Raw genomic sequence first — 115343 nt, forward strand, 5'->3', positions numbered from 1 at the left:
TTATCTTAATTCCGTTATTTTTGCGACATCCATATCCCCATAATCCAAGTTTTCACCGGCCATACCCCAAATAAAGGTATAGTTGGATGTTCCCGATCCACAGTGGATAGACCATGGTGGGGAAATGACCGCTTGGTTGTTTTGCATCCAAATATGACGTGTTTCCTGGGGTTGCCCCATAAAATGGCATACGGATTGCCCTTCAGGTACATCCATATAAAAATAAACTTCCATCCTACGGTCATGAACATGTGCCGGCATGGTGTTCCATACACTTCCTGTCTTAAGTTCCGTCATTCCCATTTGCAGTTGGCATGTTGTTACAATACCGCCTATGATCATCTGGTTCACCGTTCTATGGTTCGCCGTTTCCAGTGAACCTAATTCTAGTTTATTCGCCTCTTCCAAGCTTACTTTTTTCGTTGGATACGTTGTGTGGGCCGGTGCAGAGTTTATATAGAACATCGCAGGCTTTTTAGGGTCATCGCTTTTAAAGACAACATCTTTGGCTCCCATTCCTATGTACAAAGCATCTTTGTGCCCTAATTGATAAGATTCACCATCTATGTCAACACTTCCATTATCCCCTACATTAATGATTCCCATTTCACGTCTTTCCAAGAAAAAATCAGCTTTCAATGGGTCAATGGATTCTAATCTTAAAGGAGCTTCCGGAACTGCTGAACCGGCGATATACCGGTCATAATGGGAATAGGTCAGATTGACCTTACCCTTTTGCATCAAATTGGAAATTAGGAATTCATTACGTAATTCCGTTGTGTCATACTTTTTTACGGCTTCTGGACTTGAAGCATACCTGGTTTCGACTAATGTTGTCATTTTACTATTATTTTTTGTTTTCTTACAGTTCGATAAAAATTATTCGTTGAACAAGGCTCTGCGTATACCCCATTCAAGACCGCGAAGCTCTGCCAATCCCCTTAACCGGCCTATACCCGAATATCCTGGATTGGTCTTTTTACGTAAATCGTCTAGCATTTTGTGACCATGATCGGGACGCATTGGCATACGCATATCTTTTCTACCTGATGATTTACGTTTTTCATGTTCCGTAATCAAAGCTTTCATAACATTGTACATATCAACATCACCTTCTAAATGGTTTGCTTCATGAAAATTTCCATTGGCATCCCTTTGGGTACTGCGAAGATGGATAAAATGTATGCGATTGCCTAAACGTTCCACGATACCGGGAAGGTCATTGTCCTTACGGACACCAAAAGACCCTGTGCAGAATGTGAGTCCGTTATTTGGGCTATCGACAGCCTTATAAAGTTCCACAATATCCTGTTCGGTGCTCACTACCCTTGGTAGACCCAAAATAGGATACGGAGGGTCATCAGGGTGTATACACATTAAAACCCCTGCTTTTTCGGCGGCCGGGATTATATGCCCCAAAAATTCGAATAAATGCTTTTTCAACTTTACTTCATCGATAGCATCATACGCTGCTAAAATGGAGTTGAATTCTTCCAAGGAATATCCTTCCTCGGCACCTGGAAGCCCTGCTATGATATTATTCGTCAATTGTTGTTTGCCTTCTTCAGACAAATTTTCAAAATAATCCTTTGCAGCAACTACTTCCTGTTCCGTATAGGTTTCTCTCGCTCCTGGCCGTTTCAATAAAAACAGTTCAAAAGCTGCAAAAGCGGCAGCTTCAAATCGCAAGGCCCTGGAACCATCCTTTACCTCATAGTCAAGATCGGTCCTTGTCCAATCCAATACGGGCATAAAATTATAGCATACAATGTCTATCCCACATTCCCCCAAATTCAAGAGGGTTTGCTTATAAGTATCGACATATTGCATATACCCTTCAGCTTGGGTCTTTATGGCCTCATGGATGGGAACGCTTTCAACGACCGACCAGGTGAGTCCAGCAGCCTCTACTTCCTTTTTTCTTTTCGTGATTTCCGAAACCGTCCATACCTCTCCGTTCGGAATATGATGCAAGGCGGTAACCACTCCCGTAGCACCCGTCTGTCTAATATCTGATAGGGATACTGGGTCGTTGGGCCCATACCATCTCCAAGTCTGTTCTAAAGTCATTCGTATTATAATTCTAAATTATTAAACCCCACTAAAAGCACTGAAACCTCCATCTATAGGTACTACAACACCTGTAACAAAAGAGGCGCCCTTATCACTCAACCATAGTGCCGTACTTATTAAATCCTCAGGTTCTCCAAAACGTCCCATGGGTGTTTGACCTATGATCGTATTCCCCCTTGGGGTCAACTCACCATCTTCCCCTAACAATAAAGCCCTGTTTTGATCCGTTAGGAAAAATCCCGGTGCCAAGGCATTTACACGTATCCCTACTTTGGAAAAATGCACTGCCAACCATTGGGTAAAGTTCGATACAGCAGCTTTCGCCCCACTATAGGCCGGAATTTTGGTTAAGGGTGTAAAGGCATTCATGGAGGAAATATTAAGGATACTACAATCCTTTCTTCCAACCATGTCCTTGGCAAATACCTGAGTGGGCAATAGCGTTCCAATAAAATTTAAATTGAAGGTGAACTGGATACCGTTAACATCCAAATCAAAAAAAGTTTTAAAGCCTTCCGTTGTTTTGAGTAAATCCTTTTCTTCCAAATAAGGTTCGCTTGTGGTTCCCGAAGGATGGTTGCCCCCGGCACCATTGACTAAAATATCACACGGTCCCAATTGACTATTGACTTCTTTTTTTGCCAATTCGAGGGATTCTTTCTCCAATACATTGGCAACCAAACTTATAGCGGTACCTCCTTGACCATTGATCTCATCAGCTACTTTATCAGCGGCCTCTTTTTTTAGGTCCAAAACCGCAATTTCATTACCTTCTTTAGCAAAGGCCTTGGCCAATGCACTTATTAGAACCCCACCGGCCCCTGTTAACACGATTACTTTTTTATCCATTACTAGATTCGTTAAATTTTAATGCTTAATTAAGGATGGACTATAAAAAACTATAGTATTCCATCAAATTTCCCTGTTTTAAATTAAACAAACGAACTATCCACGTCAACAATAGTACATAAAAGGGATAAATGAGTTCATTTTTCAGATTTTAAAAGTACCGAATGCCATTATTCTAACCATCCTGCAATATCTTGTTTCACATTAAATAAAAAGTATGGGCCTTATGATATACTTTATTGTGTTTGAAAACATCGCTAAATGATTGTATACTTTAAAACTTATAATTCAACATACTAAACATATTTTCGATAACAATCATGCCGATTTGGGTTGCATTGCCCGATAAGACTCCTCTGGCTATGGAATACAGCCACCCCATCATTGTAAAAGGACTTATAAGCCATTATATTATGAAACAAAAAATTAATAAATTTCGTAGTAACTGATGATAACATAAAAAGAATTATCACATTGAAAAACGTTTAAAACAGATCAATCTAGTAATTTAGTAACCTTGTTAGACGACTCCCGAACGAAGTTATTTATATAATGGGCACAAATTAATATGAAGTCTTTTACTACTATCTTTCTTCTATTATTCGGATTGACTTTCGGTTACGGACAATCCGTGCCCTATAGGTTCAAGAATTTAAATACCTCAAATGGGTTATCGCAAAGCTCGGTTATCGCCATTGAACAAGATTCTTTGGGTAGGATGTGGCTTGGCACCAGAGATGGATTAAATCTTTATGATGGTAATGAGTTCAAGGTATTCAGAAATGATTTAAACGACTCTACATCAATCAGTAATAGTGATATCCTTGCCATTACAGAAGACACAAATGGTTATATATGGATTGGCACCTACAATGGTCTTAACCGGTATGACCCGAAAAAGGGTATCTTTAAAAGATACTTTCATTCCATTGATAAAAACTCCTTGGGCAATAATACAATTTGGGCCATTACCGAAATTCAGAATGGTGAAATCTGGATTGGAACATCCAATGGTCTTTCAATATATAATAAGATATCAGACAGTTTTACCACCTTATATGCCGATGATGATTCCGATACCTCCCTACCTTCAAACTATGTACTCAGTATTGTAGAGGGGAAGAATGGTTCTATTTGGGTCGGTACTTCAAAAGGATTTTGCAAGGTAACAAGGGATAGTAACGCACAGGTCGGTTTTCAATGTTTATCTCCTCATAACCGGCAAGATGAACTTTTTGTCCAAGTCATTGCATCTTGTCAAGAAAACATACTTTGTATTGGCACCAAGAACATGGGAATGCTGAAATTCGATATAGCATCTGAACATTTTCTTACAAATCAAAGCTTAGTTGAAGATGATGATATTAGGGCGATCACAAAAAGCAATCAAGGCGAAGTATGGGTAGGTACCTCAAAAGGCATAACGCTAATCAACGATATAGGAGAAATACAAAAACTGGTCTATAAGCCTTATGAAAATGGTAGCTTAAGCCATGACTATATCAAATCCTTGTTCACAGATAAAAAAGGTTCAATTTGGATAGGATCTTATTATGGCGGGGTTGATATTTGGGACAAATCCAATACCAACTTCATTAACTACGGTGAAATGTCCAGCATATATAAATTAGGGCATAAAGTTGTCAGCTCTATTGTTTCAGACAAAAGTAATCAGGTTTATTTTGGTACGGAAGGTGGCGGTGTCACCATTATTGATAATGTAGGTCAAAATATAAGATATCTTAATGCCTCCAATTCAAATACACTGTTAACCGATAATGTAAAATCACTTCTTATTAATGAAAATCGGTTATGGATAGGCTCATTCGACAAAGGAGTGGAAATATATGATATCGCTCGAAAAAAATTTGACAAAAAATTGCTCTCCAAAGAATTTAGGTCATTATTCTTCAATACAGGAATTTATGCCATTAAGGAAGGTAAAGATCGTGAAATGTGGATCGGCACTTTTGGGGAAGGCCTGGCAAAATACGACCTAAGCAACTCAAATTTAAAGGTTTTTAAGAACGATCCAGAAAATAGCAAAACCTTATCGAGCAACAGAATACGTTGTTTAATAATCGACAAAAAAGATAATGTTTGGGTCGGCACACAAACTGGACTTAATCTAATACCATTCAACAATGGTGCATATAAAGATGACGATATAATCCATTTTTTTTATGACAAGATTACCGAATCAGGTGATGATATTCTTACGATATTCCAGGATTCGTCAAATGTAATATGGGTAGGAATTCGCGCTAAAGGGCTTTTTCGATTCAATGGAGAGACCTTTGAACGAATACCGATCAGAAGCGGTAAAAAGGTAACCTCAATCTATGCCATTCTCGAGGATGATGACCACGCATTATGGATGAGTAGTAACCAAGGCCTTTTGAGGCTGATACCAAAATCGGGTGTTTTTAATATATATACCGAAAATGATGGACTAATAGGAAATGAATTCAGTAGTGGTGCAGCTTTAAAAATAGATGGATCAAAGTTCTATTTTGGGGGACCTGCAGGAGTATCCTTTTTCAACCCCAAAATCCTGGCGCACAATGATTTTGTCCCTCAGGTAATTCTAACCGACTTCAAGATCAAAAATAAATCAGTTTCACCTAAGGACAACAATGGCATTTTAGAGCAGACCGCTCCCTTCACCAAGGAAATTGAGTTGGAATACGATATGGCAAATTTTTCCATTGACTTTGCCATTCCCAATTTCATCAACCCCAGTAGCAACCAATACCAATATAGAATGGTGGGTTTGGATGAAAATTGGACCACCACAAATCAAACAAAGGCTAATTTTACGATACAAAATCCGGGTAATTACATTTTCGAGGTAAAAGGGGCCAATAACGATGGGATTTGGAACAGTACTGGCACTAAATTACGGATTAAAGTAAAACCCGCTCCTTGGCGGAGTGCTTGGGCTTTTGCCCTTTATGGGATTTTAATACTTAGTGCCCTCCTAGGATTGGGGCACATTATTCGTTCACGAACAAAACTGAAACACAAACTACAGTTAGAGTATTTGGAAGGTCAGCGAAACCAAGAAATCAATGATGCAAAGCTCCGTTTTTTTACGAATATATCACATGAATTCCGTACCCCATTGACTTTGATCACCGGTCCATTGCAACAATTATTGTCTGATTATAATGGAAGTAGCTTTGTGTATAAAAAACTATTGGTAATTGAAAGCAATGCCAATCATTTATTACAATTAATCAATAGATTAATGGATTTCAGAAAGCTTGAACATAATCATTTCAAACTAGAAACGGCAAAAGGCAACATTGTGAAATTCTCAAGGGAGATATACCTTTCTTTCAGCGAATTTGCAAAGAGCAACGGCTATGAATATACATTCCTTGTTGACAAAGACCCCATTCTAGTTTATTATGACAGACCCAAATTAGAACAGGTTTTTTACAATTTGATTTCCAATGCATTTAAATACACCCCAAAAAACGGGACCATAGCCATCGAGATCAGTAAGGATGAAAAAAATATCACAATTGATGTAAAAGATTCAGGACCGGGTATTCCTATCGAATACAGGGAAAAAGTATTTGATCGATTTTTTGAAATACCAGAGTATACGAAAACAAAAAAAGGTCAAGGTACCGGAACGGGAATCGGACTCTCGATAGCCAAGAGTATTATGGATCTCCACAAGGGCTCAATTTCAGTATTGGAAAATCCAGACAACGGGGGAAGCATTTTCAGGATAACATTGCCTTTGGGAAAATCACATCTATCCGAAGATGAAATTATCAAGGACTTTAAATTCAGTGATGATGTAGGGCTCTATACTTCACAATTAAAACACCCCATTCCCCAAACACCTTTAATTGCGAATGAACTTTTGGTGGATCTAGAAAAAGAAACCATATTGTTGGTAGAGGATAATGTTCCTTTGAGAACATTCATGAAAGACCTGTTAAAGGACAATTATAACGTGATTGAGGCTGGTGATGGGGAAGAAGCCTTGAAAAAAGCTTTAAAATATGTTCCATCGTTAATTGTTTCCGATGTGATCATGCCGGTAATGGTGGGCACCGAACTATGTGCCAAAGTAAAGGAAAATCTCAAGACCAGTCATATTCCAGTTATATTACTAACTTCTAGAACCTCTTTGCTCTACAAATTTGAAGGACTCGAAAGTGGAGCGGACGACTATATAAGTAAACCCTTTAATGTTCGGGAATTTCAATTAAGGGTCAAGAATTTAATAGATTCTTCAAAAAGATTACGAAATAAATTTTCAGACGATAAAAGTTTCTCGCCCAATGAAATTGTAATTTCCTCAGTAGATGAACAACTGTTGAAGAAAGCTTTGCAAATTATTGAAGATAACATTGCCAATGATCAATTTGACATACCTACCTTCAGTTCCGAACTAGGAGTAAGTAGAACCTTATTGTTTACTAAGATAAAAGCATGGACAAACTTTACCCCAAATGAATTCGTACAGGAAATACGAATGAAAAGGGCTGCCGATCTATTAGAGCAAGACAAGCTTAATATATCCCAGATCAGTTATCAGGTAGGGTTTAAGAACCCTAAATACTTCAGCAAGTGTTTCACTAAAAAATATGGAATAAGTCCTTCTTCTTACGCAGATAAATTCTCTACAAACTCCTTGGATTAGCAGGGAAAAAACTCCCTAAAAGCTTCAGAATAAGGGAATATGTACTTTTTTACCCCTATTTTCGGATTTCCGAACTTCTGTTTAATTCTAATTTTGATGCATGGGAATGAACAATTCAAAGGCAAGGATATATGAGATTATTTTAGTTCTCGTAATACTGGGTCTTGGACTGTTGATTATCTATTTAAGTTAACTAAACTCAAAAATCAAAACTTATGTTTAAAACAAAAATGAAAAAATGGGTTAAAACTTGCCTTATGGGAGTTTTCACACTCGTAAGTTCCTTGGGACTTGCCCAAGAAAGGACCGTCACGGGTACGGTAACTGACACGGACAATGTTCCTGTTCCAGGGGTCAATGTTGTCATCATGAACACTACCAAAGGAACAGCAACAGACTTTGACGGATTGTTTCAATTGGAAGTATCCAGCGGGGATATTGTTCAATTTTCTTATTTGGGGTACGTTACCCAATCGGTGACCATCTCGGACCAAACCCAGTTGAATGTTGTATTGGTAGAGGACCAGAACCAATTGGAAGAGGTCGTTGTTGTAGGGTATGGTTCAAGGAAAAAGAGTGATATAACAGGTTCTGTATCATCGGTCAAGTCCGATGAATTGAATGCCTTTCCATTGGCAAGCGCGGAACAAGCCCTTCAGGGTCGGGCTGCAGGTGTCGTCGTCCAGTCCAATAACGGTGGTGAGCCTGGAGCTCCTATTAATATTAAGATTAGGGGAAACACTTCTATTAATGCAAGTAGTGCTCCACTTATAGTAGTAGATGGTTTTGTTGGTGCTACTATGCCTCAGTCGAACGACATACAGTCAATGGAAGTCTTGAAAGACGCATCGGCAACTGCCATTTATGGTTCCAGAGGCTCGAACGGAGTTGTATTGGTAACTACTAAAAAAGGTAGAAGCGGTAAATTATCTGTCGAACTAAATACCAATTATTCCATTCAAAACACAGCGAATGAACTAGATCTTTTGAATGCTGATGAATTTGCGGCATTTCAAACCGCAATAAATCCAGGGTATACCCAAGGCTCTACCAACACCGATTGGCAAGACCTGTTATATAGGTCCGGAAGTACCCAGAACCACCAATTTTCTTTCTCAGGTGGAAGTGATAAAATAAACTTTTATGCTTCCGCTACCTATTTTAAACAAGAAGGTGTCATCATAAATTCTGAATTTGAAAAAATATCATTCTTATCAAATATCGATGCACAAGTAACTGACAAATTAAAATTAGGGTTTAATCTTTTCGGCAGTAGAGGGGATAAAGATGGGGTTCCTACTCAATCGACTGGTGAGACCGCAAATGGCGGTGGGGACGATGTGGTTTCATTGATATTCAGATTCGCACCGGATTTAGGTGTTTTAGATGAAAACGGTTTGAACACGATTAATTCCATAGGGGACAATGTCGACAATCCATATGCAATTGCCACAGAAGGCATAAATAAAACAAAAACTGATAATTATAGGGCGAACCTTTATGCCAACTATGAAATCTTGAAAAACCTCACCTTTAAAACCACCTTTGGCTTTAGTACGGCCAATGGCACCGAGGGTGTCTTTAGACCGTCTACCTTGATTACAACGGCCGGCGGCAGCACGGGAGGAAGAGCCACGATCGATAATTACAAAAGAACGAACACATTAAGTGAGAATTACTTGACCTACAGTGCGGAGATAGGGAAAGGGAATTTAACCTTATTGGGCGGATATTCGTATCAAAAAACTTCCACGGATAGAAATTCGGCAGGGGCCGAAGGGTTTACTTCAGATTCCTTCTCTTATTATAACCTAGGATCTGGAGCCACCCAATTGATACCTACATCATCTTTTTCGGAAACAGAGATTCAATCCCAGTTCGGTAGGTTAAACTTCGATTATGATGACAAGTATTTGGTAACGGCCACGGTAAGAAGGGATGGTGCGTCCAATTTCGCGGAAAACGAAAAATATGCCATTTTCCCATCAGGTGCCGTAGGATGGAAAATTTCCAACGAAAAATTTTTAAAAGACAGTGATAAAATTTCCAATTTAAAACTAAGGGCAAGTTATGGTGTAACCGGTAACCAAGCGATTGCCGCGTACCAGTCATTGGCTAGTTTCGGTTCGGTCTTTACCCCTATCAATGGCAGTACGGTAATAAATGTTACCCCCAATCAAGTAGCCAACCCGGATTTGAAATGGGAATCATCTTACCAGACAAACATCGGTATGGATTTAGGGTTTTTCGATAATAGGATATCCCTTTCATTGGATTATTACAACATAGACACCAAAGATCTTATCATAGAGGACTCCAGTCAACCACAATATTTAGGTTTCTTAACTGCGGCCAGTTTAAGAAACGTTGGAGAGGTCAATAACAAAGGGTTTGAAATCACCTTGAATACAAGAAACATTATCAATGATAATTTTAGATGGACCACGGATTTCAATTGGGCCACCAATAAAAATGAATTTGTCGCTTTATTGGATGGACAGGATATTTTCCAAGATGCCTCCCCTGGATATTTCAACATTCCACGTACGCATGTCCTAAGAGAAGGTGAAGCAGTCGGCGTCTTTTGGGGATATGAATACCAAGGTGTCTACCAAGGTGGTGATCTACCAGCAGGTACGGCCATTTTCGAAGGGGCCGAAGCTGGTGACCAATTGTTTACGGATGTACCTGACGAGGATGGTGTGACCGATGGCGTGATCACGACCGATGACCAAAAAATAATAGGGGATCCCAACCCTGATTGGACCATGGGTATCACCAATAATTTCTCATATAAAAACTTTGATCTAAGCATCTTCTTTCAAGGTTCTTACGGTGCGGATGTCATGAACCTTACGAATGTTCAGTTGTTCAATGGCGATTCTAATGCAACTAGGGAGATATTAGACTCATGGACACCAACAAACACGGACACCGATATACCCCGCGCCAAACTTAGAGGGAAACAGATCACTTCTCGTTTTGTCGAAGATGGCAGCTATATTAGATTGAAAAATATTGCTTTAGGATATAATTTACCTTCAGATATTACCGAAAAGTTAGGTATGCAAAATGTTAGATTGTCTCTAAGTGCACAGAATTTGTTGACTTTTACGGACTACTCCGGTCTAGACCCTGAAGTAAGTTATGGGGTTGTAGGCCAAGACAGTTCGGCAAGCAACACGACCAATGGGTTTGATTTCGGAAATTACCCAACTGTTAAATCTGTGAATTTCAGCGTTAATTTAAAATTTTAATCAACAGTTAAAACATACAAAATGAAAAATTATAAATATATATTCTTATTGGTAGGTTTATCGCTAATAGGATGTTCGGATTTGGAAGAAGAGCCGATTGGGCTATTGGCCCCTGATGGTTTCTTCAACACTACAAATGATATACAGACAGCGGCAAATGCAGCTTTCGGACATATGACCCATGAAGATTTTTGGGGAAGGAAAATGTCCTTAACACTTATGTTGCGCGGGGATATGGTGGCCATCGGTGACCCAACAACATCAACACAAAGAATTGAACATGATGTCTTCAATGTTCCAGCGGATAATGGAATGATAGATGGTTATTGGCTCAGGGTCTTTCAGATCATAGCGGCCGCCAATCAGGCAATCGCCGGTGCGGAAGATGTTGATGTTGCCGAAGAAATAAAAAACCCCATAACCGCACAAGCTTATTTTGCTAGGGCGTTCGCGAATTTCCATTTGGTAAGGCAATTTGGGGACATACCTTATCTAACCGGCCCCATAACGGATTTAGAGGCAGCCAGTTCTATAAGTAAAACTCCGGCCGCTGAAGTCTATACAAACATCATAGCGGATTTAGAATTCGCCAAAACATGGTTACCTAATAAACAAGTTGCAAGGTCCATCCCCGCTAAATCTGCAGCACATTCCTATTTGGCTTTGGTGTATTTGACTATGGGCGAATACCAAAAAGCATATGATGAGGCCAAAGGTGTCATTGATAATGAGGGCACGTACAATTTAGGCTTGGAAACTGATTTTCAGGATTTGTTCGATGCTACTATAATAGATGGCTCAATAGAACCGATATTCGTGCTGGATTTTATCGGCGTAAGCGATGGAGATGACGGTAGGGATTACCAAGCCGCATTGACCGGACTTAGGGATGATGAACAATATGGCCTTGGCGGAGGCTGGTCGGTCGCAGTGCCTTCTCTTGAAGTATATAACACTTGGGATGGACGAGATTATAGAAAAGCCGTAAGTTTGGACACTACAGCGGTTTTTGACGGTATCACCGTACCTTATACCGCTTTTAAAGAAAGTGGCGGAAGTGGGAGAGGTGTAAATCGACCTCATATCGCTAAATACACTCGCCATATAGGAGTGACAGCAACAGGGAACGGAAGAGGTTCAGAGCAAAATTATATGATGATGCGATATGCCGAAGTGTTGCTAATTGCGGCCGAAGCATTGAATGAAGTAAATCCTGGAACAACAGAAGCTGAAGGTTATATTAATAGGATAAGGGAGAGGGCGAGAAACGGTAATGGTTCCGAATTTCCTGCTGATGTTTCGGGGTTATCTCAAGATGATTTCAGAACCATGGTGTTGGAAGAACGTAAATGGGAACTTGCTTTTGAGTTTAAAAGATGGTATGATATCGCCCGAAGAAAACTGGGAGTGGAAGTTTTCAATGCCTCGGGATTGGAAGGAGAAAAACCGAATTTCGATCCGGCACAAGATTACCTTCTGCCGATTCCCGCAGATGAATTAGCAAGAAACCCTAACTTGGAACCCCAGAACCCAGGGTACTAAACAAATTTCAATACTAAATACGGCCTCCCCAAAGAGGCTGTATTTATAAAAGCTTTTTAACCTATATACTTATGATCAGACTCCAACATTTTACACTAGTACTCCTAATGATCTCCATGAACATAGGGTGCAAGTCGAATGAGAAGGATAAAACCGCTTCAAAAACAATAACAATTGATTCGACATTGCAGATTCGTTATCAAAAACTTTTGGATTATCCATTAGACTCTTTGGCTTTTCCACGAAGTTATACCCCTTCGACCAATACCATCCACAAAGTGCCTTCAAAAGATTGGACAAGTGGCTTTTTCCCAGGAAACCTATGGCAATTGTTTCAATTGACCGGGAACGAAGCGTTTAGAACCAGAGCCATGGCATGGACAGCCTTTATGGAAAAAGAAAAATTCAATAACAAAACCCATGACATGGGTTTCAAAATATTTTGCAGTTATGGTGAAGGTTATCGCATATCGCAAAATGAAGATTATAAAGAAATCATTCTACAAAGCGCAAAAACACTCGCTACCCGTTTTAATGAAAACGTAGGAAGTTTGCGTAGCTGGGATTTTAACAGTGATATATGGGAGTTTCCCGTAATCATAGACAATATGATGAATCTAGAGCTATTGTTCGAAGCAACGCGAATGTCCGGTGATAGTACTTATCACAAAATAGCAGTAAAACACGCCAATACCACTTTAAAAAATCATTTTAGGGACGATAATAGTAGTTATCATGTGGTTATTTATGATACGATTACCGGGGCTACCAAAGACAAGGTTACACATCAAGGCTACGATGCCGAATCGGCATGGTCAAGAGGTCAGGGATGGGGAATTTACGGGTTTACCATGTGCTATAGATATACGAGAGACCCTGCTTATTTAACACAGGCCCAAGCGAGCGCGGAATTTTATCTCAACCATCCCAATTTACCAGAAGATGGCATTCCTTTTTGGGATTTCAATGACCCGGACATCCCGGCTTCACCAAGGGATGTTTCGGCCGCAACGGTTGTTGCCTCTGCCTTATTTGAGCTATCGGACTATGTGAATAATCCAGATTACATTGCGTATTCGAACAAAGTTTTAAAAACATTACGATCGGAAGAATATATTTTGGACACGACCGTCGATGCTCCTTTTATTCTTGATCATAGCACAGGCAACTGGCCTAAAAAAGATGAAATGGACGAACCCATTGTTTATGGGGATTATTATTATTTAGAAGCACTATCAAGAGCTGAAAAACAAAAAATAAAATAGTGAGAAACTTTTATTCCTTAAGTCTTGTATTTTGCTTGGCTTTAATGCTGGTTTGTCCCATGATGGCACAGGAACATTCGCTCCGAACAAAACAGAACATCAATGATAAATGGAGTTATAGTGAAAACTCAACTTCACTTGTACATTTAATCAAACAGGATAATCACTGGACCACCGTTAACCTTCCTCATACCTGGAATTCGGAGGACATTGCGGATAGTTCCCCAGGGTATCGTAGAAAAGGTAGCTGGTACAAAAAGTACCTTAATGTTCCTAATATTGACACAAACAAAAACTATTTTCTTTACTTTGAAGGTGCCAATATCAATTCTGAGATTTATATCAACGGAAATAATGCGGGTGGACACATTGGTGGATATATCGGTTTCGATATCGATATAACCCCATACTTAAAAAATGGTTCCAACGAAGTACTGGTACGAGTCGATAATGGCTATAACCGCGATATAATTCCTTCCCAAAAAAGTGATTTTTTCATTTATGGAGGTATCACACGGGATGTGTGGCTTGTAACCAAACCCAAAATTGCAATGGGCAAAGTAAAACTTACAACCCCCATAGTATCCAATGCCAATGCAACTCTAAAGCTGACGATTCCGATAGAACAGTATACTTCCAACTCCAATATAGAGGTTGAAGTAATTTTGAAGGACCCCAATGGGAAAAAAGTTTCCAAAGTAAAAAAAGAAGTGGTTTCTTCTAATACTGGACTTTCTATTGATAAAATTAAAAATCCCAAGCTTTGGGATACCGGAACCCCGAATTTGTATTCAGTGGAGATACTACTTTTAAAAGATGGGAAGATTATTGATATGTTGACAGAAAGGGTAGGTTTTCGATGGTTTGAATTTAAAGATCACGGGGCTTTCTATTTGAATGGAAACCGGCTTCTGCTCCGCGGAACGCACCGTCATGAGGAACATGCCGGTGTTGGGGCTGCCATGACCAACGAAATGCATCGAAAAGATATGGAATTGATAAAGGAAATGGGAGCCAATTTTGTTAGGCTGGCACATTACCCCCAAGATCCTGAAGTCTATAAATCGTGTGATGAACTGGGACTTTTAGTCTGGGATGAACTTCCTTGGTGTCGTGGTGGCGTAGGTGGCGAAGTCTGGCAAACCAACACAAAGAACATGCTTAAAGAAATCATATCACAAAACCACAACCATCCAAGTATTATCATTTGGTCTTTAGGTAATGAGATGTATTGGTTACCCGATTTTGAAGGTGGTGGGGATGTTGATAGAATGAACACTTTCTTAACGGAGTTGAATACAATAGCCCACAATTTAGATCCATCCCGTAAAACGGCTATCCGCAAGTATTATGAAGGAGCCGACATTGTGGATGTTTTTTCGCCATCCATCTGGTCTGGCTGGTATTCTGGCAGCTACAAAAGCTATCAGAAGGCAATCGACACCTATAAACAACAATACAAACATTTCTTACATGCGGAATATGGCGGTTCAAGCCATGTCGGAAGACATTCTGAGAGTCCTATTACCGGGGAAGGAGTAATACAATCGGATGGATGGGAAGAGGCCATTGTACAGACCCAAGTCTCAAATATTGCACAAATCGGTGATTGGAGTGAAAACTATATAGTAGACCTTTTCGATTGGCATTTACGCATTTCTGAAACCGATCAGGACTTTGTAGGAAATGTGCAATGGGCATTTAAAGATTTCGGAACTCCACTCCGGCCAGAAAACGACATTCCCTATATGAACCAAAAAGGATTGATGGATCGGGCAGGAAAACCTAAAGATGCCTTTTATGTTTTTAAAAGCTATTGGGCAGAAGATCCATTTGTTTATATAGAATCACATTCGTGGACCGAGCGACAAGGGCCTAAAGATTTAGCCAGGACCATAAGCGTGTTTAGCAATTGCGATAAGGTCACCCTATATCACAATGGAATAGAATTGGGCACAAAAATAAAGGATATCAATAGTTTTCCAGCTTCCGGATTAACATGGGATGTGCTTTTCCAGGAAGGTGGTAACGAGCTTGTAGCCATAAGTGGGGACAATACGAAAAACATTGTAAAAGACACATTAAAAGTAAACTATCGGTATCAAAAAAACGGTGCGGCAAAACGATTGACACTTTCATCTAAAAAACTTGATAATGGCAACTACTTGGTTACTTCCATTGCGGAAGATGCAAACGGATTACGCTGTTTAGATTATGAAGACAAAGTTTATTTTCAATGTTTAGAAGGAGGTAGGACCTTTAATAACCAAGGGACTCCCACAGGAAGTGAAATTATCGGAATGGCAAATGGCAAAGCATCCATAGAAGTTATTCCAGATAAAACTACACAAGATGTAACCATAATGGTTTTAAACCAAAATTTCAAGGGGACTTATCTGACAATAAAAAAGTAGGTTTCATTTATGTTTTTAATACATCGTATGTAAGTATAGTATTTTAATAAAATTTTAAAATGTGAAGTATTTCGTAATCTCCTTTCTGGTTTTTTTTATGGGGTGTAAGGCCACTCAAACAAATCTTGAATATTCTTATTTTGATAAAGAAAAAATAGGGTTTTGGATAAGGCAAAGGCATATGTAGATGCAGAACCCATTACTGTTACCGCAGGGACATGTGAAAGAAGTACAGGAAATAAAAACGATTTCTATTCCGAAGGTGACTATTGGTGGCCTGCCCCCGACAATCCTAACGGACCTTATATTCGTAAGTAAGGATTGACGAATCCCGAGAATTTTGCCGACCATAGGAAGGTTATGATACGTTTTAGTCAAATTGCCGGAGCATTGGGGTCGGCATATGTTTTTACCCACGATAAGAAGTATGCTGAGGCATTATTGCCCCATCTGAATGCTTGGTTCATTGATAGGGAAACAATGATGAACCCCAATCTACTTTACGGGCAGGCGATTATGGGGTAGGGTTTCTGGAAGGGGTATAGGAATAATCGATACCATACACTTACTCGAAGTAGCCAAGTCTATTATGGCGATGCAGGATTCCGGATATATACCCCAAGAAGATTTAATAAAAATAAAGGATTGGTTTATCGAATATTTAAATTGGATTACAACACATCCTTATGGTATATCAGAAAGGGATAACGGAAACAACCATAGTGTTTGCTGGGCACTACAGGTTGCCGTTTTTTCAGAATTGGTGGGGAACACAGAGCAATCGAAGTTTGTGAGGAATATGTACAAAAACGAATTGTTACCTCAACAATTGGCCCTAGATGGTTCTTTTCCTTTGGAATTAAAACGTACAAAACCATACGGATATTCCCTTTTTAATCTTGATGTAATGACCGCGCTATGTCAAGTGCTTTCCACTCAGGACAACAGTCTTTTTTCATATACAACAGATAATGGTAAGGGAATAAAGAAAGGGTTATCTTTTCTCTATTCTTATGTAGAGGATAAAAATCTATGGCCCAATGGCAAAGATGTTATGTATTGGGACGAATGGCCTGTTCGCCACCCTTTCCTGATTTTTAGTGGCCTGGCTTTAGAAAACCAGGACTATATTGGGTTATGAAATACCTTGGAGGCTGATTTTGACAATTCCGAAGTAATACGGAATTTGCCTATTCGTTACCCTACGCTTTGCTTACATTGAATGGGGTGAAGATTTCATCCTTCTATTCCATATAAAAAACTTCTTTTAGGGGAATTGAAATAGGAGAACTATCTAGGTTGGTTTCCATAATGTCCTCCATAAAGGCCCACCATTTTTTTACAATCGGATTATCCGCCAAATCTTGGGAACCTCCATTTCCCGATACTTTTTGAAAAGCGAACAGGGTGTTTGTTTCCGCATCCAGAAAGATAGAATATTCACTTACACCTGCTTGTTTTAAAAGCTCTTTTAACTCGGGCCAGATGGCATTGTGTCTTTTGGTATATTCTTCACTGGTATTGGGTTTCAGTTTCATTTTAAAGGCCAATCGTTTCATAAATTTATCTTATATATTATATTCTATTTAGGGTAGGCAAGGATATAATAGCCGATTTATATCATATTTGTTCTTTTGGGTAATATTCATTTTGCAGTACTCCTCTATTTGGTGCATACTGCCAGTGATGACGAACATTTGCCTTAACCTTTCAATGGCATCATCAATATTCCCAAGTTGTTGATAGGGCCACTGGTTTACTTTATCAACAAAAGGTAAAAGGTAATCGTATGCTTTTTGAATATCCCCAGAAGGGGATTTGTAGTTCCATAAATCAATATTTACCCCTTCTTTTTTTCCGAAAAATGCAAGTTTTGTTAGTCCGGATAGGTTTAGGATACTATAGGTAAGGGCTTTTGTACGTTCTAACTCGTGCAGTTGCTTGCCATCGGGTTCTATTTGTGGGTCAATACGATTTTGGACTACGGATTCTAAAACGGCTCTTGCCTCTTCGGTTCTGTCAAAGAATAATAGTAAGGATACTTCTTGTACATCATAGAGGGTACCGTGGTTGTTTTTTCTTGACTTTTCAAATAGACCCAGTTCACTTGTTTGAAGCCATTTCAAATAATTGGACATCCATTTTCTAAGGGCATTGCCCAATTTTGGTTCCAATTCATTTTCCATTTCTAAAACCTCGATAGCGGTAATGATGTTTTCGATGCCTGCAAATTCTATAACACCGAAACCTCTGCCTACGCTCGATCCAGGAACGCCCTGGGCATAATTCAAGTTCGGTTTCATTTTAGTAGCCTCATCCACGAACCAAACCTTGAGCAGCTCTTTAGTCTTATCGGCATATATGATATTTCCCGAGAAAAAATACGCCAAAGAAAGTGTTTTGACGTTATGGATCATTTTATCCTTTGCTGGGTCATCAACATTTTCACCCCTTGTGAGTGGATTTATCTTGCCATCTTTGCGGATCCATGGTAAACCGTCATCTTTATCGGGATCTGGCCACCAGTAAGGAGCCAAGCTCAAATAATCGTGCTTGTCTCCACTTGGGGCGATTTGTTTCTTTTCCATCACGGAAAAAGGTCCTTCTTTAAATGCCTTGTCCGCAGCCCTAAGTAACTTGTCGTAAGCTGATCCATAATATTCATTTCCATTTTGAATAGCTTTTTTAACTTGGGCAAGTTGCTCAAAATTATATATAGTAAGCGTATTGCTGATTCCTATTTTTCTGGGTTCATTTACAGGGGCAATATCACTAATGTGTATGCCGTTTTTAGTGTTACCATTTACTTGGCTTTTTTGACCACATATTATGTTCATCATAAATACGATGTATAAAATGGGCCATTTCAAAGTATTAAATAACATATCATTATTATTGCAGTTTCAACAACTCACTACCGGCCAATAAGAAAGCACCTGTGCCATAATTCTGCCAGCTATCTTTTGTAGCAGGTTCAGGACTGGCTCCTATATCCTGTACCCAACCTACCATGCCGTTTTCATGTTGGCAGGACATTAATGCTTGCCATGCTTTGGTGACCGAAGGGGTATATTCAGCCTTTTCAAGAATACCATTGTTGATACCCCATGCCAATGCAAAGGTGTAAAAACCACTTGCACTTACTTCGCCATGATCAAAAGATTCCGGAGATAGTAAACTGGTTCTCCATAATCCATCAGCTTGTTGTAAAGATTTAATGCGAGCAGCCATTTCTTTATAAAGGTCTACATAGAAATCGCGATTTTTATAATCTTCGGGCATATCGGATAAAATCAATGCAAGACCTCCTAAAACCCAACCGTTACCTCTGGCCCAAAATATTTTCTTTCCATTTTCTTCTTTCAGGTCTTTTTCGTTTACGCCCCATTGGAAACGGGTATCCCTTGCAAAAAGATGTTCTTCTTCATCATATAACAAATCATAAGTTTGTTTATAATAGGTATGCATCGCATCCAAGTACTTTTGTTCTCCAGTTTGTTTGGCATATTCAACAATAACAGGCGGGGCCATGAAAAGGGCATCACACCACCACCAAAGAATTTTTTTCTCTGCATGTTTGTCGGTCCCGTCTTTCCAAGGATTAGTTTCAAAAAGGTGGATGTCCAAAAATTCTTTGGTAGGGGCAAGGTCAACAAGATTCCTTCTTGTAGAATTGGCATAGAGATATGTATATGAAATAGCAACATCATCAGCGTGATAGGTGCGGTACAAGGGTTTCCAATCATTTCGGTATCCCATTGTTTTTAAAGCTGCTAAAAAAATGGGATTTTTGGTAGCTTGATGGGCTCGGGAAACACCAACGTAGTAGGCGCCATTGGTCCAATCTGTTGGTGCCAAGGCGAAAATTGGATGGGCTTCTTGCCATTCCATGGCTTTTACCATGGCCTTTTCTATTTTTGATTTGTCAAAATTTTCCTGTGCATTGATTCCTATGCCATATAGTATTGATAGTAACACTACAATTGTTTTGAATCTTGTTCTTTGCTTTTTGTTGTTCATCATTTTGTACTTAAAAAAGAGTTATTATTCTTGCGTAGGTTTGTAAATTTTAGTTTTAAAGGCATCATTTTTCAGAGTGATGCTCTTTGTTGTTTTTACCTTTGGGATATCTTGCTTATAATCTATAAAGACTGCTGTGGATTCCCCTGTATTTGATATAATATTCGTATCCTTATATTTTAACGAGGAACCGTCCCCCATATAAATTGAATGTAGGGAATTTTCATTATCCAATGTGATGACGGCATACCTGCCAATAAAGGAAATTTCTTTATCTAAATCTGTAAATTCTGAATTGCTGGAATCTTGGATGATCACAAATTGCTTCAAATTCTTGTTATTAACCTTGCTGCAAATTTCAAATCCTTTGAAAATGCCATTTTGTTCAAGTTTATGAACAGATGTAATGCTGCCCTTATTCCCTTTGATGGGTTCGTATACTACCGCAAAAGGATTGTTCCAAGCTTCCCCTATTTGACGAATTACCAGAGTAGGGGTCTGTGATTCTCGATAGGGTATGGGCCCTTCTGTACTTGGGGGAGCCATAACCTTGGTGTATTCCCTTTTATTCGCACCCAAAACAAAAGCCTTCATTTTAATTGGTTTTGGGTCTAATTTAGTAGCAGAGAATGTTGCGGTTACGTTTTCGGAATGAATATTAGAGGTTTCAATGAATTTAAAATAATGCCATCCTGGATGTCTTGCTTTTTTATTGTTGGTCCACGGTTTGTTTTTTGAATTGGAGAACCGCTCATTATCAGGTTTTAATACCAATGGTCTGGTATGGGATGTTAGGGATAACGATTCCCCAATATTATGGTAGATATAATCATGGAATTGATTTGGAAGTGACGATTTAGACCTGAAAACATCAATGTAATACCCTGTTTTCGGAGAGGTCCTAACTATTCCCAAGGTCCTTTCTTGAATGGCCTCGGCATTATCTCCCTTGTCATCAACAAAACGTGTCATTGAAAAGGAATTCATTGGAGAAATAGCTTCGGTTTTTGGTTTAGGCTCGGTAACGATTTTTTGAACCGTGTTGATCTGCAGTCCGGCCCAGCCTCCTTTACCTTCTGATGATCCATTGACTATAACCGTGTTGTTAGAGGCAAACAAGCGATAATAATTTTCATGTATTTCGCTTCGGTATCGGCTACGTCCCGATTTGTTTCCCAGTACAAAACCTTTACCGTACAATTCCAAGAACATTCCCGTTGCATGGCCATGAACATAATGACCTCCGCCAACAAAACCCATAAGAGCATCTGCAGGTTTATTGGTTTCACTTAGATTGCGTTGCAGAACAATACCAGCGAAGGGTAACTCATCGGTAACAGGTAATGGATAATCTTTAATACTACCATCAATGCTAGGTTCGAACCAGAGTAATTTAGTTGGTTCATTGTAATGCCTTGCCCCATAATTTCGAAAACCCAATTTAAATCTTATATAGTCACCTCTTGCAATTGCGCTATTTATTAGCGAACCATAGATTTTTCTATATTTTTCTTGACTTTCTAGTTTCGCTAAATAATAAGCGGTTTCATAGGCTTGATAATTAGGATTGTATTTTCGATGACCATCACCAAAGAGTATAGTTTCGGTTTTGTTGGGATAGGTAAGGTAATAGGGTTTAGGAAGTGCCTCAAGAATTTGTGGGTACTTTTGCCCTAAGTGTAATGAAGGGTCGTATTTGGTCAATAAGGTCATTAAATAGGTTAAGAAGGTATTGACCCCATTGGCGTAGTTTATACTTTCGGGCCAGTCGCCATCATAATCCAGATAGTGGGCGGCTACTTTTGCCAAGGCATCTTGGTGCTTTGTGTTTTGGGTCAAAAAATAAGGCAATAGGCTATTGCGTTCCTCGTCATCATCCAAAGCCAAAATATTACCTACAAGGCTGGGAGACTCCAAAACAGGCCAGTTGCAATCGATAATGCCACGTTCAAGAGCCAATTTTACGTACGTCCTGAATACTTTTTGTCCATCTTTGAAATTAAAGGGAACCATGGCATTTTGCCCTAAGTCATATACATTGCCCTTATTTTTTAAATAGGGATGTACAAAGTCATAAATAATGGGTAATTGGGCGCCGATTTCACGCGCTTCCCTAAGATGATCCTTGGTATATAACCAACCTGCATTGTGTTTTTCCTGAGGTGATGGTAAGGCCAGCAGGCCATTTGTCACATTGTGCAGCACCGAAGCAGCATACTCGGCATAAGGTTTTTCATCGGTCAGGAAATAAAGCACCCCACAATCAATGGCAGTTTGTAGGTAATGCATCAATACAATCTGTTGTTCCCTTGATCGACCATCAAAATCAGTAAATGTTTGAAATGGCGGAAAATGTGTTCCTTGTCGCTGTCGCAAGTTCCAAGGGAGTCGGTACAGGTATTCTTTCTTATCCTTTTGATAGGCAGAAAGGTCTTTTTCCACCCTTTCGGCAAACTGCTTGTAGTACGCCTTGATTTCACTATGATCTTCTATTCTTTGAAGAACAATAGCTTTGTCGGCTTGTTTCACCCAAATAGAAGGTCGTTCAACAGACTGGGAGAACAAACTGATATAACAGCACAAAAAACACACTAGTGACAATTTGTGGTGTCTTGTTAACAGTATTTTATCCCAGACGCTGTTTTCGAAGTTTAGCATGCTTATTTTTCTAAACGGAATTTGGTTGTTATTCCATCTTTTGAAGAAGTTCCTATCATTACCGTGTAGTCACCTGCTTCCAATATCTTTTCCATAGTAACGCCTGTGAATTCCAACATTTTTGGTGTTATGGTAAAACTTACGGTTTTTGATTCACCGGGGGAAAGCTCTATTTTCTGGAAACCTTTCAATTCTTTGTCAGGGCGGGTGACAGACCCTATCTCATCCTTCAAATACATTTGTACAACTTCCTTGGCCTTCATTTTCCCGGTATTGGTTAAGGTTGCACTTACTGTTATTTCCGAAGTTGGCGTAATGGTTTTGTTCGATAATGTAATATTGTCGTACTCAAATTTGCCATAGCTGAGTCCATGACCAAAAGGATATATAGGTCCGTTTTCTATGAATAAATAACCTTTTTTAAAGTTGATTTCCTTCATACTATAATGAAAGGGCATTTGTCCAATAGAGCGCGGTATGGTAACTGGCGATTTTCCTGATGGCGAAACTTCGCCAAAAATGATTTTAGCAAGGGACGAATCTCCCAATTCGCTCAAATCCCATCCATCTAAAATGGCATCGGCCTCCTTTGATATGGTATTTATAGAAAGAGTTCTCCTGTGTTTTAAAACAACGATAACGGGTTTGCCAAGTGCTTTGACCTTCATTAATAATTCATCCTGAGCACCAACTGGATCTATAGTTGCACGATCTCCCAGTGCATTGTTGAAAAAGGCTTCTTTTGATGTAAATTCGTCTCCACCCAAAAACAAGATGGTAACATCTGACTCTTTTGCCAAACCTACCATTTTTTCTATAGTGGCTTCATCTGTATGTAAAAGGTTGGGGACACCTTTGTTCTGATCGGTAAGTTCAAAACCTTTATCGGCGATGAAAGTCGTGCTTTTTCCGGCAACGGATTCGAAAGCAGCCTTAGTGTCTTCATTCAATAAAGGACCCATTAAGGCTATCTTTTGATTGGATTTTTGAAGTGGTAGCGTATTCCCTTCATTCTTCAATAGAATTATCGATTCCAGGTCTGCTTCTTGGGCCAAAGCCAATGAAGCTTTTGAGCGCACTTCTTTCTCAACTTTTTTAATATCGATATAAGGGTTGTCGAATAATCCCAATATCATTTTCGTCCGAAGTACCCGTTTTACTGAGCGATCTATCATTTTTTCAATACTTGGGTCTTTTTTGACCATTTCCGGTAAGTAGGCATAGGAATCTTCAGCATAAAGGTCTATGTCTATACCTGCAACTAAGCCCATTAATGCAGCGGCTTCCGGTGATTCGGCCACCTTCATGAAATAATAAAGTCGTGCGATATCATTGGAATCTGAAACCACATAGCCATCAAAACTCCATTGGTCCCTTAAAACGCCGGTCAGTAATTCAGGGTTGCCATGACTGGCGACACCATTTAAATCGCCATGTGATGCCATAATACCCAAAGTTCGGGCCTCCTTAACAGCAGCCTCAAACGGTGGGTAGACCTCATCGATTAATGTACGTGGTGATATTTCTATTGCGGCAAAGTTAGAACCACCCAATACTTGACCATAACCGGCAAAATGTTTAGCCACGGCGCCGATGTGCGTGCCGTTACCTAGACCCTCATAATCACCTTGTACACCTTTTATGGCGTTCACGACCATTTGAGTGGTTAGGTAAGTATCTTCTCCAAAAGCTTCTGACATTCTTCCAAAACGTGGGTCACGAACAATATCCGCTTCCGGTGAGTGGCACATATGCATTCCCCGTAAGCGGGCTTCTTTACCGACTACATCCCATACTCGGTGAACAAGCTCAGGATTAAAAGAGGCTGCTGAAGTGATCGGCCTACCGAATTTGGTACAGCCTTCTGCATCTACACCGTTATATGATTCTGTAACGAACAAGGCCGGTATGCCCCAACGGTTACTTTTGATAATATACTTTTGCAGTTCGTTATTCAGTTTTGCGGCAGCTAAGGGAGAAATATGTTCTCCTGGATTTTTAATGCCGGCAATGCCAAGTTTTAATTTTTCTATGACTCTATCTGATAGTTCCAATCGCCCTTTTTCATCAGATTTGACCCCGATATTGGCATGGAAAATTCGCATTTGGGCCACTTTTTCCTCAAGGGACATTCGCGGTAATAAATCCTCAACCCGCTCATTTATGGGGAGCGTTTCGTTTTGATAAGGCATCTTCTCCTTTTGGGCATGCACAGATAAAAGGGTAAATACAGATAAATAAGTTAAAAACAGGTATTTCATATGATTCTACTATTGGTATATAATCGATTTATTTATAAAAGGTAAAACTATCTATTTCAAGGGATGTGCCATTTTGCTCAAAAATCATGATAAATAGGTTTTCGATTTCTTGAAAGGATGAAATAGGTAACGATAAGGATTTAAAACCGTTTTGGGTTTTTCCTAATCTGAATTCTTTGGAGGCAAGAAGTGCTCCATCAAGACTATCGCGTCTTATTTCAATCATGAATTGACCATTTTCGTTGGCATTCACTAGTAAATTGATACCGGAATAATCCTTTGCTCCTTTAATATTCGGAAAGTTCAAATAGCTTTTTTGTGCATTGGTCTTTACCACAAAACCATTTTTTCCGGATTGCTTTTGTACCAAACCTTCGGCCTTGAAATAATCTTCTGCCTCGATTTTGGACTGTTTTGCCAAGTAATTTCCAACACCTACACCATCGACACGTATGGTTGCCATTTCCCCATTATCTTTATAGTGGATATAACTTATAAAAGTGTCCCTGAACCAACGGTTGCCGGTTTGGCTTATATCGCAATAGGCATAATACCATTGCTTGTGCCATTCAAAGAATGAACCATGTCTTCCCTGTAAAATTCCAGCTGGCCAAGTTGGGGCCTCATGGCCTTCGGTAAAACTTTCCGTATTGATGATACTGGCTTTATAATCATAAGGACCGTATAAGTTGTCTGACATAGCATAAAAACAACCCCAAGACAAATAGTATTTTCCATTATATTTATGAAGAAAAGGCTTGTCATCAGTAGGTTTTTCAGTGTTCTTACCGTCTTGGTTGTAAGGACCTCGCGGATTACGGATCTCCAGTTTTTTTGGGGTTTCCGCAAGACTGATCATATCATAGTTCAACTTGGCAATATAATAGTCCCATACCCCAAAAATGATATAATGTTCACCATCTTCTTCAAAGATGGCCATATCATACTCGTGGGTAGGGGTTAGGTCTTCCTGCAATAGGGGAGCCCCTAAGGGATCGACCCAAGGTCCTACCGGAGTATCGCCAATCACGACACCGGTCTGCTCGTTACCTTCAGAGAAATACCAGTAATACTTTCCATTTTTATACCCGACATCCGTAGCCCAGCAACTTTCAAAAGTTTTTCCAATAAAGGTGTCTTGGGGTTTCAGGGTATTTCTATACGTCCAGTTCACCAAATCGGGGGAGGACCATACCCACCAATCTTCCATGATGAATCCTTTATTGTCTATGGATTTGTCATGGGACGCATAAACGTAAGCCGTATCATTGAAAACATGCACATGTGGATCATTCAACCCTTTATTTGGCACAATGGGATTTTGACCATAAGCGGCACATCCAATTATAAAACTTATTATAATGCAGTTAAAAAATCTCATTTCTTGTAATTTATACTATATGATCCTGAACCAATGTATATACCGTTTCCGGAAGTTTCCAGTGCTTTGATCTTTTCCCAAGGTTCTCCATTGATTTTTAAGGTTTTCTTTTGGATTTCACTCAATGGAAGAATGGCTTTTGTATTGAATGGCACTTCCAAATTCATTGTGAATACACCGTCGGTTACAGACCAAGAATTTTTTATGTTTCCGTATGGTGTGGGTACAGAAACATCTGTACTTGTTATAGTATCGGGAAATTCGGGATGAACGATGAACTCTTTGTATCCCGGTTTGGTTTTTGAAGATTTTATACCTCCAAGCGATTCGAAAAAATAAGCTGCGAACCCACTATGCATCGGGTGATTCAGGGAGTTGGTCGGTCCTTCCATTTTCTCCCATTCAAACTGGCGTTCTGGCCATGTTGTGAAACCGGAATTCATTACATAGGTTTGGCTTGGGAACTCCGGTGTCGTTAATATTTGATGTGCTAAATCCGCTTTTCCATATTTCGTCAAAACCGTATAAATATATCGGTTGCCATGAATGCCCGTTGAATGGTGGCCACCTTTAACGGCAACGATATCATAAACTAAACCGTTTACTACCGCTTCTATTGCTGTATCTGGGACCATACCGAATTGTAAAGCTTGAACGGTTGCTGTTTGGCTACCATACCATTTATGTTCGGTATTGGGTATTTCTATTAAATATGCGGTATTAAAGGCTTTTTTCAAAGCTTCTTTTTCATTTTTCATTTCAGTTTCAAAAGCCGCATCTTTATTCATCTTCGCAAAGTTTTCCATGATTCCGAGCACATCATAGAAATAGGCATTTGCGGAAACTATTGGATTACATTCCATAGCGCTTGGGTTTTTTCTTCTATCCCAACGTGGTGGGCACCAATCGCCCATACCATCTTGCATAATTCCATTTTCACCTTTATATGACAAATAGTAATTGGTTAAATCTTTCATGTCCTCGTAATAATCCTTAACAATAGTCTCATCGCCATAGTATAAATAATTATACCATGGCAAATACATGGTTGCCACTCCCCAATCGATTTTCGCGTAAGTTGATGTACGTTTCCCTGGAGCTATCATTGTTGGCACTTGAAAGTTAATATCCGGATTATTATGTCCTTTGGTAGGGCGCATTTGTGTACTTATATCTTCCATATATTTTTTATAGAAGTCGTACATATCGTAATTGTATAATGCATACTCACAAAAGGCATGTGCATCACCGAGCCAGCCACATTTTTCGCGGTGCGGACAATCTTCGGGGATACCATGTACATTATCAACAATCGTCCATTTACTGATACTGTGCATTTTATTCAGTAATTCATCTGACGAAGCAAAACTACCGGTTTCTTGAATATCGGTAGCAACCAATACCGCTTTGATCATATTGGCATCCGGTTTTTTCGAGATGCCCTTGATCTTAGCATATTTAAAACCATGATAGCTGAATTTTGGTTCCCAAGACTCTTGTTTATCGCTTTTACAGATATACTGATAAATCTGTGGCATACCATTGGCGCCACCACCGGTAGAACCTTGAAAAATATCCTTACCATTGTTCAATAGCGCTTCTGTAGTGATTACTTCTATGAGTTGCCCTTCTTTTTCTTTTACGTTCAACTTTACCCAACCTGCAATGTTTTGTCCGAAATCAACGATCCACTCACCATCAGACCCTTTAAAGACCTTAACTGGTTCTAGCTCTTTTAGTTTTTTTATTGCAGGAATTTGCTGCGCACTTATTTTATCTATTTTTGGTGAAGCCAATTTGGCATTACCCCAAGATTCATCATTATACCCTACCGAATTCCAGCCATTTATTTCGTAACGTGCATCATAAGTGTCACCACCATAAACATTATTGAATACGATGGGTCCTGTAGCCTCTTTCCAAGTGTCATCGGTATAAATATCTTTTTCTGTACCATCTTCATATTTAAGTTTTACCAATAGTTTTACGGTTGGCGGTCCGTAAGCTAAATCCCTTTCCGATTCCGGATCGCGTTTCCACGAGATATTTTGTCCATAAAAACCATTGCCTACTATGATTCCAAAGGCATTCTTGCCAGACTTTAGTGCTTTGGTAATATCATAATTCACATAATATGCTTGTTTATCGTAATTGGATGGTGCAGGATCAAGAACATGGTCACCCACCTTTTCTCCATTTAAATACAGCTCATAGTAGCCTAAACCGCAGATGTAAGCTTGGGCGTTCTTAATTCCTTTGGAAATATCAACTTCATTCCTAAAGTAACTAGCAGCAAAACCATTGACCTTTTGCGGTGTTTTCATTCTGCCCGTTTTGTAATCCCTGAATTGGTAAGGCGATGTTCTGGTATCTTTGCTTAGTGTAATCCATTTGGAATCTCCCCAATTTTCATTGTTCATGAGACCCATTTCAAATTTTTGAATATCGGACCATTCTGAAGGTTGTTCTTTTTCGTCCCAAATTTTGACTTTCCAAAAATACTTTTGCATCGCTTTTAAGGCTTTGCCATTATACTTTACAAAGGTTGATTTGGAACTGGTTGTTTTACCTGAATTCCATACATCTGCATCATTCTCATTCAATATTTCTGGAGACGATGCCACCAATAATTGATATGCCGATTGTGATTTGTTCAATTCTTTGCTGCTGACATTCCATGAAAATAGGGGTTGTTCGGTTTCAATGCTTAAAGGCTTTTCTTTATGGTTGCAAGTGAGTTTTTGAAAAGCCAAAGTACTTTTTTCATGATTTGGATTACATGAATAGAGAAATGAAAAGAGTAAGCAACCTAAAATCAATTGTTGGTTCATGCTACTATCTATAAAAGAAGAAACCTGATTCATTATTATTTTTATGAAGGAATTTGTATACATTTAAAAGGTGCTTATTGTGTTTTTATAGTTCTTGAGAATTTTTATTGTACCAGACAAATTAGTCTAGCAGGTATAGGATTGTCACTCTTATTATAAATAGTATATATATAAAATTGGGAATGCCTTCTTTTCATTTATTATTACTTATTGCATGGGCGGTTGAATTTTACATTATTAATAAAATCACTGAATTCCATGGTCAGTCCCGGGGTTGCTAAACCTTTCTTTTTGACAAGGTAAAAATGGCCCAGGATCAAAAGTGGAAACCCAATAAAAATGCACTTTATTTAGTGTTTGTCCTAATGCACTAAAATAGACTTTTCCCACTTTTAAAGTATCCTGTACTATGCGGTTTTGCTTCCATTTTCCTCTCTGCAGTCCCAAATGAGGGTAGTCTTTGTTTCTTTACAAAGACCTTATGCTTTTATATAATAGGTGCGAACAAATGGTTGTTGTTATGAGGGTACAGGTTACTTTCTAGAAGTGGTTCGGCTAAATTTGATCTGGTTGCATGCTTTCTTTTTTGTAGGTATCACCGGAATTGTTAAAAATGATATATCTGTCACTCAAGGCCCTTCAAAATGACATTCGTTGCAATATCTTTTATTTCTATATTAATGTAACTCTTCCCAATCAGTATACCACAGGACGGTTTAGCATGGTTAAAAATATATTTTAGTCAAAACTATGGCTAACTCATATGAAAAACTTAAACTTCTATTATAAATTCATATCGATATTCACTTTATTTATTATTGCGTCTGTAACTTCTTGCCAATCGGGAGATGACCTTTCTGGAGAAGAGGGTGTAATCGATCCTTATCCTGTTGAAGAATCAGAAGTAAAAGATGAGGAAACAGGCACGTATACCACTTGTACCCAAGCAGGCACGAATGCGGATAGAGTAACAGATATAGCAAAACCTGTAAATGTTGGTACTATTGATGATCGAAGTTGTTACGCGAACTACAAAGAGATCACTATTGATGGTACTGTTTGGGGCATGTATAATATTACACACGAATCCAATCATATAGATGCACCAAACACCTTACAACCTAGGATCGAACGCTCCTTGGCCAGATCCCAGACCACGGGTATAGGAAGTTATGCCAGATTTACGGGTACCGTGCGAATTCTTGAAGTAGGCAAAACCAATAGTGAAGGTAGCGATGGCACTTATATAATGCAAGCTAAAGGAAAGCATACTGGCGACGGAGGCTCGGCAGATCCCGCCATTTGTTTGTATTTGGCAAAACCTGTATATGGTGCAGATGAAAATGGTAATCAAGTACAGAAGTCATTTAACATTTATCGAGAACAAATTAATTATAGAGGAGGTTCAGGAGCGGGAGGAAGAGATATCGTTTATCTTACAAATATTGAAAAGAATACTCCAACCGATATTGAATTAGAAGTAGGTTTTAGACAAGATACAAATGATGCCTCCAAAAAAAATCATTATGCCGATGCTGTAATTGGGGGAACTTCTTTCAATTGGAACATTCCAGAACCGGAAAGAGGAATTCAATCAGGAATTAGATATGGCGCTTATCGAGTTAAAGGAGGTAGAGCACAAATTAGGTGGGCAAATACTACGTACAAGAAAGTGGAAAATAACTAATTTCCTTTAGTGTTAATCGGGATATAACTTATTTGATAGATATATAGAAGCACCTATTAACTAAAAAAAATTCCCTATTCCAACTAAAACAATTGAAAATAGAATTACTATAATTCCAGCAGCTATTGTTAGTTTTGTTTTTTTTGCAACACCATGCCACTCTTTTCGGTATATCCCCCAAAGATTTGCAGTTAGAATAATGGTAGACATATGTAAAATCCAAGAGCTCGCGCCATTACCCAGTTTACTTTCACCCATTCCATAAAAGAAAAATTGCAAAAACCATATAGTTCCTGCCAAAGCTGAAAACAGTAAATTTTTACTTATGGGTGTATTGGGATTCGTGAAATCTTTATATGATTTATTTTTTAAACTTAATATGGTGGTCCAAAAGAAATTTGTGGTTAGACCTCCCCAAAGAATGACTATAAAAGTAACATTGTTGGCGAACAAATGATTATATCCTGCTTTTACGGCAGCATCTGCTAAAGGTTTACCTACTTCTATACCAAAACTAAAAAATGAGCTTAAAATTCCTGAAAGCACGGCAACTATCAGCCCTTTCACTAGATTGAATTCTAGAATACTTTCCTTTTTTTTATCTTCTGAAAGCTCATTTTCTTTCATGATACCAGCTTTACCACAAACAGATATACCAATAACACAAACCAGAACACCCAGCAACACTATTTGTCCTCCTGAATTCTTCAACATGTCGGTGAAAGACACCTTTCCTTCTGTAGGAACGATGTTATAATAAACTGAAGGCACAATGGCACCAAATGCAGCGCAAAAGCCTAATACTACCGAATTGCCCAAAGACATTCCCAAAAAGCGTACACCTAGACCATAGGATAACCCCCCAACTCCCCATAGCAAACCCATTAAAAAGGTGAAACTTAAAATTGAATTTGAACTTGATGATATAATCTCTGTAAATCCAGGTACCGTTAACCATGCTGCGATTGGCGGTACAATTAACCATGACATAACACCACCGACCATCCAATAGCTTTCCCAAGCCCAACCTTTTACTTTATTGTAAGGCATGTAGAAACTACCTGCCGCAACTCCTCCTAATGAATGAAATAGTACTCCTAATATTGCCTGCATAGTCTTAAAATATTCTTGATATGATAATTACTCCAATTCTATGTCAGTCCTTTTGGCTTTTATATCGGTTTTGTTCCAATTTATATACATGGAAACAGATCCTTTTATCTGCCCATCAATATTGTTTGGTTGTGCATCCGGACCAAATTCGGTGGCAGGTTTCCATTTAGATCCCACGGCGGAGATATGGTCAAAGAAGAAGAGACCTTCTTTTTTAGGGTAGCTCCATATGGCACGTTTGGCATCTTTTGCATTGATAGGATTCAGAACTCCCAAAATGACATCCGTTTTGTTCTGGAAGCCAATGTTCAGGTTGTTTTTTAGGTAGAAAACAGCCCAATCCCAAGGGGCAAAGCAACCTTCGAAAGATGGTGGGTTGTATACCAATCCAGGAATGTTCACTTGTTTCTCAACAGCGTAAACATCTAATGACCCTCCCTCTTTTCGGTTTTTCCAAATACGCTCAGGACCTTCACCTAACCAGCGTTTACGAAGCAATTCATCAGCATTTATTTCTACGCCTATACCAGTGTAGTTGTATTTACCGGAATCTAGGGTGTAAGCATAATCCAATAGAATTTCCCCGTTGGTTTTGAGTGTCCACTTAATATAATCAAAACCTTTACTGTCTTTGGTTTCAATAAGCCAATTTCCACCTATTTGGGTCGCATTGGCTTTAGACGAATTGTTCGTGTAGGTTACTAGTGAAGTATCGGCTTGTTCAAAAGTCAGGAACGGGAAATTTCGAATACTTGTGGGCTTACCTTTGTCGGTTACAGAAAGTAAAACACCACTATTGCCATCAAATTTTAAAAGTGTATTTTGTCTTTGGAAAGTAAAAGGTTCGTTCTTTGATTGTTTAAATGGAATATTTATAGAAGCTCTAAAGGTGGGGCGTTTGGATGTTGAAATGGGCAAACGTTTATCGTAAACCAAATTCCCTTTGGTATCATAGACCTGAATGGCCAAAGCATCATTATTGACAAACGAAGAAGGTAGATTCAGCGATAGTTTTCCTTTTTCGCCAGCTCTGATATCGGTATTTATTTTACCGGAAGCCACGGTACGGTGACCATTGGGAGTACCATCTGGATTGGCGAAGTTTATAAGTTTCCATTCAATATTACATTGATTCAAATTGGTGAATGTGAATTTGTTGTGAACATTAAGTTCGCCGGAAAAGTCGTCACCTATATTTTCGTCACTTATGGAAATAGGGGACCAGATTTCACGAATGGCATAAAAACTACCATCTTTTTCACCATGTGGACCTACGATACCATCGGCGGCCTTGGCTCCTTGGTTATCTGCAACATACCCATTGTCCGTTCGCATTAACCCTTCGTCAAATAATGCCCAGATGGTAATACCCCCGCCCACTTTAGATTTTTCGAACAAATCCCAATAGGTTTTAAGGTTGGCGGCACCTCCGCCATCATAAAGGGCATGAAGTGTTTCATTAGGTAAGTAAATATGATCTTCTTTGAACAGAGCACGTTTTACGGTTTCATAATTAGGGTAATAAGTGGTGTTCACAATATCCCAATCGGGAGTATACCCTTCAAAGATATTTCCATTTTTAGGGGCGTTTTTTAAAGGGCGTCTTTTTTGGATGTCCCATTGGTGAAATACGGAATCGAGTTCTGGATTATGGGCATTGTGGTTTCCATTACTCCATAGAATAATGGAAGGGTGATTTACGTCTCGCGTAACAATCTCTTCGACGATTTGGGCTCCTGTTTTCGTGTCTAAGGGTTTTACCCAGCCCGTTGTTTCGTCCAAAGAGAGTATCCCTAAAGAGTCACAAAGATCAAAGAAATATGAGTCTGGAGGGTAATGACACGGACGAACACAATTGAAATTTAAATCCTGCATTAATCGCACATTTTCTTCCATGTTCGATCTTGAAAGTGTTCTTCCCGTTTCGGGCCGGAAACTATGCATATTGGCACTCTTTAAAAGAAGACGCTTATTATTGAGATAAAAACCATCGTGATCACGTACTTCAAAGGTTCTAAAGCCAAATTTTTGTTTATATGTATGTAATACTTCTTTCTTATTTTTTAGTTTTATTTCTACAGTATAAAGATTAGGGAACTCGTGAGACCATTGTTTAATATTACTAAAGCTGGATTGTAAAGTTGTTTTATTATCGGTTATATTCGCTTTGAATTCCTCGCCTACTTTATTATGGTCTACATCATAGATTTGCGCCACTACACTTTTGGCATTCTTTATGCCGTTAGTAAAAACGTCCATGGTAAAATCACCCGTCATTTGTGCATCAATGGCTACGTGCTCAATAAACTCAGCAGGTACTTCTTGAATAAATACGGGCCGAAAAATTCCACTAAAAAGCCAAAAATCGGCATAGCGCTCTGCTTTTACTAACGATTCATTACTAGAGGAACTATTCACCTTTACCTTGAGTTCGTTCTTTCCATCTTTTAGATAATCGGTTATTTCAAACTTAAATTCAGTAAATCCACCTTGGTGGAATCCAACCTGATTTTGGTTCAGTTTAATATTGGTATCGGTCATTGCACCTTGGAAAACAATAAAGTATCTTTTTTTCTGGTTTTTTGAAAAATCAAACGAATGTCGGTAATACCCAATAGAGGGTTTTTCGCCTACCATTTTATCCATTCCGTAAAGATAATAGCCAAAACCTTCCGTTTCCCAATTGGAGGGTACCGGAATGGTTGTCCAAAACCCGCTATTTCGACCTTCACTTATTTTAAAATCCCAATCAATAGCTGTTTCTGCATCTTTACCTGATAAATAAACTTTACTCTGAGCTTTAGCATTTGAATACAGTAGTATAAAGAGCAGGAAAACGATTGGAATGTTTTGATTATACATTATTCATTTTTTTAATAATTAAATTTAGACGGATGATTCTTATATATTATCCTGTGGTATCAGGTATTAGAAGTACAATGGCTCCAAATAGGCAACAAAGGCCCAATACTACCGATTTTCCCAATTATATACCCAAATAGCGTAAACCTAGGCCATAGGATAGTCCCCTAACTACCGATAGCGAACCCATTTAAAAGGTGAAACTTAAAATTGAATTTGAACTTGATGATATGATCTCTGTAAATCCAAATATCGTTAACCATGCTGCGATTGGCGGTACAATTAACCATGACATAGCGCCATCGACCATCCAATAGCTTTCCCAAGCCCAACTTTTTACTTTATTGTAAGGCATTTAGAAACTACCTGCGGCAACTCCTCCTATTGAATGAAATAGAACTCCTAATATTGCCAGTATAGTCAACTTTTATTATACTTATTAATGTATTCGGGATTTTTGGTTGCTGGAACGGGCGCATTAGTTTCTTCCCACCATTTCTCAAGTAGTTTTATTAATTCCTCCACTTTTTCAGGATAGGTTTCTGCTAAGTTGTTTCTTTCTCCAATGTCGTTGGCCAAATTATATAACTCCTCTCCATTATCTTCAAAATAATAATGAAGTTTCCAATCTCCTTTTCTTATAACAGATCCTGGGCGTGTTCTAAATAAGGAATCTCGATTTTCGTTATCATTAACATTATAAGCTTCCAAATAAATGGGGAAGTGCCAAAATAACGAACGCTCCATAGTTTGCACTTCTTCTTCAAGAATAGAACTTAAATTATTCCCATCTAGAGATAGTGAATTCGTATCAATTCCAGCATAATTCAATACCGTTGGAAAAATGTCCAAATTGGTTATTGGAATATCACTTTTGGTATTTGAACTTATTTTATTGTTCAGAACAAAGAAAAAGGGTTCTCTAATACCACCCTCATAATAACTTCCTTTTCCAGCTCTTAACGGTTTTTGTTTGGTAATTCCATACAATCCTCCATTGTCTGATGTAAATACAATAAGTGTATTATCAAAAAGGTCTCGTTCTTTTAATTTATGTATGAGCATACCAATATTTCTATCGAGATTATCTACCATGGAAGCATATTTTGCATTGCCTTGTCCTTTCCAAGATTCCTTTTGTTCATATTTAGGCACTATACTGTCTACCGCCATTATGGGTACGTGCACCGCGTAAGGTGAATAATTAAGGTAAAATGGTTTTTGTACCGTATCAACAAACTGTATGGCCTTTTCCATTATGGCATCTGTTAAATATTTATCTGGACTACCATCAATAGTTATATTTTTATAGGGTGGGTAATAACTTTTGGGAAGACCGTTATGACCGCCTCCAATATTTACATTAAAACCATATTTCAAAGGGTCATTACTTAAATGCCACTTTCCTGCATGACAGGTTAAGTATCCGTTCTCTTGCAAAACCTGTGGCAAAACTTTATGTTTAGGTGATAAGGTATGTGTGTTTTTAGTAGGGATTAATTTTCTATTTTCAGATTTCCCCCGGTCAGAAGGGCTAACTGTATAAATACCGTGTCTTGGTGTCCATTGGCCCGTCATTAAACAAGCTCTGCTAGGTGCACAATTGGATGCTGATGCGTAGCCATTTGTAAAGACCATACCTAAACTAGATAGGTAATCAATATTGGGGGTTTCATAGTATTCACTACCCATAAAGCCAACATCTTTCCAGCCCATGTCATCTATGTTTATGATGATTATGTTTGGAACTATCGATTCTTGTTCGCTATTGCATGAAGAATTGAGTAAAACTATTAAAACTAAAATTATTAGCCTTTTCATAATGTTTTTAAAATATAAAATCAATTAACTAGAATCAAAAGTAGGTCGGATTTACCCTTTCCGTATCCTGATGTATCATGATTCCAAAAAATATTCAACTAACAAATACGGACGACCCTTAAATTTAACAACTTCCCTAACTTCTCAATTTTGTTGGCAATATACCCAACACCTATAGCACAATGGTGAGATGGCCCTTGTTTAGACCATTCGTTCATAAAAGCTCTTGCCCCAATTGAGAACCGGTAACGGCTATTTGTATTGCCTATATGCAGTACAGGACCTGACTCAGATTTGCCTTCTGCGACCAGTAAAAACACATCATCTTTACCTTCTACTACCGATAACAATGTTACAGGGCCATGCTTTACGGTCATTTGAATGGATAAACCTTTTCCTGGTTTACCGTGATATACAGGTAATGGTACCAATTGTACATTACCCTCTGCAATGGCAAAATGTGCCGGGCCATCGTGCCCAAGAATAACAATATCATCGTTAAAATCCATTGCATAAAACTCCGAGAATGATCCGCCAACACCAAAGGCATCCATGATTTTCATCGCCTGGGCATTTTTTACTTCATATTCTCCAGCAACAGGAATATTTCTTCCCGTGAGCAATGTGTTTCCCGCAATAACAGAGGTAACAATGTTTTCATACTCATTTGCTGTTTCGCCTTCATAATAGTATGCCATAGAACCTAGATTGTGCTTTTCAACCAATTTATCTAGGGCAATTGATGTTTTTGCTGCACGTACCAATTCAGATTTCTCACAATTATCAACGACTTCAAAGGTACTTTGGAACTCTTTTATTTTTTCTTCTACCTCTTTATTAGAAACTGCATCACGATATTTTTTTACTTCACACATTTCTAAAATTTCAAAATGCGTTCCAAAAGCAGCCGATTGTTTTGTTAAATCGGAATACACATCAAGCATCCCACAATAATAATGTCCTAAAACCCCTAAACGATTGTTTTGCATTACTGAAGCTACTCTTGCCGCATCTATCCAATCTTGGATCTCATCCCATACCGTTTGTTCATCTAAATAGCCTGTAACAAATTCATATTCAATTCCAGAACGATTGAATACATTGGCCAGTTCTGGCACTGAACAGGCTTGACAATGTGCCAACCATTCCCCGGTCATTTTTCCTCGATCTCCTAACTTATTGAAACGTTCATAATCAATTGCCGCTACAGGTTGAATATTTAAAATAATTATTGGGCATTTTAATTGTTGAACCACAGGTAATACGGTTGAAGACAAGGCATAAGTAGAAACATATAAAAACAAAATATCAACATTTTCTGTTTTTAAAATTTGAGCATTTTCTCTTGCCTTTACTGGAGAATCTACCAGGCCTACATTAATCACTTCGGCTCCGAAACTCTCTATCTTTTCTGCGACTTGTTTTTGATAGCCTTCCAGACGCTCCAACAAACCTTCAAATTGTGGCCAATAAGTCTCTAGTCCTATTCCGAAGAGACCAACTTTTATGTTTATACTTTTTATTGTTTTCATATCTCTTTTAATGATACTATTTTAACACTTTTACCTTATAAACCACAATTTTTACCGGTCCCAATAAACCCGATGACAGTAATCCTGAATCTTTATGCCAATGCTTAAAAGCGGCAAAAGTGATACGTTCTGTTGGTCGTTTGGTATTATTTAACAACCACTTGGGCCATTCGTTTACAAGCAGACCCTTATGCGTGTAATCGGCATCTAACTGTTCGTCTCCAATAAGTCTATTGGGCCAAAGGTTGGTTATTTTAACCTCCAAGGTATTTGTACCTTTTACTATAGCATCATCAATATTAATTCTAAATGGAGTTTTCCATAAAACCCCAAGGTTTTTACCGTTTACATACACTTCGGCTATTTCCTTTACATCTCCTAAATCTAACTGCAATGTGTTGCCAGATTTAAGGAGTTTAGCAGGAACATTAAATTGTTTTCTATATGTAGCAGTGCCCGAGAAATAGCGAATATCTTCTTTTAATACGTTAGACCATGATATCAATTCATTGAAAGTTGTATCGACCGAAGGTTTATTTATTAAGGGGAAGTTTACCTCCCAATCTCCAGTCAACTCCATAGGTTCAGGAACAGATTCCACCTTTAGTGATTTGGTTTTTCCCTCAGAAGAACTATATGTAATTTCACCAGCATAAGGGGTTACCCAGTTTAATTTAGCATTATTATATTCCAATTTTGGTTCTATGGGATCTTGCGTTAATCTTAAAATGCCTCCGTTGGAAACTGTAGTTATTTTCTCTTCACCGCTACTTGTGAAAATAACTCGCAAGGCATTCTTGATATTGTTGTTGTTGTTGTTGTTGTTGTTGTTGTTGTTGTTGTTGTTGTTGTTGTTGTTGTTGTTGTTGTTGTTGTTGTTGTTGTTGTTGTTGTTGTTGTTTTCCTTAAAAAAAACATCATTTACAGGAATTTCATATATTCCAGAATCCACTATTGATCTTAGTTTATCCGTCACATTAAAAGCAGGTTTATTAGGTGGAATACCAGCTATTCCTCTTTCAAATTTCCCAAATACGGCTTTCAAGATTTCAAGCTCCCCGCTATTAGTAGCATCAATTTTCAGCCATTCTTTTTCCATAGCATTTTTTTCGAATATCTCATCCCCAATTTTGTATTGAATACGCAACTCTTTTTTGTATCCTGGAGCCGGGTCGCCTTTAGATAATTCTCTGGTTGCTCCTATATGTAATTCATTATTTACAACTGCGTCTTTAATTACTTCTGTAACATCTACTAAACCATCAGGTAAAAATGCACCGTATTCTGCTTTTATAATTTTTAAGTTTGAGAGCGGCTTTACAATTGACTTTTTTAGCAGCATAGTTTCACTAACAATGTGGTTATTCATAGTTACAGGATACCTAAAAACCACAAATATGGAACCCTCTGGTTCAAAAGGAATGGATACTGTTGTTGTACCATCTCCATTGTTTTGCCATACAGGAGCATTTGTTATTTCTCCTGTTTCAGCATTCCAAAGCTCGGGCTGTTTTCCCGCTACTCTAAAGCGGCACGCTAATTCTCGATTTTCTTTTCTTGAGTTAACCACGAAATAGATATCAGTATCTTTTGTTTTACGGTGTATATAATCAACGGATTCACTACTTCCTTCTTTAATTGAAAAATCAGGTGGAAGTACTCCATTTTTCAAGAAATCAAGAATAGACCCTTCTTTAATCAAATTCCCGTCCCATAATTCTTTTGAAAGTCGTACCACGCTTTTATCACACTCAGGATACTTTGTGAGACTCGGTGATTTTAGTGGTTTTGTTCCAAATACAAGTGCCCTTTCGTTCACCAGCTCTTTTATTTTTGTAAGTGTTTCTGGTGTCATCCAAGGGGTTTCGGGAAGTGCCAAAGCTTGGTATTTATCTCCCGTCGATGTGCAAATTAAACCTTCAGATACAGATAATGAGGTTATTTTATTGGAGCCTATTACATCGTAATCATATCCCAAGGCTTTGATTTCCGGCATCATTAAGGCGTCATTAGGTGATGCTTCGCCCGTAAAGACTAAAACATCAGCAACAGATTTGCCTTGCTGTAATAAAAACTGACCTCTACTAATATAATCAACAAAAGGTTTGCCTTGGTTCCACCAAGTGTTTAACCTATTAAAATCGGTCCCAAAAGCTTGCAAGGTCAATCCTGGACCAATATCCCAAGGTTGATGTACATAACTATGAAAAACAAAACGATTAATACCTTGTACCCAGGCTAAATCTCCCATGGCTTTAAGTGTACTTGGATGCTGATCCCAACCTCCCATGCCAGTAAAAGACTCTGCCTCAGCAATCGGGTTTCCATTTAATTTGGCAATAGAGGCCACAAATTTAGGCGAGTCAAAAAAGGCAAGGCTTCCGCTCCAGAACTCAGACACAACCATATCTGCGGTTTCTCCAACTTGCATATTATCAAACGGTCCCCAATAAGGCTCAATAGAAAGCAACATGTTGTTTTTATGACTGAGTTCAGCAAAGCGTCCGTAATAATTTTCAGCAATTAAATCCCCTATGGTACGACGGAAATCCCAGAGAAACCGCTCGGTTTCATTGCCACTCTCAACGTAATAACCTGCCAATGTTGGCAAATATGAACGACAATCATAAGAACGAAGTGTTTTGAATGCTTCAGCGAAATTGGAAGTCCAATTTGTAGTACCCACTTCATAACTATCAATATGACATCTTTTTACAGTCGTACCAATTAGCGTGTCTAACTTTTTTAGTATGGGCTTTATGCTACCATCCCAAAACACATCAACCGCTTGTTTATTCATTTTATCACATTCTAAACCACGACCACCATCACTTGGAAAACGATTCATTTCACCTGTTGGTGTATGTCCAATTCTTAAAATAACCCAATCTCCTGCAGGTGCATCCCATTCTAAAAAACCATCATTGTTCAACTTCGATGTTAAATCAATAATATCGCGTTTTTTAACTACTGCCAAATCAGAAATAGGTTTATCATCAGGGTTTAAATGACTACGAACTTTATGAGAAAGGGTTTTTATTTCTAATTCATCAATACGCACATTACTCTTGGGTTTTGGAAAAGCTAGTATAGCAATGTCCTTATAGAATCCCAATTTGGTTTCAGGTTGTTCTAACTTATCATTAAATTTTGTAGCACCCTGGTGTATCGTTTCTTTATAAACCAGTTCTTGCATAGCGTATTCTGGCGTAATTGAAGGCCCTCCAGATGACGACCAACCAGCCCCATTATGAAAACCCAGGTCGAGCTCCAAGCGTTGTGCTTCCAATCCAGCATAGTTAAAAAGTTCTAACCACTCTGGACTTAAATAAGGCGCCACACCTTCAGGATTTGCCAAACTCACATTAAAAAGAATAGCCCCTTGAATGCCTACATTTTTCATGGCTTCTAAATCGGCAGTTATACCCTTTTTTGTAACATTTCCGTTGATCCAAAACCAAATAGTTTGTGGTTTTGCTGATGCAGGTGGATTATGGAAATTTTGTTCTAATGACGAGTTTTGAGCCTGTAAGGTTGACACAAACAAACTAAGCATTAACACCACAAAAATGGTTTTGCCTGATAAGCTTATGATTTTGTTATTGAGCATTTGACTACGATTCATATTGTAAAATTATTTTATTTATTGTTTTTAGTTGATAGCCATACTTTACCGAAAATCCCAGAGGACATAATTCCGTTATTTGGCATTTTCTCAAGGGTGTTTGCTAGCACCCATGTATCTCTTTCGTCTTGAGGTTTTTTATTTTGCCATAACATTTGGTTCATCCAATTATTTGTAACATCAATTTCAAGTGTATTTGTACCTTGAACAACAGTGTTTTCAATAGAAATGCGATAAGGGGTTGTCCATAGTGTTCCTAATTCTTTCCCGTTGAGTCTGACGGTTGCTATAGTACCAATGTTTTCAAAGTTTAAAGCGATTGCCTTTTTTGATTCCTCCTCGGTTAATTCAAAAGAAGTGGTGTATGTTGCAGTTCCAGAGAAATATTTAATTTTTTCATCAGAAGAAGTAGTCCAGTCAAATAACGGCTGTTTTTCTAATGTAAAATCGGTTTCTAACCATTCATTTTTAAATTGAATATCCCATAATGCACTTAATTGTTTCAATGGTTTTTCGGCTTCGAAATTTTGTGCTACGGATAGATTTTTCTTTATTCCATGGCCTTGCTCTCTAAAAACAATAAAGTAGCTATCATTCACATTAAAACTTAAAGGAACAATAGTACGTTCTTCTTCATTACTATACATGGGTAATTTTCGAGATGTAGCATCAAGCGCAGACCAGAGTTCTGGACTTTTACCAGCAATTCTAAACGAAGCATCAAAAGTCACTTGGGTATCTCCTTGATTGGTTATAAAATAAATGTCTACACCATTTAGTTTTCGATGTACCCATTTTACATTTAATGAATCAGGGAATATCAAATCTTCATAGACTTGATGTTTGTTTAAAATCTCATTAATATTTCCGTTGGCATACACATTTCCTTTGCCAAATTTATGGTGGAAAAAGTCTTTAGCCTTTGGTTGTCTCTCTCCCCATAATTCCTTAACCAGTTGCTGTACCTCAATATCACAATTTGGATAATTTTGAAAACTAGGAGATTTTTCAGGTGGCAGACCAATTAAGGTAGCACCTTGTTCAACCAAATCTTTAAGCTTTCGCAACACTTCAGGGCGCATGGTATTCCAAGGAGGCAATACCAATGCGCCATAACTTGCGCCACTTTGCAAAACCAATCTACTGTTTTCTACTTTTGTCTGTTCTGTGATGATTTCAGCATTGATAAAATCATATTCATAACCAGCAGATAGATTTTGATCGACCCATCCTCTCATTTTAGGAGATTCCTCGCCAATATAAAAGCAAACATCGGCAACATGTTTACCTTGTTGCAACAGGAAATAATTTCTACGTTGATAAGTAATCCACTCTTTGCTTTGCGCAAACCAAGTGTTGTTTCGATTAAATTCCGTTCCAAACCAAGCATTCATACCAGGGAATTTGTCTTCATAAGGCTGATGAATATATACATGTAGAATACCTTGATTCACGCCTTGTGTATAACTCCAATCTCCTGATTTCTTTAACCTAACAGGGCTTACCGAAAAAGGGACTTCACGTGAAGTATAAGACTCTGCATAGACTCGGTTTTTACCATAAATATGACTCGCAGATGCGGCAAGTTTAGATTCGGGTCCTTGACGATGAATCCAGAATTCACCACCAATTTCATCGGCACGTCCACCATATTTTAGAAATTCAGAAGGAAAACCAAAATGCCCATAATTTTCAAGCCACATAGAAACACCATATTCTTCGCAAATATCTCTTAATCCGTCCACATATTCATCGGCAACCTTATCTGCTATTAACCGACGTATATCCCACAAAAAACGGTCCGATTCTTCGGCAGAATTGACTATGTTTCCCGTAAGTGTTGCCAACCAAGGTGTAGGGTCATAGCCATAGGTTTGTTCAAAGGATTCCTTCATATCATCTGTCCAGTTTTGTGGCCCCGTTTCATAACTATCTGCAATAACACGTTTTAGAGATTTGCGCTCTTCTGGTGTCATTGACTTAATCATTTTCCCCATATAAGCATCAAAGTGAGAACGCAATGCTTTTGTACTTAATTTATCTACTTCAAGGCCACGAGCATCAGGGGTTGCAGGTCGGTTAGTTTGCCCTGTAGGTGTCATGCCTATGCGCAATATTTTCCATTGCCCTGCAGGTGCATTATCCCATTTTAGCACCTTACCATCAAAATGTTCGGTTAAGTTTATAATTTTATCAGTGTTTAATACGTCTTGTTGCTCACTGTATTCCGGTGTTTTCCATTGAAACACATCCCATCCAGGAACCCCTCTATTGGCCATTTTATTGAGCCATTTTTCATTCCCATGTTCAATTTTATAATCTTCAGAAATATGTATTCCTGTCAATTCAAAATCAGCAGGCACTTTGTCCATTACAATTCTAAATTTTTGAGCTTCAATATGATTCAATGTCATAATCATATCTGCATCGGGTATAGGACCACGCCCAGGCAAACTAAAAGCACGATCAAAAAGCCTTTTCTTTACGGATTTGAATTTCCCATCTTCAAAGACTTGCACTTCAATATGCGATGTAAAGTGCATTTTTGTTGGGCTAACCGTTAGACTTCTTGCTGTGATAGGCCTATCAAATGAAACCTCTAAGATTAAAGGTTCTTGTCCATTATTACTGAAAGTGGTTACTGTGGATTTATTTTGATCTAGCAAGTTTTTCAATGCTGAAGCTTTACAGTTTAGAGCCTTGATTTTAGGTGTGGCCGATTGCTTTTGATGAATTGGGTACCCTAAAACCGATACGTCCTGAAAGAATTCTTTTGGCTTTTCTAGTGCTATCTCAATACTTTTATCGCCAGAAACAACGGTTTCAGAATACGTCAAGTAGCGCATAGCCTGTTCTTCTTTTACCCATGGGCCACCAGACTGACTCCACCCCGGTGAGTTGAAAAAACTAATATTCATCCCTAATCTCGTACCCTCACTTATCGCATGACGCATACAATCCCACCATTTATCGCTTAGTGAAGGCGTGTTCCCCATTGGTGTATCATAACTTAATCCATGTGGATTGGTTGAAGGAGGCATGTAAAATATATCCCCAATAAAAACCTCTCCGATACCAACGGCATTCATGGCTTCTAAATCTTTAGTAATGCCCTCTTTAGATATATGACCACTTAAAAAATACCAATATATTCCTGGTTTTGTTGAATCAGGTGGATTGATAAACTCCTCTTTTAAATTGGCATATTCTTGAGGCGTTATAGATGCTACTTCGTCTTTTTTACAAGAAGACATAGTCAAAACAAATAGCATTAGAATTGAAAAATATCGTTTCATAATCAAGATAAATTAATTAGTTTCTGTTGTTAAGATTTGTACGGGACCAATTAATCCAGAAGGCAAAAGCTGTGTTGCTTTAGTGAACTTCCTGATATTGGTTTTAGTAAATTGTTCTTCTTCTGGTAAAAAGGCATCGCCAATTAGTCGATTTGGCCAGAGGTTTACAACATCTATTTCTAAAGTGTTGCCTTTTGCTCTTACGTGCGATGTCATGTTTACGCGGTATGGTTTTGACCAAGTAATTCCTAAATCAATACCATTTAGTTTAACACGAGCCAACTCATGCACCTGTCCTAAATCTAGGTAAAGCTGTTGATTTTCATTTAAAGAAACCATGTTGAAAGTTTTACGATATGTGGCAGTACCAGAATAATACTTAATTCCTGAGTTTTCGTGTTTCGACCAATCTACTAAATTTGGAAAAACGATAGTTTCAGGCCCTCCCCAATTTTTATCAAAACTCAAATTCCACGCCCCTTCAATGTTTTGAACTGTTTTAAGTTGAGGCCAGTTTGAAGCCGAATTTTGTGTTGATATCGGTTCTTTAAAAACTACAAAATAAGAACTAGAGGGACCAAATTCCATAGGGATAATGGTTTGTCCATTTTCAACTTTAAAATTGGTCAAAAGACGTGTTTCTCCAGTAATAGGATTCCATAATTCTGGTTGTTTGTTAATCACTCTAAAACTACAAGATACTTTTTCAGTAGGTTGCCATTTACTGGCAACATAATAGATATCAGCGTCTTCTGTTTTTCGGTGGATAAAATCGATAACCCCAGTATCACTTAATCCAGTACATTCAAAATCTGGAAGAATGTTTTTATTTAGCAAGACTTCTCTTATGGTTTTATTCCAAACAAATTTCCCTTTGCCAATTTTATGTTCTCCCTTTTCGAGATTACCCCAAATGCGCTTAATCAAATTTTGATATTCAGTAACATCATCTAAATTACTCAACATCGAGGTTTCTATTTTACCAATAACTGTTGCTCCTTGTTCCACAAGTTTTACTATTTTCTTTAAGGCATTTAATGATACAGGCGTGTTTTCATCGATAACCAAAACTTTATAGGTCATGCCATCAGGAAGCGCTAATTTACCATTAGTAAAATGTAATCTGTTTAGCAATACTTCTTCATTACACTTGTCATAATCATAACCTGTACCTAAACTTTCGGGAGGATTTTTCATGCCGTCTTCCCATTCAAATGCATCAGCTCCTGAGCGTAAACCGTGCCCGTTATAAAATAGCACATCGGCAACAAACAAACCTTGTTGCAGCATGTAAGAGCAACGTGAAAGATAATTAACAAAAGGCATTGATTGATTCCACCATGTATTCGTTCTATCAAAATGAGTACCCGCACTGTGTGTCAAACCAGGAACATCAATAACAGAAGGACGATGTGTATACGTGTGAAAGCATATCCAATTAAGTCCGTCACAAAATGCCTGATCTGCAGCTGCTTTCATTTGAAAAGGAGAGACTTCCCAGTTCGGCCCCACAGACGTAAACGATTCTGCAAAAACTTTTTTAATGCCATAGGTATGTGCAGCCGTTGCGGCTTCTCGTACTAAAAATCGACCACTAGGTTTTTCTCTGTGAGGTGATGGCATCCAAAATTCTCCCATTGCCACATCGCATTTACTCACACATTTTTTTAAATCGGCTTGGTATTGATGAGGTCCTGTAGCTTCAGCATAAGATTCTAAATTATGTTTATGTGCAACTTCTTGTTGTCTACCATAATGTTTTTCAGAAATTAGATCGCTAATCGTTAGTTTAAAATCATTTAAGAAATGTTCTGTTGTTTCATCAGATTCAATATTAACTCCGATCAATGCCGGCATGTATTTTATAATATCATAACCACGACGATTTTTAAATTCTTTTGAAAAATGTTTCGTCCAGTTAGGATCACCTGCTTCCCAGCTATCGCATTCTACATATTTAAAAGCTTTTCTTTCTTCAAGACTCATTTCTTTTAGTAAAGTACCCACGGTTTTTTGCCAATGAATATCGAACGCTTCTTTACTTAAATGGTCGATGTAAAAAACACCACCTAAATTACGTCCGGTTGGGCGGTAACCGAAACGAATAACACGCCAATTTCCTTTAGGAGCATTCCATTTTAAATGACCTTTTTTATCAATCTTATCCGATAAGTTTATTATTTCGTTTATTGAAGGCGTTTTCTTTTCAGGTATAGCCAAAATTGCAATCTCATTGTAATAGGCATTTTGTGCGTCTTTTACCGTTTGATTTTCTCGTTGCCTTTTTGTTTGAACAGGAAGTTTAGGTTTTGGAAATTCCTGGTTAATCATATTTCCGCCTTCAATAAATAACTCGCCCCAAACCAGTTCTTGCTGACCATAATCGGGAGTTACCCATGGTGCAGCACATCCTGCAGGTCCAATAAAAACGCCAAAATCCAGTTCTAATCTTCCTGCTTCTAAAGATGCAAAACGAACCATGTCTCGCCAAGGTTTAGACCATGTTTCCATTTTATCATTGGGTTGCCTCAAGCTTCCGCCTTTGTATTCATCTGTAATTTCGTATCTGATTTCTGTAGTATCAATCACAGTTTTCTTTTTCCATTTATGTGGACCAAAAGGACCCACTCCGCCATCTAAAACCATACAACCAGACAAACCTTTGGCTTTCATTTCTTCTAAATCCTTTGTAATAGCTTCCTTGTTCGTAGGTGTTTGCAGCCACCACCACCAAACCTGTGGTCTTACTTCGTGTGGAGGGGTTTTAAAGTTTTCTTCGAGTGGTTGTTTTACTAAAATATCAGATGTTGATGTTACTTGGCAAGAAGAAAGAATTAGCATCAATCCACAATAAATACCCACGGCATATAAACCCAAATATGTTGTTTTCATCATAACTTAAACCAATTAGGTTATCCTAAAATAAAAAAGAGTCTGCTGCAAGAGCCATCCATGAATTTCTCCTGAACTTGAGTTACACATAAGTGTTTTAAGCCTAATTTGAATATGCTAATTACTAGTGAGTGATTTCTAAATCATCAAATAGGTTTTCATCATATGAACTAGCCAACATAACATACCCCGTGGTCTTTTGATGTGATACGTTTACCACAGAGACCGCATCAATAAATGCTTCTATTTCTTTATTTTGAAAAGTAAGTTTAAGGGTATGCCACTTATTACCATCAAAATCAGGGATAACACCTTCTTTTAGGACCTCCTTATCAAACATCAATTTCCAATTACCATTTTTTGCTACTTGAAAACGGTATCCCTTTAGGTAACTTCCTTTAACACGTCCTCCTAATTCTACATTGCCACCTTCTATAAACACATCAACCATACAGGTGTAATTTTCCCAGTTTACATCACCCACCAATGTATTTGGTTTTATATTGGAACGTCTATACACACGCATCCAATCGTATCCCTGTTCGGGTATAATTTGTTTTAAACATTGAGATCCATCTTCTTTTAAAGCGATTTCAAAACTTCCTGTTTGGTCTGAATGGTATTTAGGAAGATCTCCTGCTTTTCTACCTTCATAATTTTGTTTATAAGGAAAAGGAAATGCTGCTTCTTCTGGAATTTCATAAGTACCTTTTTGTTGCCCTGTGGTAGTGGTTAATGAATAAATAGATTTTGAATCTAATGAAAGCCTAAGCACACCGTTTTTTGGCACTACGGATTCTTGCTTTATAAACTGCTCATTTTCATCTGATTTCCATACACTAACAGTACCTAACGAAAGACCTTCTTCTATTATTACTTCTATATCTTCTTGATTTTCTGTACAAATAATCATACTCCAATTTGGTCCATTTTTTTCCTTTAAGGCAACACTACTACCTTTATAAGTTGCTCCATCAAAAAGACCACAAGCACTATTTAAATAGTGCCAATTTTCAGGCTCTGTAAATTGCGTAGTATGTGCTGTAGCCCATATAGTTGGCCATACTTCATAATACCCACTCCAAGGACTATTCGCTTTCATAGCACCTGCTTTATCCCAAGTTACTGATTGATAAATAGACCCTATAGGTGCCCAAATTAATGTTTTGGTAATTCGGTCGCGTATGTAAAATTTGTTATACATACGCGCTAAATTTAATGCTCCTGCACCGCCCCAATCTTTACCTGCCCAGCTCCAATCTTCACTAGCCCATAATGGTTTGCCACTATTTTTAGCTTTTTCGGTTGTTGGACGACCTCTACCATCCACCATATTTTCGTTAAATTCTCTACCAGTTACATAATGGTAACCGACCGCTTCTACCACATTGTCAAAGACTTTATCTTTTTCGAATTCGTTAAATATTTTCCAATCGCCACTATTGTCATCCGGTCCTTGAATTTTTACATTTTTGTAACCTCTAGCATCTAATAAAGGGCGTACTTGATTTACAAGCCAATCGCGATTAGTGCCATTTTCATTTTCTGCAGCCGCCACCCAATCAATGTTCATGTCCCATTGATTTTTAGCTACATCCAAAAATGAAACAAAATACTCGGCAGATTCCTCAGTAAAAATATTTGGTTTTAAATATGCAGGAAAACTCCAAGGCAGGTATTCTAAAATAACATTTGGGTTTCTATTTTTGGCTTCTTTCATCAACCAAAATTCATACCCTCTTGATACTGGATTTTTTAACTCTTCTCGCGTAATGGCATGCGATGGTTCTGATCCGCATGTTGAGTTTTCTCCACCTCCCATTTCTACTTTTAAATGCTGAAAACCAGCACCAAATTTAGGTTTAAATAATACATCTAAAATTTGACTTTTTATTGGGTCTTCATAATCGTACAACAAATCGGTTGAAGCTCCTGCACTTACACCTCCAATACCTTCAAAAGTTCGTCCTTTATCATTTCCGTTTAACTTTATTTGAACAACACCTTTTGTTTTTGGAAACACATAAGGCTGAAAAGGAGTTTCTGGGTTTACAATATCTCCCATCTCAAACCACGCAGGTTCGCTATGCTTTGCTCCACGATTGTTGCCCCAAACAATTACTTTCCAGTAAATACGTTGTCCTGATTTTAAAGGCGCTCCTGAATATTTAAAAGGCCCTGTTTCTGATGTGCTTGTTGGTCCAGTATCCCAAACATCTGGGTATTTAAGTTTTTCTATAGAAGTTGCCATACAAATACGATAGCCACCTTGTTTCTGGCTATTTTCGTCTCCGACATATGTCCAGCTAAAATGAGGTCTTGAATCGGTTATACCCACAGGGTTTACCTCTGAATTACACTTTAAATCTTTTACTTCTACAGCATAAATTAAAGAACTGAAAAGCAATGAGTATATTAGAATAATGCTAGCGTATTTCTTTGGCCATGTGTTCATATTTCTATTTTTTTATTTAACCCTTAATTTTAAATAACGATTAATCTATATTTATAGAATCCATTTGTTTATGGTAAATCTTAAATTCTGAAATTGCCGGATTACTCTTGGATTGATTTACCAAGAATCTGCATTTTGAAGCTGTAACCGTTTCAAAATCGTGACTATTATTGACCCCACAACTCTTACCTTCAGCTACATCATACCATTTGCCATTATCAAAGTATTGAATTTTATAGCTTGCAATATTCTCATTGAATTCATCTAACACAACTTGGTTAAACCTTTGAGGTTTTACCCACTCGACTTCCAGCCATTCGTTTTCAGTGTTATTTGCCTTCCAGTGGGTTTCATGGTTTTCATCATTTGCCCTAAATGCTTCAAAAACTGGAAGTTTTTCAGATTGAATCACCATAGATGATGCATTCATTCTTCCTATTAAAGCCAAATTAGCTGATTGATGTAAGGGTCTAGGATATGTGGTAATGGGAAGTTCGTTCACTATGAAATCATATACCCCAGATTCCACTTTGTAAATTACATAATTACCTACCGCATCACTTTTCTCTGAACCCATATAGCTTATGCCGTCCACGTCTTCAGTAGCTGAACCACTTTCGATGACAGCTTTATTAGTAGTAGCTGGAATATATACTTTAGCCGATGTGTTTACAGGAATTTCAATATGAAACGTAGCTCCATCATCTTTCTTAGTCCAATTTACTACCACATTTCCATACATAGATTTATATTCCGTATTGGCGAAAGTTAAATCACCTACCGTAGCAGGTTTTATAACCATGTTTTGCATGCCTAGGCCTTCAGGATTTGGTCTTATACCACCAAACCCTTTTATAAAGTAACCACCAATTCCTGTATAGCAAGTATGAATTTGACTTACACCCACTGCAGACCAACGTTCTGGCCATACTGTTTTCCCCTGTTCAATAAAATAACCATAACTTGGGTGGTGTTTATCTTGCAGGAGTTCGTAAATTAAATCCATACGCTCACCCGATTCAATAAAATATCGTGTGTACAAGGCTTGACCAGAACTGCCCGTATCGTAATAAGGAAATTTATAAAGTACATCATCTACCAAATTATCATATACTTTTTGTTTTTCGGATTTTGGTGTTACACCGGCTAAAAGGGCAAAAGCTTGGTCAACCTGTTGTCCGTTTACATACTTTCCAGTTTCATTATTATAGGATAAATTATGTGTGGCTTTTCGTTGTATGTTTAATCTATCGGAATATAATTTTATATCATCTGCTTTTCCAAGGGCTGTAGCTATCTTGACAGCATTATCTAACATATAGGCGTACGTACAATTGTTGAAATGCAGTGCTTCGGGTGAATTAAAACTCGACCAGAAATTGCCTCTTGGGGTACACCAATCTCCTAATCCTGGGAACGCTCTTTTACCCCGATCCCCTGCAATTAACCCCCCTCCAGTTTCATAATTAGAGTTTTCATACATCCATTCCATCCATTTTTGCATAGAAGCATAATTATCTTGAAGCACTTTTTTGTCGCCTAACACTTTATAAGTTTCCCAAACGGTTAAAGGGCTATTCGCTTTCCACATTAAAAATGGTCTGTCGTTTTCGTTTACAATAGCACGTATCTGTCCGTCTGGAAGTTGGGCGTCGCGAGTATATTGTAGATATTGGTCCATATAAGCACCGCTTTCAAAATTTGGCAAGGCATCGCCATACATAGCCGCAACGGTAACTTCACCCCAACCACGTCTTTCACGATGTGGACAATCGACCAAAATGCCGTCCATAGTATTCGCTATATAGGTATCTAAATTTATTTTATAGATTTGATTAAGTAGTTGGCTAGAAGATTCGAATTTGCTAATAATATTGCGGTTGTTGGTTACCACATAACCCTTAATGTCTTTAATTTGAGGTTTGTAACTTAAATTGTAAACTGTAATCCATCGACCACCGGCCACATTAAACCTGTTGGCAAACGTTCCTTTTCCAGAATTACCGTAGATGTATTTACTCTTTTGGTTCCAATTGGAACGTACTTCTTCTCTATCACTAATATCAAACAAAATAGAATCACCTTCTACACCATTATAAAGGTTCATTTCAAAAAAACCAGTATAATTTTCTCCCATATCGATACGGTATGAGCCATCTTCATTCTCTTTGATTTTAATAGGGGTTAGTTCCCTGTATTTTACTTGTGGCTCTACCATTTGGGCACTCAATTGTGCTGTTACTGGACTGTAAAGTCTATTTTTAAACTTTCCTTTTCCTATTATTTTATCCTCCATCACCTCATACATATCATTTATTTCTTCCATTTCCTCATTGAGTTTTTGGTGGTTATAAATGGTGGCATTACCCCAATGACTATCATCGTATCCCACGGTGTTCCAATCGTCTTCTTTTAATCTATCATCAATGGTTTCGCCTCCAAAAGCAAGAATGTCCCAATCACCGTAATAAGATGTATGGCTTTTTTTACATTTCCATGATTCGTCTGTTCCCATATCTATTTGACTATTTTCGGTTATGATATTTGCTTGTGCCTTAAATATAAAAGGCGGATTTCGGTATTCGATTATTCGATCCCAACGCGCCCAACCGGCAGCATGCCAAATAGCAATAACGTTATTCCCTTCGTCAAGAAAATCAGAAACATCATAGGTTAAATAGGGAATTCTTTTTTTCATATATGATGATACCGGATTCATGACATTTTCGGTCACTTTCTTACCATTTACATAAAGTTCATGGTAACCGAAAGAACCCACGTAGACAAAGGCCGAATTAACCTTGTCATTTAGCGAAAAGGTTTTTCTATACCAATTATGGTCCGTTTTGTTTTGATTCTTTTTATGTATCCATTCCGCTTTCCAATCTTCGTTATTTAGCAGGCCCATTGAGAACTTTCCTGTATCACTCCAATCTGTTGCATTACCAAAGGCATCCCAAATTTTTACTTTCCAGAAATAATGTTGACCAGATTCTACAGCTTTACCCCCATAAATAACATTTACCGATTTATCGGATTCGACTTTCCCCGAATCCCACATATCACCAATATCGTTGTTCAAATTTTTTTGGGTACTCGCAACTAGAATTTGATAAGCGGTTTGCTTTTGCCCGCGTATATTATTGGCATCAATTAATTTCCAACTTAATCTGGGCTCCCTATTATCTATTCCTAAAGGGTTTGTGCGATACTCGCATTTCAAATCTGATGATATATCAATAGATGAAGAATCACAACTTGTTAAAAATATAATTAAAAAAGCCGTTGGAAACATACATAGTTTTAATAAACCGAGATAGCTTAATTGATGTTTCATAGTTCTAAGTAAAATGTATTTTTTGATTTTCTCATAGGTTTTTCTTTGACATAGACTCCAATGCTCTATGAATCCATATTCATGCCTATTCAGAGATAATTTTACCAAAAAGTATCATTATCTAAAATAGTTGGTATGAATATTATAAAATTCGAGAATCAATTTCAGAATCCCAATTGATAAACTGATATATTTGTTGTACAAAATGACATGAAAAATAAGTACAGAAAATATCTGATGGTCTTTGATCAAGACAAAAAATGGGGGTTCTATATAAATAATTTGGGACGAACTGTTGTTGAAAGGAATACGGACTATCCTTCTAATGATCATCCGGACAATTACGTTTTTACATGGGACAAAGGGCGTGTTCTAAACGAATTTCACTTGGTTCTGATAACTAACGGAGAAGGTATTTTTGAAAGTAAGGAAGTAGGGAAAACAAAAATTTCCGATGGCGATCTGTTTTTGCTTTTTCCGGGGGTATGGCATCGGTATAAGCCTTTAAGAAAAACCGGTTGGACAGAGCGTTGGGTAGGATTCTCCGGTTACGTCGCAGAGCAATTTTTCAGTAATGGTTTTTTTCGCCCGAATGAGCCCATAATCCCAAAATGTAATAGAAGTAATGTTTTAAATTATTTCAACAAGCTTTTTAAACTGTTTGATGAAGAGCCATTTGGTTATCAACGCATTGCATCGGGAGTTTGCCTTCAGCTCATGGCCGAACTACATAATATAAAAAATAGAGGCAATGATATTGAAAACCTGGACTCTATGGTATCTCAGGCCAAACGGATAATGTATGGGAATATTAACACATCTATTGATTTAACACAAATAGCATTGAAATTAGGTGTTAGCTATTCTAAATTCAGATCGGATTTTAAAACCCAGACGGGGGCATCTCCAAAACAATATTATTTATTGCTAAAGATCGAGAAATCTAAAGAACTTCTTTTAAATACCCAAAAGACCCAAAAAGAAATTGCAGATGAACTTGGCTTTGAATCCGATTTTTATTTCAATAGGTTGTTTAAACGTAAAACAGGTTTGCCCCCTGGAAAATATAGATCGCTTGCCAAAAGTGGCCTCTAAATTTCAGGAACAATACCTAAAAGATTCATGCTTGTAGATTTACAGGTTTAATTACGTCTCGATTTTTTCGGGGATTTGACCATTTTCAAGGAATGGTAAGTTTGCATTGATTACTACATTACCTTGTTCAGGATACCCCAGTACAGTTTTTGTTTTTTTAGTCACTAATTTAGTTTACAGTTTATTCGGTATAATTAAAAGGGTCTTATCTGTTTATAACCCTGTACTATTCATATATAATATAGTTCGGGTTTTAATTGTTATTGATCTTTTGTCAAAAAATTAAATGTACAAAATGTTTCAACCTAAATTTAAAAATGTATTATTTCTAATATTTTTACTCCTTATGGGGTCAATTTCCTGTGAAGAACAAATAAAAGTAAGTGATGAAACGTCTTTAGGAAATAGGATTAAATATAATTTTAATCCAGACTGGAAATTCATAAAAGACAACCCTCAAAGTGCGGAAGATCCAAATTTTGATGATGCTTCATGGAACACGGTTAGTTGTCCACATACGTTTAACGATATAGATACCTTTGATGATCTAAGCCATGGTCACCATAATGGTGAGGACAACCAATGGAGGGGTACTGTTTGGTATCGAAAACACTTTGAATTGCCAGCTACGGATAAGGGTAAGAAAGTATATATTGAATTTGAGTCCGTTCGACAAATAGCCGATGTTTATATCAATGGTAACTATTTAGGTCAAAATCAAACGGGTTTCATCCCTTTTGGATATGACCTTACCCCTTATCTGAAATTTGGTTCAGAGAATATTGTTGCGGTAAAAGTAAATAATGATCGAGGGAATCATTTTAGGGATAATTTCCCGTTGGTGTGGAATCATGAACATTGGCACCCAACCCATGGTGGAATTTATAGAAACGTATTTCTACATGTTATGGACCCACTTCATATTACCTTACCGCTATATGATAATCTGGAAACTGTAGGTACTTATGTATATGCAGAAAATATTAGTGATACGAATGCCGATGTTACGGTTACGGCAGAAGTTCATAATGAATATAAAGAAATAAAGGATGTCGTTTTTGAAGCTAGAATTATTGATAACGAAAAGAAAATAGTAGCAACTTCAAATACGACACAAAAAATTGCAGTGGGGGAAAAGGTAACCTTTTCAACTACTACCTCCCTAAAAAATCCAAAGCGCTGGTATACACGAAATCCTTATATGTATACAGTGCAAACGGTGTTAAAGTTAGATGGTAAAACCATTGATTCCTATAACACCCCTTTAGGTATTAGAACTTTCGACTTTAATAAGGATAACGGGTTTTGGAACAATGGGGAATATACGAAATTACACGGTTGGGGGCAAAAGCCAACGAATTCATGGGCAGGATTGGGAGCAGCTTTGCCAGATTGGTTGCGCGATTATACGTTTAGGTTAATGGACGAAGCAGGAGGTAATTTTATACGCTGGGGGCATTGCGCAGGGTCCCCTGCAGAAATTTCCATGGGTGATAAATATGGTTTTGCAACCTTAATGCCTGGAGTCAGTGGAGAATCGCAAGATGAAGGTGAGACTTGGGATATTAGAATCAAGGCCTTTAAAGACATGATCATATATTATCGTAACCACCCATCAATATTCATATGGGAAGGTGGTAATTGGGCAGAAACAGAAGCCCATTATAAGCAGATACTAAACGTCATTGAAACTTATGATCCGAAAGGAAAGCGGCTAATGGGGAATAGACGTGCAGATGTAATGAATGATTCCGAAGGTTACGTGTCCATTGAAGTTGGTACAGAAGGGTGGGAGCGTGAATATGAAGATTTACCGATAGTTGAGAGCGAATATATGAGAGATGAATCACCAAGACGTATTTGGGACAAGTATTCACCCGATGATAATTTTTGGAGCCATCCTAACATAGATAAAAACACCTATAAATTAAGTTCAGAAGATTTTGCCGTTAGGGAAGTTGACCATTGGTGGAATAAAATGGGTAAAAAAGCATATCATGTTGGAGGCGCGAATTGGGTATTTTCCGATGGTCCACATGGAGGACGTTGCCCTACTGAAGTAACTAGGGCCAGTGGGGAAGTAGACGCTGTACGTCTTCCCAAAGAGGCCTTTTATGCGGTAAAGGCCATGTGGAGACCAGAACCCCAAGTGCACATTATTGGGCATTGGAATTATGAAAAGAATACCCAAAAAGATATCTATGTAATTTCTAATTGTGCTGCTGTAAAACTATATGTGAACGATAAATTGATAAGCACCGATAGTACACCAAAAAATGGATATGAATATAAGTTTTCCAATGTAGAATGGGAGATAGGGGAGATTAAGGCAGAAGGATATATCGATGATAAATTGTGTACTACCCAAACCAAAGTTACTGTTGGGGAACCTGTTGCCCTCAAGTTAACCCCGATCCTAGGCCCAAAAGGTTGGCAAGCAGATGGGTCAGATATAGCCCTGATCGATGTTGAAGTAGTCGATGAACAAGGTAGAAGGTGCCCTTTGGCAAAAGGACGTGTAGATTTTACGATTTCAGGTCCTGCTATATGGCGTGGAGGTTATAACAGTGGAAAGCCCAATTCAACTAATAACCTGTATTTGGATATCGAGGCAGGAATCAATCGTGTAGCCGTAAAATCACTTTTAGAGGCAGGTGAGGTAACCATTACAACCAATAAGTCGGGATTAGAACCGGCGAGTGTTACACTGAAATCGGAACCTTTGAATATTAGAGAAGGTTTGACCACCGAACTTCCTCAAGTGTATACAAATGTGTATAAAGAGGAAGCTGTGCCGGCACATATACCCCAAATGCCAGAATATGTCCCCGGTATAAAGAACCGAAGTAAATTGTTTAAGAAGTTCAGCTATACAGGAGATGGCAAAGCAGTGCTTAGAACAAACATGCATTGGGGTAAAAGGGCGTATACTGATATGGAACATAATTACACGGTAATTCCCAAATATTTGAACGGAGCGGAATATATTAGAACACCTAATTCCGATAAGCGATATTGGGCACGGGATCAACTGCAATTCGTAGCAGGAATCGATATGCACATTTATGTATTACACGATGATACGGTACCTGTACCAGCATTTTTATTAAAAGACTATAAGGACAATGGAGATAATATAAATGTAGGTAAGGTAACTATGTCTATTTTCCATAGGATTGCAAAAGCAGGGGAAAGTATTATAATGGCAGGAAACAGTGATGGTGACGCACCCAAAGATTGTAGAATGTATACCGTTATGGGAAAGGCGTTGTAATAGGTTAGGGAATAAGAAATAAAAAGGCGGTTTGAAATGTTTCAAACCGCCTTTTTATTATGAGCTTGCATTGTTTGATGAAAACTTAGTGGCATATTCCGAAAGGGTTAACCCATACTTTTAATTAATACATTGTCTGAAATATTTCGGCCTTTTTAAAACCTACTTTATAATCCACTTTCGTAATGCTTAGCTTACCTATTTCGAGGAGGTTCGAGGCATGTTTAAGTCTTATTTCCTGTATGGATACTTTCGGGGTAAAATTGGTCAATGCTTTTGTCTTTGTGAATAACGTAGCGCGACTTATACCCAACTATTCACAGAATATACTAATATCGAACAGTTCGTTAGATAGGTTGTCTTCAACGATTTAAAGTCTATTTTCAACAAATCTTCGTCCAATGTGGTTAATGTAGCATCAATTTCCAAAATGCTATCCTTAGATGAGAATTTGTCTTTTAGACCTCTTTTTGGATTCTAGGATATTATTTATTCTGAATTTGAATTCTTTTAAGTTGAAAGGCTTGCTTATATAGTCTAACGAAAAATCTAAAAAAGCAAAAATAGTATCGATTTAATTGCCAAATACAGATTTAGTTCATTAAATCGATACTAGGTATAATACAATTTATGATTGGTTTTTTAGTTGTAGAACGAATTGCGATTTCTTGGAAATCGTATTTCCAATAATTGTTTCATTCGTTCCTCAATTTGAATGTACTTGTCCTGACCTGCAAAATTCTCTGTGGCGACCCGATTGGCTTCTTTGTTCCAATACAATTCAACAGCCTTGGTTTCTTGGGTATCACTATCTCGCCATTCTGTATAACGCCACTCACCATCCGTTACCGTACAACCCATGGTTTTTCTACCTCTTGGGTATAAGCTATAAGCCGCATGTTTCCATTCCATTTTAGGGTTGTTAAGCAATGGCAATAAACTTTTTCCATCCAATTTGGGCATTTTTAGCCCACAGGCTTCAATTAGGGTGGGGAATAAGTCAACATTTTCAACTAAGGCTTCTGAAATTTGACCGTATTCGGGACTTCCGCTAAAATTGTTGCTTATAATTAAGGGAACGCGAACATCCAACTCAAAGTTAGTATGCTTGCACCATGCTCCATACTCGCCTATTTTATAACCATGATCGCTCATAAAAACTACTAGGGTGTTCTTTCTTAGGTCTAAACTGTCTAGCATGGACATTATTTTACCTACTTGCGCATCCATATAACTAATAGATGCATAATAGCCATGTATTAAATCCCTTGTAAGTTCATCGTCCAAAAGCCCCTCTTTTGGAATACCATAATAGGCACGTAGTTCGTTCCAATTCGTAAGCGCATTGGCGTACATGTTTTTGGGCTTCTTCCTTGATGGAACCTTGAACATTTCCTTATCGTAAAGATCCCAGTATTTTTTGGGAGCATTAAAGGGTAGGTGCGGTTTAGTAAGCCCAATAAACATTACAAAATTATCGTTCTTAAGCTCTTTTAAGGTTTCCAAGGCATGTTGGGTTGCACGTCCGTCTTTATAACCTTCATCCATCACTTCGGCTTTTTCAAAGGCAGGACCCCTTGTGTTTTTACGACCTTCTTTTTTGAATTGTTCAATAAGATCTAAGTTTTTTTGCGCAGCCCAGGAATTCGGTTCTTTTTGAAAAAAATTAGTCCAACTTTCCATATCGTCCCTACCATGATGATAAACTTTACCAACACTTACGGTCTTATAACCGTTCTCTTTAAAATATTGAGGCAATGTCAACATATCTTTTTGTACTGATCTCAAAGGTGTAAACAAATCATAAATACCTACTGTTTCTGGGCGTAAACCAGTAAGTATACTTATACGTGAAGGAGCGCATATACCTTGCTGGCTATATGCACCATTGAATAATGTGCCTTCACTGGCCAACTTATCAATATTGGGGCTTTTGACCATTTCATTTCCATAACACCCCAATTCTGTCCTTAAATCATCGACAAGGAAAACGACAACATTTTGTTTTTCTTGGCCCATTAGGTTGTTTAGGCCGAACCATACAAAAAGAAGGTATCCTATAAATGTTTTTTTTCTGATTATTTTCATTATTAATGTTATTTTTTGCTTTGTATATATTTGTTAAATCCTCTAAAAAAATTCAAGAGTGCACATAATTCTTGCTGAACTACAAGCTTTAACATCTTAACAGGTAGTTACGGTCATATTATACTGGTTATAACTCATTGATTTAAAAAATCTTCACCCCATTTAATTCTTAAATCCTTGGCTAATTGATTTATGGTATCTTGATACTCAGGTTTCTTAGCTAAATTGTGTAATTCTAAAGGATCGGTGGAATGGTCAAATAGCATACGGGCGTACGCAACACCGTCGTCTTTTGTCCATTCTGTATAAAACAGATCACCTTTAATTAAGGTGACCGCATCTTTGAATTTACTGACGGCCCAGTCTTTTTCTGGAGTCTCCCCATTTAAAATAGGGACAAAACTCTGGCCGTCAAGCGTTTTTGGGCTTTCTATACCTATAAGCTCGACCAAACTTGGGTAAATATCGATATATTCTATAATAGCATCGGTTTTCTGACCTTTGGTTTTTCCTGGGACTTTTATTATCAATGGCGCTTTTAACGCTGTTTCAAAAGTGACATGCTTACACCACAACTTGTGGTCTCCCAAATTCCAACCATGATCTCCCCATAAAATTATTATAGTATCTTCTTCTAATTCCAAGCGTTTCAATTCATCCAAGACCAGACCAATTTGCGCATCAACATAACTTACACAGGCATAATAACCATGAATCAATTCTTTGGCAAGATCATCAGGAACATCACCTTGCTTAGGAATGTTTCCATAATTACGTAATTCTCCAAAATTATGGAAGGCTTCTTTTGGGGTAGATTCCGGTTGTAAATAACTTTCGGGCAATTCAATTTTTGACCTGTCATACAAATCCCAATATTTTTTGGGTGCATTGAATGGTAAATGTGGTTTCATGAAACCTAAGGCTAAAAAGAAAGGTTTGTTCTTGTTTTTCAGTTTTTTTAAATCCGCTATCCCTTTTTGGGCGATCTTACCATCAAAATATGCGGTATCTTCCACTTCTGCCATTTCAAAAGCAGTGGCTCCTGCCACAGCTAGATTAGCGTTGCCATTATCTTTAATGTTTTCCTCTAATTGATAGTTACGAATATTACCCTCTGGAAACCATATGGAATTCCAAGAAGAAACGTTGTCTTTTCCATTATGATAAACTTTTCCGTTGGCAATCGTGGTGTAGCCATTTTGTTTTAAGAGTTTTGGTAAAGAAATGGCATCAGGGACATCAATATCAGCTCTTGTACTATAATCTATAAAACGATGCCTAGTTGGGCGCATTCCGGAAAGTAAACTCGCTCTTGAAGCTCCACATACCGGGACATTGCAATAGGCCCGATTGAATACCAAACTTTGATCGGCCAATTTATCCAAGTTTGGCGATTGGATATGTTTGGATCCGTAAAAATTGAGTTCGGGCCTTAAATCATCAACAGCAATGAACAAAATGTTCCTAGGTTTTTTTTCTTGTGTGACCTTGGTTATCCCTTTTTGATTTTTACAAGATAAAAGAAGCATGGATAGGCCCAATGCGTATAATAAGGATTTATTCATTTTAAAAATGTTATTTTACCAATGTTCAATAATTATATAATCTCCTTCGTGTAAGGTATTTTTAAGGGAGTCTGTTATTTTTCTTCTTGGGGTGTCTTGGTCCAGTTTAAACCCTTTTTTTCCTTTTGGGGTTATTATTGGCATGTTGCCTGTGGACTCACTCAAGAAATCATCTTGGGCTTCCATCCAACTAAATAAATCTTTTTTCAATTTTTTTTTGACAGATTGTAATTCTGGGTTCTGGGTCAAATTATTTTGCTCAAATGGGTCACTCTCCAAATCGTACAATTCCTCAAGAGGTTCATCTTTAAAGGCATTAGCCCCTCTTTTAATAAAGTAATCTACATTGGGTTTTCCTGTTAGATTTTGTTCAACTACTTCCAAAGAATTAAAGTTTCGGATGTATTTATATCGATTGTCACGAATCATTCTTGAAGGGAAAACCTCAGAATTTAAAATATTTTGGTTGGTTCTTACTCCATATACGTATTTATTTATTTGAACATCATTTCCTTGTAGAAGTCGTAAGAAACTATTACCATCCATACCCTCCGTGGCCTTACCACCTGCGATCTCGATAAATGTTGGTAAAACGTCTGTATAATGAATCAACTGATTTGATGTAGTCCCAGGCTTAATTACTTTTGGCCAACGTGCTACAAATGGCACTTTTAAACCGATGTCTTTGACCGTAAACTTTCCGGAGACACCATGATCTGCACTATAAATAAATAGTGTATTGTCATCTAAGTACCTATCTACTAAGTCTAACACATTTTCTATTTGCGTATTATCTTCTTCAATACTTCGGTAATAACCTGCTTTAGATTTTACATATTCTGGATTATCCTTTTTATTTATATTAAAAGGATAAAATTTAATATCGTCGACATTCGGGTTTTCAACATCAAAATACTTCCCATGAGGATATTTTGATGTGATGAACATACAAAACGGTTTTTTTGATGTTTTGAAATAACTTTCTATACTATCCAAAGGAATATAATACCTTGGAACATTCTTTTTGGGCACTGGTTCCCATTCTTTATCCCAATCATAAACACTCGAAGGTTTTACATGGCTTTTCCCTGCAAGAAGAACATCGTAACCTAATTTTCGCATTCGTGTGGTTACACTCTCTATTTTTGATTTTGTAGAGGTATGATTTGCAAAACATCCATTTTTAAGAGGGTAATCACCCGTAAAAAGTTGGGATCTACTGGGAGCACAAATGGCCTGCGCTGTAAAGGCATTTTTAAACAACATTCCTTCTTTGGCAAGTTGGTCTACCGCAGACGTATTTACTTTTTCATTGCCATAACAGCCATAATCATATACATCTTGATCGTCAGCTAGATAGAAAATGATATTTGGCCGATGGCTTTGGATGTCAACATTTTCTACTTTAACAATATCCTGCCTTTTTGAATCAGAACGATTATTGCCCAAACACCCTTTAAGCAATATAGCGATAAAGCTTATAGGGATTAAAATTAAATGACTTTTTTTCATTTTACTATTTTCAATTGTTGTATTTTAAAACTCCATTACCTTTTGGATAGGGTACTTTCCCACCATTTTCAACCCAAGTTCCAGTAGGTGCGTTATTAGCTTTTAGCCACGCTAACATTTCAGTATTCATATTTAAAGCAATTTCCAAATTTTTTGAAGTTGGATTCTTTAAAAGATTTGTTTTTTCTGATATATCTTTATTCAAGTGGTACATTGTAAATTCTTCCGTTTCATAAAAATAAAAGAGCTTATAATAATCATCTCCAAAACGTTTTTGGATAACTGTTGAAGGGGAAAAACGTTCATCCATGTATCCAGGAAGGTGCCAAAATAAGTTGGTTCTTGACAAACGTGTTTCTTCACCTGTAAGGATGCCTGTAAAAGAAACACCGTCATATTGAGGTTTACTACCATCTTTTTTTTTCAGTTCAGAAATATCTGCTCCTGCAAAATCTGCCAGTGTAGGTAGAAAATCTATGGAATGTACCGCTTGGCTGGTTATTGTATTTTCTGGAATTATATCTGGATAACAAACAATTAAGGGAACTCTAATACCACCTTCATTCAAATGGCCCTTTATACCTGTAAGCGGATCGTTTCTGTAAATGCCCCCATTATCGGAATAAAATATAAAAAGGGTATTGTTGGTAATATCATCGGAAAAATCACCATCGCCATTAGGATCTTTTAAAGCTCTATTTATTTTTCCAACGTTTTGATCCAAGAGCTCGATCATCGAAGCATATTCCGCAATACGCTTGCTTAAACCTCTTTTTAGATATTTTTGAGTTAGATCTTTTCGTCCTACGACATTGGAATGTACGGCATGAAATGGGACATATAAAAAGAAAGGCCTTTCATCATTCGCTTTTTCTTTAATATAATCTACTGAAAAATCGCCAATAGCATCTGTAAGGTGTTTAGGGGTTGCTTTCAAAAGTGACAACTCACTTTGGGTATTGCATGGCTTAAGGACCCCATCTATATACTCTTGGTCATAAGGCTTTGCGTACTTATCAACATATTCTGAGCCAAAAGTCCATCCTACGTTATCGGAATTTAATGCTAAATAGTAGGACTTTGTCTTTTCTCCCTGAACAAAACCAGTAATGATATGATGAATGTCTGCAGGTAAATCAATACCGTAGTCGCCTTTTAAAGGATGTGGCGTACCATGGCTTTTACCAACAAAGGCGGTTTGGTAACCTTGCGATTTAAAGACATCGAATATATTGATTCCGTCTTCCGAAATTACTTTTTGTTGCTTAAACGGTTTTATAGGTAAATTAGGGAACCCTTGTGTTCTTTGGTCTTGTCTGTTTAAGGACCCTACGTTATATACCTGATTATCGATTCCTGTAGGATACTGACCACTGATAAGCGAAGCTCTAGTGGGGGCGCAGTTTTGATTGGTGTAGGCATTGGTAAAAGATATCCCTTGGGATGCTAATTTATCTATTTGGGGTGTTTCATAAATCTTGGATCCTCTATTGCCATTTGTATTACCAGTGCTAACATCTACCCAACCTAAATCGTCGGCAAAAAGAAATACAATGTTTGGTTTTTTATTATAATTCTTATTTCTTTCCAAGGTCCCTGTTTTACAGCCGAACATTAGAATCGCGGTACAAATGAACATTGGGAATTTTGAAAATCCCTTGTTGTTGAGTATATTCTGATGACCATAGAAAAAGGATGTTGTTATATGCATAACCGATAACTTTTAATGGCTTTCTTCATTTGGATTATTATTCTAACACAGGCTTTGGAGATTGTACCACACCTTTACCATTATCAAACTCCCAATAAGGAATGGCGGGTTTTTTCACATCAAATTTGTAATTGTACTTATTTAGGTAATAATCCCTGGATTTAATTTCATCGCCAATTTGAGTTAATTTTGCGTTCAAGGTACTATCTAACTTTTGTTGAAGTTTTTTAAACTTAGGCTTACCAAGTAGGTTGTTTTGCTGGTATGGGTCGCTAATATTATCAAAGAACATATTTGGCCCATCTGGTGTCTTGGAATATGTGTATTGTTTGGTTCTAATAGCTCTATATGGAGGATTTTTGTAACTACCTGCAAAAGGTGCAACATTCATGACCAAAGCAGCACGGTCGGCATTCGGATCAGGATTTTTCATTAATTCGGATAAATCTTCACCTTCAATACCTTCAGGAATTTTAATATTCGATAAACTTAATAGTGAGGGTAAAATATCAGGTGTATTAATAGGAGCATTTACCAATGATCCTTTTTGTTTGTTTATTCCTGGACATTTAATTAAAAAAGGCACACGTACTGATTCGTCCCAAGCCAACTGTTTTTGAAAAGGTCTTACATCATGGGCACCCATCATTTCACCATGGTCGGCCGAAAACACAATAATGGTATTGTCAGAAAGATTTAAAGAATCTATTTGTTTTAACAAAAGCCCAATGGCCTCATCAGTTGCAGTGGCATGTGCGTAGTAACCTTGCAATTCTTCTCTACTACGTTTTTCAAATTTTTTAGTAACATTTGGATTTAGGGTTAAAGAATCAGGTGGATACATATCCTTATACTTTTGAGGTGCGGTGTGGTGAGGAAAATGAGGTGTGGCAATAGATAATACTGCTAAAAACGGCGCAGCATCTTTCGCATGTTTCGCTAAATATTGATTGGCATCTTCAACAATAGCAAAAGGCGAATATTCGCCCCAATACTTTAATTCGGTATCATCATTATCATAATAAGGCATCTTATTGTAATCGTGCGAACATTCTAATGCTTTCCAATACTCAAAACCTTGACGTCTTTCCTTGGGAATATAAGCGGAACGGCCATGACCATCTAAATGCCATTTACCCCAATAAGCCGTGTTGTAACCTTCGGCTTTGTAAATTTCTGCCATGGTTAGTTCTTCAGAAGGTAAATACAGGTCATTTACGAACATTCCAGTCGTTGTTGGGAATTTACCGGTCAATAATGATGCTCTGTGCGGAGTACAAACAGGTAAAACCGATACCGCATTGGTAAAGTTTACCGCTGTTTTTTCAAAAGCATCCAAATTAGGTGTTTTAACATCTGGATTACCGGCATAACCGAAGGCAGAACTGCGCCATTGGTCCGTTAAGATGTAAACAATGTTCGGTTTTTCAGATTCATTGATCGGTTCCTTTTTTACTTCTTCCTTGCAACTTAAAAGAGTAAAAAACACCCAAGCTAAAACGAATTTTTCTTTTCTTATTTTCATTTTGAATTTTGGTTTGAGACCCAAAAAGTAGTACTAACCGGTTTTAGGGTTAATGTACCTTTGGTAAATATGTTGTTATTTATTTTGAAATGGCTTGTGTTGTCCAAACGCATTATTTTTCCGGAATGTGGGTTGGCCTGGTATAAGTCTAGTTTGCCTTTTAGAGTTACCTCGGTTTCTATAAGATCGTCACTTGAATTGGAAAAGAAATAAATATCCTTGCCTTCCTTTATTTTATGGATGTAATTAAACTTACCCAACTCTGAAGATAGGACCGGTTTTGGTGAAAATTCAACATCGGAAACCACATGTGTTTTTAGGGCTTCGGATAAATTCTTTTCATTCGGGTTGGGAATATGAATAGCCTCGCCGCCCGAAGTATTGTCACTAACATGAATTTCGGTAATTGCACTAACTTCAGGGTTTATATTGAAAATTTCAAGGATCAATGCCTTGACTTTTTCATCCTGTCCCATTTCTGAAGATTTAAAAGGCAACTGTCCGGCAGAGATTACCAAACCACCTTTGTCGTAAAATTTCTTTATTTTCTCCAATGTTTTCAATGAGATAATTTTGCAACCGGTAAGTATGAGTGCATCGTACTTTTGCTTATTTTCATGATTGTTCAAGAGCACAGAACCATTAGCTATTTCATATTTACTATCCAAAAAGTACTCAGGATGTATAAAGGTGAAATCTTGTCGCAGGTCGTTGGTCAACAAACCACTGATTTCTTGGTAATTTGTTTCTGGGGAAATGAAAAAACCCTGTCGTGGATTTTTAGGATCTTCAAAACGGTACCAACCGGCCAATTCTTCAAAGGGATACAATACACCAATATTCGCTACCCGTTTCCCGCCTTGTAATAACATGCAAGACCTGCCTACGAAATTGGAATAATCGGGTAGGGCAGGAGCCAACTTTTCACTGTATGGGGAAACTAAAGGTGAAATGTAAACTTGATCGGGGTTATACCACATACCGTGAGGAATCACAAAATTCACGCCACGGGAGAAAAGGTCCATAGCAGATCTGTAAAGCATTAACGAATCAAATGTTTTTTCTTTATAAGCCCCGTATATTTCCGTGGCTACTACCGGTTTGTCATAATAATCTGCTGCCGAACTAATAAGTTTATGTCCGTTTTGTCCGAATTGATATCCAATGATGGCATCGGTCAAGGGAATAGCGGTATGCCTATAAAATTTAAAAATATCCGCATTCATATCAATTGGTGTTGGGTCATAATTTCCTGGTGGGTGCCCTGTATCTTTCAGTCCGTTTTTTTTTGTCCATTCCCCAACTAATTTGGGGAAACCTTCGGCCAGTAATTCTGCACGTGTATTGAAAAAGGCATGGCGTACAGCTTCTGTTTCCGGACCTATATTGTACCATAATGCGGGATACCATGGTTTTGGGTCATACCCGTTCACTTCCTCGAATTTATCATTGAAAAGACCTGTCCAGGTTCTTGGGTGTTTCCAAAAGCCTACATCATCGAAGAAGGTCATTTTAATGGTGTTACCAAAATAGGATCCAAAGTTCTCTTTATATACATCGTAGGTCATACTTATCATTTCCCTGACCGCTGTAGTGTCCATATAATCTACTACAGGAAATGCTTTATGATAACTATCCTTGACCAAGGTAAAGTACATGATTTTCCATGACCCTTTGGGTACTTTCCATACTAATATCCCATTCTTGATGTAATCGTTAAGTACAATTCGCTCCAAGGTCTTTGGGTTCATTGCAACTGTGGAAAGTAATTTGCCATTTGGTATCTTATCCTTGAAATTTGAAGGTCCATTTGCCAATTTTTCCACTTTATCTAAACGTTTCATGGTATGTTGGGGAAACAGTTCGCCCATTTTACCTCCTGCCATTCCACTAGGAAAATCGTTGTCATCGTATAAAATAACTTGCATATCCAATTCTTCAGCAGTATTTAGAACATCCTGAAAACGGTTTATATATTGGGGAGTAAGAAACTTAGGCATGGTACCGGGTTTCCCGTTTTTTTTTGGGGCTAAAGGCAGAACACTTATTCCTGAAAAACCAGCCAGTTCCTTGGCATCTTTCATTTGCTTTTGAATACCTTGGGTGGTGAGCTCGCCATTCATATGCCAAAAAGGCATGGGTTTATAGGCCGATGGTGGATTCTCAAAATCTTGTACAAAATTTGCAGATAGGACAGTGTTGTCTGATTGGCAAGAATTAAATAATAGGCCAAGTGATATAACAAGGATTGATTTCCAAATATGATGTTCATATGGTATAGCCATACAATAGTATTATAGGTTTCTTAATATTCCTTTTTGTTCTTGGTTGGATCTCAGCTCCTGTGTATTGAACTTAAGTAGTTCACCTTGCCCTATGTAAAGGGTGACTTTGGAAGTGTTTTTAACGACGGTCTTACGTACAATCCCGAATCGCCCTTTGAAGTACAGGTTCAATTTATCATTTTTATAAATGGCATTGTCCCTGTCCTGTACAATGATAATGTCGGTTATAAGCGAATCTTCAACTTTGGATGTTACTACAGCACCGATTACCTTATCCTGATCCCATAAAGGATCCACTTTTTGCACACTGGTATTTTTTTTGGTGGACGGTTCAAAAATACCAATGTAGGGTCGGTCCCAAGCTTCGCCCTTTTGTCGAATGGCCAATACTTGGGTCTTTTTATTTATATACCCATTTTTTGCTTCACGAGTTGGAGGTGCCAAGGCTTTGGTATATTTCCTGGACACTCCTTCAGGTATAAAAAGATGCATGTATCGATCATCGTATTCAATGTCAAATCGAATTTTCATACCTTTCTTAGTGGCTTTTGTAGACTTTGTATTCTCATAATAACGCCAACCAGGAGATTTAACCACATCGCCAATATCGTTTTGGTAGCGATCGGTCTTTTTCAATGATAGCTTTCGATCATTAAAACCACTGATTTGGGTTTTGTCGCCAATGTTATGATAGACATAATCATGAAATTTATTTTCATCATTGGATTTAGAGCGAAACATATCAAAATAATATCCCGTAGTTGCACTAGTTCTTATAATACTTAAGGTACGTTCTTGTTTTACATTGTTTACGGTATCATCCAAGAATTGAGTGGCGAAATTGAACTCTTTGGATATTCTTTCTTCCAAATGCTTGGGTTCTGCGGCAATATTTACCGTTTTATTCTGCCAAACATTAGCCCCGCCCTTCCATGAACCTTCGTCCCGTCCATGTGACGTGCCGTTAACGACTACGGTGTTATTGCCTGCATATAACCTAAAATAATGTTCATGCAATGGTATTTTACGTTCCCTGACAGTAGGGGGGAGCCCGGCATTGGCAGACATTATGTAGCCTGCGCCGTATAACTCCATACTTATTCCTGTAAGGTGTGAGTGCACATAATGAGCCCCTCCAATGATACCACACAGTCCGTAAGCTTCATTGTTTTCTTCAACATAGTTACGTTGTACGGCAATACCTGCGTGGTCAACAATTACAGTGGCTTTGTTTAAATCAACAGAACCTTCAATTGTTTTGGGTATGGGTTGTCCCCAAAATAGCTGTAAGGGTTTGTAATTATTGAAGATATTGTCCGTAGCTATATTCGGATGGTAACCACCATTGGCCTCATATGAATTCTTAAGAGCAAGTTCCGCTTTCCGTTGTAGTTTTTTATATCCTTTTCTTGTCGCAAGGTTCAACGTATATCGATACAGATTACCTGTGCCGTCATTATAGCGTTTTGAGTCCCCGTAGCGGACGAAGGTTCTATTGGGGTGCCTTAAATAATCAAATAAAAAATTTCCCTCAAAAATATGTTGATAGTCGGCCGTTACCTCCATATCGGGTTTTATACGGTCAACGATGTTCAATACCATAGTGATAATGGGCATAAAACTATAGCTAAGTGATTCTGGCCAAATGCCTTGCCCTGAGAACATAGGTAATATGGTATGCTTGAACGAATTCTGGTGCGCTGTGCCCTTTTCCCAAAAAACCTGGAACAAACGCTCACGTTCCGTGTCATCTTCAATACATAAAATTCCGAACAGTGCTCCCGGTGCAGTAAGTATGGGGTGATTGGAAATTGTCTTGCCGTGTACATCTGGCTTTCCATACTCTTGTAAAACATTGCCAACCATATTGGCAATTGCTTTTTGAGCCTTGCTATTGTCAAAAGCAACTTGATGTCCTTTGGTTCTACTAAAAACTTTTACATTTTTCTGTTTTAAATAATCATAAATAAAATCATAGGCAACGGCAAATGGGGCGTAGGTGGTTCTGGGGTCAAAAAAAGCGTATCCGCAAATTGTTGTGGTTTTGGGTGTTTTAGGGGCCAAAACATCTATATATGCCCATAAGATATCGGCTGCAAACTGTGCATATTTTTCATCTTCCGTGAGGTAATAGAGTGCTCCGGCATTAGCGGCCAAAGACAATACTTTGTTATGTTCAGTGGCTAATGGGCCAGCTTCGCGTTCTTTGTTCTCATGGTCATTGGTTGCTAATGCAGGTATTTCATTTAAAATAGCTGACGGATTCGCTAAATGTATAAGTAAGATGCTATCTACGTGTTCATGTAGTTGGTCTACAATACTTTTGGCCCAATCATATTTTTCAATTTTTTCCAAAACCAGGCCTCTTTCATGCATGGTGGTATAAATTACCGGATGCTGTAAAGATTGTCCATTTACTGTAATCATTGTTAAAAAGAGAACAAACCTAATGATCTTGAGAAAGGCTTGGTTTATTGAAATACCTCTTTTAATATAGCGGATAATAGAATTTCCCATGTTTAATATGAAGTTTTAACCTAATAGCCGTTAATTTTAGTTTTTATCAATAAATTTTGATAATATCGTTTTAACATCTCTTACAGTCCCTGACTTCAGCCCCCCGTCTTTAGCACCGGTTATCCAGTACAATACCATTCCGGCATCTGAACAATCCCATTTTCCTTTTTGAAATTTGACTATATTATCGACCTCTGCGATTTTTCCTTGGATCCAGACCCATTGTATTCTTGGGTCTGGGTGGTTTTTTGCCCAATCCCATTTTTCAATTGGCACCTTTAAATTCACATTTTGATCGGGGATGCGGACTTCCTCTATCCCAAAATCCAAAATCTGTTGCCACGTATAATAATCACCGGAATCATCATTTGCAGGATGGTGTGTTATTACTTTAACATATTTATGTTTTGAATTATCAGAGGCCTCCAATGCAAATCCTATGATATCCGGCTCTCCGGCTTCAATGATCCAGAGTGGGTCATTTTCAGATGATGTGTTAATTGCTTTACTTAAATCATTGATGGTTTGTTCTTGTTGCCATTTAGCATCGAAGAAAGTCAAATCTTCAAAACCACCCCAACGCCTTGCCGTAACATCGCATGCGCTTTGCATTAAGGCGTGACGTTCTTTTTCTGCTGCTTCAGAAATCCTTTCTACCCTTTTTAAATCACAGCTATGGGAATAATGTACCAATCGCTTTTCTAGACCGGTAGCTCTTAGTAATGCGATAGAAACAGCTGTTCCACCTAGGTCATCCGGATCAGGGGAATTGCCATCTGCAACAATAGCAATACGGCCTATTGGAGGGTTGATTTTTGGTTGGCCTATCTCAGAACCTAGCCATGTTGAAGGCAACTCATTTTCGAGGTTTTCTGTTGGAAAGAAATTCCTGTTTTTGGTCAAAATAAACTTATCGAATTCAAAACCATCTTCGCGCATGCTAAATTGAATGTCATGGATTCCTTTTGCAGTAATATCCAAATAAATCTCATGGGGAATACCGCAATGATCCTCTTTAGTTCGCTGACGACTTGCCCAGGTCCATTGGTTTTTTCCTTCGCACCATTGCATACGTTGCCCATGGGCAGGCCATTCACCATTTATTCCTACATGTAAACCGTTATCCTCACTTCCAGTGCTAAACGCCCGTACCCAAACATAATAGCGCCCTGGGGTGTTTATTTTGACCTTATAGTGTACCACGGCCATTTCACCTGCCTTATTAGAAAAGTTTTCACCACGAATCAGTTCATCCCCATGGGTTACCCGAGAATCGGGTAAGAGTTCGATATATGTATTTCCACTAGCACTTTGACTATGGTTTTTATCATCATCCTGGCCAACAACAGGAGCATAATCCAAGGTGGTTCTATACCATTGGCGTTTGTTAGATTTACTTTGCTTGTAAAAGTCTTCTGCTTCGACAATAATAAGATCGTCCTGTTCAATGGTAATATATTGGTTATCGGCAATAGGAACATTTACTTCAGGTGATTGGGCATCTAGGGGTAGGGTAGATACCATCAAAAAAATAATAAGTGATAGGAATGATTTCATTCTCATTTTTGATTATTTGTTTTGTTGACCAAAACCGGTCGATAAGTCATGTGCCGAATTTCTTATCTCGACTTACTTTAATAATCCAATCCTTCTTTATTTCTTTTGGTGGATATCCTAAAAATCGGGTGCCACCATTGCTTTTCACAGATTGTAGGGAGCCATACATCATTTCACCTCCATTTCTTGGGTCGAACCATTTAATTTCAAAAGTGTTTCCTGAATTTCCCAAATCCAAGGAAATGGTCTCAGCTCCCATTTGAAGGTACACAAGGTAAACTTCATCCTTTTTAGCAAAGCAAAAACCTTTGCCACCTTTTATAAGGTAATCGGCCGGTTCCATTTCCCAGAAGGGTAGTTGTTCCTCAAAAAAATGTAAGGCATAACTATTTTGGTCCCAGAATAGGTCGCGGCTTCTGAAATCCTCACAGGTTAGGTCTGAATTTGGACTTGAATACCCAAAATACCATTCCAAACCAAAACCGCCGGCCATTAGGGTGCCCCAAAGAGCATTTGATCGTGCCATATCATGTTTTGAGTCTTCATCATCGGGTAGTAAGGCAATATTCGCCTTGCCCGGTTCATCAACTGACAAGGCCCACTTTTTCCCTGTTGCATTGGATTTCTCCCTCCACTTCAAAACCCTTGGATGAACATCGGTAAATAAAGAATCACTTAATTGTAGGGAGGCTCCGGTTAATGGGGACTTATCACCAATGAAATCTTCGTAACGGCCATCTTTATTGGGGAATGTATGCAGTACCCTATGATGGTTGTATGGGTCTAATCGTTTTACATAATGGGCAACTTTCAATACTTCTTCGGTAGGTTGGTCGTTTTCTTCCCCTAGATTCCAGTTCATCGAAAGGTGATGCCCAAAGCGGGCAATGAGTTCGCGGTAGTATAATTTTCCCTCCGTTCCAAAAACTCCCTTGTCCATAAGGTGGTCCGTTTCGGTTTCATTGGTTTTAAAATGAAGGAACATGCCCAAGGTTTCGGCATATTCGAATATACGTTCCCACTGGTCCAATTTTGAAACATCCAAACGGGTCTTGTGAAAAAACGTTTCCCATGCTTCTATGTTCTTTTTGTTACTGGCATATTTTTCGTAATCGGAAATAGGTTTTTTCAGAAGATAGAAAAAGATATTTCGGTCGTCCCCATCTACGTTAAAGGTCAAAAAGGAAAATGCGTTCAATTCTTCAAAGGCTAAATAATTAATTGCGCCTAATAAATTTTTCCCTTTATTTCCTTGCCAGACAAAAGGCTGTGCTTCTTCAGCGAAATCTTTTGCATGGGGTTCCCAATTTTTTCTTAGGTTTAAAGCATTGGTAGAGGCATCAAAATCTATATAACCGAGTAAGTTCTCTGGTGCATCGACCCCTAGTTTAATAAAGTATTTTCCCGTTTCCTCAAATTTTAAATAGGATTCCCCGACATAATTAAGACGTCCTTTGGCTCTATTGTCCCTTCCGGTTTTATCTGTTTCCACTATACTGAAACTTCCCCTTTCACCATCAATCGATCCTACAGATTCCGCATTTTCAAAACTGTCGGCCACTGCAATTCCTTTGCCTTTTTTGAAAGATATACTATACCGCCATTTGCCCGTTGCATCCGGGGTAAATCTTGCTTGCCAAATATTTCCTGAAGTAGCACTGGTTTCGGCCGCATTGCCATCGGCAGCATAAAAACCGGGAACAATATATGTTTTGTCCCCATTGGTAAATGTAACATCCAGACGATAATCGAGAAAAGGATTTTCGGCTGCCAATTCATTGGTTTCGACCCCTTCTATATTTAAGGTTATCCTGTGCCATTTTTTAAGTTCACCTTCTATTCCTACTTCTTTTTGTTGGGTACAGGAAAAAAAAGAATGACTAAATAAGACAATGCATAGCAAACGAAACCAAACGGGGTGTTTCATATAAATTTAAAATGAATTTATTTTTAATTGGATCGTATGTTCACCTGGTGACAATCTAATCGATTCGAAAGCTGACGGAACTTTTTGTCCGTTGTGAATCAAGTCCTTACCATCCAGTCCATTCAATGAAAATTCGGCCACCATATTACCAGGTACTTCTATTATATAGGTTTGAAGTCGTGGTCCGTTATGGGTATATTTTCCTTTAATGGTCCCCCTTACAGTAGGGACTTCAATGCTACTTGATTTTAAATTGCTCATTTGAGGTTTAATCGTGGCCACCCCAAACCCGGGTGTTTTTGGTTTTATTCCCCATAAACCCCTTGGTATAACATTGGCTGGCACAGCTCCCCACGCGTGGTTCCAGTCTAAGTTATTCTTATATTTATTGTCCCAAGCTTCCAGTGTAATGGTAGAACCTATACGAATCATGTTATACCAACTTCTTTCTGCCGTACTTGCTAATAGATCCAGGGCATAATCTTCTTCTCCAGCATTATACAAACCATCCATTAAGAATTGGGAGCCATATACACTACATGCCAAACCTCGGGATTTAACGTAATCCACTACCGAGCTATAATGTTCCTCTGGGACCAAACCAAAGGCCAATGGCATCATATTGGCGTGTAATGATGCGTGGTCTGTACCTATTCCGTCTACATAGATTCCACGTTCTTTATCGAACATTTGCTCATTAACAGCCTTTTTGGCTTTTGCTGCCCTTAGCTCAAAATCAAGGACTTCTTGTGTTTTACCCAGTATTTTGGCAAATTCCGCCATGATTTTCATATTCTCATAGAAGAATGAATTTATTACCGTACTATAAGGTTTGAATACAAAACCATCGCGTTCCCCTTTGGTTTCACTTCCGTTAAAATTAGCTCCCGGCCAATCTACGATATCTGTCAAAGGTTTTTTATAACCATCGGGGAATCCTAATTTTCGCATAAATTCCGCATCTACCTTAGTAGAGGTAATTAAGCCGTCTTCATTTGAAAGTTCATATAATGACTTATGTTTTAAGGCGTCATAGTAACGCTCTATGAGCTCTGTATTACCTGTGTACATATAATCGGCATATATCAACAAAGGAACATGCTGCTGCCATTCGGTCGGCCAAGTAGGGTGCTGCATAAAATACTCTATGGTACGCCTGGCCATGGCGTACTCCCGATCGGTGGTATAATGACTCAATTGATTTAGATAGGCATCGGCTTCATAAGGAATACGCTCTCTATCACCATCTACATATAGCCCATTAAAGGTGGTTGCTTTGATAGAATATTTACACAAATCCCAAACTTGATTTAAGATCGTATTGTTACTCTTAAAACTACTGGCACTATCATCCCAATAGGTGTGAAATGCCAATTGCTCAACATCTTTTGATTTAATCTCTGATTGGGTACCTTCAATTTCAGCATACCTGAACGGCACCAATGGAGGAAATCCGTCTGGTAATGGTATAGCCTTATTCGGTCTTGTATTCCTTTCGTCAGTTTGAACAGGAATCCTATAGGTGGTTTGTCCTGGTTTTACGTTGACTTTCAATTCTTGGTAACGAATATTGCTTTTTGCGGGAGGGGTCCGGTTAACATTGCCCTGCCCATCCAACATTTCTCCCACTCTAATGGTTAAAGTGTGCGGGGTTTCTGCATGGTATGTGAAATCCATGGTAGCAAAAGCAGCTTTACCAAAATCCATAAAATAAAAACCATTTTTATTTTCGAACTTTTCCGGCTTGATCTTATCCATTATGAATTTATTCTCAGTGGATATGATATAACTATCACTTTTTCCTGTAGTGAATTTTTGGGCTTCTGAGTAATTGACCAAACGATTTTCATCATCCCAAATGCGTACTTTCCAATAATAGGTTTTACCTATTTCTAAAGGTTTTCCTTCATATTCCACATTTGTTGATTTTCCCGAGGCAACTCGTTGGCTATCCCAAATGTCCCCATTATTGTTATCGATACCCGATTTGCTTGAAGCAACTAAAATCTGATAGGCCGACTGGAAATTTGATTCTAATGGCACTGTCCAACCAAACTCAGGTTTTAAATCAAAAATTTTTACATCCGTGCTAGGTTCTCTAATAAGTTCAACGGTTAGATCTACAGGTGGGGAAGTATATTTGTCGCTGTTTTTCTGTATTAAAATTTCAAGTTTTGCTCTTAATTTATCGGATATGTTTTTATACTTTTTCTTGCCAATCAAGTTCTTAATCTCTTGTGGGTCTTTTTTTAAATTATAAAGTTCCTCAATGGATTTGTCGTTTACATACCTAAAATATTTCCATTCTTCCGTTCGCACCCCTTCGCTTGGAGGAATATTTTCAAAATCCCATAAATGTTCGATTAAAACCGTGTCTCTGTTGATTTCGTTGGTTTCTTGCTCGACTATTGGCAATAAACTTTTTCCTTGCCATGATTCCGGAGCTTTAACCCCAGCCACATCCGCAATTGTAGATGTCACGTCAATGTTAAGAACCATGTCATTGATATCTTGGTGCTTGTTTATCCTTGGGTCATAAATTATCAATGGTACGCGAACGGAATTATCATACATGAGCCATTTACCTGCCAATTGGCGTTCTCCCATAAAGTAACCATTATCCCCCATTAGGATAATAACGGTGTTTTTATCCAGTCCTTTTCTCTTAAGTTCTTCCCTGATTTTTGCGATTTCCCGATCAACACCCGAAATCATTCGATAATACCCTTTTACGCTATGTTGGTATTTTTCCGGGGTGTCGTAACGCCAAGTCCATCGTAATCTATTGAAACCATCACGAACAGATTTTGGTAGGGCCTCGAAGAATTTGTCATCTGCCAATTCTGGACCGGGCATATTGGTGTTTTGGAGCAATGCATCAGACTCTTCTTGCCAAAAATATTGTTCTTTTGCACCATCATGAGCGTGCGGCGCACTGAAACTGAGTGAAAGACAGAAAGGTTTTTCCTTGTCTGCCCCTGCTATGAAATCTATTGCTTTTTGTCCGGTATATCGCGTTAGGTGAACCGTATCCTTACCTAAGGTTTTGTAGTAGTATCCCCTTCTGTCTTTATAGGAGTTGTTTCGATCGTAAGATTCATAGATGTCAAATTGTTTGTCCAATCCCTCGTAACGAACGCCGAATTTACCGAAGAATCCCGTCATGTATCCGTTTTCTTTCAATACCCTTGGATAGGAATTTACCATATAGCTTTCCCTGATGTTCCCTGTTTGAAAGTTGAAATTATGGGTGCGCTCATGAAGTCCCGTCCAAAGACTGGCTCTACTCGCTGCACAAATGGGAGTAGTAACCATGGCGTTGTTGAAATAAGTTCCCTCAGTGGCCAATTTGTCCATTTCAGGAGTAGAAATCAATTTGTTGCCTGCATACCCCAATGCGTCAAAACGCTGGTCATCTGTCAGTATGAAAATGATATTGGGTTTTTTTGTTTCATCTGTTTCATTTTGTGCTTTTACCATAATAATGGAAAAACAAAAAAGGATAACTGTAAATAGTCTCATTTTCATCGAAATATATTTTAAAGTATTGACTTGAATAGCCGTGACATAAGCTGGCTATATGTTATTAAGATAATGTTCTTCAAACTTATGTTTCAAAGGGATAATATCCATCCTGTTCTGTCCTGAAATTTTGAGTAATAAAAACAACTTAAATTCTGTTGTTTAAAGCAAATTACTAATCTTCTCTAAATTATGCGTTTTAACATTGCCCCTGACTTTAAACCTTAAATGATAGGGGAGAGGATATTGAAGTTTTAATTATTGGAAATAATTTTTTTTTCGGGTATTTATTTAATCCAGTGATGTATAAAAAGCATTATCTTTTATGGTCGTTTATATTCAATAAGAGGAGAGAAGTTCTTAAATGGGATTATTATAATAATCAAAGCTCTTGTCAGTGATTGTATTGGTTTTTTTTTACCTTTATAGATGTCAAAAAGCCATATTCTGATTACCAGTTTCGGTGTTCAATACACATTCTTGCAAAATGATATCTGAAACTTGGTTAAATCATATTTAGTGACGATTTGATTGGTTTTTTCTTCTTTTTAATATTCTTGAATAAAAAAATTCCCGTAAACTAAATTAACATGAAAAATTATTTCGTCTTGTTTAAGATTCTAACATTTTTTGCACTTAGCTGTTTGTTATTGGCAAGCTGCCAATCCAAAACCAAGGAAACAAAAAACTTTTCTTCGTCAGTTGCTACGAACGAGTTGCCCCAACGCCCTAATATTCTATGGTTGGTGACCGAAGATATGGGTGCTTATATTCCTTCTTTTGGTGATTCGACTATAGTAACACCGAATTTAAGTCGATTAGCAAAAGAAGGAGTCGTATATCCAAATTTATATTCTACCTCTGGGGTATGCGCTCCAAGTAGAGCGGCAATTGCTACGGGGATGTATCCTACGAGTATTGGGGCGAATGATATGAGAACTACTTCGAATACCAATGAAACAGGTTTGCCTGCATATGGCGCGGTTCCTCCACCCGAAGTGCGTATGGTCAGTGAATTGCTTCGGATGAACGGTTATTATTGTTCAAACAATTATAAAGAGGATTATCAATTTAAAGCCCCTAAAACAGCATGGGATGAGAGTGGGCCATATGCCCATTGGCGCAATCGCGATAAGAATCAGCCTTTTTTCTCTGTATTCAATTTTACCGAAACGCATGAGTCGGGATTATTTGAACCTTATGGTTTCAGAAAAATAGAAACCAGGCATTACCATGAAGGGGATACAACCTATACATGGGGTCCAGGACGAATGACTGAAGAAGAAACACCCGTACACTTGCCAAAAGATACAGAGTTTAACATTCCCCCCTATTTACCCAATACGCCCGTGGTGCGCCGCGATATGTGGAAATTATACAATAATATTGCTGAGATGGATCGTCAAGTCGGGGCGGTATTGAAGCAGTTGGAGGAAGATGGTCTGTTGGATAACACCATTGTCTTTTTCTATGGAGATCATGGTGGTCCGTTGCCTAGAGAGAAACGCTTGATCTATGATTCAGGATTGAATACTCCCATGATCATTCGATTCCCTAATAAGGTCAATGCAGGGATTAAAGATGGTGAATTGATCAGTTTTGTCGATTTTGCCCCCACTCTTCTTTCTTTAGTGGGTATTGAGCCTCCCGCATATTTACAAGGACAAGCTTTTTTAGGTGTCGATAAATCGAGTAAGGAACGCAAATATATTCATGCTGCCGCTGATCGGTTTGATGAGATTACCGACGTAATCAGGGCCGTGCGGGATGATCAATTTAAGTACATTCGAAATTACAGACCTGATCAAGGTTATTATTTACCCGTTGGGTACAGGGAAAAAATACCTACAATGCAGGAATTATTGCGTTTACGTGATGAAGGAAATTTGGACAGTATACAATCACTTTGGTTCAGGAATCGAAAAGACCCTGAAGAATTGTATGATTGCAAGTCCGACCCCCACGAAATACATAATTTGGCCAAGGATCCTGCCTTTAAAGGAAAATTGGAAGAATTGCGAACAGAAATGGATCGTTGGCTTAAAGAGATTGAGGATGAGCCCAATCTTCCGGAAAGGGGGTTGATTGCCCAGTTGTGGAATGGCGCAGAAACGCAACCTGTAACTTCGAAACCTGAAATTGAAATAATTAATAATAAGATTTTGATTAACTGTGCTACTGAAGGTGCCTCATTGGGATATAAGATTATTGGTAAAGATGGGAATATACCTAAAGTTTGGACCGTCTATCAAGAACCTTTTGAAGCTCCAGAAGGTAGTAAATTACTATCACAAGCCTATCGGATAGGGTTTATTCCTAGTAGTATTGTAGAGCATACTAATATTGGTAGTTAATATAATGATCTACGTGATTTTCATTCACCTTATATCAAATAATATTGAAAACTTAAAAACCCCGGTAAGTAGCCGGGGTTTTTATTTACGGAAATTTATGATTTTTCAGGATTATAGTTTATCTATCGGGTATATGAACGAATACGTGCCCGAACCTAGTTCAACTTGAACACCTTTATCTGTTTGCTTAATCGTAAACTTTATGTTTCCCTTGGGCTTATTGCCGTTGGGTAAAACATGTTCAATAGTAGCTTTCGGTAGCGTAATTGTTGCGGTAGTGTTCGCGGGTATGATTACTTCATAATGGAATTTTCCTTCCTTAATTTCCCAATCGGATTTTATCTTTCCATAAAGGGAGAAGAATTCAGCCTTTGCAGAAGTTAATCCACCTCCGGGATGTGGGTCAAATAATATATGCTTGTACCCAGGGTTTTCCGGATCTATCCTTAATCCGCCTACGTGTGTATAGAGCCATTCTCCAATTGCACCATATGAATAGTGATTAAAACTGTTCATGCCTTCAATAATGGTTCCATCTGGTTTTTGTGTGTCCCAACGTTCCCAAATGGTCGTGGCTCCCATGGTTATTGGGTAAAGCCAAGAAGGAAACTCCTTTCGGTTCAATAACATAAAGGCCAAGTCGTCTCGACCTATTTTTGAAAGCGTGCTGCAGAGTAGGGGGGTACCCAAAAATCCGGTAGTTAAATGTCCGAATTTTTTTACGTCTTGGGCGAAATACCCGGCAGACTTATCAATTAAGTTCTCGGGAATCAAATCAAATGAAAGTGCTAACGCATAGGCCGTTTGCGTATGGGAGACCAAACGGCCGTTTGGTGTAATATATTCTTGAATAAAGGCTTCCCTAATATTTTCTGCTAGCCTCCCATAGGTAACCATATCTTCATTCTCACCTATTATAGAAGCTATTTTACTTAATAAGGTGGTGGAGTAATAGGCATAAGCCGTGGCGATCAAATCCTTCTCAGTAACCGATCCATTGTAATCGGGCTTATCTGCATTGTAAGCGAGCCAATCGCCCCAATGCCAATGTTTATAGTCGATCCATAGATAATCTTCTCCGGCACTTTTGGCCATAAAATCTACCCATTTTTTCATGCTGCTATACTGTTCTTCCAAAATACGTTTATCACCGTAAGATTGGTATACCGTCCAAGGAATGATTACTGCTGCATCTGCCCAACCTGTTGCACCACCTTTCGCAGCTGCACCTTTACTTGCGCTAAGTATATCTGGCACTACATTGGTAACCACCCCATCTTTATGTTGATCTAGGGCCAAATCTTTTAGCCACTTTGTATAAAATGCGGCTACGTCGAAATTATAAGCAGCCGTCATACTGAAAACCTGGGCGTCACCTGTCCAACCTGCTCTTTCATCCCGTTGAGGGCAATCTGTAGGAATATCCAAAAAATTATCTTTTTGTCCCCATTGGATATTACTCTGTAATTGATTGATCATTGGGTCGGAAGTTGTAAAACTTCCGGTAGGAGTGATTTCGGAATGAATGACCACACCCGTTATATCATCTAGGTTTAAGGTACCAGGATAGTCGATTACTTGAATATAACGAAATCCGTGAAAGGTAAAATGAGGTTCAAATATTTCTTCGCCTTCACCTTTTAATGTGTAAATATCTGTCGCTTCGGCAGCTCTTAAGTTGGTTGTATAAAAATTGCCGTTTTTATCAAGGACTTCGGCAAATTTCAAGGTGACTTTGTGCCCTTTTGGACCTCTTACTTTCATACGCGCCCAACCGACTATATTTTGACCTAGGTCCAAAACGGTTTCTCCTTTGGGAGTAGAAATCAGTTTTTTGGGTTTAATTTCTTGAATGGCTTTTACTGGCGGACCTTGTGGTGCAACCAGAATATCTTTTGGATGGTCTAGGACTTCGACCTTATCCCAATTATTATCATTGAACCCAATATTAGCCCAACCATCTAGCTCTAATCGAGCATCATATTTTTCACCGTTGTACATGTCTGACTCTAAGATGGGACCGTATGAAGCCTTCCAATCGCCGTTGCTAACGACAGTCTCGGTTGTGCCATCATTGTAAATTATGTTCAATTGAATAAATAGAGCAAGTTGTTTTCCATAAAAGGCATAGTCACCTTGCCATCCTATATTGCCACGATACCAACCATCACCGACTATTGCTCCGATCGCGTTGTTGCTTTTCAACATATTCGTAACATCATAAGTCTGGTACTGCAATCTCTTATCATAACTGGTATAACCTGGCGTAAAAAGATCATCACCTACTTTTTCTCCGTTCAGGTAAATTTCATAGACACCTAAGGAGGTTACTTGAACTTTGGCTGATTTTATCGATTTTTTGGCCTGAAACTCGGTTCTAAAATATTGTGAAGGGTGTGATTTTTTCTCAGTGGTTATATCGTCCATGGCAATGTAAGAAGCAGACCATAATGATTTATCCAAGATGCCCATTTCCCAAAATGCAGGGGAACTCCATGAAGAAACTTTGTTCTTATTGTTCCATACCCTTACCCGCCAGTACGCCCGTTGCATTGACTTTAATACAGGTCCGTTATAAACCACATTTACCGATTGATCACTTTCTACCCGGTTCGAAGACCAAATAAGGCTTTTCCCATTTACTAGATTTTCCTTGGAGTCCGCTACGTGAATTTCGTATGCCGTTTGCATAACATTTTGGCCATCTGAACTTATTTGCCAACTCAGTCGCGGTTTTTCCACATCAATGCCAATGGGATTGGTTCTGTATTCTGTAACCAGTTTTGTTATCTGATCTTTTTTAATGGTAAATGATGTTGTCAAGAGTAGACCAAGGATTATAAAACCAACTTTAAGTGTATTCTGCATAGTGTAAATGATTTTACTTTATTAAAAAACCTTAAGTGTGGTTTGTTTAAGATCTTTAGTAGCTGATGATGATCCTACGGAAATCGTAAACGTACCGGGTTCAACGACTTTTTCCATTTCCTGGTTCAGAATGGAAAGCTCATCAAAACCTAATTGAAAGGATACGGTTTTAGTTTCCCCTGGTTCTAGATGGATGCGTTCAAACCCCTTTAGCATTTTAAGATACCTGCCCACTGAAGCAAAATCATCCCGAACATACATCTGTACCACTTCATCACCAGCTCTGGATCCCGTATTTTTAACTTCCACGGAAACAGTAGTTGAACCGTCCTTGGCAATCGTGGCATCTGCAAGTATTGGTTCACTGTATTTAAAAGTAGTATAACTTAGGCCGTAACCAAAGGGAAACAGGGGAGACTTATCACTATACCTGTACTGCCCTTTGCCGGTCCCTATAAAATCGGGACGTTCCAAATAAGTGACAGGTAGTTGCCCAACTGAACGGGGGAAGGAAACGGTAAGTTTACCTCCTGGATTTACATCGCCAAAAATAGCATCTGCGATTGCGTCACCTGAACGCATTCCCAAATACCAAGTCTCAAGAATTGAAGGTACATTTTCGGCAATATAGTTAATGGTTAGTGGTCGCCCGTTGATGAGTACAACAATTACTGGTTTTCCTGTTTTATGTATTGCTTCTACAAGTTCGTTTTGTACGCCATAAAGGTTTAAATCGGAGCGATCAGCACCTTCACCACCTGTACTTCGGGATCCACCGACTACTAAAACAACGGCATCCGAATTTTTTGCCGCGGCAATTGCTGCCGGAAAGCCTGCTTTGGAGGTATCCAATAAATCACAACCTTTGGCGTAATTGATTTTTACATTATTGTTCACCTTGTTTTTTATACCATCTAAAACAGATACATAATATGGCGGTAAACCGGAGTACCCGCCCAAGAGTGAGTAAGAACCTTTTTCAGGTCTTTCTTCGGTGGCATTGGGACCGATAACTGCCAAGGATTTGATTTTCGTCATATCCAACGGTAAGAGGTCGTTATCATTTTTTAATAGGATAATTGCCTTTTTGGCCATTTCATAAGCATAATCCTGATGTTCTTTTGTACCGGCATTAACAGTTTCAGTATCAATCTCTTTAGGTTCAGTATCAAATAAGCCCAATTTATATTTTGCAGTTAAAATACGAGATGTTGCAATGTCTATGTACTTCATCAATTCAGGATCCTGTGTTATCGTATCCTTCAATACATTGGTGTGATACGATGCGAGGTCAACATTCTTTCCAATGACTAAGTCCATGTCAACACCAGCTTTTAGTCCTAAGATAGCTGACTTGGCTCTCGTTTCCGAAATAAAATGCATGGTCCCTAACCTTGCAATATCATTATTATCAGAAACTATAAAACCGTCGAAACCTAGCTCATCTCGTAAAATATCCTTTAGTAACCAAGTATTCATATGGTTTGGAACTCCATTATAATCTTGATGGCCTGGCATAACTGAACCTACCTTTGCTATCTTAACTGCAGCCTCAAAGGGTGGTAGATAAACCTCTCGCAATCGACGTTCGGACATATCACTAAAACCACCATTGATGCCGCGACGGTTTTCCGGATATCCTATAAAATGCTTAGCCGTTGCAATAACATGATTCTCATCAAACTGCTCATCACCTGTACCTTGTAGACCCTCGATAAACGCAACACCCATTTTCGAAACCAAATAAGGATCTTCGCCATAAGATTCTTCGACCCTACCATACCTTGGATCACCAGAAATTACGTCTAAATTAGGTGAATAACAATGGGTAACACCTAAAGTACGCGCTTCTATTGCTGTTTGTGAAGCCATTTTTTTAATTAACTCGGGTTCCCAAGTTGAGCCACAAGCAATAGCTTGAGGATAAACAGTTGTATTACCATAATAATCAAGAACAAGCCATAATCCATGTAGGGCTTCTCCATATTTCATATACGGAATACCTAAACGATGGTTGGCAGGCGCATCTTGGGTCATTTCCGCTATTTTTTCCTCAAAGGTCATTTGACTTACTAGATGTTCTACTTTTTTATTGATATCGCGGTCCTCTTTACTTTTATAGGTTTTGTTTTCAGTTTTGCAACCGACAATGAACATTATGTACAATACTATGGAAATCGTTTTTTTCATTTTAATTGGCTTTTATTTATTCTTTAGATGTTTCAAAATTCCTGATGCCGGGAACGATTCTTATCTTTAATCGGTTTCTACCTTCCGGCCATTTTAATATGATTAATTTTTGGCTGCTATCATCCCAAATGTAATTATGGGGGTCAACATCCTTGGGAACTTTATAAACTTCCAAATCTATATTTTTCAATGGGTTGTGGTAGAGGTAGATATCATCGTCGATTAGTACTGAAAATCCGTCGGGATAATGTCTATTGGCTCCTATGAATATCTTAGAAGCCCCTTTTTCGTTATCGGGTTTTATGTTTAGGTCCAAACTTCGCGTGGCATGGTGGTACATAAATGATTGTATGTCCCCGGCAATGGTTTGGGGATAAGGTCTTGCGATAATATCGGTAATATATTTTCTTTCGACCGTTCCTACGGCCTTTTTGTCACTGAAAATCGCCCAAGTTGAAGGTCCTCCGGGAAGAAAATTCTGCATAGTTCTATTCCCTAAAAACCATGCCTTGATACTGCCAACTCCCATTTGATCAAATACTTCTGCAGTTCGGATATAAAGTTCCCTGTATTTGAGTTGGCCAAAATTACCTGAGATCAAGGTGTCTGTAGTGGCAAAAGTGGGAAATCCCCATTCCCCGATAAGAATAGGTGCATTGAGCATTTGTGATTCTTGGTCAAAGCGATCCATCACAGGTTTGATAAAATCAATTTTATTTTGATAGATATGTGGGGCGAATATAATATTCTCCCGGTTAATGGGCGCGGTGATTTCCGCATATTGATTATTGTCGATACCTTCTCCTTTGTTCATGAATATGGATTGTAAAAGAATCTTTTTATCGGCATTTATCTTTTGACTTTCGTCGATAATCCTTTGGTAAAGGGGAATCAGATATTTTTTTGTGAGGCGGTCGTAAGAAATATCCATCGTTAGCTTCCTAGGTTCATTGACAATGTCATATCCCAAGACTGATGGGTCGTCTGTGTACCTGTTCCAGATTACCTTCCAAGCTTCTATATAGGTTTGGTACTCGTTGTTCTTGTTCAACCAAAACTCTTCCCAAATAAATTTATCTACCCCATAAACGGTCATTTTAAAAACTGTTTTCATACCGGAATTTTTGCCTAGGTTGACCAAAGTATCAAGTTTCATCAAATAATCCTGTTCTAATCTGCCACCTGGGAAAATGCTTAACTTTCCTAGTTCCAATCGTATGACTTGTGTATTGGCTCCCATACGAACCATTCTGGTATAATCGTCAGAGTTGAAAAATATCTCACCTTTATGGTCATTGGTGTTGACCACGAAACCTCTTGGTATGATGTGGCGCCCAGCTTCATCGCGAAGGCCGTGTTTAATCTGTGTAAATGCCATAAAGGCATTGAATAAAGATACAAAGAGAACAATTCTAAATTTCATAATGAGTAATCAGATATGAGTAGGCAATATATTATTTGGTTCGCGAATATCTATCCCGCACTGTGCTGACTTTATCTATTATTAAGAACTTCAAGTGCATGGTAATGAAATCTTCTCGGTAATTTTTCTTTTTCAGATAGGGCTGATATATTTATCGGAGTTATCGAATATGGAAAAAGAACGTAAATAAGAAATCGGAATATCTGTTATGTAATAAAATGGGGCAAAAGATTTCTTTTGCCCCATTTTCCAAACTAACTCAAACAACTCAAAATTAAATTACCCATAAGATTGTGCTTTGTGCAATATTATTTTTCATCTTACCTATATCCATTATTAGTAGGGTCCGAGTCCAATAAAGCAGGATTTTGTTCCAGTTCTTGCAGAGGAATGGGCAGTAAGACATGGTAGGGTTTTATATTGACATTCGGTTCCCAGAAGCGATATTCAAGATTTTGAACCACATCAAGCAATATACCCCACCTTATTAAGTCATACCTTCTATGTGCCTCTCCGGCTAGTTCCCATTTACGTTCATCGTAGATGGCTTCCCTAAACTCTTGCTGGCTCAACCCTTTAATTGCTTCAGCCTCCTCTATGGTCGCAAAGGCGCGTTCCCTAATTTCTTTGATGTACCCATAAGCAACCGTAGGGTCCCCTCCAGGGCGTTCGTTCTCACATTCGGCAGCCATCAGGTGCACATCGGCCAATCTAAACACCATTCGATTATCTGAATGGTTAAAACGAGGAGAAGTTTCCAGATCTAAATTCCAAAATTTGGCCATGTAGGGGAAATTTAAATCAAACCCCAAATAGTTATCCACAATGTTTAGCTCCCTTCTTAAATCGTTCAAAGGAAATTTTTCTGCAAAATCCTTAGATGCCACCTGTAACCCTGTTCCATTAAATGCTTGTCCGTTTGCAGAAAGTGCATCCCTCAATGCACCTCTTTCATCTGTGTTTTTGGGTTCATCCCTCAAACGTGGATTGAACATACTGGGTCTCCAGCTATTATTACCTGCAAAGGCGGCGCCAGGAAAAGCTGGGTCAAATATACCTTCAATATCTTTTGCAAAATCCAAGGACCAAATAATTTCAGCATTATACTCATTCAAGGGATCAAAAACTTCATTATAGGTTGGTAAAAGCATATGAGGGGATTCATTAATGATTTCCAAACATTTGGCCAGACCTGCTTCCCAGCTTTCTTGTTTCATATAAATTTTTGCCTCAATGATAGCCGCGGCCCATTTTGAAGCCCTTCCTCTTTGTGCCTCTGGATAAGAGTCTGGTAAATTGGCTTGTGCGAATTGTAGATCGGACAAAATACCGTTAATTATGGTTGCTTCATCCGTTCTTCCTAATTGACCGACTTCTTCAAGTGTCAATACTTCGTTATAATAAGGTGCAGCTCCCCAAAGATTGGTAATATGCCAATAACATAATGCTCGTAAAAATGTAGCTTCAGCAATGATTTCTGTCCGTGCTTCTTGAAGTAAAGCTTCATTGCCGCTAACCCTATCTATAATAATATTAGTATTGAAAATAACTCTATAAAGGTCTTTCCATGTATCCGAAACACTCATTTTTTGTACTGACACATCGGCTAATGCTTCATTCAATGAATAATTGCCAATAGGTTCTACAAAATTTGCTGAACGATTGGGTTCAATTATATCTGCGCCGTTGTCATAAAAATGATCAAGGCCTACTTGACCGTATATCGAGTTGTTTTTCAGAATGGCATAGGTACCCTGAATAGCCTGTCTTGCATCGTTTTCCGATGCAAAAAAAGTTTCTGGTGCCACAATTGCTCTTGGTTCTTCTTCTAAAAATTTCTCGCAACTTAGAAACGAAAATAATATGAAGGTGTATATAAATATATTTTTTGTTTTCATATCTGATTTTTTATTTTTTAAAAAGTTATGTTTAGACCAAGTGTAATAACACGAGGATTGGGATATTCACCATTTAAATATCCTTGTGCTATATTACCTAATCCAGATCTGCCAAAGTTACTGGCCTCAGGCTCAATCAAACGAGTCTTCGAAAATAACAACAGATTACTTCCCGATACATATACGGTTGCATTTTTTATACCGTCTAAGCCCATTTTTTCTATTGGGAAATTATAGGCCATCCTTGCAGTTTTAAGACGAATGTGAGAGCCGTCTTCAACATATTCCGAATTACTAGGTGTGTTTGTAACCGAATCACCACCTGCCCTTGGAATGTCGGAAGTTGGGTTTTCAACTGTCCAACGGTCACGTAAATCTCCAAATTTCACCGTTTCACCACGATTAAAATAATGATTACGCATTCTTAAATTATAGACTTCATTGCCCGTGGTACCTTGAAAATAAAATGAAAAATCAAAATTTTTGTATGAAAATGAATTTTCGAATCCAAAGATCAAATCGGGAAACGGACTACCCAAAACAACATTATCTTCTGTTGAAATAATATTATCTCCGTTCAAATCCTCAAATCTTGCTCCTCCAACTACTTGAGAGGAAAGGCCGGAAGCATCTATTTCTTCCTGACTTTTCCAGGTTCCCAGATAATTTACCCCTGTAAAAACAGGAACCGATTCACCTACGATCAATCGAGTATTACCCGAGCCAATAATGGGGTCTACTACGACATCAATAAATTCTTGTCCACCAAGATCTAATATTTTGTTCTTGTTTGACGATAAGGTTATCGTAGAGTTCCAACTAAAATTGTCATTTGATATATTGGTGGAATTCACCAATAATTCCCATCCTTTATTTTCAAGGGCCCCAACGTTCTGCAACTGACTGGTAAATCCGGTTTGCCTAGGAATGGTAACATCCAACAGGAGGTCATTGGTTTCTTTTTGGTAGTAATTGAATTCTGTAAATAACCTACCGTTAAACAGTGATGCTTCCAATGCTATGTCCAATGAAGTGGTGGTTTCCCATTTTAAATTGGGATTTGAAGGCCTACCCAATGTTAGACCGGGTACTTCAGATCCATTTAAAGTAGTGTTCGCTTCCGTTAAAACTCCAAGTGTTCTGTATGCTCCGATGGCTTGGTTACCTGAACGTCCCCAACTAGCTCTTAATTTTAAATCCTTGAATAAGTTTTGGTCTTGCATAAATGCCTCTTCACTAATTTTCCATGCACCTGCAATCGAAGGGTAAAACTCATATTTATTTCCTTCAGCGAAAACTGAACTACCATCTGTTCTTCCCACCAAGGTTAATAGATATTTATCCTTATAACTATAGTTTATCCTTCCAAAAAAAGAAGCTATTTGAAATCCGCTATAACCACTGTTCACTATTGATCTGGCTGGATCGGAATTACTTAAATTGTTAAATCCGGTAGCATCACTGGTAATACCGGCGGCTTCTGCTTCGGTGGTTTCTGTAGTAACTTTTTGAAAAGAGGCTCCACCAAGTATGGTAAGGCTATGGTTTTCATTGATATCGGTTTGATATTGTATAGTGTTTTCATTATTCCAACCAGTACTTGCCACGGTCCGTACGCTTGCAGTTCCACCATCGGTTACCCCTATGGCCAGATTGCCAGGTAATTGACTAGAATTGAATCTATTTTGTTTTGTATTATTGAATTCTGGGCTGAAAGTCGAACGAATAGTCCAGGCTGGTGCTGGCTTGTATTCCAAATAAACGGTTCCCAACAAGTTATTGGTGAAGGTCTCATTGGTGTTCAATTCAAAATTTGCAAGCGGGTTCGAGAATGGCGAACCGATAACATCATTAAACCCATTATAAGTACCGTCTTCATTGTATATGGGTTGTGTACGCAATGTTCCAAAAGCGTTGCCACCAAATGAGGTAAGACCATTATCTTGTTTTATTCTAGAATAATTGATACGGAATCCTGCTTTCAAATTATCACTAAGTTTTATATCTAAATTTGATCTGAAAATAAACTTTTCAATACCAGTGCTCTTTACAATCCCTTCTTGATTAAAATAATTGATAGAATTGTAGTAGTTAACGTTTTCGGAAGCCCCTGAAATGGATACATCGGCATTATATATAGGAGCTGGACCTGTTACCAAATCAACCCAATCATTATCTGGATAGGTAGAGGGGTCATTAGGGAATGGTAATGCGGCAGATCTAAACTCGGCACTTTCGTTGGTAAAAGCGATTTGTTCCGCTTGTGATAATAAATCCGGAAGTTCAGGTAACATCTGCATACTTGTATATACATTTACACTTACTTCAGGTTTTCCGGTTCCTACACCTAGGCCATTTTTAGTGGTTAATAATACAACGCCATTTGCACCTCTTGAACCATAAATGGCTATAGAAGAGGCATCTTTTAATATTTCTATGGATTTTATATCATTTGCGTTAATGTTGTTCAGGTTGAAATTTGTTCCGACAACAATACCATCAATGACCCAAAGTGGTTCGTTACTTCCGGTAATGGAATTACCACCCCTAACTCTAATAGCTGTTCCTGCGCCCGGCGCACCACTAACTTGTGTCACTTGGACTCCGGCTGCCCTACCCTGTAATACTTGGTCTACCCTTGAAGAAGGGACTTGGGTGATTTCTTCAGAACTTACTGATGCAACAGAACCGGTCAAGTCAGATTTCGTTGTGGTTCCATAACCGATAACAACGACTTCATCTAATTCGTTGCTTGATTGTAAGAGCACATTGATTTGTGTTTGGGTACCGACAACAACTTCTTTTGGAGCATAGCCTATATAAGAGATTACAAGAACGCTTTGGGGCTCTGCCTGAATCGTGAAATTGCCATCAAAATCTGTGCTCACGCCTGTAGTTGTTCCTTTTATAACTACGGATGCCCCTGGTAATGGGCCGTCGTCTGCGGATACGTTTCCTGATACGGTTTGTTGCGACCATGCAACCACCGAACTAAAGACACAGAGAAGGGTTAAAACCCCACTCCAGAAATTACGGGAATTAGTTTTTTTTCTTTTCATAAGTTGATTGTTTTGTGAGTTGATTTTATGAATATACTTTGTGAATCTTTTAACACTATCCTGTCCTATCCTGTCCTTTTTTGTGTCAATTGACAAAAAAAACCTGATTTGCTTAATGTTTATAGGGGTTGGCAAATGATATTAAAATCACAAAAAAATAACTATTAAATTGTTTTTATATCAATTATATGGTTAAAAAATACAATATACAACAAATGGAGATTTGATTTATTTTAGGTTATGAGAGTTGTTTTTAATAAGGAAATGATATCCAATACATCCTCAAATTGGAAAGAATTTTTTATAATAAATAGATGTGATTTATAAAAATCGATCTCTAATCATTTCGTGGTAAGACTGAAGAGTCGGCACTATGTTGGCCCGTATTGCAATTATGAATGTTCTAATCTATTCTGATAAAATAATTAAGATTTCTATTGGTACAAATAGAAAAAGTATTGATTTGTTCAACAATTCATTACTTCTTTGATTAAATGCAAAAAAGTAGATTGAAAGGCAGTAATTGGTAGGTGTAAATTGTGAGGTAATGCTGTTGTGACTCGTTTATAGTCCCTCTTGTTTATTTTTAATATTTACAGCTTAATTGCCTTTAGTAAAAACAGGTTTATATATTCCGATCAAGGGGTTGTTTATATGTTTCGTAATCCTGTTAAATGAATGTTCAGGGGGTGCTCTCATTGTTGATTACATTGTAATCAACAATTCATTTGTACACTTAGCAATCGTAACTGGGTATATTTCAACACTAAAATGCCATTACTATGTGATATTTTAAATTACTATAATAACGAACTAGTGGTCTGCTCCAATTACCTTGACAGGCCTATTAATAGTTCCATTTGTTCTTGCTTTTTGTTCTACATAATAAGGTTGAAATGTATAGGATGAATTTTGATCCCAGTGGGCATTTGTCTTTGGCAAAAATTCTTTAAGCCTGGCTATTTCTTCCTTATATTGGGGTTTCCTGGCGAGATTCGTAAATTCATTTGGGTCGGTTTTATGATCGTATAGTTCTTCACCACCATCTTCATATCGAATGTATCTGTAACGATCGGACTTAATGGTGTGGTTTTTCATTCCGAAGGTCGTAATGGCAACTGAAGGTTCTTCTTCAGTTTCACCCATCATGAGCGGTACTAAACTTTTACCTTCGTTTCTTTCATAAGCGGGAAGACCACAAAGTTCTAGAAGCGTTGGGTAAATAGATAATAATTCGGCCGGCTTGTCAACTATCTTCCCTTTTGGTAGATTGGGTGCATCGAAAATAAGAGGTGTTTTGGTAGCGGGATCCCAAAGGGCATGCTTGGCAAACGTACCTTTTTCACCTAACCGGTAGCCATGATCAGACCATAAGACAATGACGGTATTATCGGCATATTCACTATTTTCAAGAGCGTTTAACAATCGGCCTATTTCATTGTCAACAAAACTGATACATGCCAAGTAGGCTTGAATGATCTTAGGCCATTCCCCGCTTTTAATGGCCCATTCGGTAGATGGCATCATGGGAAGGTCGTTTATCTTTAGCGCAATCGGAGGAACGTCATTGAGGTCATCTGCCCTATAAGGTATTGTTTCAATACTGTCCAACGGATACATGTCGAACCATTTTTGTGGCACATATAAGGGTACATGTACCCGTAAAAAGCCTACCCCCATAAAGAAAGGTTTATCTTGTTTCCTATTCAGTCGTTCCATCGCCCAATCTACCGATTGATGATCCGGCATTAACGAATCAGCTTCAGGAAAAGCACCCCAATCGGTACTTGTTCTTCCGTATTTTTTTCTGTCAGATGTACCAAAACCATCCCAAACAAAACGTTCTGGAGGGTAAGGTCCAAAACCTTTTACCCGGCCGCCCGATTCATCGAAAACACCATCTGGAGCATGGTTGTGGAACAATTTTCCAATGCCCATGGTATGATATCCGTTTTGTTTAAAGTATTCAGGGAGCATGACAATATCCTTGGTTGCCGGATTCCCTGAACGTATATTATTGTCGTGAACCATACCATAGATACCGGTTGTAGAAGGTCTTAAACCTGTCATTAAAGAAGCTCTTGAAGGTCCGCACAAAGGAGCTTGGCAATGCGCATCGGAAAACACCACCCCATTTGAAATTAATCTGTCTATGTTCGGTGTTTTAGCAGGTCCGTCAAGTCCTCCAATCATCATATTCAGGTCATCTACAGCTAAAAAAAGTACATTGGGATGTTCTGTTTTTTTTGGTATTGATTTTTCTTTTTTTTCAGCACATGCAAGTAGGAGTATACTTAGTGTGATTATTATGTAGTATTTTGTTTTCATCTCCCTATTTAGGATTTCGGTTGTTTACTTTATTATTATATGGTGTTGAAAAAGTCATTATTTACTTCAGCATGGTTATTTGGTGATCTAGATTGATCTTATGGGTTTTCATCTGTATTAACATAGATGACTTTTAATTGATTCACTAAAAAAGTTCCTAATCAATTTCAATACACCATATAGTTGTATTTACTGCTATTATGTATTTTCATTCGTTCAACGGCTTGCAACACTTCTTTTTTCAGAACTTGACTGTTATGGCTTACCAAATAGATTGTATTCATAGCTTGGGTCTGGGCAAATTTCCGATTTGTTCTTTTTGCACCATTCTTCTCTTGATAGAGCTCCTATCCAGTCGGTGATACCATGTATGGCCGTAAATTGCCCAGTCATTAATATAATAGTTGTTTGGCCATTTTAAAGGTCATCTTACTTTGACGATTGTTAATAAGGTTATGCTCATTGTTTTACGGTCAATGCATTTAATTCAACCGTTTTTGGCGTAAGCCCCTCCGAATAGGCTTCGACCTTAATGTTTCCTTCTTCTAACTTACTTTGTAGTATCAGTAAACATTTGCCATTGAATACCTTTCGTTCATTAATCTTGGTTGAAGCCAAGTCCAACGGATCTCCATTGTCAACACCGATATTCTCAGCCGGCCCGGTTATCTTAAAATGAATTAAATTGTTTGCATTGGGTACAAGATTGCCATCTTTATCGATTATGTTGACTTCTAAGTGTATACAACTTTCGCCGTCGGCGTTCATAGTTTCCTTATCTGCCAGAATTTGAATTTTAGCCGGTTTTGAAGCTGTATTTACAATTTTTTCACTTACTACTTTGCCGTCTGTTCTGGCAATCGCCTTTATTGTTCCTGCCTCGTAAGGTACATTCCAAGAGAGATTCATTTGCCCTTCATTACGCTTTGTACCGAACGATTCACCATTAAGGAAAAGCTCTACTTCTTCGGCATTGGAATATGTCCATACAGGGATAACTTTCCCTTCCTTTCCTGGCCATGTCCAATGTGGCAAAATATGTACCATCGGTTCATTCGTCCACTGGCTTTTGTAGAAATAATAATGGTCTTTTGGGAAACCACATAGATCAATGATTCCGAAATTGTGAAAACGGGCCGGCCAACCATTTATGGCTTCACCTAAATAATCATAACCTGTCCATCTAAATTCCCCTGCTACATAGTCTATACTATCTGTTCTTCTCCAAGAATCCCGGGCACTTATTCGAACACTTGAATTATCATAAGAGGAGTTATAAAAATTTGAGAATTCAGGAAAAACCTCTTCCTGTGTTAAATCCGGTACTGCAATACCTTGCTTAGGTGACCTCATCACCGTTTTGGTTTTATATACCCCTCTGGTTTGAAACGAATGGGGAATCTCCGTAGCAATGAACTTTCTATTAGGATAAGTTATTTTGTCCTTTTCATAAAAAACGGACCCACCACCACCGTTGTAACCTGTAACATCGAGCATGGAAGCGAAACCGGAGTCGTTGGCCAAATGTATGAAGCAACAGCCTGCGGTCACAGGTCTTGTATTATCCAATTTATGAACGGTTTTCATTAATGGCTTTAACCGTTTTGGTCCCTCGGGGTAACATTGATCTGGAATTTCATTACCGACACTCCACATAATAATACTTGGGTGGTTTCTGTCGCGAAGTATAATATCCTTTAAATCTTGTTGTGCCCATTGTTCAAAATGTTCATGATAACCATGCTTTACCTTACCTTCATTTTTATAATCAACCCATGGCCAGGAGGCAATCCATTCATCAAAAACCTCATCCATTACCAAAAAGCCCATTTCATCACAAAGTTTGTAAAACTCTGGAGCAAATGGGTTATGTGCCGTACGGATGGCATTACACCCCATATCTTTCAGGATCTTAAGTCTACGGTGAAGTACATCTTCGGGTACGGCCGCGCCGACCGGTCCTGCGTCATGATGGTTGTTAACGCCTTTAATTTTGATGTTTTTTCCGTTTAACCAGAAACCGGTTTCAACTTCAAACTTAATATCCCTGATACCAAATTTGGTTTTATAGGTGTCAAGTACAATATTGTCTTTTGTGATCTTGGTCATTAAAGTATATTGAATCGGTGATTCCGTTGACCATAAATCTGGGTTCTTAACATCAATTTTTTGATTTATTATCTTTTGGGCGTTTTTCAGTACATATTGATCTACCGTGCTTTCCGATACCTTTTCTCCCTTAGGATTGTATATTTCATTAATGATTTGAACCTTTTCATCTGTTGGTAATGTATTGTCTAAAGTGGTTTCTATATGTATTTCTGCGGAATCATCGGTAATATTACGGGCTATAATGTATGTACCGTTTTCGGCAACTGCAATTTTGTTTTTCACATTCAACCAGATATTACGGTAAATTCCACAGCCTGTATACCAACGGCTATTCGGTTGAGCAGAATTATCTGCGCGTACGGTTAATTCATTGTTCCTTTCATTTAAATATGGGGTTAGGTCATAAGTGAAACCAACATACCCATTAGGACGTTTCCCTAGTGATTTGCCATTGATCCATACTTCACTATTACTCATTACCCCATCGAAAGTTATCAAAACCCGTTTGTTTTTCCATGTTTTTTCAAAAGCAAAGTTTTTTCTGTAATAACCTATGCCACCGGGATAAAATCCACCTTGGGGTCCAGAAGGGTTATCTCGATTGATTTCCCCTTCAATACTCCAATCATGTGGAATTTTAACCTTGTCCCAACTAGAATCATCGAAATCAGGTTGTGAGGCCGATTTTTCATCGATCAGCTTAAAACTCCAATCGGTATTGAATTTTATATTACGCAAGGAAATGAATTCCTTTTCGTTATGTGTATTACAATTGGTGAATAGTGTGATCGTTAATATGAACCAGATAAATTTTTTCCCCATTTAATTTAAATTTGATTTAAAACTGTAGGTTCCGGGTCGCACCAAAACTTCAAAAGAACCTTCTTGCGAATCCATCATTCTTATGTTCTGATAGTCTTTAATGTTACCACCATTGACTTTTATTTCTTTTTCTGTATTCCCAGGAATATTGATTATTGCCGTGGTATTTGGAGGAACGGTAACATTCAAATAAAATGAACCATTTTCTTTTTTCCATGCAGAACTTATTTTTCCATAAGGGGAGTGGTAGCTAGCTTCAGCCGATGTAAGAGGTCCTCCTGGAATTGGGGCAATTCTAATGCTTTTATAGCCAGGTTCCAAAGGAGCTATTCCTGCAATTCTTTCATACATCCATTGGCCTATGGCACCATAAGCATAATGATTCAGGCTATTCATACTTTGCGGGTTGTAACCTTCTTCCTTATTATAGCTATTCCAGCGTTCCCACATGGTGGTCGCTCCTTGATTGATAGAATAAAACCAAGACGGATAGGTTTCTTTGAACAAAATTTTATACATTAAATCAATCTCACCCATATCATCCAAAACCTTGGGTAAAATTGGTGTTCCTAAAAACCCTGTTCCTAAATGATAATCCGCCTTCTTAATTTCTTCAAGCAAATGGTTTTGCGCTTTTATTTTGGATTCTGGTTTAAATAAATCGAAATATATACCTAGTAAATAACTTGTTTGAGTTTGCTTGTCTTGTTTAAACCTAGCGTTTTCGTCAAAAAATTCATTTTCAAAAGCGTTAGCAACAGCTTTATACAAATTTTTATACTCTTTTTCGTCATCCGTTTTACCTAAAACACCTGCAATTTTAGATATTAAATGCGCCGAATGCGCAAAATAAGCGGTATTAATTAATTCCTTTGGTGTATCACCTCTATTTCCCTTTTTTAAACTTTTAGAAGGATAAGGTTGCAACCAATCTCCAAAAGAATGCATTATCGGTATATAGGGTTTCTTTTTAACTTTAGATTCATAGTATCCAACCCATTTTTTTGCAGATTCATAACTATCTTCAAGTACCGTAACATCTCCCGTAATATTATAAATATCCCATGGAATAATAACACAGGCATCACCCCAACCTGAACTGGCATTATTATTTTGAAGCACATCAGGAACAATGAATGGTATTAAACCATTTTCATGTTCGGATTGGGTTTCGCGCATACTTTGTAGCCATGCTGTCCAGAAAGCATGTGTATTATAATTGAACATAGCGGTAGGCGAAATAACTTGTGCATCTCCTGTCCATCCCAAACGTTCGTCGCGTTGTGGGCAATCTGTGGGGACATCAAAAAAGTTGTCACGCAAACCCCAAGTAATATTGCTTTGGAGTTGATTTAATTTTTTATGTGATGATGTAAACGTTCCATTTACCTTGAAATTTGAATGTTGCACAAGGCCCTGTACCCAATCTGAGCTTGGTTTGGCATTTTGGTCAAATCCCCTTAATTCTACAAATTGAAATCCGTGGAAGGTAAACTTTGGTGTATATTCTGCAATACCGTCTTTAGCAGCGATATAATAATCGGTTGATCGTGCAGAACGATAATTGGTAGTGTAAAAAGTACCATCTGAAAGTAACATTTCAGAAAAACGGATTTTCAGGGTGTCCCCTTTTTTCATCGGGACCTTTAACTTGGGCACCCCTACCATGTTCTGCCCTAAATTGAAAATTGCCGAGTTATTGTCTACTGATACAATAGTCACATCATCTATGATCGTTTTTTGTTTTACCGTATTATGGCGTTTAGGTTCTAATTTGACGGAGTCCATGATAGCTTCGGTTTCAACACTTTTCCAATCTTTGTCGTTAAAAGAGGTCTTTGTCCAATCCGGCATTTCAAGATTAGCGTCATATACTTCACCATCATAGATGCCGGCCAATCGGATGGGGCCGTTGGCCGTACCTTTCCAACTTTTATCGGAGACTATGATTTTCTTTGAGCCATCTATTGATTCTAGCTCTAATTGACATAAAATTTTAGGCGAAGCCAAATTATCATAAAGAGCCTTTCCTCTGCTGATTCTCCCAGAGTGCCAACCAGAAGCTAATTCTACGGCTAAGGTATTCTGACCTGATTCTATTAAATCGGTAACATCATAGGTGATGGTCTCAATGCGTTTGTCATAGGGGGTCCATCCCGGTGGTATAACGTCATTACTCACATCGTTGCCATTTAAATGAACATCAAAAACACCTTTTGCCGTAATGTACAATCTGGCTGAGGTGATATCAGTAGTTAATTCAAATACCTTTCGCAAATATTGAGGTCTATGCATTAAAAATTCCCGTACCCCTTTGATGCTGTCTTTTGCAGTATTGATTCCTATCCAGTGGGCTTTCCAATCATTATTCTTTAAAAGTCCCAATTCAAAATTTGCTATCTCGCTCCATTCCGATGGTTGTTCTTGGGAATCCCAATACTTAACCTGCCAGTATACTTTCTGTCTTGAAACCAAATTTGGACCTTCATATTTAATGAATATGGAATGGTCAGATATTATTTTTCCGCTTTTCCATACATCAGGATTGTTTGGTAAAAGGTCGGGGGAACTTGCAGCAACAATGGAATAGGCAGTTTGTGATTTTATGTTTTCTGGAAGCTTCCAAGAAAAAGTCGGAGTAGCATCATAAAACCCTTTTGGGTTTTCAAAACCCTCACTGACCGTTAATTCAAATGGGGACAAGTTTTTATTTTCCTGCTTACAAGAAAAAATGCCTAAACATAAAAGTAGTAATAAGTGCTTTTTTGTAAAGTAAAGAAAAGAAACCTGTTTCATTTGTCTGGATTTAGAAATAAATTTCTAGGATACTTCTATCGTAATGGATACTGTATTTTCATTATTTTCAAAAAACGCCATAATCGGAATTGCTTCTGCCCCTGGTACCATATTAAAGATTCGTTCCTTCGGGATTTCACTGATTTTTAGGGGTACACTTGAAGTTATCCTAACCAAACCTTTTGGTTTTTGTACGGTTATCTCTTTTGGGTTTACCTGTGTTACGGCCTCTCCAGTGGGTGAAATAATCGGCAAAACAAAAGCGGTCTCCGAGGTGATTTTTTGGTTGGTGTTTGCCAAAATCTGCAAAGCGCTTTCGGAACAATGATAGGTTAAACTGAATTCAGAAGCAGTTTCTTCAACAGCTTCATTTTCATCATTTTTCAATTGACATTGGGCATCTATACGGATTTTTCCATCTGTATCCACTGAAGAAATATTGGCAGCACGGTCAAAAATGTTGGAATACCATTTGTCTTTATGTACTGTTTCTACCCTTGGGGTAAAGGGGAAATCTTCCCCTGGGTTAGGTTGTTGGTTCAACGATTCAACCAATTCATACTTGGCCATACTTGCAGCCAATAAAAGTCCTACTTTATTATGGTATAAAAGAGATATGGCCCCACCTGTTGCTTGACGATAATGACCATCTTTATAAATTGCATCATAAGCCGTTACGGTTCCTCTCCAATCGCCACGAGCAAACAGACTGGTGTCTATTTCCTTATAGTGTTTTATTCCATCAGCGGTGCTTCTAGGTAGGGGTACAGTAGTGTCTATTTTGGGCAGATTATCCCAATTGTCTAACAAATGTGCCAATGGTTTGGTATGGGCAAAAGTATGGTGTATACAGGGTTTAATCCAATGTGAAACATAGTGTATACCCCCATGTAATAAGCCGTTGTTCGTACATCTTTTCAGTAATTCCGTATATTTTACCGCTGCCGTACCCAATGCCGGATTACGGTTGGCCATCAAGACCAAAGCCGGTTGACTGCCATCACATGTACGGCTGCCCCAATAGGTCCATTTAAACATTCGTGTTCCCCAACCGTTGTCCCAACCCCCGTCAGGTAACATAAATTCTAAATGGGTGCTCAATGATTTGTCTAAAAGATCAAGGAGTTCTGTGTCGTTCTCATGAACTGCATATAGCACAATATTGTTTAAAGATTCTTCCACATTATAGCCTAAGTCCACTCCAGGTAATCCTTTAGCACTTAACTTATGTGCACTGGGTTTTATCTCGCCGTATAAAAAATTGTTGGGTGCCGTAAAGTATGTTTTTATTGATTCGGCCAGTTCTTTGCTGCGAGTCAGATATTCAGGTTTGTTGAGTATTTTACCAATAAGGTTTAGGGCATAAATGGTAGTTGCCCCGTAATTCACATTGGTCACATCCATTGTTGGGAATTTCTTATAAATAAAATCAGCGGCTCGGGCCAATCTGTCTGTCCAGTTTTTTCGACGCTGGTCATCCAAAAGGTCACCGTGATAATGTAAAGCTTCCGCCAATGAAATAGCTCCAAAAACAGTAATGCCGTTCCAAGATTTTGGGTTAAGGTCATTGGACCATGCGCCACTGGGCAAGGTCACGTTTTGTGCCCATTCCATTACTGCTATTCCAGAATCTAGATATTTTTGTTCTCCCGTGTATTTTGCCATAGCAAGGAGAGGATAAACGGCATCCATCATTCGTCCATGAACCTTATTACATGCCGGACATTTGAACATACCATGGATTTTAGGGTCTTCAGTATCCATGATTTGGGTTTTTATCAGTCCATCGCACCAATTTTTCAATAAATCATAGGTCAACTTTTTGAATTCAGAGGAATGTTCTTTACTTGGTGTTTCGGTACAGGAAGAAAGCCATGCCCCCAAAGGGAGTGTTAGGCCTATTCCTGCCAATGTAGATCTTTGTATAAAATCTTTACGATTCATTTATTGTGTTATTAGTTGCAGTGCAATTTGTTATTTTAGAAGCGAATGGGACTACATAGTTTTAGAGTGGCATTGGTTTATATATAATTAAGAAACTTATTGAAATCAAACTAAAAGGTTTTTTTGTGGGCCGATAAATGACTTTATTATCCTTAAAATAGTATAAACTTTAAAAATGGTTTCTATCATAAAAATGGATAATCTTTCATTTTCAAGAGTTTTTTGGGAAAACAGTAAATAAGTTAGTTTTTCCTATTTAAATATTGAACTGAACCCATTACAATTATAAGTGGGATTTTAGTATTTAGCATCCTGTACTGTACTGTTGAAATGCAGTATATTGGTTTTTAATTTAATGGATATTGAGATGGAGGGGTAATTTAGAATGGGGATATGAAGTTTTAATTAGTAATAAGTTGCAGTGTGTAATTGCTGTTATTAAATCTGAATATTATATTTTAAGTGTCTCGCATGATATTCCTTATCATATACCACCTAAAATAATCCCTCAAATTGTCATGGTAATTTTGGACTCCATCATTTTAAACTTTCTATAAAATAAAAAACCCATAACTCTCGTTATGGGTTTCTTTTTGCGGAGAAAGAGGGATTCGAACCCCCGGAGGTGTGACCCTCAACAGTTTTCAAGACTGCCGCATTCGACCACTCTGCCATTTCTCCTGAGTGCCTCATCAGGTATTCCCTGAATGCGGGTGCAAATATAATAACCTTTTTCAATTCCAAAAAGGGAAAGTTGATTATTATTTTAAATGGATCGGTATTATTCTTTCCAAGGGGGTTATTTTTACCCTATGGAAGAATGGTATCATTATGTTCTCTTGATTACCGTCGGATTTATAGTTGGGTTTATAAATACGGTTGCCGGGGGTGGATCTCTACTCATATTACCGGTTTTGATATTCTTGGGTCTTCCACCTAGCGTTGCCAATGGTACCAATAGGGTTGCCATTGTAATACAAACGGCCATTGCCACAGCTGGGTTTAAGAGTAAAAAGGTGTCTACGTATCCGTTTAGTCTCTATCTGGGGATTTCTGCCTTGATCGGATCCATTATAGGGGCGAACATAGCGGTTGATATAAAGGGAGAAACTTTCAATAAAATATTGGCTATAATAATGTTCTTGGTAATATTGATCATTATCTTTAAGCCGAAAATCCGTTCGGAAGATTTTTTGGAGCGTACCAAAGGCAAGTATTTGTGGATAAATGTTGTAGCATTTTTCTTTTTTGGTATTTACGGTGGCTTCATTAATGCCGGACTAGGGTTTGTCATGATCATCTTCCTACACTATGTGAGTCAAATGACCTTGGTACGGGCAAATGCTACCAAAGTTGCCGTGGTGTTTCTTTACACCGCTTCAGCATTGGTCGTTTTTATTTTGAACGACAAGGTGAATTGGGCAGTAGGACTGGTCTTGGCAATAGGAAATGGGTCGGGGGCTTGGCTGGCTAGTAGGGTCTCTGTAAAAAAGGGTGACGGATTTATAATGACCTTTATTGTGATAATGGTCATTATCATGGCCATAAAATTGTGGTTTTTCGATTTAAATTAAAATAGAATTGTTGAAAGTGGAGAAGAACATTGCACATTTAAAATGGCGATATGCCGTTAAAAAATTTGATTCAAAAAAGATATTGCCCAAAGAAAAGGTCAATGGATTGAAACACGCCTTTAATCTTACGGCAACTTCCTACGGTTTACAGCCCTTAAAAATGGTAATTCTACATAATAAGGAAGTGCAGAAAAAATTGGTGGATTTTTCATACGGACAAGGACAGGTAGGTAACGCCTCCCATATCTTGATTATCTGTATAGAGAATAAGATCGATACCGACTTTATAACCCGATATTTTGATCTTGTTAGAAAGGTTAGGGGTACAAAAGACGAAATACTGAAACCTTTCCAAGATTCCTTAGTCGATAGCTTTTCTAAGAAGGAATCCGAAGAAGTAGGTATTTGGGCTACAAATCAGGCTTATTTGGCATTAGGCAATCTATTGTCGTATTGTGCGCTGGAGGAAATAGATTCTTGTCCCATGGAAGGTTTTATCCCTGAGGAATATGATAGACTTTTGGGATTGCAAGAGAAGGGACTCACTTCTGTTTTGGTTTTACCTGTGGGGTATAGGTCAAAGACGGATCCCTTTTCAAAAATGGAAAAAGTGAGGAAGCATGTTGATGAAAGTGTTATTGAAATCATTGAATAAATTTTAAAAAAATAAATAGAATGCCAGGTTTTGAACTTTTTGGTGAACAAGAAAAAAAGGAAGTACAGGATGTATTGGATTCCGGAGTACTAATGCGATATGGTTTTGATGGTATGCGTCAAGGCCATTGGAAAGCAAAGGAATTGGAATCGGCTCTAACGCAACGAATGCAGTCTAAATATGCCCATATGGTGAGCAGTGGCACTGCCGCTTTGACCGTTGCGTTAGCGAGTGCCGGTATTGGGGCAGGGGACGAGGTTATCGTGCCCACTTTTACATTTGTCGCCAGTTTTGAAGCTGTTTTGGCTTTAGGTGCGATTCCGGTTTTGGTTGATATCGATGCTACGCTCACTTTAGATCCACTAGCCGTAGAAAATGCGATTACAAAAAATACGAAAGTCGTAATGCCCGTACACATGTGCGGTTCAATGGCCGATTTGGATGCCTTGAAGTCTATTTGTGATAAGCATGGTTTATTGTTGCTGGAAGATGCTTGTCAGGCAATCGGCGGTAGTTATAATGGCAAACCACTAGGTAGTTATGGGGATTTAGGTTGTTTTTCCTTCGATTATGTAAAGACCATAACTTGTGGGGAAGGAGGAGCCATAATTACGAATAATGAAAGTTATTACAGTAATGCAGATCATTATTCCGATCACGGACATGATCATGTTGGAAATGATAGGGGGGCGGAGGCGCATCCGTTCTTAGGATATAATTATCGTATCTCGGAACTGAATGCAGCTACCGGACTAGCACAAATTAGGCGTTTGGATGAATTTCTGGATATTCAGGAACGTAATTACAGCATCATAAGAAAAGCCTTGGAACCCATAGATAATATCACGTTTAGAACCGTACCCAATGGGGGAGTGGAGAATTATTCTTTTCTTAGTTTTTTCCTGCCTGATGGTGAGAGGGCAAAGTTGGCACAGAATGCACTTAAAGAAGCTGGGCTTGATGGCTGTTTTTATTGGTATGATAATAATTGGCATTACTACCGCAAATGGGAACATTTGATCCATAAGAAATCATTGGGTAATTTACCACAGGATGTAAAGAACCAATTGCCGGATTATTCCCAATCGGACTTTTCCAAATCCGATTATTGGATTTCCCGGAATATTTCCTGTTTGATCAAACTGTCTTGGTCAGAGGAAGAAGTTCATCAACGAGCCACAAAAATGGCAGATGTTTTAAGGAATTTATAGGTGATTTTAGTATTTAACGTACTCCACGATTTCAAGACCATAACCTACAATACCAACTCGTTTGGTTTGTTGGGTGTTGGTCAATAATTTGATTTTGGATATTTTAAGGTCGTGCAATATTTGGGCACCAACACCGAAATCCCTGGAATCCATTTCAATTTTCGGGGCTTCATAGACACCGTTTTCCTGTAGTTTTTTCAACTCGGACAAACGGTTCAAAAGGTTCAATGATTGTGATTCTTGGTTAATGAAGACAAATGCGGCATTATCGGCATCGCTGATAGCCTCGAACATCTGCTGTAACTTCGTATCCGGATTGGTGGTCAAGGTTCCTAAAATATCATTGTTGACCAATGTGGCATTGATACGGGTCAAAATAGGTTCGCCTTCGTCCCAACTTCCCTTGGTCAATGCTATATGTATTTGATTGTTCGTGGTCTGTTGGTAAGCACGTAGCCTAAATTTGCCAAAACGGGTGTTGATTTCAAAATCTTCTTTCTTTTCTATCAAACTATCGTGCTCCATCCGATACGCAACGAGGTCTTCGATAGATATGATTTTTAAATCGAACTTTTTGGCCACCTTCACCAATTGTGGCAATCTGGCCATGGTACCGTCTTCGTTCAAGATTTCCACCAAAATACCTGCTGGTTCGGCACCCGCCAATCGTGCTAGGTCTATTGCTGCTTCGGTATGGCCTGTTCTTCTTAGTACACCACCATTCCTTGCTTTTAATGGGAAAATGTGACCGGGACGCCCTAAATCATGGGGTTTTGTTGATTTATCTACTAAGGATAAGATGGTTTTGGAACGATCATGCACAGATATCCCCGTAGTACAGCCGTGCCCTATCAAATCTACCGAAACGGTAAATGGGGTTTGGTGCAATACGGTATTGTGTTGAACCATCATATTCAGATCTAATTCCTTACAACGATCTTCGGTCAAGGGAGCACAGATCAAACCACGACCATGTTGGGCCATAAAGTTGATCATTTCCGGAGTTACTTTTTCGGCTGCTGCAATAAAATCCCCTTCATTTTCACGATTTTCATCGTCAACTACAATAATGACCTCTCCTTTTTGTATAGATTCGATTGCTTCTTCAATCGTATTTAATTGTATGTTGTTCTTCGTTTCAACCATCATGTCGCAATTGATTTTTTCTATTTCTTTTTAAATAATTTTTGAAAAAACTCAACAAATCCATCTAAATTCATCAATCCTCTATCGGCCGTTGCCCGTTTTGTCAAAACAATGCTCAAAGGTAACATTATCATTGTAGATAACCATGCCCCGATTATGGGGTGTATTTCGTTTTTCTTGGCATAATTCTCTGCAAACACACCAATGAAATAGTAGGTAAGAAATAATATAATGGCAATTACCATGGGTAGGCCTATACCTCCTTTACGTATAATGGCGCCTAAAGGAGCACCAACAAAAAATAGAATGACACAGGATAGGGCCAAGGCAAACTTTTTATGTAATGAGAGAATATGCCTATTGTAGATCTCGTAGCGTTTACTGAGTTCGTTTTTCTTTCCTTGAATAGAGGTCAATAAATTGGAGGAATTGGTTTTGGCAGCTGACATCAGCTGAATTTTTTGCCAATCAGGGTATAGGTTTATTATATCTGCAATTGATCTAATACTATCTTTGGCAATAGTGTCTTTCTTTATTTTTTTGACTTTGCTGTATTTTTCTTCAATCTCTTCCTTAGTAATAGGTTTTAAAGAGTCTTTACGGAAACCTGCAAATGCCCCGACCCTTGTTTGAATATTTTTGGAAAAGGCCCCCACGATCCTTAGGTTGTCCTTTTTTAATGAATCAATATCTTTTGTTAGACGGGAAACATTTTTCATTTTTTCAGTACTTACATCCCGTTCTTCCTCCATATCAACATTATTGAATTCAGACAGGTCGATATTCATGGTATAGGTGTCAAAATTCGCGTTGGCAAATGGGTATTTATTCTTGCCTTTGGTCGTACTTTTTTCCAAATCACGGTAATAATGGCCATCGTAGAGTACCAGTTGAAGTATATCGGAAGATTCGCTACTTTTCAGTTCACCGGTTTTAGCCTTGATTACGGTAGAGTTTACCTTGGTCTTCGTTTTTAAGTGTATGGTTACATTTTCTAGAAAACGATCGTTCTCACCATATTTTCTATCAACCTTTATATTCATATCGGCCCCTTCAAAGTCACTGAAGACCCCTTCTACGATTGCAACAGCAGGCTTTACCTTTGCGATGTTCCTTCTAAGGTTATATATCTTTTGTTCTGAAGCCGGTATAACACTATTGGCGAAATAAAAGGTGATCCCACCCAAAAAGACAATGAAAACGATTAAGCTGAGCATGGCCCTCTGTAATGAAATCCCGGAAGCTTTCATGGCCGCGAATTCATAATTTTCAGCGAGGGTGCCAAAAGTCAATATGGAGGATAAAAGAACCGTAAGGGGTAAAACCTTCTCGGTCAGGTTGGGCATCAAATAAAATAAGAACTTGCCTATTATTATGATATCCAGTCCTTTACCGGCCAAGTCATCTATAAAAAGCCAAATCGTTTGGAATATGAAGATGAACATCAATATAACAAACGAGCTGAAAAAGTTAAATAGGAATCTCGATAAAATATACCGGTCTAGTATTCTCAATGTGATAATGTTAATTTAAATAAAACCTACAAATTGCCCCAATTTTGATTTGTGCCGAATAATGACCCAAAAATAATCATTTGTTTTGTCTTTCATGGGTTTTAAAAGGCAATCGAAAATAAGCTAGCTATTTGAAATATCATTCAGGATTTAAACCAACATTAGTTTCGAATAATGTAGTAACCTTCATCTTTGTACTTGTTCTCATCAAAAGTAAATAAGGTTTTCGACAAAGTTTGGTTCGTTTTAAAAGAATTAACAGTAATGGTAGTCATTGTACCGTTCTTCCCCGTTTCTATTACTTTATATATGTGTTTGGTCTCGGCATCAATACCTAGTAAAATGGATTTTATTTCGGTATTTGTGTCAATCGGGGTCAGTTTAATGAACTGTATTTTCTTTCCTTGTACGTTTTGTAATATGTCCCATTTATAGGTGTGTCCTTCCCTGTAGAATGTCAACATTTTGGAAGGGGTCACGGTGTCTTCATCGTTTGATTTGTCCTCAATGGTCACTTCCTCATTTTCAGGAACTATGGTATAGACCTTGCTACCATCGAACAATTGCTGTGCACCAAAGAAATTAGCGAGATATTTATCGCCTTGCATGGTAACATTGCCCCTGGTCTCGTCATTGATGCCTGCTTCTTTGTTATTTAGGACATATTTAAAGTCTACGAAAATATTGTCATACCCTTGAACTTTATTGTATACGTCATCCAATAAGGCTTTCGCCTTTTCTGAATTTTGGGCATTTGAAACACTTAGGGTTAAAAAAGTAACTGCAATTAAAAATATCTTTTTCATTAAAATTTATTTTGACTCGTTATTCAATAATTGATCTAATGCAATAATATCGGGCACCAAAACCTGTCTGGCCTTACTACCTTCAAAAGGACCTACGATTCCGGCAGATTCTAACTGGTCAATGATTCGCCCTGCTCGGTTGTATCCCAACTTCAGTTTTCGCTGCAATAATGAGGCCGATCCTTGTTGGGCGATAACAATTACTTCGGCAGCCTCCCTGAACATCGCATCCCTTTCGCTTATTTCATAATCAATACTTGTGCCAGAATCTTCTCCAACATATTCAGGTAGCTCATGGGCTTCAGGATATGCACGTTGGGATCCAATATAAGCCGTTATTTTTTCAACTTCCGGAGTGTCTACAAAAGCACATTGTAATCTGGTAACTTCATTTCCTTGGGTAAACAACATATCCCCACGACCGATTAATTGATCGGCACCTTGGGCATCCAAGATGGTTCTGGAATCTATTTTTGATGTTACCCTAAAGGCAATACGCGCCGGGAAATTCGCTTTTATGATACCTGTGATCACATTCACTGAAGGTCTTTGTGTGGCAATGATCAAATGGATACCGATTGCCCTGGCCAATTGTGCCAAACGTGCGATAGGGGTTTCCACCTCCTTCCCTGCGGTCATGATCAAATCGGCGAACTCATCAATGACCAATACGATATAGGGTAAAAACTTATGTCCGTCATTGGGATTCAGTTTACGTGCCTTGAACTTCGCGTTATATTCCTTAATGTTACGAACCATGGCCAATTTCAATAGTTCATATCTATTGTCCATTTCAATACAAAGGGAATTCAATGTGTTGATAACCTTGTTGTTGTCCGTAATGATGGCTTCTTCGGAATCAGGGAGCTTGGCCAGAAAATGGCGCTCTATTTTATTGTAAAGTGTAAGCTCAACTTTTTTGGGATCTACTAAAATAAATTTGACCTCTGCCGGATGCTTTTTGTACAGAAGGGAGGTTATAACCGCATTCAATCCTACTGATTTACCTTGGCCTGTAGCACCTGCCATGAGCATATGGGGCATTTTTGCCAAATCGACCACAAAGGTCTCGTTGCTAATGGTTTTACCAAAAGCGATGGGTAATTGCATTTCCGCTTTTTGGAATTTGCTTGAAGCAATGACCGAACGCATGGAAACTACCGTGGCGTTTTTATTCGGCACTTCTATTCCTATGGTTCCCTTGCCTGGGATAGGGGCAATAATCCGAATGCCCAACGCAGCTAGGGATAAGGCGATATCGTCCTCTAGGTTTTTTATTTTTGAAATACGCACTCCTGCTTCGGGTACAATCTCATAAAGTGTTACGGTGGGGCCAATGGTCGCTTTTATCTGGGCGATTCCTATTTTATAGTTCTTAAGGGTCTCGACGATTTTATTTTTGTTTTCTTCCAGCTCTTCTTGGTTAATGGTAATGCCGCCAGCAGCACCATGCTGTTCCAATAAGTCTATTGTAGGGAATTTATAATTACCCAATTCCAAAGTAGGGTCAAATTCCCCGAAATCGTCCACTAATTTATTCGCGAGAATATCGGTTTCTTCCTGTTCCTCAACAATTTTTTCCACTTCCATGGCGAGGACTTCCTCATCTTCGGTTTCTTCCGTTGGTATGTTGACCTCAAAATCGTCGATCACAGGTTCTTTTTCTAACGGTGGAATATCTTTTTTATGGGTGTAGGTGTCTATAATTACGGGAGCGTCATCCTCCTTTTCGAGAATAATCGAATCGTCGGAAACCGTTTTCTTGCTTTTGAATTCTGAACTGATGGATTCTTTTTTAGATTTAAAATAACCTATAAGGTCCTCGGGGGTGAAATTGAACAATCGTACCAAAATGAAAATCAAACCGAATAGCAAAAGCAGAAAAACACCGATTTTGCCCGTGTAATCTTGAAGAAAATCATTCATTTCATAGCCTACAAGACCTCCTAATAGCGGCCTTTCAACAGCAAAGAAACCTAGCGTTATCGATATCCAGATTACAAATACCAATCCCCAAATCCATTTTTTGAGTAATGCTTTTCCCGTAAGGCTAAGAAACATATACAAACCTGTATAACCCAATAGAAAAGGAAATATCAAGGATGCCAATCCAAAGCCCTTGTACATGAACCAGTGACTTACGCTCGCACCGAATTTGTTCAAAAGGTTTTTGGCCTCTTCATTGCGATTGGCAAATTCGGTCAATAGGCTTTGATCGTCTTGCCATGTAAAATAAAACGAGACGAACGAAAAGAACAAGGCGATACTGAAAAGCATTAAAAGGCTTCCCAATATGATTTTATTTTGTTTGGATAATTTTAAAGATACGCCCTTTTTGGGGGTCTTGGGCTTTGACTTTCTACCTTTTTTTGCCATTAACAGATCAATTCTTGGGGTAAAAATACAAATTTACAACCTAAGCCAAAGCAAGGATTGTTTTTTAAAAAATTTTTGGAAGATAGATGATTAACCCGATGATGCTTGCCCCAATGGAGACAAACATCACTGCGCCGGCTGAAATATCTTTGATGAAACCGATTTTGTCATCGAACTCAGGATGTACAAAATCAGATAACTTTTCAACCGCAGTATTGAGTCCTTCTATACCTAATACCAGTGAAATCGCAAAAATCTGAAGTATCCATTCCGTTGCGGAAATATCAAAATAGAATCCGCCAGCGGTTACTATCAAGGCAATGAATACCTGGATTTTAATACTCGCTTCGGTTTTGATCAAAAGAAAAGCTCCCTTTAGGGCAAAACCCACACTGCGGATTCTATTTTTAAGAAAAGACTCCTTAGGCATCCATCAATGCTTCCAAGGCGGCCTTATAATTAGGCTCATCTACCGTTTCGGCAACTTGTTCGGTATACACGACATTGCCTTTTTCATCGATTACCACGACTGATCGCGATAAGAGACCTTGTAAAGGACCATCGGTAAACTCCAGGCTATAGGTTTTTCCAAAGTTACCATCCTTGTAATCTGATAACATTACCACATTTTCAATGCCTTCGGCCCCACAAAAACGGGTTTGGGCAAATGGTAAATCTTTAGAGATACAGAGAACAATGGTGTTGTCCAACTCGGCAGCTTCTTGGTTAAACTGACGTACCGATGCGGCGCAAGTACCTGTATCGATGCTTGGAAAAATATTTAAAACCAATTTCCTTCCTTCATATTCGGATAAAGAACGGGTAGAAAGATCGGTGAGGGTCAATTTAAAATCAGGGGCAGGACTGCCAACTGATGGTAAATTGCCAATAGTATGTATTTCGTTTCCTTTTAGTGTTACGGTAGCCATAATTTTGTGTTTTAAAATGAACCGTGAAAATAAAAAATATATACCTGATATGGAATGAATATCAAATAAAAAAAGTCCGTTCCCCATTGGGTACCGGACTCCTTTTCTTTTTCAAAGCAATTTTATTTGACTATTTGTCTATAGATCCAACAACGCGTTTCATAAACTCGTTCAAGGCCTCTTTCTTATCTTTACCTTCCTTCACCGCCTTGTTCACCTCAAGCGCACCATACATATTTGAGATGATCTCGCCTATTACATCGAGTTCCTCATCTTTCAATGAAGGTACTTCGGTAAGAGCTTCCAAGGTCTCAAGGGTCTCGATGATGTAATCTTCATCGTTCTCTTCTATAAAACCGGTAAGATGTTTAATTACTGGTAACTTCACTGATCAAATCTTTTAGGACATCATACTTATTCGTCTGAACCTGATTTTTCAATTCCCCGTTTACGAAGGTCGCAAAAGTGGGTAGGTTATCAACTTTGGCCAATTTCCTTGACTCTGGGAATTTTTCCGCATCGGCCATTATAAAAGTAATGTCTTCGTTTACAGTAGATTCTTTTTTAAACTTTGGCTTCATGATTCTGCAATTGCCACACCATGTAGCGGAGTATTGAACCACGACATTTTTATTTTCTGCGATAATTTCATTCAAATTATCATTTTCCAATTCTAAAAGCATGCCTTTATAGTTTTATGATATGAAATTCATTGAGACAATGGCCTGCTTAATACAGGCCATTGTGATTGTTTTTTTTGCTGTTGATTTAGTTTGAATGTGTAGCCAAATATTCTGAAACCCCTTTTCTGTCAGCGGTCATGGCATCTTTCCCTTCTTCCCAGTTCGCAGGGCAAACCTCACCTTTTTCCTGTACATGCGTATAAGCATCGATCAAACGTAAATACTCATTTACATTTCTACCTAATGGCATATGGTTGATTCCTTCATGGAAAACGGTTCCTTCCTCATCGATCAAATAAGTAGCCCTATAGGTAACATTGTCACCGTCAACAGTTACTACCCCGGTTTCCTCATTGTATTGCTCATTGGTAATATCCAAGATTCCCAAAGTAGAAGCAAGGTTTCTGTTGCTGTCTGCCAATAGGGGGTAAGTTACACCCTCGATACCACCATTGTCCCTTGCTGTATTCAACCAGGCAAAATGTACTTCGGCCGTATCACAAGATGCACCAATAACCACAGTGTTCCTATCTTCAAATTTCTTTAACGATTCTTGGAACGCCAATAATTCGGTCGGACATACAAAGGTGAAATCTTTTGGGTACCAAAAAAGCAATACCTTCTTATTGTTCTTTTGAGCTTCTTCCAATACATTCAGTTTGAAAGTATCGCCCATTTCATTCATTGCGTTTACATCTAAATCTGGAAATTTTTTCCCTACAAAAGCCATATATAATCTTCTTTAATTGTTTAATAATTCTGATGCAAAATTAGCACACGGTTACTTTATTTCTAATTATGATAATTAGTAAAATCGATGGGTATATAACTATAGTAAATACCAAAGTTGAAAACGGACAATTTCTAAGAATCACAAAAATTTGAACTTCTTATTTTGCCTAAACAACAAAATTGCCATCCCTTTATTGAAGAGATGGCAATTGATTATTTTAAGTTTTTTTGGATAAAATCAATACACCTTGGCCAATTGCTTTATTTTGATTTGAAAAGCGGCGAAAATCAAGGTCATTATAGGGCTAAGCCAATTGAAAATGGCATAGAGGAAATATTCGCCTACACTAACCCCTAAAACACCACTGTGGTAGGCACCGCAGGTATTCCAAGGAATCAATACAGAAGTTACGGTACCGGAATCCTCCAGGGTCCTACTTAAGTTTTCAGGGGAAAGGCCCCTGTCCGCATAGGCTTTTGAAAACATTTTACCAGGAACAACAATGGCCAGGTATTGGTCAGAAGCTGTAATATTAAGGGCAAGGCAGCTACCTACGGTACTGGCGAATAATCCAAAAGTGGATTTGGCCATTTGTAATAAGGATTTGGTAATCCTTGATAAGGCACCGATACCATCCATGATTCCTCCAAAGAACATGGCACAGATTATTAGCCAAATGGTACCCAGCATGCCTTCCATACCTTTGCCGGTAAATAAATCGTTCAATGCGGCATTATCTGTCGCAACACTGGTTTTAACGGTTATGGCTTTCATAACCCCTTTGTAGCCTGATTCAAAAGTCAGTTGTTTGGAATTTGTAAGTCCGGCAACAATATCAGGTTGAAAAATAAGCGCGAACAGTGCGCCCAATAAAGTGCCGATCAAAAGCGCGGCCAAAGGAGGGGTTTTTTTTATGATCAAGAAAATAACCGCAACGGGAACAATGAAGAGCCAACCATTGATGTTGAATGTTGCATCTATATCACCCATAATCGCAGCCGTATCGGCAGAACCTGTTGTTTCTAGAGTGAACCCAAGAATTATAAAAACCAACAGCGTAACTATAATCGTTGGTACGGTGGTCAGGAACATATATTTAATATGGTCGAACAGATCACCACCGGCCATTGCGGGTGCTAAATTGGTGGTATCACTTAAAGGGGACATCTTGTCACCGAAGTAGGCTCCCGAGAGTACGGCCCCTGCGGTCATTCCCAATGAGATTCCCAATGCTTCACCTATGCCTATGAGCGCAATACCTACGGTAGCAGATGTTGTCCAGCTACTTCCAGTTGCAATGGATATGATGGCACAGATCACAACGCATGCCGCAAGAAAAATAGTGGGATTCAATATTTGTAATCCGTAATAGATCATTGCAGGAATGATACCACTTATCAACCAAGTACCTGCCAAAGAACCGACCAATAATAATATAAGAATGGCCCCAGTGGTCGATTTGATGTTTTCAGCAACCTCGGCCAACATTTGGGTGTAGCTTATTTTA

General features: G+C 38.3%; 64 protein-coding genes and 1 tRNA gene (1 of these 65 running past the window's edge). 15 read left to right on the forward strand and 50 right to left on the reverse strand.

The genetic code is table 11. From position 1 onward, the window contains the following. The 3 genes from kduI to GJ691_RS11440 are packed head-to-tail and all read right to left on the reverse strand — an operon-like array spanning position 1 to position 2922. On the reverse strand, positions 1–840 hold the full coding sequence (gene kduI, locus GJ691_RS11430; RefSeq protein WP_154366983.1) for a 5-dehydro-4-deoxy-D-glucuronate isomerase: 840 nt from the start codon (positions 838–840) through the stop codon (positions 1–3). Positions 841–879: 39 nt separating this feature from the next. Next, complete coding sequence (gene uxuA, locus GJ691_RS11435; RefSeq protein WP_154366985.1) at positions 880–2070, reverse strand: mannonate dehydratase; 1191 nt, start codon at positions 2068–2070, stop codon at positions 880–882. Positions 2071–2091: 21 nt separating this feature from the next. After that, positions 2092–2922 (reverse strand): SDR family oxidoreductase, encoded by an 831-nt coding sequence (locus GJ691_RS11440; RefSeq protein ID WP_154366987.1) that lies wholly within the window; start codon positions 2920–2922, stop codon positions 2092–2094. A 568-nt stretch (positions 2923–3490) separates the two neighbouring features. Between GJ691_RS11440 and GJ691_RS11445 the strand changes: the two genes are divergently transcribed. The 8 genes from GJ691_RS11445 (at position 3491) to GJ691_RS19620 (ending at position 17207) form a co-directional block, all read left to right on the forward strand. Continuing rightward, positions 3491–7588: a hybrid sensor histidine kinase/response regulator transcription factor gene (locus GJ691_RS11445; protein WP_154366990.1), complete on the forward strand. Its 4098-nt coding sequence runs from the start codon at positions 3491–3493 to the stop codon at positions 7586–7588. A 257-nt stretch (positions 7589–7845) separates the two neighbouring features. After that, positions 7846–10845, forward strand: a complete 3000-nt coding sequence (locus GJ691_RS11450; RefSeq protein ID WP_154366992.1) for a SusC/RagA family TonB-linked outer membrane protein — start codon at positions 7846–7848, stop codon at positions 10843–10845. 21 nt (positions 10846–10866) lie between these two features. Then, a complete protein-coding gene (locus GJ691_RS11455; RefSeq protein ID WP_154366994.1) occupies positions 10867–12387 on the forward strand; it encodes a RagB/SusD family nutrient uptake outer membrane protein in 1521 nt (506 codons plus the stop codon). Positions 12388–12458: 71 nt separating this feature from the next. Beyond that, a complete protein-coding gene (locus tag GJ691_RS11460) occupies positions 12459–13652 on the forward strand; it encodes a glycoside hydrolase family 88 protein (RefSeq protein ID WP_154366996.1) in 1194 nt (397 codons plus the stop codon). Next, positions 13652–16066, forward strand: coding sequence for a glycoside hydrolase family 2 protein (locus tag GJ691_RS11465; RefSeq protein ID WP_343033480.1), 2415 nt, complete (start codon positions 13652–13654; stop codon positions 16064–16066). Before GJ691_RS11460 ends, GJ691_RS11465 begins: the two co-directional genes overlap by 1 nt. Positions 16067–16228: 162 nt before the next feature. Further along, the gene (locus GJ691_RS19610; protein WP_218944434.1) at positions 16229–16384 is read left to right on the forward strand and encodes an alginate lyase family protein; all 156 of its coding nucleotides are present in this window, start codon (positions 16229–16231) and stop codon (positions 16382–16384) included. A gap of 42 nt (positions 16385–16426) precedes the next feature. Beyond that, positions 16427–16591: an alginate lyase family protein gene (locus GJ691_RS19820; RefSeq protein WP_218944435.1), complete on the forward strand. Its 165-nt coding sequence runs from the start codon at positions 16427–16429 to the stop codon at positions 16589–16591. Positions 16592–16607: 16 nt separating this feature from the next. After that, positions 16608–17207 carry an alginate lyase family protein gene (locus GJ691_RS19620; protein WP_282056105.1) on the forward strand — a complete coding sequence of 200 codons (600 nt, stop codon included), beginning with the start codon at positions 16608–16610 and terminating at the stop codon, positions 17205–17207. 103 nt (positions 17208–17310) lie between these two features. On the opposite strand, the gene rhaM is transcribed toward GJ691_RS19620, so the two are convergent. The 7 genes from rhaM to GJ691_RS11505 all read right to left on the reverse strand — a co-directional run bounded on the left by rhaM (position 17311) and on the right by GJ691_RS11505 (position 29250). After that, positions 17311–17625: an L-rhamnose mutarotase gene (gene rhaM, locus GJ691_RS11475; protein WP_154366998.1), complete on the reverse strand. Its 315-nt coding sequence runs from the start codon at positions 17623–17625 to the stop codon at positions 17311–17313. Between the two features lie 27 nt (positions 17626–17652). Beyond that, positions 17653–18906, reverse strand: a complete 1254-nt coding sequence (locus GJ691_RS11480; protein WP_179955106.1) for an alginate lyase family protein — start codon at positions 18904–18906, stop codon at positions 17653–17655. Between the two features lie 52 nt (positions 18907–18958). After that, positions 18959–20044, reverse strand: coding sequence for a glycoside hydrolase family 88/105 protein (locus tag GJ691_RS11485; RefSeq protein WP_282055904.1), 1086 nt, complete (start codon positions 20042–20044; stop codon positions 18959–18961). Positions 20045–20110: 66 nt separating this feature from the next. Beyond that, entirely contained in the window at positions 20111–22678 is a 2568-nt protein-coding gene (locus GJ691_RS11490; RefSeq protein ID WP_484502592.1) for an endo-acting ulvan lysase-like protein, read from the reverse strand. A gap of 68 nt (positions 22679–22746) precedes the next feature. After that, entirely contained in the window at positions 22747–25005 is a 2259-nt protein-coding gene (locus tag GJ691_RS11495) for a glycoside hydrolase family 3 N-terminal domain-containing protein (RefSeq protein ID WP_154367004.1), read from the reverse strand. Positions 25006–25033: 28 nt separating this feature from the next. After that, positions 25034–26386 (reverse strand): family 43 glycosylhydrolase, encoded by a 1353-nt coding sequence (locus tag GJ691_RS11500; protein WP_154367006.1) that lies wholly within the window; start codon positions 26384–26386, stop codon positions 25034–25036. Then, positions 26383–29250, reverse strand: coding sequence for an alpha-L-rhamnosidase (locus GJ691_RS11505; RefSeq protein ID WP_246200163.1), 2868 nt, complete (start codon positions 29248–29250; stop codon positions 26383–26385). The genes GJ691_RS11500 and GJ691_RS11505 overlap by 4 nt, the downstream gene beginning before the upstream one ends. 730 nt (positions 29251–29980) lie before the next feature. Here GJ691_RS11505 and GJ691_RS11510 point away from each other — a divergent pair. After that, positions 29981–30904 (forward strand): hypothetical protein, encoded by a 924-nt coding sequence (locus tag GJ691_RS11510; RefSeq protein ID WP_154367008.1) that lies wholly within the window; start codon positions 29981–29983, stop codon positions 30902–30904. A 60-nt stretch (positions 30905–30964) separates the two neighbouring features. Here the strand turns inward: GJ691_RS11510 and rhaT are convergent, their stop codons facing one another. From rhaT to GJ691_RS11570, 9 genes are all read right to left on the reverse strand, one after another. Continuing rightward, positions 30965–32017, reverse strand: a complete 1053-nt coding sequence (rhaT, locus tag GJ691_RS11515) for an L-rhamnose/proton symporter RhaT (RefSeq protein WP_154367010.1) — start codon at positions 32015–32017, stop codon at positions 30965–30967. A 27-nt stretch (positions 32018–32044) separates the two neighbouring features. Further along, positions 32045–34879 carry a glycoside hydrolase family 2 protein gene (locus GJ691_RS11520; protein ID WP_154367012.1) on the reverse strand — a complete coding sequence of 945 codons (2835 nt, stop codon included), beginning with the start codon at positions 34877–34879 and terminating at the stop codon, positions 32045–32047. Positions 34880–35299: 420 nt separating this feature from the next. Beyond that, positions 35300–36700 carry a sulfatase gene (locus GJ691_RS11530; protein ID WP_154367268.1) on the reverse strand — a complete coding sequence of 467 codons (1401 nt, stop codon included), beginning with the start codon at positions 36698–36700 and terminating at the stop codon, positions 35300–35302. 98 nt (positions 36701–36798) lie between these two features. Beyond that, on the reverse strand, positions 36799–38232 hold the full coding sequence (locus GJ691_RS11535) for an L-fucose/L-arabinose isomerase family protein (protein ID WP_154367014.1): 1434 nt from the start codon (positions 38230–38232) through the stop codon (positions 36799–36801). A 16-nt stretch (positions 38233–38248) separates the two neighbouring features. Then, positions 38249–41857 carry a glycosyl hydrolase gene (locus GJ691_RS11550; protein WP_246200165.1) on the reverse strand — a complete coding sequence of 1203 codons (3609 nt, stop codon included), beginning with the start codon at positions 41855–41857 and terminating at the stop codon, positions 38249–38251. A gap of 14 nt (positions 41858–41871) precedes the next feature. Then, positions 41872–45153, reverse strand: coding sequence for a glycosyl hydrolase (locus GJ691_RS11555; RefSeq protein WP_154367016.1), 3282 nt, complete (start codon positions 45151–45153; stop codon positions 41872–41874). A gap of 12 nt (positions 45154–45165) precedes the next feature. Continuing rightward, positions 45166–48048, reverse strand: coding sequence for a glycosyl hydrolase (locus tag GJ691_RS11560; RefSeq protein WP_154367018.1), 2883 nt, complete (start codon positions 48046–48048; stop codon positions 45166–45168). A gap of 121 nt (positions 48049–48169) precedes the next feature. Beyond that, entirely contained in the window at positions 48170–50500 is a 2331-nt protein-coding gene (locus GJ691_RS11565; protein ID WP_154367020.1) for a glycoside hydrolase family 78 protein, read from the reverse strand. A gap of 40 nt (positions 50501–50540) precedes the next feature. Next, positions 50541–53837, reverse strand: a complete 3297-nt coding sequence (locus GJ691_RS11570; protein ID WP_154367022.1) for a family 78 glycoside hydrolase catalytic domain — start codon at positions 53835–53837, stop codon at positions 50541–50543. Between the two features lie 210 nt (positions 53838–54047). Between GJ691_RS11570 and GJ691_RS11575 the strand changes: the two genes are divergently transcribed. Then, positions 54048–54932: an AraC family transcriptional regulator gene (locus tag GJ691_RS11575; RefSeq protein WP_154367024.1), complete on the forward strand. Its 885-nt coding sequence runs from the start codon at positions 54048–54050 to the stop codon at positions 54930–54932. A 346-nt stretch (positions 54933–55278) separates the two neighbouring features. Next, the gene (locus GJ691_RS11580) at positions 55279–58206 is read left to right on the forward strand and encodes a glycoside hydrolase family 2 protein (protein ID WP_179955108.1); all 2928 of its coding nucleotides are present in this window, start codon (positions 55279–55281) and stop codon (positions 58204–58206) included. Positions 58207–58330: 124 nt separating this feature from the next. Here GJ691_RS11580 and GJ691_RS19900 read toward each other — a convergent pair whose 3' ends face one another. From GJ691_RS19900 to GJ691_RS11640, 11 genes are all read right to left on the reverse strand, one after another. Continuing rightward, positions 58331–58519, reverse strand: a complete 189-nt coding sequence (locus GJ691_RS19900; protein WP_154367028.1) for a helix-turn-helix domain-containing protein — start codon at positions 58517–58519, stop codon at positions 58331–58333. Positions 58520–58848: 329 nt separating this feature from the next. Then, complete coding sequence (locus tag GJ691_RS11590) at positions 58849–60294, reverse strand: sulfatase (protein ID WP_154367029.1); 1446 nt, start codon at positions 60292–60294, stop codon at positions 58849–58851. A gap of 134 nt (positions 60295–60428) precedes the next feature. Further along, positions 60429–61859, reverse strand: coding sequence for a sulfatase (locus tag GJ691_RS11595; RefSeq protein WP_246200166.1), 1431 nt, complete (start codon positions 61857–61859; stop codon positions 60429–60431). 15 nt (positions 61860–61874) lie between these two features. After that, positions 61875–63371: a sulfatase family protein gene (locus GJ691_RS11600; RefSeq protein WP_154367031.1), complete on the reverse strand. Its 1497-nt coding sequence runs from the start codon at positions 63369–63371 to the stop codon at positions 61875–61877. A 10-nt stretch (positions 63372–63381) separates the two neighbouring features. After that, positions 63382–65082, reverse strand: coding sequence for a sulfatase-like hydrolase/transferase (locus GJ691_RS11605; RefSeq protein ID WP_154367033.1), 1701 nt, complete (start codon positions 65080–65082; stop codon positions 63382–63384). Between the two features lie 37 nt (positions 65083–65119). After that, a complete protein-coding gene (locus GJ691_RS11610; RefSeq protein WP_154367035.1) occupies positions 65120–66607 on the reverse strand; it encodes a sulfatase family protein in 1488 nt (495 codons plus the stop codon). Then, positions 66604–68892: a glycosyl hydrolase gene (locus tag GJ691_RS11615; RefSeq protein WP_154367037.1), complete on the reverse strand. Its 2289-nt coding sequence runs from the start codon at positions 68890–68892 to the stop codon at positions 66604–66606. The genes GJ691_RS11610 and GJ691_RS11615 overlap by 4 nt, the downstream gene beginning before the upstream one ends. 9 nt (positions 68893–68901) lie before the next feature. Continuing rightward, positions 68902–71409 (reverse strand): endo-acting ulvan lysase-like protein, encoded by a 2508-nt coding sequence (locus GJ691_RS11620; RefSeq protein WP_154367039.1) that lies wholly within the window; start codon positions 71407–71409, stop codon positions 68902–68904. 36 nt (positions 71410–71445) lie between these two features. Further along, a complete protein-coding gene (locus GJ691_RS19630) occupies positions 71446–72966 on the reverse strand; it encodes a hypothetical protein (protein WP_218944436.1) in 1521 nt (506 codons plus the stop codon). Positions 72967–73012: 46 nt separating this feature from the next. Then, positions 73013–74893, reverse strand: coding sequence for a DUF5060 domain-containing protein (locus GJ691_RS11635; protein ID WP_154367042.1), 1881 nt, complete (start codon positions 74891–74893; stop codon positions 73013–73015). Between the two features lie 6 nt (positions 74894–74899). After that, positions 74900–78421: a sulfatase-like hydrolase/transferase gene (locus GJ691_RS11640; RefSeq protein WP_154367044.1), complete on the reverse strand. Its 3522-nt coding sequence runs from the start codon at positions 78419–78421 to the stop codon at positions 74900–74902. Positions 78422–79005: 584 nt separating this feature from the next. On the opposite strand from GJ691_RS11640, the gene GJ691_RS11645 reads away from it, so the two are divergent. Further along, entirely contained in the window at positions 79006–80769 is a 1764-nt protein-coding gene (locus GJ691_RS11645; protein WP_154367046.1) for a sulfatase family protein, read from the forward strand. A 111-nt stretch (positions 80770–80880) separates the two neighbouring features. On the opposite strand, the gene GJ691_RS11650 is transcribed toward GJ691_RS11645, so the two are convergent. The 10 genes from GJ691_RS11650 to GJ691_RS11695 form a co-directional block, all read right to left on the reverse strand. Then, positions 80881–83637, reverse strand: a complete 2757-nt coding sequence (locus tag GJ691_RS11650) for a glycoside hydrolase family 78 protein (RefSeq protein ID WP_154367048.1) — start codon at positions 83635–83637, stop codon at positions 80881–80883. Positions 83638–83658: 21 nt separating this feature from the next. After that, complete coding sequence (locus tag GJ691_RS11655; protein ID WP_154367050.1) at positions 83659–85827, reverse strand: beta-xylosidase; 2169 nt, start codon at positions 85825–85827, stop codon at positions 83659–83661. A gap of 16 nt (positions 85828–85843) precedes the next feature. Further along, complete coding sequence (locus GJ691_RS11660) at positions 85844–87250, reverse strand: cellulase family glycosylhydrolase (RefSeq protein ID WP_154367052.1); 1407 nt, start codon at positions 87248–87250, stop codon at positions 85844–85846. Positions 87251–87570: 320 nt separating this feature from the next. Continuing rightward, positions 87571–89148 (reverse strand): RagB/SusD family nutrient uptake outer membrane protein, encoded by a 1578-nt coding sequence (locus GJ691_RS11665; RefSeq protein ID WP_154367054.1) that lies wholly within the window; start codon positions 89146–89148, stop codon positions 87571–87573. A gap of 17 nt (positions 89149–89165) precedes the next feature. Continuing rightward, a complete protein-coding gene (locus tag GJ691_RS11670) occupies positions 89166–92207 on the reverse strand; it encodes a SusC/RagA family TonB-linked outer membrane protein (RefSeq protein WP_154367056.1) in 3042 nt (1013 codons plus the stop codon). An 813-nt stretch (positions 92208–93020) separates the two neighbouring features. After that, positions 93021–94535: a sulfatase gene (locus GJ691_RS11675; protein ID WP_154367059.1), complete on the reverse strand. Its 1515-nt coding sequence runs from the start codon at positions 94533–94535 to the stop codon at positions 93021–93023. Positions 94536–94994: 459 nt separating this feature from the next. Beyond that, a complete protein-coding gene (locus GJ691_RS11680) occupies positions 94995–97469 on the reverse strand; it encodes a glycoside hydrolase family 2 TIM barrel-domain containing protein (protein ID WP_154367061.1) in 2475 nt (824 codons plus the stop codon). Then, positions 97470–100172 carry a family 78 glycoside hydrolase catalytic domain gene (locus GJ691_RS11685; RefSeq protein WP_246200167.1) on the reverse strand — a complete coding sequence of 901 codons (2703 nt, stop codon included), beginning with the start codon at positions 100170–100172 and terminating at the stop codon, positions 97470–97472. A 117-nt stretch (positions 100173–100289) separates the two neighbouring features. Then, a complete protein-coding gene (locus GJ691_RS11690) occupies positions 100290–102209 on the reverse strand; it encodes an ulvan lysase-like protein (protein WP_154367065.1) in 1920 nt (639 codons plus the stop codon). 596 nt (positions 102210–102805) lie between these two features. Next, positions 102806–102890 (reverse strand) — tRNA-Ser (locus tag GJ691_RS11695). Positions 102891–102979: 89 nt separating this feature from the next. Here GJ691_RS11695 and GJ691_RS11700 point away from each other — a divergent pair. From GJ691_RS11700 to GJ691_RS11710, 3 genes are read left to right on the forward strand one after another with little or no spacing between them, the layout of a single operon-like run. Further along, positions 102980–103783: a sulfite exporter TauE/SafE family protein gene (locus GJ691_RS11700; protein ID WP_425481739.1), complete on the forward strand. Its 804-nt coding sequence runs from the start codon at positions 102980–102982 to the stop codon at positions 103781–103783. A 16-nt stretch (positions 103784–103799) separates the two neighbouring features. Further along, positions 103800–104438: an NAD(P)H-dependent oxidoreductase gene (locus GJ691_RS11705; protein WP_425481740.1), complete on the forward strand. Its 639-nt coding sequence runs from the start codon at positions 103800–103802 to the stop codon at positions 104436–104438. Between the two features lie 20 nt (positions 104439–104458). Beyond that, positions 104459–105649, forward strand: coding sequence for a DegT/DnrJ/EryC1/StrS family aminotransferase (locus GJ691_RS11710; protein ID WP_154367067.1), 1191 nt, complete (start codon positions 104459–104461; stop codon positions 105647–105649). Between the two features lie 6 nt (positions 105650–105655). Here the strand turns inward: GJ691_RS11710 and ribB are convergent, their stop codons facing one another. The 10 genes from ribB to nhaC all read right to left on the reverse strand — a co-directional run. Next, on the reverse strand, positions 105656–106798 hold the full coding sequence (gene ribB, locus GJ691_RS11715) for a 3,4-dihydroxy-2-butanone-4-phosphate synthase (RefSeq protein WP_154367069.1): 1143 nt from the start codon (positions 106796–106798) through the stop codon (positions 105656–105658). A gap of 17 nt (positions 106799–106815) precedes the next feature. After that, a complete protein-coding gene (locus GJ691_RS11720; protein WP_282056101.1) occupies positions 106816–108288 on the reverse strand; it encodes an LptF/LptG family permease in 1473 nt (490 codons plus the stop codon). Positions 108289–108470: 182 nt separating this feature from the next. Then, a complete protein-coding gene (gene lolA1, locus GJ691_RS11725) occupies positions 108471–109115 on the reverse strand; it encodes an outer membrane lipoprotein periplasmic chaperone LolA1 (RefSeq protein ID WP_154367074.1) in 645 nt (214 codons plus the stop codon). Between the two features lie 6 nt (positions 109116–109121). Next, a complete protein-coding gene (locus tag GJ691_RS11730; RefSeq protein ID WP_154367076.1) occupies positions 109122–111491 on the reverse strand; it encodes an FtsK/SpoIIIE family DNA translocase in 2370 nt (789 codons plus the stop codon). Positions 111492–111555: 64 nt separating this feature from the next. Beyond that, on the reverse strand, positions 111556–111921 hold the full coding sequence (locus tag GJ691_RS11735) for a diacylglycerol kinase (protein WP_154367078.1): 366 nt from the start codon (positions 111919–111921) through the stop codon (positions 111556–111558). Continuing rightward, a complete protein-coding gene (gene tpx, locus GJ691_RS11740) occupies positions 111914–112420 on the reverse strand; it encodes a thiol peroxidase (protein ID WP_154367081.1) in 507 nt (168 codons plus the stop codon). The genes GJ691_RS11735 and tpx overlap by 8 nt, the downstream gene beginning before the upstream one ends. A gap of 130 nt (positions 112421–112550) precedes the next feature. Continuing rightward, a complete protein-coding gene (locus GJ691_RS11745) occupies positions 112551–112808 on the reverse strand; it encodes a DUF6952 family protein (protein WP_179955109.1) in 258 nt (85 codons plus the stop codon). Then, on the reverse strand, positions 112789–113103 hold the full coding sequence (locus GJ691_RS11750; RefSeq protein WP_154367083.1) for a thioredoxin family protein: 315 nt from the start codon (positions 113101–113103) through the stop codon (positions 112789–112791). The genes GJ691_RS11745 and GJ691_RS11750 overlap by 20 nt, the downstream gene beginning before the upstream one ends. 85 nt (positions 113104–113188) lie before the next feature. Next, on the reverse strand, positions 113189–113833 hold the full coding sequence (locus GJ691_RS11755; protein ID WP_154367085.1) for a peroxiredoxin: 645 nt from the start codon (positions 113831–113833) through the stop codon (positions 113189–113191). A 240-nt stretch (positions 113834–114073) separates the two neighbouring features. Next, positions 114074–115343 carry the 3' portion of a Na+/H+ antiporter NhaC gene (gene nhaC, locus GJ691_RS11760; protein ID WP_154367087.1) on the reverse strand. Its footprint extends 212 nt past the window's final position, so only the last 1270 of its 1482 coding nucleotides appear in the window; its start codon lies off the right edge, out of view; it ends in the stop codon at positions 114074–114076.

It is taken from the genome of Maribacter luteus (assembly GCF_009674825.1).
GTDB lineage: Bacteria > Bacteroidota > Bacteroidia > Flavobacteriales > Flavobacteriaceae > Maribacter_A > Maribacter_A luteus.

What these genes read in the sequence shown, in the direction of transcription:
- kduI (WP_154366983.1), bottom strand. Translation starts at nt 840, where the DNA reads ATGACAACATTAGTCGAAACCAGGTATGCTTCAAGTCCAGAAGCCGTA.
- uxuA (WP_154366985.1), bottom strand. Translation starts at nt 2,070, where the DNA reads ATGACTTTAGAACAGACTTGGAGATGGTATGGGCCCAACGACCCAGTA.
- GJ691_RS11440 (WP_154366987.1), bottom strand. Translation starts at nt 2,922, where the DNA reads ATGGATAAAAAAGTAATCGTGTTAACAGGGGCCGGTGGGGTTCTAATA.
- GJ691_RS11445 (WP_154366990.1), top strand. Translation starts at nt 3,491, where the DNA reads ATGAAGTCTTTTACTACTATCTTTCTTCTATTATTCGGATTGACTTTC.
- GJ691_RS11450 (WP_154366992.1), top strand. Translation starts at nt 7,846, where the DNA reads ATGGGAGTTTTCACACTCGTAAGTTCCTTGGGACTTGCCCAAGAAAGG.
- GJ691_RS11455 (WP_154366994.1), top strand. Translation starts at nt 10,867, where the DNA reads ATGAAAAATTATAAATATATATTCTTATTGGTAGGTTTATCGCTAATA.
- GJ691_RS11460 (WP_154366996.1), top strand. Translation starts at nt 12,459, where the DNA reads ATGATCAGACTCCAACATTTTACACTAGTACTCCTAATGATCTCCATG.
- GJ691_RS19820 (WP_218944435.1), top strand. Translation starts at nt 16,427, where the DNA reads ATGATACGTTTTAGTCAAATTGCCGGAGCATTGGGGTCGGCATATGTT.
- rhaM (WP_154366998.1), bottom strand. Translation starts at nt 17,625, where the DNA reads ATGAAACGATTGGCCTTTAAAATGAAACTGAAACCCAATACCAGTGAA.
- GJ691_RS11480 (WP_179955106.1), bottom strand. Translation starts at nt 18,906, where the DNA reads ATGATGAACATAATATGTGGTCAAAAAAGCCAAGTAAATGGTAACACT.
- GJ691_RS11495 (WP_154367004.1), bottom strand. Translation starts at nt 25,005, where the DNA reads ATGAAATACCTGTTTTTAACTTATTTATCTGTATTTACCCTTTTATCT.
- GJ691_RS11500 (WP_154367006.1), bottom strand. Translation starts at nt 26,386, where the DNA reads ATGAGATTTTTTAACTGCATTATAATAAGTTTTATAATTGGATGTGCC.
- GJ691_RS11505 (WP_246200163.1), bottom strand. Translation starts at nt 29,250, where the DNA reads ATGAATCAGGTTTCTTCTTTTATAGATAGTAGCATGAACCAACAATTG.
- GJ691_RS11510 (WP_154367008.1), top strand. Translation starts at nt 29,981, where the DNA reads ATGAAAAACTTAAACTTCTATTATAAATTCATATCGATATTCACTTTA.
- rhaT (WP_154367010.1), bottom strand. Translation starts at nt 32,017, where the DNA reads ATGCAGGCAATATTAGGAGTACTATTTCATTCATTAGGAGGAGTTGCG.
- GJ691_RS11520 (WP_154367012.1), bottom strand. Translation starts at nt 34,879, where the DNA reads ATGTATAATCAAAACATTCCAATCGTTTTCCTGCTCTTTATACTACTG.
- GJ691_RS11530 (WP_154367268.1), bottom strand. Translation starts at nt 36,700, where the DNA reads ATGAAAAGGCTAATAATTTTAGTTTTAATAGTTTTACTCAATTCTTCA.
- GJ691_RS11535 (WP_154367014.1), bottom strand. Translation starts at nt 38,232, where the DNA reads ATGAAAACAATAAAAAGTATAAACATAAAAGTTGGTCTCTTCGGAATA.
- GJ691_RS11550 (WP_246200165.1), bottom strand. Translation starts at nt 41,857, where the DNA reads ATGAATCGTAGTCAAATGCTCAATAACAAAATCATAAGCTTATCAGGC.
- GJ691_RS11555 (WP_154367016.1), bottom strand. Translation starts at nt 45,153, where the DNA reads ATGAAACGATATTTTTCAATTCTAATGCTATTTGTTTTGACTATGTCT.
- GJ691_RS11560 (WP_154367018.1), bottom strand. Translation starts at nt 48,048, where the DNA reads ATGATGAAAACAACATATTTGGGTTTATATGCCGTGGGTATTTATTGT.
- GJ691_RS11565 (WP_154367020.1), bottom strand. Translation starts at nt 50,500, where the DNA reads ATGAACACATGGCCAAAGAAATACGCTAGCATTATTCTAATATACTCA.
- GJ691_RS11570 (WP_154367022.1), bottom strand. Translation starts at nt 53,837, where the DNA reads ATGAAACATCAATTAAGCTATCTCGGTTTATTAAAACTATGTATGTTT.
- GJ691_RS11575 (WP_154367024.1), top strand. Translation starts at nt 54,048, where the DNA reads ATGAAAAATAAGTACAGAAAATATCTGATGGTCTTTGATCAAGACAAA.
- GJ691_RS11580 (WP_179955108.1), top strand. Translation starts at nt 55,279, where the DNA reads ATGGGGTCAATTTCCTGTGAAGAACAAATAAAAGTAAGTGATGAAACG.
- GJ691_RS11590 (WP_154367029.1), bottom strand. Translation starts at nt 60,294, where the DNA reads ATGAAAATAATCAGAAAAAAAACATTTATAGGATACCTTCTTTTTGTA.
- GJ691_RS11595 (WP_246200166.1), bottom strand. Translation starts at nt 61,859, where the DNA reads ATGAATAAATCCTTATTATACGCATTGGGCCTATCCATGCTTCTTTTA.
- GJ691_RS11600 (WP_154367031.1), bottom strand. Translation starts at nt 63,371, where the DNA reads ATGAAAAAAAGTCATTTAATTTTAATCCCTATAAGCTTTATCGCTATA.
- GJ691_RS11605 (WP_154367033.1), bottom strand. Translation starts at nt 65,082, where the DNA reads ATGCATATAACAACATCCTTTTTCTATGGTCATCAGAATATACTCAAC.
- GJ691_RS11610 (WP_154367035.1), bottom strand. Translation starts at nt 66,607, where the DNA reads ATGAAAATAAGAAAAGAAAAATTCGTTTTAGCTTGGGTGTTTTTTACT.
- GJ691_RS11615 (WP_154367037.1), bottom strand. Translation starts at nt 68,892, where the DNA reads ATGGCTATACCATATGAACATCATATTTGGAAATCAATCCTTGTTATA.
- GJ691_RS11620 (WP_154367039.1), bottom strand. Translation starts at nt 71,409, where the DNA reads ATGGGAAATTCTATTATCCGCTATATTAAAAGAGGTATTTCAATAAAC.
- GJ691_RS19630 (WP_218944436.1), bottom strand. Translation starts at nt 72,966, where the DNA reads ATGAAATCATTCCTATCACTTATTATTTTTTTGATGGTATCTACCCTA.
- GJ691_RS11635 (WP_154367042.1), bottom strand. Translation starts at nt 74,893, where the DNA reads ATGAAACACCCCGTTTGGTTTCGTTTGCTATGCATTGTCTTATTTAGT.
- GJ691_RS11640 (WP_154367044.1), bottom strand. Translation starts at nt 78,421, where the DNA reads ATGAAAATGAGACTATTTACAGTTATCCTTTTTTGTTTTTCCATTATT.
- GJ691_RS11645 (WP_154367046.1), top strand. Translation starts at nt 79,006, where the DNA reads ATGAAAAATTATTTCGTCTTGTTTAAGATTCTAACATTTTTTGCACTT.
- GJ691_RS11650 (WP_154367048.1), bottom strand. Translation starts at nt 83,637, where the DNA reads ATGCAGAATACACTTAAAGTTGGTTTTATAATCCTTGGTCTACTCTTG.
- GJ691_RS11655 (WP_154367050.1), bottom strand. Translation starts at nt 85,827, where the DNA reads ATGAAAAAAACGATTTCCATAGTATTGTACATAATGTTCATTGTCGGT.
- GJ691_RS11660 (WP_154367052.1), bottom strand. Translation starts at nt 87,250, where the DNA reads ATGAAATTTAGAATTGTTCTCTTTGTATCTTTATTCAATGCCTTTATG.
- GJ691_RS11665 (WP_154367054.1), bottom strand. Translation starts at nt 89,148, where the DNA reads ATGAAAACAAAAAATATATTTATATACACCTTCATATTATTTTCGTTT.
- GJ691_RS11670 (WP_154367056.1), bottom strand. Translation starts at nt 92,207, where the DNA reads ATGAAAAGAAAAAAAACTAATTCCCGTAATTTCTGGAGTGGGGTTTTA.
- GJ691_RS11675 (WP_154367059.1), bottom strand. Translation starts at nt 94,535, where the DNA reads ATGAAAACAAAATACTACATAATAATCACACTAAGTATACTCCTACTT.
- GJ691_RS11680 (WP_154367061.1), bottom strand. Translation starts at nt 97,469, where the DNA reads ATGGGGAAAAAATTTATCTGGTTCATATTAACGATCACACTATTCACC.
- GJ691_RS11690 (WP_154367065.1), bottom strand. Translation starts at nt 102,209, where the DNA reads ATGAATCGTAAAGATTTTATACAAAGATCTACATTGGCAGGAATAGGC.
- GJ691_RS11700 (WP_425481739.1), top strand. Translation starts at nt 102,980, where the DNA reads ATGGATCGGTATTATTCTTTCCAAGGGGGTTATTTTTACCCTATGGAA.
- GJ691_RS11710 (WP_154367067.1), top strand. Translation starts at nt 104,459, where the DNA reads ATGCCAGGTTTTGAACTTTTTGGTGAACAAGAAAAAAAGGAAGTACAG.
- ribB (WP_154367069.1), bottom strand. Translation starts at nt 106,798, where the DNA reads ATGATGGTTGAAACGAAGAACAACATACAATTAAATACGATTGAAGAA.
- lolA1 (WP_154367074.1), bottom strand. Translation starts at nt 109,115, where the DNA reads ATGAAAAAGATATTTTTAATTGCAGTTACTTTTTTAACCCTAAGTGTT.
- GJ691_RS11730 (WP_154367076.1), bottom strand. Translation starts at nt 111,491, where the DNA reads ATGGCAAAAAAAGGTAGAAAGTCAAAGCCCAAGACCCCCAAAAAGGGC.
- GJ691_RS11735 (WP_154367078.1), bottom strand. Translation starts at nt 111,921, where the DNA reads ATGCCTAAGGAGTCTTTTCTTAAAAATAGAATCCGCAGTGTGGGTTTT.
- tpx (WP_154367081.1), bottom strand. Translation starts at nt 112,420, where the DNA reads ATGGCTACCGTAACACTAAAAGGAAACGAAATACATACTATTGGCAAT.
- GJ691_RS11750 (WP_154367083.1), bottom strand. Translation starts at nt 113,103, where the DNA reads ATGCTTTTAGAATTGGAAAATGATAATTTGAATGAAATTATCGCAGAA.
- GJ691_RS11755 (WP_154367085.1), bottom strand. Translation starts at nt 113,833, where the DNA reads ATGGCTTTTGTAGGGAAAAAATTTCCAGATTTAGATGTAAACGCAATG.